This window comes from Microbacterium oleivorans (assembly GCF_001644225.1).
Classification (GTDB): domain Bacteria; phylum Actinomycetota; class Actinomycetes; order Actinomycetales; family Microbacteriaceae; genus Microbacterium; species Microbacterium gawkjiense.
This window is the reverse complement of the sequence record NZ_LSTV01000001.1, coordinates 1-112,871: the sequence shown is the minus strand read 5'-3', so window position 1 is coordinate 112,871 and position 112,871 is coordinate 1. Positions and strand designations below refer to the sequence as shown.

Here is a 112,871-nt window from a genome sequence, read left to right as displayed (position 1 = left end):
TGCACTCCGACGACTTCCAGGAAGCCCTCGACGCGCAGGGGGTGGCAGGCATCTCGAACGGCGCCATCGCCCTCCTCGACGAGGTCGCGACCGGCAAGATCACCGGCGAGGAGGACTGGTGGTCGGGTACCGACCTCTCGGACTTCGCCGCCAACGTCGAGGGCTCCGAGATGGCGTTCTCCCTCGTCGCGGACTTCGCATCCGCGACAGGCTCCGAGGGCGCCGAGCTCACGAAGGAGATCACGCGCCGGTACGACGACCTCGAGGCCGCGCTCGCCCAGCACGGTTCCCTGACGGACGGATTCGTCGCCTACCGCACGCTGACCGACGACGACAAGCGGACCCTCACCGACCTCATCAACGCGCTCGCCGAACCGCTGTCGCGGCTGACCGCCACCGTCCTCCAGTGACCGCGGAGCAGGAACCGACGTCCGACGAGACCCCGCGTCCGGGCCTCAGCCGACGGGGGCTGTTCGGCCTCGCCGCCGGGGTCGGAGCCGCAGGTCTCGCCCTGGGAGCGGGCGGCGGCGCGGTCGCGGCCACCGCGATCGCACGCTCCGGCGTGGGCGGGTCGCCCGTGCACCCGTTCTTCGGCGAGCACCAAGCGGGCGTCACCACCCCGATGCAGGACCACCTGCATTTCGCTGCGTTCGACATGATGGCGGGCACGGACCGCGCCGACCTGCAGTCGCTGCTGCAGGATTGGAGCTACGCGGCGGCCCGGATGACGCAGGGCCTCGAGGTCAGCGCGACGGGCGCCGTCGGCGGCTCGCCCGAGGCACCGCCGGACGACACCGGCGAGGCGTTGGGACTGCCGGCATCCAGCCTCACCATCACCCTCGGATTCGGTCCCACCCTGTTCCGCGCCGAGGACGGGACCGACCGGTTCGGACTCGCGAACCTCCGCCCCCGGGCGCTCGAGAAGCTGCCCGCCTTCCTCGGCGACGACCTCGATCCGGCGGTCTCGAATGGCGACCTCTGCATCCAGGCGTGCGCCGACGACCCGCAGGTCGCCGTGCACGCCGTGCGCAACCTCAGCCGCATCGCGTTCGGCCGCGCCCGTCTGCGCTGGTCGCAACTGGGCTTCGGCAAGACGTCGAAGACGACCGCCGCCCAGGCGACGCCGCGGAACCTCTTCGGGTTCAAGGACGGCACCGCCAACATCCTCGCGGACGACGCCACCGCCCTCGCCGACCACGTCTGGGTCGCGGAGGACGACGAGCCCGCGTGGCTGGCGGGCGGCTCCTACCTCGTGGCCCGCAAGGTCGCCATGCTCATCGAGACGTGGGACCGCGTCCGCCTCTCGGAGCAGCAGCGCATCATCGGACGCGACAAGTCCGAGGGCGCTCCCCTGTCGGGCGGCCGCGAGACGACGGCGCCCGATTTCGCGAAGAAGGATGCCGCCGGCACCCCCGCCATCGATGCGGCCTCGCACGTGCGCCTGGCGCATCCCGACCTCAACGGCGGGATCCGCATCCTGCGGCGCGGCTACAACTACGTGGACGGCAACACCGCGCTCGGCCGACTGGACGCGGGGCTGTTCTTCCTGTCGTACCAGCGCTCCCCCGAGCAGTTCGTCACGCTGCAGCGCGCCCTGTCCGGCGACCTGATGAACGAGTACGTCCGTCACATCGCCTCGGGCCTGTGGGCCGTCCCGCGCGGCGCGCGGGACGGCTCCTTCGTGGGTGCGGAGCTGTTCGCCTGATCAGGGAGCACAGCTCCGCACACACGAGGGGCGGGGAGCACGCCCCCACGTGCTCCCCGCATCCTCGCGCTGCCCGAATTGCGCGAGGTGGTGAAGGTCAGTCCTTCTTGAAGGCGTCCTTCACGTTCTCTCCGGCCTTCTTCGCGTCGACCTTGGTCTGGTCGGCCTTGCCCTCAGCGACGAGCTTGTCGTTGTCGGTGGCCTTGCCGATCGCTTCCTTCGCCTTGCCGGCGATGTCCTGAGCGGCGTTCTTGATCTTGTCGTCGAGTCCCATGAGGGTCTCCTTTCTGTGTGGGGTGGGTGAACCGGTGCCTGGTTCGAGGTGTGGAATGGGTCAGCTGACCCGGGGAGCGTCCGGGGCGAGCCTGCTGCGCAGTCCGCCGTGGACGGAGACGAAAGCGGGGGTCTCGGTGCCGGTCACGGCCGCGAGTCCGTCGACGAGACGGTCGACGTGGTCGACGATGCGGCGTGGATCGGCCCCCTGACGGGCGGTGACGCTCACGTGGAGGACCGGCTCGTCCTGCACGGTGTGCGCCGTGACCGACGCCGCCACGACGTCGTCCTGCCGGCTCAGCGAGTTCTTCACCGCGTCGGCGGCGAACGACTCGGTGACCGTCACCCGGCCGAGCGGGTTCTGCGCCCCGCTCGAGCGGAGCACGGTCTTGGAGCGCCGGCTGATGAGGGTCGTCAGGGCCGCGATGAGGATCACCGCGATCACGACGGCGACCGCCGTCGCCCCGATGACCGCCCAGCTGAGGGTCGTCCCGCCGATCGTGGTCGCATCACCCGCGGCGCGGAGCGCGTCGATCGCGGCGGAGCCGGACGACGCCCAGACCTCGCCCACGGCGGCGATCGCGGCGGCGGTGGCCGCCCCTCCCCCGACGACGAGCAGGACGAGACCGACGAGGAAGAGCACGGTGCGGTTCAGCGCACGGTTGGTGTCGTTCATGCCGACTTCTCCTCTTCATCGGTGCGTTCGATGCGAACGCGGGTGCGGACGGGGCGGGCGAGCTTCAGCGCGGCGACCTCCGCCGCGGTGACGGTCTCGACCTGGCCCCTGTCGATCGGGATGCCGGCTCCCGGCCGGACGGTGACGTCGATGCTCCGGTGCGCCACCCCGACCGTCACGCGGTCGCGGGCGAGACCCGTCTCATCGCTCACCCGCTGGGCGAGGGACGAGGCGAGCACACCGTTGTCGATGACGGCGGCGCGGCCACCGGCATCCACTTCGTGCTTGGACAGGCGTCCCGGCGCGAGGGCGAGGACGAGGAGCCACACACCCAGCGCGGCGACGCCCAGCCCGCCTGCCACAGCGGCGGCGACGGGGACGTCGGTCGGCAGGGCGGCGACCCATGCGAGCGCCGCCATCGGCCGCACGAGCAGGGGCGGCAGCGCGGCGAGCGCGAGGATGAGTTCGACCGCGACGTACAGGCACGCCAGGACGGCCAGGAGGACGACGAGCGCGAAGGCGACGCTGCGCGGCGAGTGTGTCTCGCGGCGCACGACGCGACGCAGCACAGGAGTGGTCATCGCACACGCCTCCTTTCCGGTGTCAGGGCACCTGTCACGGTGATGTCGACCCGGGCGATGTCACGCCCGAGGAGGTGGGTCAGTCGGTCGCGCAGCTGCTCCTGCATCCGCGCGGCGCGCTCGAGGACGGGGACGGTGCTCTGCACCGCCTCGAGGTCATCGAGGTCGGGGACCGGCAGGGGGCTCGAGACCCTCAGAGCCATGCCATCCCGTCGATCGGCGACACCCACGGAAACCTTGCCCCGCGGGACGCCGATGACATCGGCGGACACCGCCCGCGCGATGGCGACGAGCACGCGCTCGGCGACATCGGTACGGCCGGCGACGCCGGGCTCCACGGCGGCGGGTCGCGAGGACCCGCCGACCGCGGTTCCGTCGGTGTCGATACGCATCAGGACGTACGCCGTCCCGTGAAGGCATCTGTCACGGCCCGCAGATCGAGCTGGCCGGACACGACGCGTCCGATCACGGCACCGACCGCCATGAACAGGCCCACGAGCAGGAAGCCCCAGAACCCGAACACGAGAGCGGCGACGGCGAGTACGGCGCCCAGGACGGCGCCCTTCATCGTGGCACTCATGAGACGCGCGACTCCTCGTGCTCCTCGTCCTCGTCACCCGGGACGTGGACGTCGTCGACGGTCACGTTGACCTCGACGACCTCGAGCCCGACGAGGCGGGTGATGGCACCGGCGACGGCGTCACGCACCTGCGAGGCGACCTGGTGGACGGGCGTCGGGTACTCCACGACGATCGTGAGGTCCACGGCGGCCTGGGTCTCGCCGACCTCGACCTTCACGCCCTGACCGAGGTCGGTGGCGTTGATGGCGTTGCGGATCGCGCCGAGGGCGCGTGCTCCGCCGCCGCCCAGCGCGTGGACACCCGGGATCTCACGGGCGGCGATACCGGCGACCTTGGCCACGACACCGTCGGCGATGACCGTGGTGCCGTTCGTGGCGGACGAGGTCTCGTCGATCTTGGGCGTGGTGCGGTCCACGCGACCGGCGCCCGGCGTGACGGGAGCGGTGGTCTTGGGGGTCTCAGTGGCCATGGTTCTCCTCTTTCTCGAACGATCTGGCGACGCCCTTGCGGTGCGTCGTGGGCCGCTGTCTGTCGGCCTCGTACATAAGAGGGCCGGGCGTCCCGATTCGTCACAAAAAAGTTCGGAGAATCTTCGGCGGAGTTCTGAGGTCAGTGGATCCGGGCGATCTGGATGCTGATCCGCGCGTCGTGGGGCGTGTTGGCCAGCAGCGCGTCGGCGACGCGGCGGGCGGCGTCCGGGGTGCTGTCCTGCGACGCGGTCGCGATCCGCGCGGCGACCAAGGGCACTCCGTCGCGCACGGTGACGGCGACCTCCGCCATCCGGTCATCGGCCTTGCCGGCCGCAGCGGCGATGAGTCCCGGGATGCGGGTGACCGCCGATCGCGGCGAGTAGACGTCGGTCACCCCGTCGACGGCCCGCACGCGGGCGACGAGGTCGGGCTGGTCGTCGGAGATGGGCTCGGACATGCTCACTCCTCCCCTTCTGTGCCGTGGAGTTCCTCGACGGCGACGTTGACGGCGGTGACGTTCAGTTCGGTGTGCTCGGCGAGGACCCGGTAGACGAGGTCGCGCAGCGCGGAGGTGAGATCGGGGATCGACCTGCCCCAGGCCACCGATGCGGTGAGATCGATGCGGACGGGGGCGCCGGGCGTCTCCGCGTCCCCGACGATCTCGGTCCGCCCCAGGTAGATCCCGTCGAGGGCGTCGGCGCTCGAGCGCACCAGCGATCGCACGGCCCCCTCGGTGACGGTGATGGTCACGCGGGGATCGGGGTGGTGGATCGGGAAGCTGCGCCCGGCGCGGAGCTCGGAGTGGATCACCGAGAGGATGCCCTCGAACCAGCTCTCCGGGGGCCGCGGCATCCGTTCGGCGTCGTCGGCGACCAGGTCGCGCGAGAGCTGGCCGACACGCTCCAGCGCCTCGACGGCGTTGAGGCAGTCGGGGCAGGACTCGATGTGCGGATCGCGCGGCGTGCGCCCCGCCTCGACGTAGCTGCTGAGCTCGTCGATCGTGCGGCCGCAGTCGAGGGTCGAGGAGTCATCGTCAGCGCTCATCGCCATCCCTCCATCTCGATCGCGATGCTCGCCCGCGCACGTGCGAGCAGTCCTCGGACGGTGCTGTCGGTCATGTTCATCTCTTCTGCGATCTCGGCGTAGCTGAGTTCAGCCACTTCTCGGAGCAACCAGCATCGCCGTTGATCCTCTTTGAGTCGATCCAGCGCCCGCGAGAGAGCGGCAAGACGCTCGTTCTGGATCGCGGATCTCTCGGGCTGAGCAGCGGACGACGGGGGCAGGGTCGCGTCGTCGAGAGCATCCTCTCGCGACCTGCGGGTGGCCAGGGCCAGCGCCTCCCGCCCCGCGATCCGCATCAGCCAGGACTTGACGGCCGAAGGATCGCGGAGGGTGGGGAGCTGCTTCCAGGCCGTCACGAACGCATCCTGAACGACGTCGTCGGTGTCGGCGACGGACTTCACGATGCGGTACACGTAGGCGCGCACGAGGGAGGAGTGCCTGCGCAGGATCTCGCCGAAGGCGGCGGTGTCGCCGTCGACCGCCCGCTGGACGAGGATGCGGTCGGGTACCTCGTGCAGCGGAGAGACCATGACGCGCTCCCTCCCGTGCGGCCTCCTCGGGCGGGCCGGCTGGTGCCGACGCTAACCGTGGCGTCGGATCGCAGAAACTTCTTGCGTACCCGCACGCGAACGGCTAGGCGAAACCGAAGAAGCGTCGCGCGCGTTCGAGCGCGGCGCCGACCCCGGCATCCGTCTCGCCGTCGAACAGCGTGGCCTCTGCGGCCCCCGTCGCCCCCTTCGCGAGCGAGAGCCGCCACGTGCCGACGGCCACGCCGCGGCACAGGATGACCGGCCGCATCATCCCGTTCGCCGTGGGGCCGACCGTCACCCGATCGCCCGCGCCGAGCCCGATCGTCCGGTCGGCGTACGACAGCGTGTACTCGTCGAAGGCCGGTAACGCGAGGGTCGCGGCATCCGCTGCGGGGCGCGGCACCGGGGACGCGCCGGGGAGGGCGAAGAGCCCGTCACCGACGGAGGCGATCCGGTCCTTCGCGCGTTCCCGCGCGGCGCGCGCCAGGCCCGCGGGGATCCCCGCCCACCACGCGAAGTCCGCCGTCGATGCCGGCGCGTGTCCGCGGAGGTAGGCGACGAGGAGGTCCACCGCGGCGTCGTCGCCGACGGCGCCCCCGTCAGGCAGCGCTACGAGGAACTGCTCGCGGGTGACACCGTCATCGCGCGGGACGACGGGACCGAGGCCCAGTGCGCCCCGGAAGGAGAGAGCGAGCAGAATGCCGCCGGCCTGGCGCGCGGAGGTGACGACACCGTCCCGTTCGAGCGCCGTCGCGAGGTCGGCGCGCGTCAGACGACCCTCGACGGCCACCGCGGCCCGGAAGACGCGCTCGGCCCGGTCGAGCACGTCGGGATCGACGCCGATCGCGCGCAGCTGCCGCGCGCCCGTGACCGCGAGGATCGCGGCGACGGACGACGGCGTGACCGTGTGGAGCGTGCCGCGCTGCGTCCACGCCCGGACGAGGTGTCCGTCGTCGAACGCCCGGTCGACGTCCGCGACGGAGATCTCCCCCGCGGTCCGGATGCCGAGGGCCCACCGCCCGGCGCCGAAGTCCTGCGCCTGCAGGGCGCCCAGATGCTCGGCGACCTCCACGACGCTCGCCGCGGGCGAGGCGAGCAGGTGCGAGCGGAGCCGGTGCGCGCGGACCGTCGCGGCATCCGTCATCTCGGCATCCGCACGCTCAGGCCGACGTCGCGTACGGCTCGAGCGCGTCGATCACGCTCGAGGCGAAGTCGGCGCTCGCGCCCCAGTCGAAGCGGAACAGCGCCCCCTCGCCCCCGCCGGATCCGCGGAAGACGGCCTTCGTCGGGCCGGCGAGGTTCTCGATCACGACCGTGAGGGACGCGCGACTGCTCGTGCGCATGTAGTACTTCTCGAAGATCAGCAGCGCCATCTGGTGACCGGACTCCGTCGCCGTGGCGTGCTGCCCCACGCACTCGACCGTCATGCCCGACGACTGCACGTGGTCGAGGACGATGCGTGCCGCGTCGAACGGGGTGAGGCTGATCTCCATCGTCTGAAGCATGACCGCAGTGTGGCACGCGGGCGTGATTCCCGCACGCGTCGTGGCTACACTGAATGCCGTCCAGGGCCGCGACCGACCCTGGTGCTCGGAAAAGGGGCACGCAGCCACCCGCGACGCCGCGGGGAGCGAGACACATACGGCATCCGTCGTCATCGTGTCCAGGAGCATCCATGCCCACCGTCGCCGCCCACGTCGCCTCCGCCCTCGCCGCCCACATCGACCACGTCTTCGGCGTGATGGGCAACGGCAACGCCCTCGTCCTCGACGCCCTCGAGCGTCGCGACGACGTCACCTTCACCGCCGTCCGCCACGAGGCGGGCGGGGTCGTCGCCGCCGACGCGCACCATCGGGCCGGGGGCGGGCTCGCCGCCGCGACCGCCACCTACGGCGCCGGGTTCACGAACACGCTCACCGCGCTCGCCGAGGCGGCACAGGCCCGGGTGCCGCTCGTGCTCGTGGTCGGCGACGAACCGACCTCGGGTCCGCGGCCGTGGGACGTCGACCAGCTCTCGCTCGCCTCGGCCGTCGGCGTCCGCACCTACACGGTCGGACGGACGGATGCCGCGGCCACGACGGTCATCGCCATCGAGCACGCCCTGTCGTTCCGCATCCCCGTCGTCCTCGCGATCCCCTACGACGTCGGCGGCCGCGAGGCGGGCGAGATCCCCGCGACACCCGATCCGGTGCTGCCCACCCCGCTCGTACCCACCGGTGCGCACGCCGAGGCGACCGTCGCGACGATCGGGCGTCTGCTCGCCGCGGCGGAGCGACCCCTGCTGCTCGCCGGCCGCGGCGCGTGGACCGCGGGGGCCGGCGGCGAGCTCGGACGTCTCGCCGACGCAACCGGTGCGCTGACGGCATCCACCGCCCTCGGCCGGGGAATCTTCCCGCGCGCGGAGTTCGACCTGGGGGTCACGGGCGGCTTCGGGGCCGAGCGGGCCATGGCGACGGTCCGCGAGGCCGACGTCGTCGTCGTCTTCGGCGCCTCGCTCAACCAGTTCACGATGCGCTTCGGCGAACTGTTCGCCCCCGACGCGACGATCGTTCAGGTCGACGTCGCACCCGCGGCGACGCATCCGCAGGTCGGCCGGTACCTGCGGGCGGATGCCGCCCTCGCCGCGCGGACGATCGCCGACGAGCTCGAGCGTCTCGGCGGCGGCGCGTCGCGCTGGCGGGAAGGCGTCGACGTCGCCGCACTGCGCGCGCGGGAGCACGGTGATGGGATCGCCCCCGACGGCCGGCTCGATCCCCGCAGCGCGGCGGCGGCCATCGCGGAGCTGCTGCCCGAGGACCGCGTCGTCGTCTCGGACGGGGGCCACTTCATCGGCTGGGCCAACATGTTCTGGCCGGTCGCCTCACCCGACCGCATGATGATGGTCGGCACCGCCTACCAGTCGATCGGGCTCGGCTTCCCGTCGGTCCCCGGTGCGGCGACGGCGCGGCCCGAGTCGACGATCGTCCTCACGACCGGCGACGGCGGCGGGCTCATGGCGATCGCCGACCTCGAATCCGCCGTGCGGGTCGCGCGCGGCCGGGGCCTCGCGGTCGTCTGGAACGACGGCGCGTACGGCGCCGAGGTGCACTTGTACGGGGTGATGGGACTCGCGCGCGGGCCGATGGAGATCCCGGAGGTCGACTTCGCCGGCCTCGCCCGCGCCGTCGGCGCCGAGGGCGTCGTCGTGCGTACGCTCGACGACCTCGACGCGCTCGCACGCTGGCGGGAGCTGCCCGCGGACGAGCGCCCGTTCCTGCTGCTGGACCTGCGCGTGTCCGGCGCCGTCCGCGCGCCGTACCAGGAGGAGATCCTGCAGGTGAACCTGCGGCGCTGAGGCGCGGACCGTCAGGCGCGGGAGTCGGGACGGCCCTCGAGACCGGCCCGCCGGCCGACCGCGAGCCAGGCCACGGGGCCGAGGACCGGGACGAGCAGCACCACGAGCGTCCAGGCGAGCGCCTGCACCGACGTGAAGCCTCGCCCTGCGCGCGCGAGCGACACGAGCGCGACGACGGCGAGCGCGACCACGATCACCGTGACGAGCGACCAGACCACGTCGTAGACGGACGGGAGCAGCGGGTTGACGATCACGTCCTCGAAACTACGCGATGCGGTCACCGCGCGGCATCCCACCACTGCAGCGCGCGGAGCGCGAGGAAGGTGAGCCAGCGCGAGGGCTGCCCCTCGGGAGCGTCGACATCGAACCAGCGGCGCCCTTCGAGGACGCGACCCTGGTGCCACGTCCCGTCGGGCTGCTGCGCTGCCCGCACCAGGTCGACGGCGTCGGACAGTCGCTCGTCGGGGGCGACGCCGTCGTGCAGGGATGCCTCGCGGAAGTGGTCGAGGGCGGCGAGTGCGCTGTAACGGTGCCGGTTCGGGTAGACGAACTGCGTCACGAAGGGTCCGACCAAGTCGCCGGTCGACAGCCGGTACAGCAAGCGGCGCTCGAGCAGATACTCCTGACCGCGTCGGCGACTGTCGCGCAGGGCGGTGTCGCCCGTGAACTCCTCGTAAGCGAGCATGCCCCGCAGGGCGTTGAGGGTCGAGTGGAACGAGCTGCGGACGGAATCACCCTCCTCGGCCTCGCAGTTCCACCCGCCGTCGGCGAGCTGATGCTCGGGGAACCACTGCGCGAGCCGAGAGACGTCGGCGCCGAGCCAGGCCCCGGTCCCGAGCGTGAAGGCGTTGATGCAGACGTCGACCTCGCCGCCCCAGTAGGGCAGGTCGTCGTACTCCCACCGGCTGTGGCGGTCGAGCTTGTCGGCGGTGTCCCCGAGGGCGGATGCCGGGACTCCCCACTCGCGCAGATCCTTCAGCGTCCAGGTCGTCGCCGTCCACGGCTGCCCCGGCATCTCCGATTCGGGGCTGCCGAAGAACCCGGCCGGGAAGTACGCGCCGCCCTCCCACTGTCCGTCCTCACCCTGCTGCGCGAGCAGGGCCGCGCCGTACCCCTCCGTCGCGACGCGGGCGCGCGTCGCCTGCCACACCTCGGCGGGCTCCCCCGCGAGGTCGCGCTCGACCTGCCATCGCAGCGACGGGTCGGAGTCGCGCAGCCAGTCCAGGATCCGGGGATCGACGCTCATGCGCTCATCCTCCCGCGCGCCACCGACACCGGCCAGAGGTCAACGCTCGCGCGCACCCGCATCGGCGAGCATCTCGCCGTAGCCGTCCTCGAACGTCGGGTAGACCAGCGGGCCGACGACCGAGCGCAGCAGCGCGCCGTCGAGCACGGTTCCGCGCCGATCACCCGGTGCGCCGCGCGGCGGCACCGGCACCCCCAGGCGCCCGGCGAGGAAGGTCACGACCTCGCCGAGCGTGGCGGGGCGCTCATCCGCGCCGTGCAGCACGCGCGGCGGGGCGTCCGCCGCGAGCAGGGCAAGGATCGTCCGCACGACGTCGGTCTCGTGGATGCGGTTGGTCCGGCGCTCGTGGTCGACCGGCGCACCGGCCTGGACCTGGCGGATGAGGCGGTCGCGTCCGGGCCCGTAGATCCCCGCCGGCCGCAGGATAACCCCGTCCAGCAGGTCGACAGCACGCACCTCACCGTCGACGAGTTGCTGCGCGCGCGGACCCGCCGGGCGCGGATCGTCGGCCTCGGTCAGCGGCCGGTCGTCGCCGTACCCCTCGAAAACGCGCGTCGACGACACCCACACCGTCCGCCTCGGCGCCGCCGGGAGCGCGGCCGCGAGATGGCTCGCCGCCATAGCGAGGAAGTCGTCGTCCCCGGGCGGCAGCGTCACGACGACGGCGTCCACGGCCGGCAGCGGGCGTTCCAGCGGACGCGAGAGGTCGGCCGCGATGTGGTGATCGTCGGGCTCGGATGCCGCCGACCGCCGCAGTGTCCAGACCTCGCCGCCCGCGTCGCGCAGCGCGGCCGCGACACGCGAGCCGATCCGACCAGAACCGACCACGAGCGTGCGAGAGGGAGTCACCCCGTCATCCTCTCAAGCGAGCGGCGATGACGGGCGTGTAACAAAGCGACGCTCCGGGGCCCGCGGCATCCCTCCCCGCGCGAGAATGAGGGTCGGCACCCGCCCGATCGCGCGGCGTCGCCACCCGAACCCCCTCGACCGAGCCTGCTCGGCGCCTCCGGAGGCCCTCATGTCCCGTCGTCCCGCCCTGCGCACCGCACTCGCGGCATCCGCTGCCGCCCTCGCCCTGCTCCTCGGAGGCTGCGCGTCGAGCGCCGCGCCCAGCGCATCGTCTTCGTCGGATGCCGGCCCCTCCCCCGACGACTACGTCACCCCCGGCAAGCTGACGATCGCGACCGGCGAGACCGCGTACGAGCCGTACGTCATCGACGACGACCCGGAGTCCGGCGAAGGCTTCGAAGCCGCCGTCGCCTACGCCGTCGCCGACAAGCTCGGCTTCGCGAAGGACGACGTCGAGTGGGTGCGGACGAGCTTCGACGCGGCGATCGCTCCGGGGCCGAAGAGCTTCGACTTCAACGTCCAGCAGTACACGATCACCGACGAGCGCAAGCAGGGCGTGGACTTCTCGTCGCCCTACTACTCCGCCAGCCAGTCGCTGATCGCCCTCAAGGGCGGGAAGGCCGACGGCGTCACCGACCTCGCGGGGCTCAAGGACATCACGATCGGCGCGATGGCGAACTCCACGAGCGCCCTCACCCTCGACGCGCTCGACCTCGGGCTGAAGCCGAAGCTCTACAACTCGAACGAGGACGCCACCGCCGCCCTGAGCGCCGGCCAGGTCGACGCCGTCGTCCTCGACACCCCGACCGCGTACGTCGCGGTGAACTTCTACATCGAGAACTCGTTCTTCGTCGGCGAGCTGCCGAAGTCGGGCATCGAGGACCAGTGGGGCCTCCTCCTCGCGAAGGACTCGCCGCTGACCCCCGCCGTCAGCGCCGCCGTCGACGAGCTCCACGAGGACGGCACCCTCGCCGACCTCGAGGAGAAATGGCTCTCGGGTCTGACCGAGGGCGTCACCGAGCTCCAGTGAGGGCGCGCTAGCGTCGATCCGTGACCACCCGCATCCCGAGCGAGCTCGAGCTCGACCGTCGCGCCTACCGGCGCGGCCGCGAACGGCGATCCGTGCTGATCGCCATCGCGTCGACCCTCGTCTTCGCCGTCGTCGTCTGGGCGACGGTGATCAACACCGAGGGCTGGTCGAAGGTCCAGCAGAGCTTCTTCGACCCCGCCGTCGCGCTGCAGGCGCTGCCCAAGGTGTGGGACGGGTTCCTCGTCAACCTCACCGTCCTCGGCATCTCGATCTTCACGGTCGGCGGCGTCGCACTGGTGATCGCGTTGCTGCGGACGCTTCGCGGTCCGGTGTTCTTCCCGGTCAGGATGCTGGCGGCCGGCTACACCGACCTGTTCCGCGGCCTGCCGTTCATCATCGTCCTCTACCTGGTCGGGTTCGGTCTGCCGACGATCGTCGGCGAGCGGATCGACGAGCTGTTCCTCGGTGTGCTCGCGGTGACCCTCACCTACTCGTCGTACGTCGCCGAGGTGATCCGCGCGGGAATCGAGTCGGTGCACCCGTCGCAGCGCCTCGCCGCCCGCGCCCTCGGTCTCAGCCACGTGCAGACCCTCCGCCGGGTCGTCCTGCCGCAGGCCCTGCGCAAGATGACGCCGGCGCTCATGAACGACTTCATCTCGATGCAGAAGGACGTGGGACTCATCTCGATCATCGCGGGGATCGACGCGATCGCCGGGGCGCGATCGGTGACCGCGACGACGTACAACTTCACGCCGTACGTCGTCGCCGGCATCCTTTTCATCCTGCTCGCGATCCCCACGATCCGACTCGCGGACTGGTACACGGCGCGGCTGCGCGAGCGCGAGCAGACGGGATCGGTGCTGTGAGCGCGGTCCTGCGAGCCACCGGCATCCACAAGTCCTTCGGCGACCGCGAGGTGCTGAAGGGCGTCGACGTGTCACTCGCCGCGCACGAGGTCGTCGCCCTCATCGGCGCGAGCGGCTCGGGCAAGTCGACGCTGCTGCGCTGCCTCGGACTGCTCGAACCCATCGACGACGGGCAGATCTTCCTCGGCGACGAGGACATCTCCGACCCTCGTGTCGACGGCAACCGCGTGCGGGCACGGCTCGGCGCAGTGTTCCAGAGCTTCAACCTCTTCCCGCACCTGTCCGTGCTCGACAACGTGACGCTCGCCTCGCGCGTCGTGCACCGTGTGCCGCGGCGCGAGGCCGAGACCCGCGCTCGCGAGCTGCTCGCCCGCGTCGGCCTCGCTGACAAGGCGAAGGACCACCCCGACCGACTGTCGGGGGGTCAGCAGCAGCGTGTCGCCATCGCCCGCGCGATCGCCACCGACCCCGAGGTACTGCTGCTCGACGAGATCACGTCCGCGCTGGACCCCGAGCTCGTCGGAGAGGTCCTGGAGCTCGTCCGCGATCTGGCGTCCGAGGGCGCGACGATCCTCATGGCGACGCACGAGATGGCGTTCGCCCGCGACGTCGCCGACCACGTCGTCTTCCTCGACGCCGGCACGATCGTGGAGCAGGGCCCGCCGTCGGAGGTACTCAGGCATCCCCGCGAGGAGCGCACCCGCGCCTTCCTCGCCCGCTTCACCGCCTGAGGCCCCGCGCGGGTCACTCCCCCGTCACGACACGCCGCGCACCCCCGCAGATTGCGACGGGCGAGCGGCGTCGGGCACCACCCCCACGGCTCCCCTGTCACGACACGCCGCGCGTCTCCGCAGATTGCGACGGGCGAGCGGCGTCGGGCACCACCCCAGCGGCTCCCCTGTCACAACACGCCGCGCGCCCCCGCAGATTGCGACAGGCGAGCGGCGTCGGGCACCACCCCAGCGGCTCCCCTGTCAGGACACGCCGCGCGCCTCCGCAGATTGCGACAGGCGAGCGGCTTCCGAAGACGAGAACGAGGGATGCCGGGCGACACCCGGCATCCCTCGTTCACGACATGTGCGTCAGGCGCGCAGGCCCGCCGCGCGCTCGGCGACCTCGACGACGTTCGTCATGAGGAGCGCGACGGTCATGGGGCCGACGCCGCCGGGGTTCGGCGAGAGCCAGCCGGCGACGCCGGCGACGTCCGGATGCACGTCGCCGTAGACGCGGCTCTTGCCGGTCTCGGGGTCTTCCTCGCGGGTGACGCCGACGTCGAGCACCGCCGCGCCGGGCTTCACGTGCTCGGCGGTCACGATGTGCTTGACACCCGCCGCGGCGACGATGACGTCGGCCTCGCGCAGGTGCGCGCCGAGGTCGGTCGTGCCGGTGTGGGTGAGCGTGACGGTCGCGTTGTACTCGCGGCGCGTGAGCAGCAGGCCGATCGAGCGGCCGATGGTGACGCCGCGGCCGACGACGACGACGTGCTTGCCCGCCAGGTCGTACCCGTTGCGCACCAGCAGCTCGATGACCCCGCGCGGCGTGCAGGGCAGCGGCGAGGTGATCGGGGTGTTGACGTTCAGCACCAGGCGACCGAGGTTCGTCGGGTGGAGGCCGTCGGCATCCTTCTCGGGATCGATCCGTTCGAGGATGCGGTCGGTGTCGAGGTGCTTCGGCAGCGGCAGCTGCACGATGTACCCGTGGCACGTCGGGTCGGCGTTGAGCTCGTCGATCAGCGCTTCGACCTGCTCCTGCGTCGCGTCGGCGGGAAGCTCCCGCTGGATCGAGTTCATCCCGATCGCTTCGGACTGCCGGTGCTTCATCCCCACGTAGAGCTGGGATGCCGGGTCCGCACCCACGAGCACGGTGGCGATCCCGGGCGTCACACCGTGCTCCTTGAGCACGGCCACTCGCTCCGCCAGCTCGGTCTTGATCGCGGCCGAGACCGCCTTGCCGTCGAGGACCGCCGCGGTCATCGTGTCTCCTGTCGTCGCCCCTCGACCGCGAGACTGCACCGGCAGCTCGAGACCGCGGTCCGCGACCGCTGTCTCGTGGCGCGCGTGCAGTCTCGCGGGCGGAGGAGGGGGCGGATGGCGGGGGTCACTGCTGGAGGCCGGGGTACAGCGGGAAGGCGTCGGCGAGCGTCGCGACGCGCGCGCGCAGCGCCTCGAGGTCGGCACCCGGCTGCAGCGCGAGCGCGATGACGTCCGCGACCTCGGTGAACTCGGCGTCGCCGAAGCCGCGGGTCGCGAGCGCCGGGGTGCCGATGCGGAGCCCCGACGTGACCATCGGCGGGCGGGGGTCGTTCGGGACCGCGTTGCGGTTGACGGTGATCCGGATCTCGTGCAGCAGGTCCTCGGCCTGCTTGCCGTCGATCGCCGCGTCGCGCAGGTCCACGAGGACGAGGTGCACGTCGGTGCCGCCGGAGCGGACCGAGATGCCGGCATCCTTCACGTCCTGCTGCGAGAGCCGGTCGGCGAGGATCGCCGCGCCCGAGACGGTGCGCTGCTGGCGCTCCTTGAAGGCGTCGGATGCCGCGAGCTTGAACGCGGTCGCCTTCGCGGCGATCACGTGCATGAGCGGGCCGCCCTGCTGACCCGGGAACACCGCCGAGTTGATCTTCTTCGCGATGTCGGCGTCGTTCGTGAGGATGAAGCCCGACCGGGGACCGCCGATCGTCTTGTGCACCGTCGAGCTGACGACGTGCGCGTGCGGCACGGGAGAGGGGTGCAGACCCGCCGCGACCAGACCGGCGAAGTGCGCCATGTCGACCCAGAGGAGCGCGCCGACCTCGTCGGCGATCGCGCGGAAGGCGGCGAAGTCGAGCTGGCGCGGGTAGGCCGACCAGCCGGCGATGATGACCTTCGGCTTGTGCTCGAGGGCAAGTCGCCGCACCTCGTCCATGTCGACGAGCGAGGTCTCGGCGTCGACGCCGTAGGCGACGATGTCGTACAGGCGGCCCGAGAAGTTGATCTTCATGCCGTGCGTCAGGTGACCGCCGTGGTCGAGTGACAGGCCGAGCAGCGTGTCGCCGGGACGGGCGATGGCGTGCAGGACGGCGGCGTTGGCGGATGCGCCGGAGTGGGGCTGAACGTTGGCGAACTCCGCGCCGAACAGCGACTTGGCGCGCTCGATGGCGAGCTCTTCGGCGACGTCGACAACCTCGCAGCCGCCGTAGTACCGGCGGCCGGGGTAGCCCTCGGCGTACTTGTTGGTGAGGACGGAGCCCTGCGACTGCAGCACCGAGACGGGAACGAAGTTCTCGGAGGCGATCATCTCGAGGAACCCGCGCTGACGGTCGAGCTCGCGCTCGAGCACATCGGCGATCTCGGGGTCGACCTCGGACAGCGGGGCGTTGAACAGCGAATCGGTCATGCGATCTCCTGACGACGGCTTTCGGGATGGGTGATCTCGCATCGGCCCAGGCGCGCGGTCGAATGCCGTGTCAATCGCTCCCCGGTGGTAGCCCACCTCAACGCCAGTCGCGACACTGCGAGCATAACGGATGCCGCCGCTGCTAGGCTGGCCCGATCGGTTTTGTTAGGACACCTTACAGAACGGCGGTGGCGGTGCTCCCCCTCCCCCTCGTGCCCCTTCCCGCAGACGTCGCCCTCGCGGACGGCGCGCCGTACGCGCTGACCGGGGCGACGGTGACGGGCGATCCGGATGCCGCCGCGCACCTGTGCGCGCTCCTCCGGACGCGCACGGGACTCGACCTCGGCACGGGTGACGGCATCGCGCTGGCGGTCGACGGGTCGGGCCCGGCGGAGTCGTACCGGCTCGAGGCGGCGGCCACCGGCATCCGGATCACCGGAGCGGATGCCGCGGGCCTCTTCTACGGCGTGCAGACCCTCGTCCAGCTGGTCGCACGCGACGGCGGCGCGTGGGTCGTCCCCGCCGTGCGGATCATCGACAGCCCGCGGTTCGCGTACCGCGGTGTCATGCTCGACGTCGCACGGCACTTCCACGACCTCGACACCGTGCGGGCATACATCGACCGTGCGGCATCCCTCAAGCTCAACGTCCTGCACCTGCACCTGTCGGACGATCAGGGCTGGCGGCTCGAGCTGCGCTCGCGCCCTGAGCTCACCGCGGAGGCGTCGGCCACCGCCGTCGGCGGCGCCCCCGGCGGGTACTACACGCAGGACGACTACCGCGCGATCGTCGCGTACGCAGCATCCCGGCACATGACGGTCGTGCCCGAGTTCGACATGCCCGGCCACACGCACGCCGTCGGCCTCGCGTACCCCGAACTCGCAGAGGCCCCCGCCGTCGAGGTCATCACCGAGGGGTCGACGCCGGTCGCCGGCGAGCCCTACACCGGGATCGGCGTCGGGTTCTCGTCGCTGCGCATCGGCGACGAAGCGACGGATGCCTTCGTGCGCGACGTGTTCGCCGAGCTCGCCGAGCTCACCCCCGGCCCGTGGCTGCACTTCGGCGGCGACGAGTCGCTCGGCACGACGCCCGAGGACTTCGCGCGTTTCGTCGCGCACGCGAGCGCCGCGATCACGGCGCTCGGCAAGACCCCGGTCGCCTGGCACGAGGCCGGCGCCGCGGCGGGTCTCGCGCCCGGCACGGTCGGTCAGTTCTGGGGCTTCGTCTCGCCGACGGATGCCGAGGCCCGCCACGCGCGCGCGTTCGCCGAGCGGGGCGGCCGGCTCATCCTGTCGCCCGCCGACGCGGTCTACCTCGACATGAAGCCCACCGCAGACTCCCCGCTGGGGCTCACCTGGGCGAACGGCCCGACGAGCCTCGCCCGCGCGTACGACTGGGAGCCTACCCGTGTCGTGGACGGTGTCGACGAGGCGGCGATCCTGGGCGTCGAGGCGCCCCTGTGGACCGAGACCGTCGCGACCCTCGAGGACATCGACGCCCTCGCGTTCCCCCGCATCGCGGCAGCGGCGGAGATCGCCTGGTCGAACGCGTCGGGCGCGGAGCGCACGTGGGAATCCTTCCGCAGCCGGGTCGGCGGTCTCGGACCGCTGTGGACGACCCTCGGCATCCGCTTCCCCGCCCTCGAGGAGGTCCCGTGGACGACCTGAGCCGCATCGTCCACTCGGCCCGACTCGTCGACGGCGGCACCGAGACCCCGGACGCGTGGATCCACGTCGTGGCCGGCCGCGTCGCGGCATCCGGCACAGGTGACGCCTGGCGCGGGCTCGACGCGGACGAGCTCGTCGACGCGCGGGAGGTCGCCGGCGACGCGGCTCTGCTCACGCCCGGCTTCGTCGACCTGCACGGCCACGGCGGCGGCGGCCGGGCGCACGAGGAGGGGCGCGATGCGATCCTCGCGGCCCGCGCGCTGCACCTCGCCCACGGCACGACCCGCGCGGTCATCTCGCTCGTCGCCGGCTCGCCGGCGGATCTGCAGACCCGCCTCGGTGTCATCGCGGATCTGGCGGGGACGGATGCCTCGGTCCTCGGCGCGCACCTGGAGGGACCGTTCCTCGACCCGGGTCACCACGGCGCGCACGACCCCGCACTTCTCGTTCACCCGACACCCGACGCGATCGAGGCGCTGATCGCCGCCGCGCGCGGCTCGCTCGTGCAGGTGACCCTCGCCCCCGAGCTGCCCGGCGGACGCGACGCGATCGCACGCCTCACCCGCGCCGGGGTCGTCGTCGCGGTGGGACACACCTCCGCCGACGCCGACCTCGCCCGCGACGCGTTCGAAGCGGGCGCCACGCTGCTCACGCACGCGTTCAACGCGATGCCCGGCCTGCACCACCGCGCCCCGGGCCCGGTGGCCGCGGCGACCGGCGACCCGCGTGTGACGATCGAGGTCATCGCCGACGGCGTGCACGTGCACCCCGACGTCATCCGCATCCTCTTCGCCGCCGCCCCCGGCCGCATCGCGCTCGTGACCGACGCGATGGCCGCCGCCGGGGCGACCGACGGGACCTACCGCCTGGGATCGCTGTCCGTCACCGTGCAGGCGGGCGTCGCGCGCCTCGCGGACGGCACGATCGCGGGGTCGACCCTCACGCAGGACGCCGCCCTCCGCACCGCCGTCGCGGCGGGCGTGCCGCTGCCAGCCGCCGTCACCGCAATGACGACCACACCCGCGCGCACGATCGGCCGGCCGGAGCTCGGCTCGCTCACCGTTGGCGCCGTCGCCGACGCGGTGCTGCTCGACGCCGATCTGCAGGTGCGGCGGGTGTTCACCGGCACGGTCTGACGCGGCATCCGCTCGGGTGGTGCGCGCCGCGGCGCGATCCGTACTCAGTCCGCGGGGTCCGCGCCGGCGCCCCGGATCAGGCACCCGTGGGCCGTTCCGCCCGTGAGCGAGTCTCCGAGACTGAGTTCGGTACGGCGGCCGGTCTCAGACCCCGGTCACCGCGGTCGCGCCCGCCAGGAGCGCCGCGCCCCGCGCACCGACCGGCGCGTTCCGGGGCGTCGACACCACGCGATCGGCCAGCTCCAGCGAACCCAGGAAGGCGGATCCGGATGCCGCAGTGGCCAGGGCCGTGCGCACCGGATCACGCAACCGCTCGCCGAGGTGCGACACCCCGCCGCCCAGCACCACGACATCCACGTCGGCGGTCAGGACGAGCAGCTGCACGGCCGAGGCGACCCCGCGCACGACGTCCGCGCGCAGGCCCGCGGCGAGATGGTCGCCCGCCTCCGCCGCGTCGAACACGTCGGCCACCGGAAAGGTCGCGGGCCTCGCCCAGCGGGCGGCCACAGCCGCACCACCGGCGAGGGCCTCGATGCAGCCGCGCTGCCCGCACGAGCAGGCGGGCCCGGCGGGGTCGACGCTGACGTGGCCGATCTCGCCCGCGGCGCCGCGCGCGCCGCGCCACGGCATCCCGTCCCCGACGATGCCCGCGGCGATGCCGGTTCCGAGATTCAGGTAGGCGATCGACCCGGCACCGGGGAGGAGGGACGCCGCGCCGACGGCGGCCGCGCGGACGTCGTTCTCGACGACGGGGCGGAGCCCGGTCCGGGCGCCCACCACCTCGGCGAGGTCGAGCACGTCGATGCCGAGGTTGAGCGCGTGGCGCACGACACCGTCCGGCGACACCTGACCCGGCACCCCGATCCCCAGCGCGTCCGGGCGCGCGCCCCCGGTCACGACCGTGACGACGGCGACGATTCCGTCGACCACGGCCTCCGGGCCCCAGCCGGTCGCCCGCCGCTCCTCGGCGATGACGCGTCCGGCGTCGTCGAGCGCGACGGCGAGGGTCTTCGTGCCTCCGACATCCACTCCGATGCGCACGTCAGCCCTTCACGGCGCCGGACACGAGTCCACCCGACATCCGTCCCTGCACGATGAGGAAGAAGACGACGACGGGGATCGAGATGAGGGTGGATGCCGCCATCACCGCCCCCCAGTTGGTGGCCTCGGTCGCGGACTGGAACGACAGCAGCCACGGCGGCAGGGTCAGGTTCTGACCGCGCAGCAGCAGGAGCGCCATCGTGAACTCATTCCACGACTGGATGAAGGCGAACACCCCCGTCGCGACGAGGCCGGGGGCGAGCAGCGGGAAGGTCACCTTCCAGAACGCCTGCGAGCGGGTGCAGCCGTCGATCATCGCGGCCTCCTCGAGGTCGACCGGGACGCCCGCGACGAACCCGCGAAGGGTCCAGATCGTGAAGGGGACGACGGCGGCGACGTAGACGATGCCTAGCCCGACGAGCGTGTTCATGAGACGCCAGTCGTCGATCATCCCGTAGATCGTGAACATCATCGCCTCGCCCGGGATCATCTGGACGATCAGCACCGCGACGATGAAGGACCGGCGCCCGCGGAAGCGGATGCGGGCGACCGCGATCGAGGCGAGGAAAGCGACCAGCAACGTGACGACGAGCACACCGACGGTCACGAGCCCCGAGCTGAGGAGTCCGTGCACGAAATCGGTCTGCCCGGGCGCCGCGGGCCGCGTCCACGCGGTCTCGTAGTTGCGGAGCGTGAAGTCCAGCGGCAGGAAGCTCGGGGTGCGGCTGATGATCGACTCGCCGCTCGTGAACGACATGTTCAGCATCCAGTACACGGGGAAGACCGAGCAGGCGAACACGACGAGGGCGGCGACGTTGAGCAGGATGCGGCCGAGCGGCGAGCGCCGCGGCCGCCGCGCCGCGAGCGACCCGGTGACGGGCGACTTCGCGTGGCCGACGGGTCCGGCGACCTCGTCGACGCCGACGGTCGAGAGCTGGGCGGCGGGGGTGATCTGGGTGCTCACAGCTCCTCCTCCTTGAGAGTCGTGCGGACGTAGCCCCACGAGAGGGCGAGCAGGAGGATGACGGTGAGCACGCCGATCGCGCTCGTCACCCCGAACTCCCCCACGCCCTGCCGGAAGATGTAGGTGCCGAGCACGTTCGTCTCCGAGACGAGACCGCCGCGCTGCTGGAGTGTGTAGACCTGCGTGAAGATGCGGAGGTTCCAGATGACCTGGAGCACCACGACGACGGTGACGACGTTGCGGAGGTAGGGGTAGACGACCAGGCGGAAGCGCTGCAGCCCGGTCGCGCCGTCGAGCGACGCCGCTTCGAGCACCTCGCCCGGCACCTGACCGAGCGCCGCGTAGAGCGTGAAGGCCGCGAACGGGACGCCCTGCCAGACGACGATGATCGTCAGCACGACGAAGAACGACCACGGGTCGAGCAGCCAGGAGTGGTTCGTGAAGTCGCTGGTCCCGGTGACGGTGTTGAACAACCAGTTCACGAGCCCGTACTCGGCGTCGAAGATCCACCCCCACACCGTCGTGGCCGCCAGCGGCGGCATCGCCCACGCCAGGAGCAGCCCAATCGACACGAGCAGCCGCCAGCCGCGCGTGAGGCGCGTCATGAGCACCGCGACGAGGGCGCCGAGCCCGACGATGAACACGGTCATGACGAGCATGAGTCCGAGGCTGCGCACGAGCACCGCCGGGAAGTCCGACGCGGTGAACACCTCGAGGTAGTTGGCGAACCCGACGACGTCGGGCAGGGTCCCCTGCACCTTGTTGCGGATCGAGTAGTCCGTGAACGACTGGACCACCATGAGGACGGCCGGGTAGCCCACCATCACCGCGAGGATCACGAGGGACGGACCGAGCAGGGTCAGTGCCGCCGCCCCGTCCTTGCGACGACGCGCACGTTCGCGCGCGGCGCCGGCGAAGCGGTCGCGGGGTGCCCGCGCGGGAGCGGGCCGGGTCAGGGTGACGGTCATCGGCATCCTCCGGGAGAGGGGTGCAGGGGGCGTCGCCGCCCCCTGCACCGGGGTCACGAGTTGAGGATCGACTCGATCTGGCCGTCGAGCTCGGTCGCGATCTGCGTGACGTCGCCGCCCTGGGCGATCTTCACGAGCGCGTCCTTGATGACGCCCGCGGACTCGACCTCGGCCCACTTCGGGCTGGCCGGGACGGCCTTGGAGGATGCCGCTGCCTTCGCGGCCTCGGCGGTGATGGCGTCGTCGGGCAGGTACTGCGCGAACGAGGTGCGCGCGGGGATGAGGCCGTTCTCGGCGAGGATCTTCTGGTAGCCCTCGGAGAGGATGATCTCGAGCGCCGCCTGGGCCTTCTCCTGCGCGTCGGACTTCGCCGCGATGGCGACGTTCGAGCCGCCGGCGAAGACGGGGGCGACCTCGCCCGCGCTCAAGCCGGGCAGGGCGAAGGCGGCGAGATCCTTGCCGGCGCCGTCGGGGCAGCCCGGCGCTTCGGCGTCCGCCGGCGCGAGGATCGACCACTTCACCCATGCGGGCGCCGACAGGAACCCGATCTCGTCGGCGCAGAAGGGCACCTGCGGGTCGGCCTCGTCGGCGTCGGCGGGAGCGATGGTCGCGTTCTCGTAGACGTCCTGCAGCATCGTCAGGCCGGCGACGCCGCCCTCGCTCGAGAACCCGCCGACCCAGGTGTCGCCCTCGAGAGTGGCGATCTCGCCGCCGTTCGCCCAGACGTAGGGCAGGGCGTTGTACCAGTCCTTGCCCGGCGCGTAGATGCCCGACTTCGTGGCGGTGGTGGCTGCGATGCCGCCCTTCACGTAGTCCTCGAGGGTGGTGGGGATCTCGCCCGAGAAGGTCGACGGCGAGTAGAACACGACGCGCGACCCGGCGTAGTAGGGCGCCGCGTAGAGCGTGCCGTCCTCCGATCCGAGGTCGACGAAGCTCTGCAGCATGTCGTCGCCGCCGAGGTCGTCCTGGATGCCGGAGAGGTCGGCGAACAGGCCCTGCGAGATGAATCCGGGGGCCTGGGTGTTGCCGACCTCGACGATGTCGGGCGCATCGTTGGACGACAGCGCGGCGACGTACCCTTCGGCGGTGTCGGCCCAGGTCTTCTCCTCGATCGTGAGGGTCCACCCGTCGTTCTGCTCCTCGAAGGTCTTCTCGAGGTAGTCGCGCGCGTCTTGGGGGGTGTCGGTGCCGACGAGCCAGACGGTCAGGTCGCCGGTCTCGGCGCTTCCTCCCGCGGGGGTCGAGGCGCCGGCGCAGCCGGACAGGACGAGGGCCGACGCGCCGAGGAGCGACAGTGCTCCGAGGGTCTTCTTCATAGCGGTTCCTTCACTGTGTGGGATGCGGCGACCCGGGCGGATCGTCGCGGGAGATGCGGGTGGAGCGGGTGATGCCGGGGTCAGGACACGCCGAGACGGCCGGACAGGACCATGACGGCCGCACCGCGCAGGACGATGTCCTCGCTGTGGGTCGACATGCGCACCTGGAGCCCGTCGTGGAACGTGGCGAGGGTCCGGGTGCGTACCGTCTCGGCGGCAGCCTCGGCGAGGGTGCCGCCGAGCAGGTCGGCGGGGCCGGAGAGGGCGATCTCCGACAGATCGAGGGCGCCGACGATCGGCGCGAGGGCGATGCCGAGGCGCTCGCCGGCGTCGCGGAGCACGCCCTGCGGGTCGTCCGCGGCGGCGAGCCGCTCGGTGAGGGCGGGGACCGCGAGCCAGGCCTCGAGGCATCCGATCTTGCCGCAGGCGCACGCCGGGCCGCCGTCGGTGCCGACCGTCACGTGTCCGATCTCGCCCGCGGCGAAGCGGGCGCCGGCGAGCGGCTCGCCGCCGGTGAGGAGCCCCGCACCGACACCGCGGCCGACCCGGACGAGGATGACGTCGTCGCCCGCTCCCCCGAACGTGTGCTCGGCGAGGACGGCCGCGTTCGCGTCGTTGGCGACGAGGACGGGGAGACCGAGCTCGGCCTCCAGCTGCCCGGCGAGATCGACGTCCGTCCACCCGAATCCGGGCGCCGCGAGCACGACGCCGCGGTCGTCGACGACACCGGGCGTGCCGACGCCGAGGCCGAGCACCGGCGCGTGCGCGTCGGCGATGACGTCGCGCGCGAGGCGGACGATCGCGGCGAAGACGTCGCTGCGATCGGCGGGTACGTCGACGGCGTGCCGGGCGACGATCTCGCCGTCGAGGGTGAGCACGGCGCCGGCGAACTGCTCACTGCCCGACAGGTCGAGTCCGGCGATGCGGTGGCCGTCGCGGTCGATGTCGACGAGGATCGCCGGTTTTCCGGGACCGGATGCCTCGCGCACCCCCTGCTCGATCACGTAGCCGTCGTCGATGAGGCCGGCGACGAGGTCCGAGATCGTGACGCGGGTGAGGCCGGTCTCGCGGGCGAGGTCGGCGCGGCTCATGGCGCCCTGCGTGAAGAGCGCCTGGAGCACGAGCGCGCGGTTGTGGGCGCGGGCGTGCTCGGGCAGGATCTTGCCGGCGGTGCGGCGGCTGCGGGTCGCGGGGGCGGGTCGCGTCGGGGTCGACATGTTTGTTAGTAGACCTTACGAATAGGGTCGCCACAAGATGCCCGACCCTGTTTGCGAGCAGTCTTAACAAACTCGTTACACTTCCCCGCCCGCGTAGGATCGAACCATGTCCGAGCTCCCCCACGTCCGGCCCGAACGACCCGCGGAGCCCGCACCCGCCGCGACCGCCCCGGCGCGTCTGTCGGGACTCGACCTCCTCAGCTTCCTGTGCGCGATGTTCGCCGTCGTGTCGCTCGCCATCTGGGGTTTCACGGCGTGGGATGCTCCGTGGAACGTCGTCCTCGGCATCGCGACCCCGCTCGCCACCCTCATCGTCTGGGGCCTGTTCGCCTCACCGCGCGCCGTGGTCCGGGTCCACCCGTTCGTGCGCGGCCTCGTGGAACTGCTCATCTACCTGTCGGCGACGATCGCATGGTGGAGCGCCGGTCAGGCCTGGATCGGCCTGGGCTTCGCGCTCGTCGCCGTCGTCGTCGGCGTCCTGGCGGGTCGTCGACGGCTGTCGTGACCGACGTCGTCGACCGCCTCCGCGACGCGCTCGGCGAGCGCGTCGACACGAGCGAGGCCGCCCTCGAAGACGCCCGCGCCGACAAGTCGGGACACCGCGCGTCGGGACGACCGCTCGCGCTTGTGCGGGCGGCATCCGTCGCGGACGTGCAGACCACGATGCGGATCGCATCCGCCACGGGCACGCCGGTCGTCACCCGCGGCGCCGGCACGGGCCTCGCCGGCGGCGCGAACACCGGCTCGGGCGAGATCGCCCTGTCGCTGCGCGGCATGGACCGCATCCTCGAGGTGCGGCCCGACGACCTTCTCGCCGTCGTCGAACCCGGCATCCTCAATGCGGATCTCGGCCGCGCCCTCGCTCCCCACGGCCTGTGGTGGGCGCCCGACCCCGCCAGTCGCGAGATCTCCACCGTCGGCGGGAACATCGCCACGGGGGCGGGCGGACTGCTCTGCGCGAAATACGGCGTCGTCCGCGACGCGGTGCTCGCGCTCGACGTGGTCCTCGCCGACGGGCGCCTCATTTCGACCGGCCACCGCAGCGTGAAGGGTGTGACCGGCTACGACCTGACCGCGCTGATGATCGGCTCGGAGGGCACGCTCGGGGTCGTCGTGGGTGCGACGCTCAAGCTCCGACGGCTCGTGCCGGGGCAGTCCCGCACTCTGACCGCGCAGTTCGCCGATGTGCGCGCCGCCGCCGCGGGTGCTGCCGCCGTGACCGCCGCCGGGGTGCAGCCCGCGATCATGGAGCTGATGGATGCCGTGAGCCTGGCAGCCGCGCACGCACTGCTCGGGCTGCCGAGCCCCGCTCCGGGAGCGACGCAGCTCACGGTCCAGACCGACGGCGTCGCCGCCGCCGCGGAACAGGCGGAGATCGCCGAGATCCTCACCGCCGCGGGCGGCGCGGTGCGCCTGGCCACCGACGACGCCGAAGCCGCGCAGCTGTGGGCGGTGCGCCGGGCGATGCACCCCGCGATGGAGAGCCTCGGGACGGCGCTCATCGAAGACGTGTCGGTGCCGCGCAGCGCCCTTCCGGCGATGTTCGACGAGATCGCGCGCATCGAGGCGGAGTTCGGCCTCACGATCCCGACCGTCTGCCACGCCGGCGACGGCAACCTACACCCCAACTTCATCTTCGACGGCGACGAGGTCCCCGAGCGCGTCTGGCAGGCCGCCGACGCGCTCTTCCGCGCCGCGCTCGCCCTCGGGGGCACCCTCACCGGGGAGCACGGGATCGGCGTCCTCAAGAGCCGGTGGCTCGCCGACGAGATCGGCGACGATCAGTGGGCGTTGCAGCGCGGCATCAAGGCCGTGTTCGATCCGGCCGGCATCCTCAATCCGGGCAAGGTGTTCGCCGCTCAGCCGTGACGCGCGGTCGCGCCGGCCGCCGCGGTCGTCTCGCGCGGCGCGGCGGGACTCGTCGTCACCGCCAGCACCATGGAAACGATGCCGACGACGCCCGGGATGGTCGCGGGCAGCACGCCGACGGGTCCGCCCGCCCCCGGAGCGACGACCGGGACGGCGGCGAACACGATCGCCAGGAGGAGACCGAGCACGAGTGCGGCCAGCGGGATGCGGCTCCACGGCTGCGGGATGACCCCGAGGCGGAGGATCGCGATCGCCCCGCCGATCGCGAGCACGAACGCGACGACGTCGCCGAGTGCAGCCGTCGACTCGGCGCCGGCTCCGGCGGCGTAGCCGGTCGGCCCCGCCCACCACACGGCGTGCGCGACGACGAACGCCGCCAGCAGGAACAGCACCCCCATCCCCGCGGGGTGCCGTGCCACGACGCTCTCGTGCGCCCGGACCCCGAAGGCGTACACGACGCAGGCCGCGGCGACCAGGAGGGCACCGCCGAGCTCGAGGGGCACCGAGACGGGATCATCCGCTTGCACCGCGAGCGAGGCGAGGACGGCGAGGGCGCTCTGGAGGAGCAGGAGGAGCCCTCCGATGAGCCACGACCACACCGTTGTGCGCTGCATGGCCACACCCTACGACCCGCGCCGCCCCAGTGTCATCCGACGTACCGCCCCCGGTCCACCGTTCCCTCAGGGCGATCGTGGCAGTCTCGAACGGTCCCGTCCTCGAGGAGGTCCGCCGTGCCCGCATCCCGCTCCGTCCGCACGACCGGTGCGCTGGTCGTGGCCGGCCTTGTCGCGCTGGGCGGCGCCGCGTGCACGTCGTCGTCGCATCCCGAGGCGGACGGCCAGAGCGTCGCCGCCGCGTGCGCGACCCTCGCCGACTCGGTCGAGCAGGCGATGACGGCGTTCACCGAGGCGGATGCCGCCGACCCGACCGCCGCGGCGCAGGCGACCGCCGAGGTGCGCGACGGTCTCGCCGCCGCGGTGACGTCGATCGGCAACGCACGCGTCGAGGCCGTCGCGGCCGATCTGCGGGCGGGGTTCGACGTCCTCGCCGAGGCCACCGCCGCGGCCTCGAAGGGGGACATCGCCGGCGCGACGGGACTCGCCGACGCCACCGATCGCATCCGCACCGGCCTCGCCGAGTATCACGATCTGTGCAGCGGATGATCGGTGATCCGCCCTCGTCACGTACCATTTCCTGAAGCGACATTCGCCTGACGACGAGACCCCGGATCCCCGTGGCGTCCGGAACGCCGGGCCGCAGCTCGGGGGAGACCGATGTCGGAGATCATCACACGCCGGGACACCGGCGACACGCCCGCCTCGGGCGAGCACCTCGACGTGCGCTGGGCTCCCGCCGAGCCCGCGCCGCGCCCCCGTCGCCTCTGGCTGAAGATCGGTCTGCCCGCCGCCGCGGTCGTGGCGGCCACGGCGGTCTGCTCCCTCGTGCTGATCGCTCCCGGCACGACCGCCGCCGGCGTCCCCGTCGGCGGACAGACGGTGGGCATGGCCGCCGACTCCATCTCTTCCCGGCTCTCCTCGATTCAGGTCTCCCTGGGCGACGGCGGCCCGACGGTGTCCGCCGCCGACCTCGGCGCGACCGTCGACGCTTCCACTCTCGCCGACGAGGCCTTCGCGGGCAGCCCCCTCTGGAACGTCTCGGCGTGGTTCGCCGAGTACGGCACGCCGACGGTCACCCTGAACGCCGAGCGCGCCGCGACGACGCTGCGCGCCGCGCTCCCCGACGCGTACGTGGATCCCACTCCCGCCGCGGTGTCCTTCCAGGACGGCGCCTACGTCAGCACGCCCGCCGTCGACGGCACGGGCATCTCGCTCGCCGCCGTCAGCGACGCCCTCGGGTCCGCTCTCGCCTCGGGCGCCTCCACGGCGACGGTCGACGCGACTCCCGAAGCCGTCCCCGCCACCGTGACGACGGCCGCTGCCGAATCCGCCGTCGAGCGCCTCAACGGCATGATCGCCGAGGCGGGTTTCTACGCGGGCGACGACCGTGCGGTCCCCGTCTCCGCCGCGGAGCTCGCCTCGTGGCTGACCGTCGAGAGCGACGCCTCCGGCGCCTTCACGATCACCGCCGACGCCGCCGCGATCCAGCTCGCCGTCGACAAGCTCCCCGAAGTCGTCAACCAGGACCCGGTCACGGCCCAGGTGCTCGCGAACGAGGCCGGTGAGGTCCTGACCGCGATCGTCGAAGGCCAGGACGGGCGCGTGCTGGGCGACACGTCCGGCGTCGCGCGCGACTTCGCCGACCAGCTCGCGACGGGCGACGCGTCGTACGCGCTGCCGGTCGACGTCACGCCGCGGGAGACCGTGAGCACGGTGCGCCTGGCCGAGGTCGACCTGGGCGAGCAGCGTCTGTACCTGAAGGAGAACGGCAAGGTCGTCGACACCTGGCTCATCTCGAGCGGTCGCGACGGCGCGGTGACCTTCACGGGCCACTACTCCATCGGCTGGCGCACGCCCCTGCAGGACATGACCGGCACTTCCCGCGACACCGGGACGAAGTACACGCAGCCCGACGTGCCGTGGGTGATGTACTTCAACGGCAACCAGGCCTTCCACGGCGCCTACTGGCACAACAACTTCGGCAACCAGATGAGCGCCGGCTGCGTGAACATGCCGCCCGCCCTCGCGAAGAAGCTCTACGACTGGATGCCCGACGGCGGCGACGTCTGGATCCACTCCTGAGCGTCATCTGACGACCCGCATTCGTCGGCCCCGTGCGATGGGCTGCGATCACGGTTAGCCTGTGCTCATGGCTGACCTCCGCGTGGAAGAACTGTCGGCGTCGACGATCGTCGCCGTGAACACCCTCTCGCTCAAGCCGGGCCAGGAACGCTTCATCGCGCCCGAGAGCTACGCGATCGCCGCAACGGTGGTCGACCCCGCCACCTCGTGGCAGCGTGTGATCCTCGACGGTGACGAGGTGGTCGGCTTCGTGAGCGCCGGCTTCGACGCCGACGCCCCGCACGAGCACTTCCGCTCGGTGCTGTGGCGGATCAACGTGGATGCCGACGACCAGGGTCGCGGCGTCGGCCGCTACGCCGTCGAGCAGCTCACGAACGAGGCCCGCGCGCGCGGGTTCGATCACGTGAACGTCATCTACGAGGCCGGTGAGGGCGGTCCCGACGCGTTCTTCCGCCGCGTCGGCTTCACCCCCGTCGACGAGACCGAGTACGGCGAGGTCGTCGCGCAGATCCGGCTCTGACGCTCCCCCGAACGCACGGATGCCCCGGCCCGCTCTCGCGGCCGGGGCATCCGTCTGTGCGGATCAGAGTCCGTCGATGATGCCGTTCAGCGTCGCGGAGGGCCGCATGACCTTCTCGACCAGCGCCGGGTCGGGACGGTAGTAGCCGCCGATCTCGGCGGGCGAGCCCTGCACGGCGACCAGCTCGGCGACGATGGTCTCCTCGCCGGCGGTCAGCGCCTCGGCAACCGGGGCGAACGCCGCCGCGAGCTCGGCGTCGACGGTCTGGCGCGCCAGCTCCTGCGCCCAGTAGGTCGCGAGGTAGTAGTGGCTGCCGCGGTTGTCGATCGTGCCGAGGGCACGGCCCGGCGACTTGTCCTCTTCGAGGAAGGTCCCGGTCGCGGCGTCGAGCGTGTCGGCGAGGACCTTCGCGTGCGGGTTGCCGGTGTAGTCGGCGAGGTGCTCGAAGGATGCCGCCAGCGCGAAGAACTCGCCGAGCGAGTCCCACCGCAGGTAGTTCTCCGCGACCAGCTGCTGCACGTGCTTGGGGGCCGAGCCGCCCGCGCCGGTCTCGAACAGTCCGCCGCCGGCCAGCAGCGGAACGATCGAGAGCATCTTGGCGCTCGTGCCGACCTCGAGGATCGGGAAGAGGTCGGTGAGGTAGTCGCGCAGGACGTTGCCGGTGACCGAGATGGTGTCCTCGCCGCGGCGGATGCGCTCGAGCGAGTAGCGGGTCGCGTCGGCCGGAGCGAGGATCTCGATCGTGAGACCGTCGGTGTCGTGCTCGGCGAGGTAGGTCTTCACCTTCGCGATGAGGTTCGCGTCGTGGGCGCGGTTCTCGTCGAGCCAGAAGACGGCGGGCGCACCCGTCGCACGCGCACGGGTGACGGCGAGCTTCACCCAGTCGCGGATGGCGACGTCCTTGGTCTGCGTCGCACGCCAGATGTCACCCGGCTGCACGGCGTGCGAGAGGAGGACCTCGCCCGCCGCGTTCACGACCTCGACGGTGCCGGCCGCGGCGATCTCGAACGTCTTGTCGTGCGAGCCGTACTCCTCGGCAGCCTGCGCCATGAGGCCGACGTTCGGCACGGAGCCGATCGTGGCCGGGTCGAGCGGACCGTTGGCGATGACGTCGTCGATCGTCGCCTGGTAGACGCCGGCGTACGAGGAGTCGGGGATGACGGCGATGGTGTCGCCCTCACCGCCGTCGGCACCCCACAGCTTGCCGCCGTTGCGGATGAGCGCCGGCATCGAGGCATCCACGATCACGTCGGAGGGGACGTGCAGGTTCGTGATGCCCTTGTCGGAGTTGACGTACGACAGGCGCGGGCCGTCAGCGATGGCCGCCTCGAACGCCGCGCGGATCTCGTCGCCGCCCTCGACGCCACCGAGACCGGCGAGGATCGCGCCGAGGCCGTCGTTCGGGGTCAGACCCGCGGCGGCGAGCGTGTCGCCGAAGCGCGAGAAGACATCGGCGAAGAACGCGCGGACGACGTGGCCGAAGATGATCGGGTCGCTGACCTTCATCATCGTGGCCTTGAGGTGCACGGAGTACAGCACGTCGTCGGCCGCGGCCTGGGCGATCGTGTCCGCGAGGAAGGCGTCGAGGGCCTTCGCCGAGAGGAACGTCGCGTCGACGACCTCACCGGGCAGGACCTTCAGGCCCGACTTCAGCTCGGTGACGGAGCCGTCCTCGCCCGTGAAACGGATCGTGAGGACGTCGTCGCTCTCGATGACCGTCGAGGTCTCGTTGGACTTGAAGTCGTCGTGACCGAGCGTCGCGACGCGCGTCTTCGAGCCCTCCGCGAACGGCTTGTTGCGGTGCGGGTGCTTGCGCGCGTAGTTCTTGACCGACAGCGGCGCGCGGCGGTCGCTGTTGCCCTCGCGCAGGACCGGGTTCACCGCGGAGCCCTTGATGCGGTCGTAGCGGGCGCGGACGTCCTTCTCGGCGACGTCCTTGGGCTCGTCCGGGTAGTCCGGGATGTCGTAGCCCTGGGACTGGAGTTCGGCGATGGCCGCCTTCAGCTGCGGGATGGATGCCGAGATGTTCGGCAGCTTGATGATGTTGGCCTCGGGGAGCGTCGCGAGACCGCCGAGCTCGGCAAGCGCGTCGCCGACCTGCTGCTCGGGGGTGAGGTTCTGGGGGAAGGCGGCGAGGATACGCCCCGCGAGCGAGATGTCGCGCGTCTCGATGCCGACGCCCGCCTTTCCGGCGAACGCTTCGACGATCGGCAGGAAGGACGCCGTCGCCAGCGCGGGAGCCTCGTCGGTGTAGGTGTAGATGATGGTGGAATCGGGCACGTGTCGTCTCCAAGAAAAGGGCGTCGCGGATCGGTCTCAGCGTATCGCACCACCCCCGTTTCTCTCGATGTCGAGATATCTCGGCGGGCGCGGACGACACCTGCGTGCGCGGCCGGATGACCGCTAGGGTGAGCGCGTGCCGCGCTTCGATCTGCCTCTGTCCGACCTCCGCGACTACCGCCCCGAGGTCCGCGTCCCCGCCGACTTCGACGACTTCTGGTCGACCACGATCGCGGGTGCTCGCGAGGCGGGCGGGGCGCCGGTCGTCACGCCCGTGACGACGCCGCTGCGCGGCATCGAGGCGTTCGACGTCACGTTCCCCGGGTTCGCCGGCGACCCGGTCAAAGGCTGGCTGCTCCTGCCCGCGCACCGCGATGGGGCGCTGCCCGCCGTCGTCGAGTTCAACGGCTACGGCGGCGGACGCGGGCTCCCCGTCGAGCGGCTCGGGTGGGCGGCATCCGGGTACGCGCACTTCTTCATGGACACGCGCGGCCAGGGCAGCGCGTGGGGCGCGGGCGGGGCGACCCCCGATCCGCACGGCTCCGGCCCCGCCTTCCCCGGCTTCATGACGCGCGGCATCGACGACCCCGAGACCTACTACTACCGGCGCGTGTTCACCGACGCCGTGCGGGCGATCGACGCGGTCCGCACCCTTCCTGAGGTGGATGCCGCCCGCGTCGCCGTGACCGGGGGCAGCCAGGGCGGCGGCATCGCGATCGCCGCGGCCGCGCTGAGCGACGGGCTCGTCGCCGCCATGCCCGACGTGCCGTTCCTCTGCCACTTCGAGCGCGCCGTGGGCATGACCGGGCGCGACCCGTACGAGGAGGTCGCGCGGTACCTCGCCGTCCACCGCGGCGCCGAGGAGCGGGTCTTCGAGACGCTGGCGTACTTCGACGGGGTGAGCTTCGCCGCCCGGGCGGATGCGGCATCCCTCTTCTCCGTCGCGCTCCTCGACCCGATCTGCCCGCCGTCGACGGTGTTCGCCGCGTTCAACGCATGGGCGGGGGCGGACAAGGAGATCGAGGTGTTCCCCTTCAACGAGCACGAGGGCGGTCAGGCGCACCAGTGGCTGCGGCAGGCTGAGTTCCTCGCCGCGCGGGTCTGAGCGGATGAGTCTCTCGCGCCGTCACCTGCACACCGGATGGACTGTCCGCGCCGCGGCCGGCCCGATCCCCCACGCCCTCGCGGGTCTCACGGTGCCCGCCACCGTGCCGGGCGGCATCCACGCCGACCTCCTCACGGCGGACCTGATCCCCGACCCCTTCCACGGCGACAACGAGTCGCTGCTCGCATGGATCGGTCTCGTGGACTGGACCTACCGGACCACCTTCGCGTGGACGCCCGACGGCAACGACCGGCACGACCTCGTCTTCGACGGGCTCGACACGGTGGCGACGATCCGCCTGAACGGCGCGGTCATCGGGGAGGTCGCCAACCAGCACCGCTCCTACCGGTACGACGTGACCGCCCTCCTGCGGGACGGAACGAACGAGCTGGAGGTCGCCTTCCGGGCACCGGTCCCCTACGCGAACCAGGCGAGCCTCGACCTCGGAGCGCGACCCCGCCCCTATCCGCTGCCGTACGAGGCGATCCGCAAGTCCGCCTGCAGCTTCGGGTGGGACTGGGGCATCGCGACGTACACGAGCGGGATCTGGAAAGCCGTTCACCTCGAATCCTGGTCGACAGCGCGCCTCGCGCAGGCTCGCGTCGTGGCGTCACCCGAGGGCGATGGAGGCCGGGTAGCCGTCGACGTCGTGCTGGAACGGACGGATGCCGGTGGACACCCGGCCGCGGTGCGCCTGACCGTGCGGGGGCCGGGCGCCGAAGGCAGTGCGGTGGCGACGCTCGGGGGCAGGGAGGGCCGCGTCGAGGTCGAGCTCCCCCACGTCGAGCGCTGGTGGCCGGTCGGCTACGGGGATCAGCCGCTCTACACGGTCGAGGTCAGCCTGGAAAACGACGGCGTCGTCATCGACGCCACCTCACGCCGTGTCGGGTTCCGAACGGTGAAATGGAACACCGAACCGGATGCGGCCGGCACCCCCTACGAGCTCCACGTGAACGACTGTCCCGTCTTCGTGAAGGGCGTGAACTGGATCCCGGACGATGCGCTTCCCGTCCGCGTCGACCGCGACCGTTACGCACGCCGCCTGCGGCAGGCCGTCGAAGCGAACGTCAACCTGGTCCGCGTCTGGGGCGGCGGACTCTACGAGTCCGATGACTTCTACGAGCTCGCGGACGAGATGGGTCTGCTCGTCTGGCAGGACTTCCTCTTCGCCTGCGCGGCGTACCCCGAGGAGGAGCCGCTGCGCTCCGAGATCGAGGCCGAAGCGCGCGAGAACATCGTGCGCCTGGCGTCGCATGCTTCGCTCGTACAGCTCGTCGGCAACAACGAGAACCTGTGGGGCTTCGAGGAATGGGGCTGGAAGTCGAGCCTCGACGGGAAGACCTGGGGGGCGACGTACTACTACGAGCTCTTCCCGGCGATCATCGCAGAACTCGCTCCTCACGTACCGTATGCGCCCGGTAGCCCCTTCAGCCCGGAGACGGGATGGGATGCCGCATCGGGTCGGCAGACCGGGCCGCACCCGAACGACGAGACGCGCGGCAGCGTTCACCTCTGGGCGCAGTGGAACTTCCGCGACTGGGCGACCTATCGCGAGCACACGCCGCGATTCGTGGCGGAGTTCGGGTGGCAGGCGCCGCCGGCCTGGACGACGCTGACAGGCTCCGTCGACGACGACCCGCTGACGCCGGAGTCACCGGGCATGATCGTCCACCAGAAGGCGATCGACGGCAACAAGAAGCTGACGAACGGGCTGCTCCCCCATTTCCGCGTCCCGGCGGACATGGAGACCTGGCACTGGGCGATGCAGCTCAACCAGGCCCTCGCCGTCGGAGCCGCACTGGATCATTTCCGGTCGTGGGCGCCGCACACGATGGGCGCGATCGTCTGGCAGCTCAACGACTGCTGGCCGGTGACGTCGTGGGCCGCGATCGACGGGGCCGAGCGGGTGAAACCGCTTTACCACGCGATGAAGCGTGCCTTCACGCCGCGCGTCGTGACCGTGCAGCCGCGCAACGCGGACCTCGTAGCGGTCCTCGGTAACGACACCGATGAGCCGTGGTGCGCCGTGGTGCGTCTGCGGCGGATGACGTTCGGCGGCGATGTGCTCGCCGAGACGGTCACCGACGTGACGGTCGAGCCGCGCGGCACGCTCGCCGTCCCGATCGACACTGCACTCGCGACCGCGAGGGATGCCACGGGTGAGGTGCTCGTCGTCGACGCGGAAGGCGAGCGCGGGTTCTGGTACTTCGCCGAGCCGCGCGACTCGACCCTCGGGGACTCAGGCCTGTCCGTCTCGACGCGGGCCGTCCTCGGCGGGACGGAGGTGAGCATCACCGCGGCCGGGTTCGCCCGCGACGTGAGCCTGCTCGCCGACAAGGTGCATCCGTCGGCTCAGCCCGAAGACGGGCTGCTGACGCTGCTCCCGGGCGAGACGGGACGGATCTTCGTGCGCCACGGCGACGACATCCTGCTCGACGCGGATGCCGTGGCCGACCCGCGCGTGCTCCGGTCGGCGAACCAGCTGGTGGTCGGCACGGGGACGGGAGACGCACGATGACCGGGCGCACCGTCCTGGCGATCGATGCCGGCCAGAGCGGCATGAAGGTACGGATCGAGGCGGATGGGCGTCGCGAGGAGTGGGGATCCGGCGGCATCCACACCAGCACCGACCTTCTCCCGCAGCTCGCGCAGGTCGTCCGCGACGCGGCCGCCCGTTCCAGAGTCATCCCCGACCTCGTGACGGCAGGCGTCTCGGGTCTCACCGACCGGGAGTCCGATGCCGGCGCCCTCCTGGCGCTCGTCGCGGCCGAAGGTGTGCGGGGTGTCGTTCTCGCCCACGACTCCACGACCTCATTCCTGGGCGCCCTCGGCGACCGCCCGGGCGTCGTGGTCGCCTCGGGGACCGGCGTCGTCACTCTCGGCGTGGGCGCGACGACGACCGCGCGCGTCGACGGCTGGGGCTGGATCATGGGCGACGCCGGGAGCGGGTACTGGATAGGCCGCGAGGCCCTCGACGCCGTCATGCGCGCGTTCGACGGTCGGGGGCCTGCGACGACGCTGACGGATGTCGCCCGCGACCTCTGGCCCGACCTCACCCAGGCGTACATCGAGCTCCAGTCGAACCACGATCGCGTTCGCGTCGTGGCGTCGCTGGCGCGCGATGTCGCCGCCGCGGCCGACGCAGGAGACGCGGTCGCGCTCGACATCTCTGCTCGCGCGGCCGTGGAATTGGCGCACAGCGTGCGGACGGCGGCATCGAGGGTGCGCAGCGATCATACGACGCTCCCCGTCTGCGCGATCGGCGGCGTCTTCTCCTCGGCCCCGCTCCGGGACGCGTTCGCACGAGAGCTCGACGCAGAGTCCCACCTCACGCTGGTGGATCCCGCCGGCGTCGGCATCGACGGCGCCGTCGCCCTCGCGCGCCTCGACCCACGGCATCCGCTCGGCACCGTCGTCCACCGCGCCGGCGCGATCTGACCCGCGGCCGGCGTCCGGCGTGCCGAGTGCAGGTTCAGAAGACTCCGACCGCAGGCTGCGCGCGGTGACGGGCGCCTGAACCTGAATCCGGCACGGACGGCACACCCCGAACGACGGATGCCGGGGCCCCGACTTCGGGCCCCGGCATCCGTCAGCGGCTCAGCGCCGGCTCAGACGAGCGATTCGCGCCAGGCGCGGTGCAGCTGCGCGAACTTGCCCGTGCCGGCGATGAGGGCGTCGGGGGTGTCGTCCTCGATGATCCGGCCGTGCTCCATGACGAGCACGCGGTCGGCGATCGCGACCGTCGACAGACGGTGCGCGATGATGATCGCCGTGCGGTCGGCGAGCAGGGTGCCGAGGGCCTCCTGGATCTGCCGTTCGCTCGGGATGTCGAGCGACGCCGTCGCCTCGTCGAGGATCAGCACCGCGGGGTCGGCGAGGAACGCGCGCGCGAACGAGATCAGCTGACGCTGACCGGCAGAGACGCGACCGCCGCGCTTGTTCACGTCGGTGTCGTACCCGTCGGGCAGCTTCTCGATGAAGGCGTCCGCACCGACCGCGCGGGCCGCCGCACGGATCTCGTCCATCGTCGCGTCGGGCTTGCCGAGGGCGATGTTGTCCGCGACGGTCCCGCTGAACAGGTACGCCTCCTGCGTGACCATGACGATCGCGCGGCGCAGGTCCTTCGGATGCAGCTCCCGCAGGTCGACGCCGTCGAGGGTCACGGCCCCCTTCGTCGGGTCGTAGAACCGCGCGACGAGCTTGGCGAGCGTCGACTTGCCGGCGCCCGTCGTGCCGACGAGGGCGATCGTCTGCCCGGCCGGGATGTCGAGCCGGAAGTGCGGCAGGATCGTCTTCGTCTCGGAGTACCCGAACGTCACGTCGTCGAAGCGCAGGTGGCCGGTCGCCTGGCGCAGGTCCACGGGTTTCGTCGGGTCGGGGACGGTCGGGTCCTCCTCGAGCACACCCGACACCTTCTCGAGCGCGGCCGTGGCGGACTGGTACGAGTTCAGGAAGAACGCGACCTCCTGCATGGGGGCGAAGAAGTTGCGCACGTAGAGCACCGCCGACAGCAGGAAACCGAGCTCGAGCGCACCGCTGACCACGCGCAGCCCGCCCCACAGCACGACGGCGGCGAGGGCGAACGAGGCGAGCGCCATCATGGCGGGCTCGAACGTGCCGAACAGGCGGATCGAGCGCATGTTGATGTCGCGGTAGTCGCTCGCGAGCCCGCCGAACTCGCCGTCGTTGGCCGGCTCCTTGCGGAAGGCCTTGACGGCGCGGACGCCGGTCATCGTCTCGACGAACTTGACGATCACCTTCGCGCTCACGACGCGCGATTCGCGGTAGACGACCTGCGAGCGCAGATAGAACCAGCGCATGAGGAAGAACAGCGGGATGCCCATGAAGGCGAGCACGAGGCCGGACTGCCAGTCGAGCAGGATCAGCGCGACGAGCGTGAACCCGCCGTAGAGCAGGCCCGAGACGAGCTCGTTGAGTCCGCCGTCGAGCAGCTCGCGGATCGTGTCGAGGTCGCTCGTCTGACGCGAGATGATGCGGCCGGACGTGTACGACTCGTGGAACTCGAGGCTGAGCTTCTGCGTGTGCAGGAAGATCCGCTTGCGGAGGTCCAGCATGACCGCCTGAGTCAGCCGCGCCACGACGACCGCGTACCACCCGATGAGGGCCGCACCGCCGATCGCAGTGACCAGGAACACCGCGACGACGGCGATCGTCGGCGTCCAGTCGGCTTCCTTCTGGACGGCCGGCAGCGCGTTCGCGATGCCCCAGCCGACGAGGGCGGGGCCGGCGACGCGGAGGACGGTCGAGATGACCAGCACGATGCCCGCGAGGACGAGCTGCATCTTCAGCGGCGTGACGAGCGACCCGAGCAGTCGCAGCGAGCGGCGCCGGATCTGCCGGCTCTCCTCGCGGGTGTAATCGGAGCGGTCTTCGCCGCTGGTGCCCGTGACGGTGCTCACAGGGACACCTCCCTCTTCTGCTGACGTTCCTGCTCGTCCTCGAGACTCGAGATGACGTGCCGGTAGTGCTCACTGGTGCGCAGGAGCTCGGAGTGCGTGCCGACGGCGGTGACACGGCCCTCTTCGAGGAGTGCGACGCGGTCGGCGAGCGTGACGGTGGACGGCCGGTGGGCGACCACGAGGGCCGTCGTCTCGGCGAGCACCACGCGGAGGGCGTCCTCGACGAGCGCCTCGGTGTCGACGTCGAGAGCCGACAGCGGGTCGTCGAGTACGAGGACGGCCGGGCGGGCGGCGACGGCGCGGGCCAGTGCGAGACGCTGACGCTGACCGCCCGAGAGGCTCAGCCCCTCTTCGCCGATGACGGTGTCGACGCCGTCGGGCAGGTCGTCGACGAACGCCGCCTGCGCGACCTGCAGGGCTTCGCGCAGGACGCGCTCACCCTCGGGGCTGTGCGGATCGAGGTCCTCACGACCGAGGAGCACGTTCTCGCGCACGGTCTGCGAGAAGAGCGTGGCGTCCTCGAAGGCCATGCCGACGTGACGGCGCAGTTCCGTGAGCGACAGGTCGCGCACGTCAACGCCGTCGATCAGGACGCGTCCCCCGGTGACGTCGTACAGGCGTCCGGGCAGCGTCGTGAGCGTCGTCTTGCCCGAGCCGGTGAGACCGACGAGCGCCATGGTCTCACCGGGCCGCAGTGACAGGTCGATGCCGTCGAGCAGGTCTCGCTCGGTGGCCGCGGCATCCTGATAGCGGAACCGCGCCCCCTCGAAGACCAGCTCGCCGCGGGGTTCAGCGATCGAGACGGGGTTCTCGGGGTCGACGATCGTGTTCTGCTCGTCGAAGACCTCGAAGATGCGGTCCGTCGCGGTCCGCGCGTCGACGAGGAACGAGAACAGGAACCCGATGGACTCGACGGGCCACCGCAGAATGGTCGCCATCGCGAAGAACGCGATGAGCGCCGCGGTGTCGATCTGCTCCACCGACACGAGGTAGATGCCCGCGCCCAGGCACAGCGCGAACGCGATGTCGGGGAGCAGCACCAGCCAGAACCAGATCCAGCCGACGGCCTTGGCCTTGCTGATCTCGGTCTCGCGGAGCGTCTCCGCCTGACGCGTGAACTTGCGCAGGGCGTGGCTGCCGCGGCCGAAGGCCTTCAGGACACGGATGCCGTGGACCGACTCCTCGACGGCGGTCGCCAGGTCACCGGCCTGGTCCTGGCTCTGCCGCGAGAGCATGCCGTATCGGTTCTCGAAGACGTAGCCGGCGATCCACAGCGGTGCGGAGACGACGACGAAGATCGTGCCGAGCAGCCAGTGCCAGCTGAACAGGATGACGGAGCCGACGACGATCGTGATCATGTTCACGACCAGCAGCACGACACCGAAGGCCATCCATCGACGGATGAGGCCGATGTCCTGCATCATGCGGCTGAGCAGCTGGCCGGACTGCCAGCGGTCGTGGAAAGCGACCGGCAGCCGCTGCAGGCGCGCGTAGAAGTCGGTGCGCAGCTCGTACTCGACGGCGGTGGCCGGGGCGAGCACGAACCAGCGGCGCGCCCACACCATGAGCGCCTCGAGGAGGCCGAGCAGCAGCACGGCGCCGGCGCCGAGGGCGATCAGCCACGGGTCACCCGAGGCGATGGGGCCGTTGGTGCCGACGATCTGTTCGAGCACGAGGGGGATGGTGAGACCCAGCAGACTCGCGATGAGCGCGCTGAGGGCGCCGAGCCCCAGGCGCGGGAGCACGGGCTTCGCGAAGGGGATGAGGCGGGCGAGGGAACGGGCGGTGGACAGACGGAGATGCGTCGAGGAGGTCATGATCCTGCACAGGTGAGGAGCGGATGCCGAAGCGGCGAGGAGCGCACGGGGGCGCGGACGATCGGGGTCTCGGGGACCCGTCGAGGGAGAACGATGAGGGGCGCGGGAAGCTTCCGCGCGAGGTCAGACCTCGGTCGTCATCCCCGACGGACGGGGCGTCCGGCGACGAGGAAGGCGGCGGACTTCGTGTAGACGATCTCCGGGGACATGGCTTCCTCCTTGATGGGGCCGGACAGGGCCCCCGCGGCGTGCGGGAGCCCTCCAGGATATCCCTGAGGATTCGCTGTAAGCAAGCGCTTACTCAGATGGATTGATCATTTCCCCGCTTCGCGCTGCAGCAGGCTCTGCTTCACATGCAGCCCCCACGCGAACCCGCCGAGCGCTCCCCCGGTGCGCAGGACCCGGTGGCACGGGACGAACAGCGCCGGCGCGTTCCGCGCGCAGATGGATGCCGCGGCCCGGACCGCGTTCGGCGATCCGAGGTGGGCCGCGAACTCGCGGTACGTGAGCGGCCCCCCGGCCGGGATGCGACGCAGGGCCGCCCACCCGGCGGCCTGCAGGGCGGTGCCGTACTGCATCACGGGCACGTCGTCGATCGCGGTGAGGTCGCCGTCGTAGTACGCGAGCGCCCGCGCCGCCGCCTGCGTCCGCCCCAGCGCGACGTGCGGCGGCAGGCGGTCCGCGCGGAGGCGCCCGAGGATGCGCTCGGGGTCGTCCGTCCACCCGGACGACAGCACCCGACCGTCGTCCTCGAGGATCGTGAAGGGGCCGTCGGGGGTGTCGATGGTCTGCAGGATCGCGGTCATGAGGCGGCCTTCCGGGAAGAGGGATCGAGGTCCACGGCACGCCAGGCCTGCGTGACGGGCGCGGCGTACCAGAGGTGCGCCATGAGGTAGCTGCGCCAGGGCGCGACCCGCGCCGACCAGGCGGTCAGGCCTTTCGCGTCCGACGGGATGCCGGCGGCCGCCGCTCCCGCCCGGGCCGCGACGTCTCCGGGCAGCAGGACGTCGGGGTCGCCGAGCACCCGCATGCGCACGTAGTCGGCGGTCCACGGCCCGATACCCGGGAGGGCGAGCAGGGCGGCGCGCTGTTCGTGGGTGTCGTCGCCGGGTCCGAGCCGGAGCGAGCCGTCGGCGAGGGCCGTCGCCGCGTGGACGATGGCGCGGATGCGCGCGCCCGGTCCCCGCAGCACCCCGGCACCGTGCTCGGCGACGGCCTGCGGCGTCGGGAACAGGACGGCGGGTCCGTGCGGCGTCTCGACGGGCTCGCCGAGGGCGGCGGCGAGGCGGCCCATCACCGTCCGCGCCGACGCGACGCTGATCTGCTGGCCGATCATCGCGCGGATGAGCATCTCGTCCGCGTCGATCGCTGCGGGCAGACGCACGCCGGGCACCCGCGCGACGAGGGGCCGCAGCTCGGGGTGCGCGGCGAGCGCCGCGTCGACGGCGGCGGGGTCGGCGTCGAGGTCGAACAGGCGACGGACGCGGGACAGGAGCGGGGCGAGGTCGCGCAACGAGGCAAGGTCGGCGCGCAGCCGCATCCGTCCCGCGGCATCCTGCCGCACCTCGAACCACGCCGGTCCGCCGTCCAGCCGGATCGTGCGCGCGAACGAGGCCGTCTCACCCACCTCGACACCCGGGATCGCATGGGCGCGCATCCACCCGAACAGGCCGACGGAGTCGAAGGGCTCGCGCACGGGCAGGACGAGGTCGATGCGGCCGGCGGCCGTGGTCCCGCCCCGCCGCCTCGCGCGCAGCTCGGTCGGCGACAGCGCGAAGACCTCGGTCATGGTGTCGTTGAACTGACGGATGCTGCCGAAGCCCGCCGCGAACGCGACGTCGGCCATCGGCAGCTCGGTGTCGACGAGCAGGGTCCGGGCCGTGTGCGCCCGGTGGGCCCGCGCGAGGGCGAGCGGGCCCGCCCCGAGCTCGGCGGCGAGCAGACGCGTGAGGTGGCGTTCTGAGTAGCCGAGACGCCGTGCGAGCCCGGGCACTCCTTCCCGGTCGATGACGCCGTCGGCGATCAGGCGCATCGCGCGACCGGCGACGTCGCCGCGGAGGTTCCACTGCGGCGAGCCCGGGGTCGCCTCGGGGAGGCAGCGTTTGCACGCGCGGAAACCGGCCTCGTGCGCGGCGGCGCTCGTCGGGTAGAAGGTGACGTTCGCGGCTTTCGGCGTGCGGGCCGGGCAGCTCGGTCGGCAGTAGATGCCGGTCGAGTGGACGGCGGTGACGAACTGTCCGTCGAACCGCGCGTCCCGCGCGTCGATCGCGCGGTACCGCTCGTCGAAGGTCATCGGCACGATCGTCATGGCTCCAGCCTGACACGCGCCACCGACGCCGACTCGCGGAAATCGGACACGACAGCGGATGCCGCGGTTCAGCCGGCGGGCGTCCACCCTGCGACGTCGGAGAGCAGCGGAGCGTCGTCACCGTCGCGCACCGTGACCCCGGTGACGTCGGGGGCGACGATCGTCACGCGCGGGACGGCGGCGAGCGGCCGTGCGACGGCGGCCTGCACGATCGTCGACTCGATCCGGGCGAGCAGATCCCGCGCGGCGTAGACGTCGACGGTCTGCTGGAGCGTCGAGATCAGCTCGTCGCGTGCGGGGTCGGCCTGGCCGACGAGGCTCGACGATCCGTCGGTGCCCCACTGCTGGGCGATGGCCCGAGGAGTCTGCGGCACGCGGACGCGCCGAATGACGGCATCCCACCCGGGCGCCTTCACGGCGGCGTCGAGGTCGTCCGTGGCGCAGTCGACGACGTCCCATCCCGCCTCGGCGGCCGCCGTCTTCAGAGCGCCGAACGCCCCCTTGGCGAAGCCGTTGCGGGAGTCGTAGAGGACGCACACGCGCGCGTCGTCGCGGACACCCGCCGCCGTCCGGTCCAGGGCGGCGTCGTCGGCCGGCGTGCCGAGTGCCTCGGCGAACCCGGAATCCTCCGTGACGACATCGAAGGCGCGGGACCCCGGCGCCGTGACCATCGACGTGGTCTTCGGGTACGCCTGCGCCCACTCGCCCGCACCGGCGGCGACCATCTCGTCGGCGGGGACGACGCGCAGGAATGCCGCGCGCGCGGCGCGCTCCGTGAAGACCCCGTCGGGGCTGAGGAGCAGCGTCCAGATGGTGCCGTCGTGCGTCGTCTGCACGACGAAGTCCCGTCGCTCGCGTTGACGGACGGCTTCCCGGTCGTCGGGGGTCGGGCTCAGGGAGACGATGTCGAGCGACTCCCCCACCGCCGCGACGGGATCGTCGCCGCGCGAGACGAGCTCGATGTCGGCGATCTTCGGCGCGGCCGCACCGGTGTAGGCCGGGTTGGGCGCCAGCGTGACGCTCGCGCCCTCGTCCTCGATGTCGGCGACGACGTAGGGGCCGCTCGAGAGCGCGAGGTCGGCGTCGACGGTATCGCCCGAGACGGCGAAGGCGGTGTTCCAGACCTCCGCGATCGCGGCGAGGGCACCGGCATCCCGATCGAGGACGGCGCGGATGACCGCCTGCTTCGCCTCCATGGGGTCGTCGAGGTCGAAGGCGCGCATGCCGACGGTGTGCGCCGGAGCGTCCGCCGACACGGCGGTCTGCCACGCGATGGTCGGTGCTGCGAACGTGACGTCGATCGACCGCGCGAACTCGTCGATCCTCGGACGGGGCGCCTCCAGCGCGGCATCCGACGGGCCGTCCTCGGACAGCAGACCCACGGATGCCGCCCACCCGAGGACGAGGTCGGCGGCGTCGAGCGGGATGCCGTCAGACCACGACGGCTCCGCCACGTCGTAACGGACGGTGAACGGGTCTTCTCGAAGGATGCGGACTGTGCCGAACGACTCGTCCGGGACGACCTCACCGTCCACGACGCGACCGAAGGACGATCGGGTCACCGCCGCGATGTCGCGGTTGGCCGGCGTCGGATCGACCCGGGCGTTCAGGGATGTCACCGGACCAGCCCAGCCGACGGTGACCGTGCTGTCGGGGACGACGGACGGCGGGAGCGCCGGCGCGCACGCGCTCAACGCCAGGACGGCGACCGCGACAGCAGCGACCGCGGTGCGGCGGGAAGCTCGCATCCGCTGATCAGATGCGGTCGGTGTCGTCGCCGAGCTCCTCGGCCATCTGCCGGTACGGCTCGCTCTCTTCGCTTTCGAGCCAGCTCTTCGCGTACTCGAGCAGCACGGCGGGCGAGTCCTCCGCCTCGGCTGCGCTGGCGAACGGGCCCAGGCAGTCCTCCGACGGGCGCTCGTCGTCGCGTACCACGGACTGGGTCGAGAGGTTATACCAGTAGGTCTGCGAGGTGGTCATCGTCGCGACACTCCGTTCGTCATCCTGATCCTAATCATCATGAACACAGGCAACGGGCCGCGATGCGGATCCTGAGATCGCATCGCGGCCCGTGAGCGAGCCGGGGATCAGCTTGCGGCCATCTCCGCGTCCGTGTCGCGGATGCGATCCGCCATCTGGTCGAGCGCCTGCGCCATGTCGTTGACGGCCTCGGCGGCGTCGTCGAGCGACGTCGTGAGCTCCGAGTACGCGGTCGAGTAGGCCTCGGACGCGTTCTCGGTCTTGAAGCCGTCCTGCACCAGGTCGTCGATGATGCCCTGGAGCTCCTTCAGCGTGTCGGTGACGGTCTGGCGACCGTCGCGAAGCCGCGCCGCCGCGCTCTCCATCTCGCTGTATGTTGCACCAAAATCGTGAGCCATGAACCCGCCTCCCAGCGTGTCGTCGTGGTGCGGAGAACCGTTTTCCTCCCCCGCGTGAACGATGCTAGCGAAGAGGTCTCCCCCGCCCCATGGGGAGAAGTCCCCTCTTGACAATCCTCCGTCGGGCCGGTCGCTCGCCGAGGCGAAGGGCTGGTCGACGGCGGAATTCCGCGCGCACGAGAGCCGTCCCGGATCGCAGCGCGCACCGGGATGCCGGCAGGCGCCGGGCATCGCTCAGTGAGGGCGTGACCCTCGAGAATGACCGAGTGGCGCTTCAGTGGCCGACAGGGCCCTGCAGATCAACCATGACCTGGATCGCCGAGAGGGTGGGGCGCTTCTGAAGCGTGTCGACCGTGCCCGGACCGCCCAGCGACGGCAGCGGGACGAAGATGAAGGACTCGTCGAACCCCACGCCCCCGTGACGGGCGACTGCCTCCGGGTAGGGGTCCCACGCGAACTCTTCCTCCAGATGCTCCGCCCCGTCGAGGCGGGTCAGGCCGAGGAACGTCTTGGGCGACCCCAGACCCACCGTCTCGAATTTGCGGAAGAGGATCGCGATGAGTGAATCGACGCTCGGCTCCCACGTGATGAGATCACCCATGGCTGTCACCATGACCGGGATGGCGATCCCGTCGCCCTGGGTCTTCCCGATCCGATCGCCCAGCTCAGCCTCGAACACCCCAGGGTTGATCACGCGGATGAAGCCCTCGCCGAACGTGCCATACCCGTATTGCTCCCAGATCTCGACGATCGCCGAGGGGACTCGGTCGCCATACGCGGCGATGATCTCCGGCGAGACCGGCGAGTGCGCGACGAAATCTTCGATCTGGACCATGGTTTTCAACCTAGAACCCGCAGTGGCCGATCAGTGACCGATAGGCCCTTGGAGATCGACCATGACCTGGACGGCGGAGATCGTCGGCCGCTTCTGCAACGTATCGACCGTGCCCGACCCACCCAACGACGGCAGCGGAACGAAGATGAACGACTCATCGAAGTCCGGCGCGCCCTGGGCCGCGACCGCTTGTGGGAATACACCCCAGTCCAGAACACGCGCAAGGTGACGTGCGCCGCCTGCACGCGTCAAGGTCAGGAAGCTGGACACCTTGCCCAAACCCGCGCCTCGCTTGCTACGGAACATCAGCGCGATCAGGCCGCCGAGGCTCGGTTCCCAGGTGATCACGTCGCCAAGGCCGGTGACCATGACGGGGATCGCGATTCCGTCACCCTGTGTCTTACCGATGCGGTCGCCGAGCTCCGCCTCGTACACGCCGGGGTTGATGACGCGGATGAAGCCTTCAGCGAAAGTGCCGTAACCGTACTCCTCCCAGATCTCGACGATCTCCGCGGGAACCCGGTCACGGTACGCAGCGACCACCTCCGGCTCCACCGGAGCATGCGGGACGAAATCTGCGATCTGAACCATGGTCTCCAACCTAGGGACCAACCCAGGTGCGGCCGATCAGTGACCGATGGGACCCTGCAGGTCGACCATGACCTGAATAGCCGACAGCGTCTGACGCTTCTGCAGGGTGTCGACCGTGCCAGGTCCGCCCAACGACGGCAGCGGAACGAAGATGAACGACTCATCGAAGTCGGGCGCGCCCTGCGCCGCAACCGCTTCGGGGAAGACGCCCCAGTTGAACTCCGAGGCCAAATGGTCCGCGCCCAACGCCTCGGTGAGAAGAAGGAATGAATCGACATCCCCCAGGCCGACGCCTCTGTTCTCGCGGAAGATGAGACCCACAAGTCCACCCAGACTGGGCTCCCAGGTGATGAGATCTCCCAGCCCGGTGACCATGACGGGGATCGCCACACCGTCACCCTGGGTCTTGCCGATTCGGTCGCCGAGTTCAGCCTCGTAGACCGCGGGATTGATCACTCGAAGAAAACCGTGAGCGAATGTGCCGTACCCGTACGTGTCCCAGATCTCGACGATCTCTGCGGGCACCCGCTCCCGGTAGGCCGCGATGACCTCGGGTTCGACCGGCGCGTGCGGAACAAAATCAGCAATCTCGACCATGCGCTTCAACCTAACGGAAGACAACGTTCATGTAGACGCTCGACAGGTCGGCGCCCGGATTCGCTTGTATGTAGCGCACGACAGCGGCATCGATGTCGCCCACCCGCGTGCGCCACTGTGAGCCGAGCGACGAGTTGATCCTCGAATCGCCAACCCCGGAGATGTCGGTGACGTCCCCGCCCGCAATTCCGTCCAGGCGATGGGTCGCTGCCTGCGTGCGCATCCACTCCGCGGCGTTCGTGCGTGCTGCGTCGGGGCTTTGCCCGGACCGGATCAGCTCAGCGAACTTCCTCTTCTCCGCGATCTCCCGCGCATACTCCTGCGCCCGGAGCGAGTCGGGTGTCCGGCCGTTCTGCACGTACTCCGTACGGTTGCGGAGCCAGTCGGACAGCGGCATCTGCTGCAGGGCATCCATCTGCTCGTTGTACTGGCGGTCGTACTCGACCGGGTCGTGCTTCTTGTTCCGCTTGAACGGACGCAAGGTGACATCGAACGTGTCGATGTCTTCGACGCCGTCGCGGTTGCGTCGCTGCTTGCCGCGCAAGCCTCGCACCATCTCGCCGAGCTGCCGACCGTGGACCGGGATGTCGTCCAGCGCCCGCAGCATCGGCTTGATGAGTTCGTCTCCGACTCGAGCCATGTGTCAGTCCCCCGTGATGTTCAGTCCGGCGAGGTCGGCCATGAGCCGGTCCATCAACGATTCGATGTCGGCAGCGCGCAGATCGAGCTCCTCCTCGGACTGCTCGAGCGCCTGCAGGTCGGCGTAGAACTCGTCCGGGTTGCCGGCCACGGCCTCGACGACGGGAGCGTTCAGCGCCGCCATGACAACAGCGGGCAATTCATCGGCGAGCGGCTCGATGACCGTCGGCAGGATCTGGTTCAGCGCCTGCTCGATCGCGACGTCGACGGCGGCGTTCAGAAGCTTCTTCTTGATGATGAGCATAGGGCCGGCGCCGACCGCGGTGACGGGGTTCGTGAGCATGCCGACCAGCGCGATCATCGTCGTCGTGACATCGGCGATGACCTTGATCTTGAGCCCCAGCACGACGCCGGCAGCGATGTCCATCCCGGGCGGGACGGGCCCCAGCAGGTCGACGAGCTTCTGCAGATTCTGCGACCGGTTGGTGTTCCACGCCGAGACGAACGCGGGTCCCGCCTGGCCTCGCATCGCCGCGGCCAGGTCGCCGTTCACCTTCCGGTCGATGGCCTGCAGGGAGTCCTCGAGGTCGTCCCGGAAGTGCGAAACGATCTGCGCACCGCGTCGCAGTTCGTCCTCGTCGACGTCGGGCCATTCGAATCCGAGCTTCTCCATCACCCAGATCAGTTCGTTCGGCAGCATCATGCCCACAGCGCATCACCTCCCCAGCGAGAGTAGGCAAGATCGGCGGCGCCGTACATGGGGAGAAGTCCCCGGCACGTCGGGGGTCAGGCGCCGAGCGTCGTACCCGCGGCATCCGCCGTCACCGCTTCGCGGGCGGCCGCCCGTGTCGTCGGGGGCGCGACCGTCGGCTGCGGCGGGGGTGCCACATCGGCGACGAGCGGCATCTGCACGGTGACCGAGCGACCCGCCTGCACGAAGATGCCTCGACCGACGGGGAAGTCCGATCGCTTGACCCGGCCGAACGGCGTCTTGAAGATCGCCTCGCCGTCGTACGTGTCGGGCTTGAGGACGATGCCCTGACGGCCCGCCTTCCACTCCCCCAGCACACCGATGCTGCCGCTCGCCCGCGAGATCTCGGCGTCGCCGATCAGCATGTGCTCACTGTCGTTCATCGCCTGCAGCAGGGTGCGCATCGGACGGTCGGCGGGGCCGTCCGACAGGTGCGGCATGTCCTCGATCACGATGAGGATGCGGCCGTCCGACACATCCCGCGTGATGAGCTCGGCCAGCTCCGTGGCCAACTCCTTCTCGTCGTCGGGACGGGTGGCGCTCTTCACCCACGGACGGAAGTCCTTGAGCTCGGCGCGCCGGCTGCCGAAGTGGTAGAGCTGGACGCCCGGGTCGAAGCGTTCCATCGCGATGACGAGCGACTTGAGAGCGTTGGTGCGACCCGATGCCGGCGGCCCCGAGATCACGAACGAACCGATCGGCTCGAAACCGTGCGCCGAGAGGGTGTCGTCGGCGACGCCGAACACCGGCATCCCGTCGACCCGGGCCGGCATGTCCGTGGCCGGCACCGCCGTCGGAAGGGCGCCGATCTCGGGGAGATCGCGCACGCCCTCCGCGCGGAGCTTGTCGCCGAGGACCCCGAGCGCCTTCGTCTGCTCGACGGCGTTGGAGGTTCCGCCGAGGACGGCGATCTGCGCCTCGTGACCGTCGATGACGGCGCGCCCGGGGACGGACTGCTCGTCGAGCACGTCGCGCGGAGTGCCCAGCAGCATGTACTGCGACGGGTCGCCCATCCGCAGGACGACCTTGCGCGAGATGTTCGAGGCGACGGCGCTCGGGACCGCGTTGCCGCGGTCGGCCGTGAGGACCGTGTGCACCCCGAGCGTGCGCCCCTCGCCGAGGATCCGCATGAAGGTGCGGTAGAACGGGCCGCGACCGGGCGCCACCTCCCAGTCCTTCTTGAACTCGGGGAAGTTGTCGATCAGCAGGATGATGCGCGAGAGGTTGGGGTCCGCGATCTCGCGGTACTCCTGCAGCGTCGCGGCGCTGGCCGCCGAGAACGCCGACGCGCGGCGGTCCATCTCGCCGTCGAGGGTGCGCAGCAGGCGCTGGATGCGCTCGACGTCAGAGCCGTCGACGACCGACCCGACGTGCGGGAGGGCCGACAGCGCGCCGAGCGCGCCGGTCGCGAAGTCGAGGCAGTAGACGTTGACCCGGCCGCGGTCCGGTCGCATGCCCGCCGCCGTACCGATCGTCTTGAGGACGGTCGACTTGCCCGACCCGGACGTGCCGTACACGACGAGGGATCCGTCGCGGTCGGGGACGAAGAACGCCGGCTCCTGCTGCTGCTTCTCGGGCACGTCCATGAGGGCGATGGGGATGCGGGTGTCGCCCTCGTTCGCAAGGTTCGCGAGGTCGACGAGAGCGGACAGGTCGTCGAGCCAGGGACGGCGGGGGCGCGGCAGACCCGCGACCTCGCACGCGGTCACGAGGTTCGACACGATACGCCTCTGATCGTTCGGTCCGAGGTCCTCCTCGTGCGAGTCCGACTCGGCGGGGCGGTCGGGCTCCCACTCGGCGGCCGCACCGAAACGCAGCTCGGCGACGCGCACCTCGGCGACCGCGGTGTCCTCCAGACTCGTCCAGCCGCCGGTGTAGGCGGACTGGAACGGCACGAGGCGGCCGGGGCCGGTCTTGGCGATCGCGCGCCCCGGGACCGACGCGGGGAAGCTCGCCGCGACATCGTCGTCTACCACGTCGCGCGAGTCCGCCTCATCCGCCATACGGAGGGCGATGCGCAGGTTCGTGTTCGCGCGGAGGTTGTCCTTGATGACACCGGCGGGGCGCTGGGTCGCCATGATGAGGTGGATGCCGAGGGAGCGGCCGCGCTGGGCGATGTCGACGACGCCGTCCACGAACTCGGGCATCTCCGAGGCCAGGGCGGCGAACTCGTCGATGACGAGCACGAGCGACGGCGGGCACTCCGGGTCCTGGCGCTTCTCGAGTTCGAGGAGGTCCTTGGCCTTCTTACGGTTCAGCAGGTGCTCGCGGTGCTGCAGCTCCGCGCGCAAGCTCGTCAGCGCCCGGCGGACGAGGTGCGGGTTGAGGTCGGTGACGAGGCCGACGCAGTGCGGCAGGTCGACGCAGTCGGCGAAGGCCGAGCCGCCCTTGTAGTCGACGAAGAGGAAGGTCACGCGGTCGGGGCTGTGCGCGGCGGCCATGCCGAGCACCCACGCCTGCAGGAACTCGGACTTGCCCGAACCGGTCGTGCCACCCACGAGCGCGTGCGGTCCCTGCGTCCGCAGGTCGAGCGCCATCGCGTCGCTCGGCCCCTGCCCGATGATCGCGCGGAGCGTGCCGGCCTTCTTCAGACGGGGCCGCGGCGTCGGCGTGCGGTCCACGATCGTGTTGTTCTGCTGCCAGCGCTCGATCGCCGCGTGCGGGTTCTCGGCGATCGCGGGGTCGATGAGCTGCAGGAAGTTGACCGAGTTGGGGATGTCGGACGCGTCGTGCACGACCGTGCTGGCATCCACCACCGGCGACAGGCGTCGCGCGAACATCTCCATGTAGGCGTTCGAGACCCCCTCGACGGCGACGTGCTCGAAGGCCTCGCCGTTGCGGACGAGACCGACCCGCGCATCGGCGAGGTCGTTCCGCAGCTCGATGAAGCTGCGGCAGACAGCGGGCAGCGACTCGACCGTCTCGGAGATGAACACGGCGTGGACACCGTGGTCGGCGCCGCGCTCGAGGACGTCGGTGAGGCGCCCGCGGTCGACCGGCGCATCGCCGGTGACGAAGACGACCACCGAGATCGGGGGCGTGCGGACGCGGTCCTCGGCGGCACGAGCGACATCCGTCCCGTAGAGGAGGGGATTCCAGTCGTCCTTGAACGGGCCACGGGGCTCGCCCTCGCGGCCACCGCCCGAGGCACGACGGACGTACTCCTCGAGCGAGTTGAGCAGGCCCGCGGCACTCGGCGCGGAATCGGCCAGCGGCGCCGAGCGGAACGGGCTGCGCTCGGCGGTCGTGTGCGGAAGCCACTTGAGCCACTCGAGCTCCGGCGTCCAGGACGAGTCCGAGAAGGCGACGGTCACGACGTCGTTGGGCGCGTGCAGGCCGAACACCTGCACAGCCACGCCGCGCATCGCATCGGCAACGAGCGCGCGCGGACCGGCGATGCCGATCGAACCGGAGGTGGGGAACGTCTCGAAGACGGGGACGTCGTCGACCATCTCGTAGCGCAGCCGCAACCGATCGACGCGGTCGATGTACTCGGGCAGGCCGTCGGGCGTCTCGGCGTCGTCGATCCCATTGCGCGCGGGGAGCGAGCAGGTCCCGAGTCGCAGGGCGAGGAAGTTCCAGTGCTCGGGACGTCGGGTCCACAGCAATGGACCGAGCCGCATCGCCTCCTCGAAGACGTCGGCGACCGCCGGCGCCTCGGCGTTGCGAGCCGCCTCCTCCTCGGGCTTGCCGCGGAAGAAGTCCTCCTCCAGCTGCTCGAACTGCCGCTCGAAGAGCAGGCGCTCGTGGTCCTCGCTCTTGCGGCTCTGAACCGACTGGTTGATGAGGTTGCCGAACGCCATGAGCGGCGTCATGACGATCAGCAGGAGCGAGCGGGGGTTGCCGTTGAGCGCGAACAGCGCGGCACCCATGAGGATCGGTGCGACCATAATCGGCCAGGGGAAGATCTTGCCGATCTTCTCGGTGGGCAGGCGCGGCGGCTTGAAGCGCGTGCCCGGGTAGCGGACCTCGACGCGCGGACTGCGGTTGAACAGCAGCCCGCCGCCACGCTCGATGATCGGGTCGTCGGCGGCGGCACCGTCCCACGCGTTCGTGAGGTAGACGACGAGCGTCGTCGCGCCGATGACGAAGGGCCGGCCGTCCTCGACGCGCACACGCTGCACTTCGACACCGTCGACGAGGACGCCGTTGGCGGAGTTCAGGTCGACGACCTCGGCGTGCGCACCGACCTCGAGTCGCGCGTGGCGCTTCGAGACCATGGGGTCGGTGAGCACGACGTCGTTGCTCGGGTCGCGCCCGATGGACACGTGACCTGCCGACAGGGCGAACTCCTGTCCGGCGAGCGGACCGGCGGTGGCTCGCAGGATGCCCACGGTCTCGCCGCGTCCGGCGCGGATGTATCCGGCGCCGTAGTTGACGATGGATGCCGCGAAGCCCGACCCGAGGGGCGCTTCGCCGATCGGCAGGTCGTGGGGCAGTTCGACGGCGCGGGACGCGGTCGGCGGCGCGACCGACAGGGTGAGGACGTCGTCCTCGGCGAAAGTGGTCGACCGGGCGGGATCGGATGCTGCGATGTACCGCGCGACGTCGCCGACGGTCGCCGTGGAGTCGGCTGTCACGACGATGTCGACGGGGTCGTTGTCGTGCCGGTGCAGGGTGAGCTTCAGCCGCATTGCTCTTCTCCGATGGGGTGGGGACGCGTCGGGCGGACGGGTGCGGGCGGGACGATCACAGTGCGACGACCTCGGCGAGGCGGTCTCCGAGGCGGATGGTGTCGCCGACGGCCGCGGCGAGTGCCACCCCGGCGACGGCCGCTGTCTCGACGCCCGCACGGACGACCGCGCTGCCGTTGGTGGACCCGCGATCGACGACCTCGAGCCCGTGGGCGGTGGGCGTCAGAATCGCGTGGGTCTTCGAGAGGGAACGGCTCTCGTCGAGCAGGCGGTGCGGCTCGGCACCCGGTGCGCTCGCCGGGTCGGGATCGCGACCGATCAGGAGCGGCCCGGTGACGGCGACCGTCTCCCCCGTGTCGAAGCGCAGGCCCCACCGGGGCGACGGCGCGGGCACGACCTCGGGCGCGGGCTCGGGTGCGGGCTCGGGTGTGGGCGCGGGCGCGGCTTCGCGGCCCGGTACCGGCGTCGGCGCGGGCGCGACGCGGGGGGTCGCGAGGCCGGGGGCGGCGTCGATGACCCCGGGAGCGGCCGACGCCGCGGCATCCTCCGTCGCCGCAGGGCGGCCGTCGGGTCCGCGGTTCACGCCGAGGACCCCCGCGCTGATGCGGTTGCCGGGACGGTAGTCCGGACGCGCGCCGGGCCGGGTGGGAGTGGCGAGCGACGGGCGCTCCGGACGTTCGGGGACAGGCTCCGCCTTGACGGTCTTCCGGGCGATCCGCATCCGCTTCTCGTCATACGGGTTCAGGCCGCGGCGGATGTCGACCAACCACATCCGCGCGGCACGGTCGTGCAGCCCGCGGCCCCGCTCCTGCGGGTCGAAGGTGGGTGAAGCGAGGATGACCGCGGTGCCGATGACCGGGATGACGCCGGCGAGGCCGACGATGAGCGCACGGAGCAGGACGGCTCCGGCGCCGGGCTTCTCGAGCGTGCGGACGTTGATGCTCCGGAGCCCCGTGAACCCCTTGCCGATCGTCAGTCCGCGCCGCGCCTGCAGGACCCACTGCACGATGAGGAAGGCGAGCGAGAGCGCCACGGTGATACTCGCCATCACGACGGCCAGCACGAAGCCGGGGTGGTTGACGAGTCCATAGGGCGAGATCGCCCCGGTCGCGAGCTTCAGGAGCAGCGGGACGGTCCCGAGCCACAGCGGCAGCTGCAGGAGGGCCCAGATGAGGATGTCGAGGAGGAAGGCGAGGGATCGACGACCGAACGGTGCACGGACGAGGCCCAGGGCGGCCGCGTACGCGGGGTCGGGCCGACCCATCGCGTCGACGCCGTCCGGCCGGTCCTCCGGCTGATCGATCTCCCAGATCATGCCGTCGGTGCTGCGGGCTGATCGCCGGGCACGAAGTAGCGCGCGGGTGAGAGCCCGGTGCGCACGACCGCGTCACCGGCGGCGTCGAGGAACTGGGTCAGCGTCGCGACGCTGAGGGTCCCCGACGGGTCGGCGATGATGACGTTGTCGACCACCGGCAGGAGCGTCGCGGTGCCCTGCGGCCACGTCGCGAATGTCGTCGTCACTCCCGACTCCAGCACCCGGATCTTCGCGGGCGCGATGTGCACGTCGGGGCGCTGGAGTGCGACGGTCTGCACGTCGTACGCGCGCACCGAGAACAACCGCAGCACGCGCTCGAACCGCATCGCCAGCTCCGGCACTCGCTCCCGCCACGGGAACGGCGCCCACCCCTCGTCGGTCGGCACCATCGGGTGCGCGCTCACCAGGGGCCGGTCCGCGTCGAACAGCTCCTCCGCGACGTCCAGCGTCCGCGCGATGGCGGCCTGATCCTCCGCACCCACGATGACCACTCGATCACGGGCGTACGGGAACACCACCGGGTCGCCGGAGAGCTCGAGCCCCGCCACCCGCGACGGGTCGAGCAGCACCGCAGCGGCGAGCGCCTCGTCCTCGATGACCACCGTCCCCTCCACCGCGGAGGGGAGCTCACCGACGAGCGGGACCGCAGCGCGCAGGGCGTCCCGGAACCCGGCATCCGCCCCCTCCGTCTCCCCCTGAGTGACGGCGGAGCCCCGATCACGGTGATCGAGCCCGACGAAGACCTCACCGCCGACGTACTCGACCCGCGGGTGCGCGGGCCCCGGAGCCGTCTGCGCGAGCACTCCCAGCTCGCTCGCACCATAGATACGCACGGTCACATCCGTCGCGATCGCACTCATCGGTTCCGCCCTCTCATCAGCGTTCTCACAGACTAAGTCCTCGGTCATCGGCGCTGAGCGCGTCGACGTCTCCCCACGACCACCGAAGGTCGGGGACGTCCTGGCTCGGGCCGGGCGACCGGTGGAACACCCACCCGTCGGGAACGAGGTGCAGGGCGAGGGATAGCGTCGCCTCCGGGGACCCGTCCTCGGCTCGCACGAGCGTCACGCCGACCCCGTCCGGATAGATCCAGTACCGGACCCGAGTGGCACCGACAGCCCGCAGGGCCGCCGTGTAATCGCCGATCGCGTCGTCGCGCTCGGCGTCGAGGTCCAGCAGCGACCAGTTGCCCGCGCGATACAGGCACGCTGCGCTCAACGAGTGCCAGAGTTCCTCGGCGTCCGCAGGTGTTCCCGCGGAATGCCACTCCGCCAGCGGCACGATCCGCGCGTCCCCACGGACCAACACGGGCACAGCCCCCTCGATCAGACCGTCATCCGTCGCCTCGACCGCTGCGGCCGGCGCCGCGTACGCGCTCACCAGCGCGCGCCTCGCCTCCTCGGGGAGGATCGTCAATTGCCGGGTCGCGGCTGTCATCCGTCGCCCCCACGGCCGTCCGTCGCCGGCGACCACGTCAGGTCCACGGGCGGGATCCTGCGCGTCGGCCGGGTCGTCGACAGCCATCCGAGAGGAACGATGTGGACGGCACTGGCCGACGCGGGCGCCGGGAGCGGTTCGCCGTGCACGACGAGGACGATCGCCCGGTCGTCGGAGCCCCACCAGTCGGCGCGGCGGACCCCGTGTCGCTGCAACGCCCGCACATAGGCGTTGGGTGGCGCACCGTCGCCCGGCTCCACGGCCAGGGCGACGCCGTGACGGTACTCGCAGGCGCTGCGGATGCCCCGCCACAGTTCGCTGGCGCGCTCGCGCACGGCCGCGCGAATCTCGTCGCTCGTCGGGGGCTCCCACGAGAGGGGCACGATCGACACCTCGCCGCGGCGGAGGAGCGGCGTCCCCGGGATCAGCTCGCCGTCAGGCTCGTCGCCGCGGGCATCGACGAGCCGCGCTTCGATCTCGTCCACGATGCGGCCGGCTCTGACGAGGGCGCCCTCGCCGTCCTCCGAGCGGACGTCGGCCGCGTCGATCACATGGCCCGTGAGCCAGGGCTCTCCCGAGACGGTGACGTCGGGCTGCGTCATGAGTTCAGGTCCAACCTCTGCGCCGTGCCCGGCCACAAGCCCGGGTTGTAGTCGCCGTCGAGGTCGCGCCCCACGCCCGTCGCCGAGGAGGGGATGTCGATGACCGCTTCAGGGATGCCGGTGGGCAGATACCCGCCGGGGATCCAGTGCTCGTTCGCGCCCGCCTCGTTGCCGGACGGCATCCGGAGGTTCGTCAATTCAGAGGGGTCGAAATGGCGGACTTCGAGGGGCAGCGGATTGCCGTTGTCGTCGAAGAACCAGCTGCGCTCCATGCCGAGCTGATCGGCGATGATGTTCACGTCGCCGTCGGCGTTGCGGATGATCTCGTCGAGCTCGGACGTCGGGAAGACGAAGGTCGAGCCGTCCCATTGCCCGGGGCCGTACGTGTGCAGCGTGTCGGAGAAGTAGATCCTGCTGGCGCCGTCGTCGAAACGCGCCAGGTGCTGGGAGATGTAGTCGGCGTCGAGGTAGTCGCCGGGGTCGGGCGCGTCGCCCTTCCAGCTCACGACGGCGTCCGGCGTCCAGTGCGTGTCGGTGCGCCACGCACCGCTCACACTGTCGAGCGCGTCGACCTGCGAGCGGTTCAGGTCCTGACGCTGACTGTGCTTACGGAACATGTCCGCGAGTTGACGCACGTGGACGGGAACGCCGTCCAGCGAGTTCTTCAACGGTCTGATGACCTCACCGATGCCCATGATCCCCCTCCCCGGTCAGGGTAGCCACGACGATCACCGGCCACCCAGGTCTTGCATTCACGCCGTCCATGGTTCAATGTCCCCCCTCGACCACTGCAGGTCGGCGGGCGCACGTCCGGACGTCGTCGCACTGCGCCCCGACACCCAGCGCGCCGGCACGAGGTGCACCGCGAGCGCCAGATCGCCCGCCGCCGGATCACCGGAGCGAACGAGGACGACGCCGGTCTCGTTCAGGACCCACCATCGCGCGTCCCGAACGCCGACTGCGCGCAGCGCCGCCGCGTAGGCGGCCACCGGTCCGTCGCCGCGTCCGTCGAGCGGCAGATCGATCGGTCGCCCGGCGGCGTACTCGAAGGCGCCGGCGAGCCCCGCTGCACGATCGTCGACGCGTCGACGCTCCTCCGCGGCATCCCGCCCGGATGCGCGCGGCGCGGTGCCCTGCAGCATCACCGGCACGATCCTGGCCGCGTCCCGCTCGATCACCGGCACCGCCGAGGGCACCGGCTCGAAACGGGTGAGCGCTGTGACCGCGTCGAGGACGGTGGCATCGGATGCCGGCAGGATCCAGCCGTTCGGCTCGGAGGCAGGATCACCGGTGGCGATCTCCGCACGCGCGTACGCCTCGGCCGCGGCGATCGCATCCAGGTCGAACCGGGTCAACTCCGGAGGAGCGGATGCCGAGATGAGCGGCCCCCAGTCGCCGAAGGCCGGCACGTCGAGCCACCGCAGCTCCTGCGGCGCGCTGATCTCGGCGACGAGATCCTCATCGATCGGAGAGGAGCGCTCGATGTGGACGACGCCGTCCGCGTACCAGCGGTGCTCGACTCGCAGCAGCCGGGAGTACGGTACGCGTCGCCCCGGATCGCCCTCGGGATAGAACAGATCGACCGCATTCCGACGCAGCAGGCGCCCGCCGGTCTCCTCCCACCCGATCCGGCGGATCGGCGTCTTCGTCGGTGCGTAGAACGTGACCGAGAACCGGTGGCGGCGTACAGACACATCGAGGAACCACGTCGGCGGGGTCGACGCCGCGACCACGCTCAGTCCCTTGCCGTCGTCGTACCGGCGGCGGGCATCGTCGTCGGTCAGATAGGGGTTCTCATCGAGCGCCTCGAGCCGGTGGATCTCGAAGCGCTCCGGGTATCGCGCCGGTCGAGATCCCGACATCATCGCCAGTTGTACGTGAACGCCCAGTAGAGAGCCTCGAGCGCCGCCGGCGACAGATCGGGATGCCGGTCCGCCATCGTCGCCTGCGCGTGCCGCCCGCCCTCCTGGAGGGACATCGACGACCAGTCGACGGGGACGCCCATGCACTCCTCGACGATCGCGCGGACCTCCGCGATGAGCGCCTCGCGGGTGCCCGGCGCGGCATCCGGAGCGACAGCGTCCTCGTCGGCACGGGGGAAAGGCGATCGCCCCTTCGCGAGGTAGGCGATCACTGCGTCGCTCAGCGGCTCGTTCATGGTGTTCTTTCCCATCGGATCAGTCGGGCCAGATGACGGTTTCTTCCAGAGTGTCCGGATGCACTCGGATGATGCGGGTGATGGCGTCGTTCTGCTGCAGCCGCTCCAGTTCGCTGTACCACACGGCGCCGGGACGGAGATTGTCGCCGAGCACGGCCCGCACCTCGCCCGAGGCGCCCGACGCGTACGCCTCCGACACGCGGGTCCAGGTGTCGACGGATGCGGGGTTGTCCGCATCCCACTCGGGCATCTGGATACCCCTCGACTCGATCAGCATCTCGAGCGTCGTTCCGCCTCGCGGCCCGGCGATGGCTCCCGCCACCTCGTCACCGCGACGCGGGTACATTCCCGACCAGTAGTACGCCGTGTTCGGGGCGGTCACGAAGTCGGCCGGATTCACACTGCCGTCTGCGTTGAAGCCGGGATGGGGTGAGCCGCTGGACGGGGTGGCGGTCTCGATCCTGTCGAGGTCGGTCACGCGCCCCGTCGTCTGGTTCTGGCGGTCGCCGTGTCTACGGAACATGTGGGCGAGCTGCCGCACATGGATCGGAACACCGTCCAGCGCATCCTTCAGCGGCCGGATGACCGCGGAGCCGATTCCCATCCGTCAGTCGCCCCCGATGTTCAGGCCGGCGAGGTCGGACATGAGGCGCTCGGTGAGCGTTTCGACGTCGGCGGCGTGCTGTTCCATCTCGCCCTGCGCCTGTTCGAGCGCCTGCAGGTCGGCGTAGAACTCGTCGGGGTCGCCTGCGACCGCCTCGACGATGGGCGAGTCGAGGGCGGCCATGATGACACCGGGCAGCTCGTTCGCGAGCGGTTCGATGACCATGGGGAGGACCTGGTTCAGCACCTGCTCGACGGCCATGTCGACGGCAGCGTTGAGCAGCTTCTTCTTGATGATGAGCATCGGGCCGGCCCCGGCGGCGGTGATCGGGTTCGTCAGCATCGCGACGAGCGTGATCATCGTCGAGGTGACGTCGGCGATCACCTTGATCTTGAGCGCGGTGACGGCACCGGCGGCGATGTCCACCCCGGTCGGCACGGGCCCGAGGATGTCGAGCAGCTTCTGCAGGTTCTGGGCGCGGTTCGCGTTCCAGGCACCGACGTACGCCGGACCCGCCTGGCCGCGCAGCGCCACGGCGAGCTCGGTGTTGACCTTGCGGTCCATCGCCTGCAGCTTGCCCTCGAGCTCCGTGCGGAACACCTCGATGATGTGACCGCCGCGGCGGAGTTCGTCCTCGTCGATGTCAGGCCAGTCGAAGCCGAGCTTCTCCATCACCCAGATGAGCTCGTTCGGCAGCATCATTCCCATGGCGGAACCTCCCGCGACGACATTAGGCGAACGACGGGAGCGATTTCGATGGGGAGAACTCCCCCGGCATCGACCCGCTAGTATTCGCCGCCGTCGGTTCAGTGGAAGAAGTGACGCTCCCCGGTGAAGTACATCGTGACGCCGGCGGCCTGTGCGGCGTCGATGACCTCCTGGTCGCGCACCGACCCGCCCGGCTGGATGATCGTCGTGATCCCGGCATCCAGCAGCACCTGGGGTCCGTCGGCGAACGGGAAGAACGCATCGGATGCCGCGACCGAGCCCGCAGCACGGTCACCCGCCCGCTCGACGGCGAGGCGGCACGAGTCGACGCGGTTGACCTGCCCCATGCCGATGCCGACCGTCGCGGAGTTCTTCGCCAGCACGATCGCGTTGGACTTCACGGCGCGGCAGCTCTTCCACGCGAACGACAGGTTCTCGAGCTGGTCGTCGGCGGGGCGTTCGCCCGACACGAGCTGCCATGAGTCGACGAGCGACTCGATCTCGTTCGGGAACCGGTCGGCGTCCTGCAGGAGGAGGCCACCCGAGACCAGACGCACGTCCATGGGCTCCTGACGCCAGTCGGCGGGCAGCTGCAGGACGCGCAGGTTCTTCTTCAGCTTGAAGACCTCGAGCGCCTCGGGCTCGAAGTCGGGGGCGACGATGACCTCGGTGAAGATGTCGCGCAGGTTCTCCGCCATCTTGAGCGTCACGGTGCGGTTGGCGGCGATGACGCCGCCGAACGCCGACACGGGGTCGCACTCGTGCGCACGCAGGTGCGCCGACGCGATCGGGTCGAGCGCCTGCGGGGCGCCGATCGCGATGCCGCACGGGTTCGCGTGCTTGATGATGGCGACGGCCGGCTTGATCAGGTCGAACGCGGCGCGGAGCGCGGCATCGGCGTCGACGTAGTTGTTGTAGGACATCTCCTTGCCCTGCAGCTGCGTCGCCTGCGCGATGCCGTGCCCGCCGACGCGGGTGTAGATCGCCGCGCGCTGGTGCGAGTTCTCGCCGTAACGCAGCGTCGCGAGACGCTCGGCCTTGATCGTGAGGTGCTGCGGCAGGTCGCCTTCGCCTTCGAGGGTCTCCTCCGCGAACCAGGTCGCGACGGCGCGGTCGTAGGCGGCGGTGTGCGCGAAGGCGCGGGCGGCGAGCTCCCGCCGCTGCGCGAGGGTCGTCCCGCCCTGCCCGAGCGCGTCGATGATCGCCGGGTAGGACTCCGGCGAGACCGCGATCGCGACGTTGGCGAAGTTCTTGGCCGAGGCGCGCACCATGGCCGGTCCGCCGATGTCGATCTGCTCGACGACCGCGTCGCCCTCCGCCCCGGAGGCGACGGTCTCGACGAACGGGTACAGGTTCACGACGACGAGCTCGAAGGGAAGGATGCCGAGTTCGCCCAGCTGGGTCTCGTGGTCCTCCAGCCGCAGGTCGGCGAGGAGGCCTGCGTGCACGCTCGGGTGCAGCGTCTTCACGCGTCCGCCGAGCGACTCGGGGAAGCCGGTGATCTCGGACACGTCCTTCACGGCGATGCCGTTCTCGCGCAGCAGCGCGGCGGATCCGCCGGTCGAGACGATCTCGACGTCCGCGGCGGCGAGCGCCTGCGCGAGCTCGAGGAGCCCTGTTTTGTCGCTCACCGACACGAGCGCCCGGCGCACCGGCACGACGTCGCGGTCGCGGTAGAGGGAGGGATCGATCTGCGGTCCGGCCATGCGGGAACTCCTCGGGTCGGGGGCGTTCGGGTGCGGTTCAGGAAGTGAGGTCGAGCTCGCCCGTCGCGATGCGACGCACGACGTCGATGAGCAGCCGGCGCTCGACCGGCTTGATGCGCTCGTGAAGGGTGTGCTCGGTGTCGTCGGGGAGCACCGGCACGCGCTCCTGCGCCAGGATCGGCCCGGTGTCGACGCCGTCGTCGACGACGATGACGCTCGCGCCGGTCTCGGTGACACCCGCGGCGAGCGCGTCCCGCACACCGTGAGCGCCGGGGAACTCTGGCAGATAGGCCGGGTGCGTGTTGATCAGGCGCGGCGCCCACGCCGCCACGACGGCGGCGGGCAGCAGGCGCATCAGCCCGCTCAGGACGACGAGGTCGGGCTCCCAGACGTCCAGGTGCGCCAGGAGCTCCTCGCCCCAGGCCTCACGACTGTCGAACTCCTGGAACGGGACCATGAAGGTCGGGATGCCGTACGCCTCCGCATGGGCGAAGCCGTCGGCCTGCCGGTCGGCCCCCACCACGATGATGCGCGCGGGGAAGTCGGGCTCGCTCGCGGCGTCGAGAAGGGCACGCAGATTGGATCCCGTGCCCGAGATGAGGACGGCGACCGTGAGCACCGGCTCAGTCTAGCGGGGTGGTGGGGAACTCATCGGGCGAGACCGCGGCGGCCGGTGCCGGACGGGACTCGGCGGTCGGGGTCGTCGCCGGCGTCTCGCGCACAAGGGGCTGCTCGGCGTCCTCACCGCGCGGTGAGAGGAGGACGACGGCGGCACCGACGGCCACCTCGGCGGCCGCCACGAGGGCGACGAGCCAGGGCTCGGGCCCGACGTGGATGAGGCGGCCCGGGCCGAGCGACCCCTGCGCCGCCCACGCGAGGACGGCGACCACGGCCCCGGTGCCGAGGACGAGGATGGCGAGGGCGACCAGGCGCGGGCGGAGCGGCTCGGCATCCGTCCCCGGTCCCACCAGCAGGGCGCTGCGCGTCGCGGCGCCGGCCAGCGCGCCGAAGCCGACCACCACGAGTCCGAGCAGCAGCAGCCACCCCGACGTCGAGTCGGGGATGACGCCGAAAACGGGGATGCCGGGCACGACACCCAGGCTCGTCCCCGCCGGGGACACGGCCGTCCCGGTGCCGACGGCGAAGCCGGGCCCGACCGCGAAGCCGGCGAACCACATCACGAGGGTGGGCAGGTAGAGGATGCTGCCGAGGGCGAGGACGACGACGCCGAGGAGATCGGCCTGCGCGGCCTGCGTCAACGCGATGACCTCGCCGCCGCGGGCGAAGAAGAGGATGGCGAGGACGACGGCGCCGACCGCCACGATCCCGGCGACGCAGATCGCGACGCCGCGGGCACCGGCATCCACTGCTTCCTGCACGTCGTCGGGGAGCCGCTCGGAGAGCGCATCGATGATGCCGTCGTCGCCGTCGTTCCAGGCGCGGACGACCGCGCTGACGAGGGCGGGAACGGCGAACACGAGCGTCGGGCCGGCGACGGCGGGCAGCAGGTCGACTGCAGCGATCGAGGCGCGACCGGACACGGCGATGAGGGTGGACACGACGGCGACCGCGACGGTGCCGCCGACCACGCCCGTCACCCACGCGCCCGCCCGCGCCGCGCGCGCGCCGGAGCGCCACGCCGAGATCGCGGTGAACGCCGCGAGGGCGGTGGGGGCGAGCGAGAGGGTGAACTGCGCACCGCCCGAGGGCAGACCGCCCGAGACGACGAGCTCGGCGGGCAGGGAGACGGCGACCGGCGCGAAGTGGCCGAGCTGCCAGATCGTCGCGGCGGCGGGCCACAACGCCGCCCAGTCCGCGTCGCCGCCGATCCCGAAGATCCAGACGAGGGTCACGGGCGCGAGCACGACGCCGACACCGACCGCGACGGCCAGGAGGGCGTCGACGGCGGCGAGGAGGGAGACGAGCAGGCGATTCACAACAGACCGACCCTACCCGCGCGCAGGCCTCCCGCCGGGCTCCCGCTCCGGCGCGGACCGACGCATCAGACGCGCAGGACCTTGTCGAGCGCCTTGCCCCGGGCGAGTTCGTCGACGAGCTTGTCGAGGTAGCGGATGCGGCGCATCAACGGGTCCTCGATCTCCTCGACGCGCACCCCGCAGACGACCCCGGTGATCCGCGTCACGGCGGGATTCAGCTCGGCGGCGGCGAAGAACTGCTCGAACGTGGCCTCACTCTCGATCTGCCGGGCGAGGGCGGCGTCGTCGAAGCCGGTGAGCCACTCCACGACCGCATCGAGCTCGGCCTTGGTACGCCCCTTGCGCTCCACCTTCGCGAGGTAGAGCGGGTAGACCGCGGCGAACGGCGTGCCGAAGATGCGGTGCATGCGGTGAGGATACGCCCGCCCCGCGAGGCCCGCCAGGACGCACTACCCTCGGAGGGTGAACAGCACCACATCCCGCTCGTCCCGCGGGGCCGCAGCCCCGGCATCCGCGTCGTTCCTCGACCGCTACTTTGAGATCAGCCACCGCGGCTCCACCGTCGGCACCGAGATCCGCGGCGGCGTCGTCACGTTCGTGACGATGGCCTACATCGTCATCCTGAACCCGGCCATCCTGTCGACGCCCGACGTCGACGGCCTCACCCTCGCGCCGGCGGCCGTCGCCACGGCGACCGCCCTCACAGCCGGCGTCATGACGATCCTGTTCGGCCTCGTCACGCGCCTGCCGTTCGCCTTCGCGGCGGGTCTCGGCATCAACGCCTTCGTCGCGTTCTCGGTCGTCGGACAGGTCTCGTGGGGCGAGGCGATGGCGCTCGTCGTCATCAACGGTCTCATCATCGTGCTGCTCGCCGCGACCGGCCTGCGCAAGCTGATCTTCGACGCCGTGCCCGTGCAGCTGAAGCTCGCCATCACGGTCGGCATCGGCCTGTTCATCGCCTTCATCGGGTTCGTCAACGCCGGGTTCGTGAACCCCGCAGAGGGCACCCCGCTGGAGCTCGGCGTCGGCGGCTCGATCACCTCGCCCGCCACGCTCCTGTTCATCGCGACGCTGCTCATCGGCGGCATCCTCATGGCCCTGCGGGTGAAGGGCGCGATCCTCATCGCCCTCGTCGCGGGGACGATCCTCGCCGCGATCGTGAACATCTTCACGCCGATCGCCGACTTCGGGCTCTCGAACGGCATCTTCGCGGCCCCGAACCTCAGCCTCGTGGGCGCCGTCGACTTCGGGTTCGACCTCGGACGGGTGGGTGTGCTCGCGCTCGTCATGTTCGTGTTCACCCTCGTCTTCACGAACTTCTTCGACGCCATGGGCACGATGACCGGCCTCGCGCGCGAGGCCGGACTCGCCGACGAGCGCGGCAACTTCCCGCGCATCAAGTCGGCGCTCATCGTCGAGGGTGTCGGCGCCGTCGTCGGCGGTGGCACCTCGTCGTCCTCCGCGACCGTCTTCGTCGAGTCCGGCTCGGGCATCGGCGAGGGAGCCCGCACCGGTCTCGCCAACGTCATCACCGGCGTGCTGTTCCTGCTCGCGATGTTCATCACGCCCGTGACGGGCCTCGTGCCCGGCTTCGTCGCCGCGGCCGCGCTCGTTCTCGTCGGCGCGCTCATGCTCACGCAGATCAAGAACATCGACCTGTCGGACTTCAACGTCCTGCTGCCCGTGTTCCTGACCGCCACGGTCATGCCGCTCACCTACTCGATCGCCAACGGCATCGGCGCCGGCTTCATCAGTTGGGTCGTGCTCAACACGTTCTCGGGCAAGGCGAAGCAGGTCCACTGGCTGCTCTGGATCGTCGCGGCCGGCTTCGTCCTGTACTTCGCCCGCGGCCCCATCGAAGCCGCCTTCGGGGTCTGACCGCCCCCACGTCGAGGTCCCGATCGGGCCGGGTATGCGCGTGCCATACCCGGCCCGATCGGGACCTCGGTCGTTCACGGGCGCACCGGGAACGACGAAGGGGCGGATGCCGCCGCATCCGCCCCTTCGTTCGTGTGGCTTAGAGCGCCTCGATGATGGCGCGCATCAGGTCGGCGGTCTCGGACGGGGTCTTCCCAACCTTGACGCCGGCGGCCTCGAGGGCCTCCTTCTTGGCCTGCGCGGTGCCCGCCGAGCCCGAGACGATGGCGCCGGCGTGGCCCATGGTCTTGCCCTCGGGAGCGGTGAAGCCGGCGACGTAGCCGACGACGGGCTTCGTCACGTGCGCCTTGATGTAGTCGGCCGCGCGCTCCTCGGCGTCGCCGCCGATCTCGCCGATCATGACGATGGCCTTGGTCTCGGGGTCGGCCTCGAACGCCTCGAGCGCGTCGATGTGCGTCGTGCCGATGACCGGGTCGCCACCGATACCGATGGCCGTCGAGAAGCCGAGGTCACGGAGCTCGAACATCATCTGGTACGTCAGGGTCCCCGACTTTGACACGAGGCCGATGGGGCCCTTGCCGGTGATGTTCGCGGGCGTGATGCCGACGAGCGCCTCGCCGGGCGTGATGATGCCGGGGCAGTTCGGACCGATGATGCGGGTCTTGTTGCCCTTGCTCTTCGCGTAGGCCCACGCCTCGGCGGTGTCGCCGACGGGCACACCCTCGGTGATGACGACGAGCAGCGGGATCTCGGCGTCGATCGCCTCGATCATGGCGTCCTTCGTGAAGGCGGGCGGCACGAACGCGATGGAGACGTCCGCGCCGGTCTTCTCGATGGCCTCGGCGACCGAGCCGAAGACGGGGAGGTCGACCTCGCCCTCGTGCGGCTTCTCGTGGGTGACGGTCGTGCCGGCCTTGCGGGCGTTGACGCCGCCGACGACGTTCGTCCCGGCCTTCAGCATGAGGGCGGTGTGCTTGGTGCCCTCACCGCCGGTGATGCCCTGGACGATGACCTTGGAGTCCTTGTTGAGGTAGATAGACATGTCTGTTGTCCCTGTGTCTCGGTAGTCTCGGCGCGTCTCAGGCGTTCGCCAGCTCGGCGGCCTTGTCGGCGCCCTCGTCCATACCCGAGGCGAGCGTGACGAGCGGGTGGTTGGCCTCTGCGAGGATCGCGCGACCCTCCTCGACCTGGTTGCCGTCGAGGCGGACGACGAGCGGCTTGGTGGCCGCGTCGCCCAGGATCTCGAGGGCCTTCACGATGCCCTCGGCGACGGCGACGCATGACGTGATGCCGCCGAAGACGTTGACGAAGACGCTCTTGACCTGCTCGTCGCCGAGGATGACGTCGAGACCCGAGGCCATGACCTGCGCGTTCGCGCCGCCGCCGATGTCGAGGAAGTTGGCGGGCTTGACGCCGCCGTGGTTCTCGCCGGCGTAGGCGACGACGTCGAGGGTCGACATGACCAGGCCCGCGCCGTTGCCGATGATGCCGACCTGACCGTCGAGCTTGACGTAGTTGAGGCCGGATGCCTTCGCCTTCGCCTCGAGCGGGTCGGCGGCGCCCTTGTCCTCGAGCTCTTCGTGCTCGGGGTGGCGCACCTCGCTGGCGTTGTCGTCGAGCGACACCTTGCCGTCGAGGGCGACGATGTCGCCGGCGCCGGTGCGGACGAGCGGGTTGACCTCGACGAGCGTCGCGCCCTCGCCCTTGTAGACGTCGTAGAGCTTCACGAACACGTCGGAGACCTTCTCGACGAGGTCCTCGGGGAAGTTCGCGGCCTTCGCGATCTCGACGGCCTTGGCCTTGTCGATGCCCTGCAGCGGGTCGACCTCGATGCGCGCGAGCGCCTCGGGGCGCTCGACGGCGAGCTCCTCGATCTCCATGCCGCCCTCGACCGAGCAGAGGCTCAGGTAGGAGCGGTTCGAGCGGTCGAGCAGCACCGAGAAGTAGAACTCCTCGGCGATGTCGGCGCCCTGGGCGACCATCACGCGCTGGACGACGTGGCCCTTGATGTCGAGGCCGAGGATGGCCTCGGCTGCCGCGTAGGCCTCGTCGGGGGTCTTGGCGACCTTGACGCCGCCGGCCTTGCCGCGACCTCCGGTCTTGACCTGAGCCTTGACGACGACGACACCGCCGATCTTCTCGGCAGCCGCCTTCGCCTCCTCAGGGGTGTCGGCGATGATGCCGGCGAGCACCGGCACCTCGTACTTCTCGAACAGGTCTCGTGCCTGGTACTCGTAAAGGTCCACTGCAATCCTTCGCTGGGCGACGGTGGGGGTGACGGGCGCGGAATTATCTCGATGTCGAGAGATCGCCCGGTCGAAAAGCCTACTACCCGCGCCTGAGTGCCCCGCGCGGGAGCACCCTCGTTCGGCGGGGGTGCGTTCAGCGCTCGAGTGCGGCGCGCCAGACCCGCCGGTGCTGCTCGACGTAGGCCGTCACGTTCCGCCAGTGCGCACCGTGCCCGTCCACGAACATCGACGACCACGGCTCGGCGCCGGCCTCGTGCGATGTCCGGAGGAGGTCGTGCATCGCGGCGGTCCGCTGCGCCATCGCCTCGGGCAGTTCGCGGCGGAGCCGAGCCTCAGCGCCGTAACCGTCGACGAAGGCGGCGAGTCCGCGCGCCGCCTCGGCGGCGACGACCGAGGTGTCGTTGAGCGTGAACGCCTGCGCGGCATAGGCGAGGTCCCACAGCCGTGTACTGGGGGCGGCCGCATCCCAGTCGATGAAGACCCACCGGTCTTCGCCGACGACGAGGTTCCACGGGGCGAGGTCGTTGTGGCACACGAGCTCGGCGCCGGGCGCCGGGATCGCGGTCTCCCAGACGGCGTCGGCGGGTACCGCGTACGCGGCGCTCGCGTCGTGGATGGCCCGCACCATCGCACCCACGCGCCGCAGCTCGCCCGCCGACATCGGCCCGCGCCCGATCGCGAGCTCACCGGGGACGTACTCCAGGATTTGCCGCCCGGCATCGTCCCGCCCGCGCTGTTCCGGCGCGTCGACACCCGCCGCTCGCAGCGCCTGCACGTAGGCGATGACGCTCGGCGTCGACGCCGTCCACGGCTTGCGCACCGTGTCGCCGATGCGGACGACGGCCCCGCTCGCGTTGCCGCCCGCGAGGGGCTCTTCGTGCGGCATCCGTCAGATCCAGCCGCGTTCGCGCGCCGTGATCGCCGCCTGCTGGCGGGTCGCGAGGCCGAGCTTGCCGAGGATCGACGACACGTGGTTGCGGACGGTGCCGGCGGAGAGGTGGAGGGATGCCGCGATGTCGGCGATCGTCTCGCCGCGGGCGCCGGCGCGCAGCACGTCGAGCTCGCGGTCGGTCAGCGGCGAGCGCTCGTCGCTGAGCGCGTCGGCGGCGATCTCGGGGTCGACGTACCGGCGGCCGGCGGCGACCTCGCGGATGACGGCGGCGACGTCGCCCGCGGGCCGGGACTTCGGCACGAAGCCGTCGACCCCCGCGCCCAGCGCACGGCGCAGCACCCCCGGACGCGCGTGGCGGGTGACGACGACGCACCGAGCCGGGATGCGCTGACGGATGCGGGCGGCCGCCTCGACGCCGTCGATGCCGGGCATCTCCAGATCGAGCAGGCAGACGTCGGGGCGCAGCTCGAGCGCGCGGGCGACGGCGCTCTCGCCGTCGGCGCACTCCGCGACGACCTCGAGGTCGTCCTCGAGACTGAGCAGGGCGGCGAGCGCCGTGCGGATCATGTCCTCGTCGTCGGCGATGAGCACGCGGATCATGCGGGGCCTCCGTCGGCGGGGACGGTCACGATGAGCTCGAATCGGTCGTCCTCACGGCGGGTGACGGCGTCGCCCCCGACGACGCCGACCCGGTGGGCGATGCCCTCGAGCCCCGCGCCCGCGCCGATGGTCGAGCCGGGCCCGGGATCGTTCGCGGCGGTCAGCCGCCAGTACTGTCCCGCGCGCTCGAGACCGAGCCGCGCCCACCGGCCGCCGCCGTGCTTGAGCACGTTGGTCGTGCACTCGCGGACGACCGGCCCCAGCGGGTCGGCGGGAGCGGATGCCGCATCCGCGGCGACGTCGAGGGTGACCTCCAGACCGGCCGCACGCAGCAGGTCCGCCGCGTTGGCGAGTTCGTCGGGCAGCGGCACCCCGCGGAAGCGACCGGCGAGCGACCGGGTGCCCTCGCGCGCCTCGTCGACGGACGCGCGCGCGAGCGCGATCCGGTGCGCGGCGGCATCCGGGTCGCGTCCGATCATGCGCTCGGCGAGTTCGAGCTGCAGCGCGATCACCTGCAGGTGGTGCCCCTGCAGGTCGTGCAGTTCGCCCGCCAGACGCAGGCGTTCCTGCACCGCGGCCAGCCGCGCCTCGGTCCGCCGCGCGCGGTCGAGTTCGAGGACGACGTCCCACGACCAGAGCGAGAGCGCCTGCATCGCGGGCAGGCTGAGCGCGAAGAACGCGGGCAGGAAGGCGTCGCTGCCCCCCGACGCCCGACTGAGTTCGACGATCCACAGGACGGCGAGGGCGACCTCGAGCAGCACGACACCGCGCCAGCGGATGCCGGGGGCCCACCGGACGAGGCAGAGGACCGTGCCGACGAGCGCCGCCCCCAGCAGCGCCGAGGCCGACACGAGGCCGACGCCGACCGACGCGAGCACGCCGGCGACGACGGGCAGTGACAGGAAGCGCCGACCGCCGGACGGACGGTCGGTGTCATCGAGGTCGCCGTCGCGGCGGTAGCGGGCGAGCAGCACGATCGTCGTCACGACGACGACGGTCGACAAGCCGAGGAACCCCACGAGCGTGACGGGGTCGCGCCAGCCGCCGCGCGCGACGAGGACGATGACACCCCACACCAGCAGCGCACCGATGAGGAAGAACACCATCGAGGACGCGATGTACCACCCGGTCGCGGTGACCCCGCGGGCGAGCGAGACGGCGGCGCGCGTCGGGGTCGGGTCGGGGCTGGTCACACGGCCACAGTACGACCATGACGAATGTCACCCCTCGGGTCATCGGATCTCCCGGCGAGAGGTGACGCCGCGGCACTGCCGCCGCCACCGCATCGTCGGTGGGATGGGAACACGGCGATACGAGATCCGGTCGCCGCATCCGAGAGGACATCATGTCGAACCCCGTCTCCGACCTCGTCGCCGGTTTCCAGGACCTCGTCGCGCAGGTGCCCGACCTCGTGCAGCCGCTGATCGTGGCCCTGGCGGGCGCCGTCCCCTTCATCGAGGGCGAGGGTGCCGCCGCTATCGGCATCATCGGCGGCATCCACCCCGTCGTCGCCGCGCTCGCCGGCGCCGCGGGCAACTTCCTCTGCGTCGCCATCGTCGTGCTCGCCACCGCCCGCGTGCGCACCGCCGTCACCACCCGTGCCGGAGCGTCCGAGAAGCCCGTGTCGGCGCGCTCCGAGAAGTTCCAGAAGGCGTACCACCGCTACGGCACACCCGGGGTGAGCCTGCTCGGCCCGCTCATCCTGCCCACCCAGTTCACCGCGGCCGCCCTCAAGGGCACCGGTGTGCCGACGCGCACCGTGCTCTTCTGGCAGGGCCTCGCGATCGTGCTGTGGACCACCCTCGTCACCCTCATCATCACCGGGGTGATCGCCGCGGCCGGCTGAGTCAGTCCACGCGTCGGAGGCCTCGCGATGCGGGGCCTTCGATGCGTTCCCCGGATGCCGTGAACCGCGACGCGTGCAGCGGACAGTCCCACGTGCACTCGAGGTCGTTCCACTCGAGGACTCCGCCGAGGTGCGGGCACACGGCGCTCACCGCGCGGGTCTCACCCCCCGTCGTCGAGATTCCGACGGGACGGCCGCCGCGCTGCGCGACCACGCCCTCCCCCTCGGCCGGCTGCGGCACCGGGACGGACTCGGCCTCGGCTGCGGCCCATCCCTTCGCCGCCGCGAGCCCGACCTTCGCGTTCTCGACCGCGCCCTGTGCGATGTCGGCGGGCATCGTCAGACGCGTGCCGATCTGCGTCATCCACCGCGGCCGGTCACGCCAGCTCTCGCCACGCAGCTCGCTGACGATACGCAGCGCCGCCGCGGGCGCGTTCGTCAGCCCCCACTTGGCATAGCCGGTCGCGAAGCGGACGCGGCCGAGCGAGCGCGGCATCGCGCCGATGAACGGGATGCGGTTATGCGAGACGTAGTCCTGCGCCGACCACCGGTGGGTCTCCTGTCCGACCGGCAGCGTCTGCTGCGCCCACTGCGACAGCTCATCGAGCATCGCGCGCTCCGACGCGGCGCGTCCGACGGGGTGCCCGGCTCCGCCGACCACGATCTGCGCAACGTCGGAGGGTCCGTCGCCCGGGAGGATCGTGCGCACCGAACGGGTCGGCTCGTCGGCGGAGAGGTACATGCCGTCGGGCAGCGGAGCGGTGAGGGTGAAGGAGACGCAGGCCGACCGCATCCCGCTCACCTTCGCCCAGTAGAGCCCGCGGTCGAGGAGCGGGACGCCCGTGGCCACCACGACCTGCGAGGCGAAGAGCGGCCCCAGGTCGGTCTCCACCCGCGGCTCGGGGAAGACCTTCACCCCGCGCACGTGGACGCCGAGATGGAGGGTCCCGCCCGCGGCGACGAACGCGTCGGCGAGCGCCGCGAGCAGCTGCATCGGCTCGACGGCGCGCTGGTCGTCGAGCGCGACCGCGGCCACCATCGGCACGGCCGCCTCGCGGAGCTCGGCGTCGTCGACGAGGCGCACCGCGAGGCCCGCCTCGCGCGCGGCGTCGTACTCCTTCACGACCGACCGCCGTCCCTCGTCGCCCTGGGCGTAGGTGTAGGCGGTGCGTGAGGTGAGCGGCACGCCGAGACGGTCGGCGGTGTCCGTCATCCACGCGAAGCCGTCGCGGTTCGCTTCGACGTAGGCCCGGACGAGGGATGCCGGGTGCCCCGATCGCAGCGACGAGAGCGTCGTCCCCTGCAGCAGCGACACCTTGCCGGTGTTCGATCCCGACGCGAGTTCGCCGACGCCGCCGCGCTCGACGAGGGCGACGTCGACGCCGGACCGCGCGAGCTCGTACGCGGTCGCGAGTCCCGTGAGTCCCGCACCGACGACGACCACCTCGTGGCGACTGCCGGGGGTGAAGGGGATGCCGGGAGACTCGGAGGGGTGCTGCTTCCACAGGGAGGACATGGGCCGAGTCAACGGTGTCGCGTCGCCGACGGCACAGGCCTTGACAGACGGCCGCCGGACTAGGCTTCCCTCCATGGCCGACGACCTCCGTCCCACGGGCAGCACAGTGGTGGCCGCCGCGCTCGCGCTGTTCGCCGAGCACGGCTACGAGCAGACCTCGGTCGAGCAGATCGCGCAGTCGGCGGGCGTCTCGCGATCGACCTTCTTCCGGCAGTTCGGCGGCAAGGACGACGTCGTCTTCGCCGACCACGAGGTCCTGCTCGAGATGCTCCGCACGTATCTCGCCGAAGCCCACGAGAACCCGTGGGCGGCGGTGTGCGAGGCATCGGTGCAGGTGTACCGCCACTTCGCCGCCGACCCCGAGGTCGCCCGGCGCCGCTACGCCGTCGTCCGTCAGGTGCCCTCGCTCCGCGACCGCGAGATCGTGACCGTCTTCCGTTACGAGCGCCTGTTCGACGACTACCTGCGACGCTCGGTCCCCGGGCTGGACCCCGTCGACGCCGTGGCCTTCGCCGCGGCGGTGACCGCCGTGCACAACCATGTACTGCGTCGACTGCTGCGCGGATCGAAGCGGGTCCCCGCCGCCGTCCTCGAGTCCGCCTACGACGAGCTGCTCCGCCGCTTCGGTGTGCACCCCGACCCCGAGCCGCCCGCGGCGGACGACATCGTCGTCGCGACGTTCCCCCGACGGATGCCGCCCGCCGAGGTCGCACGTCGGCTCGGCTCGCTCCGGTGACACCCAGAGCCTGATACGCCGTTCCACTCTCTGTGGAACTGGATGCCAACCCGGCGTATCCTGGCGCGATGACCACTCCCCTGCCCGGCGGCGCCTCGGGCCGTTACGACGTGCTCGGCCCCCTCGACACCGACTACTACGCCGTCTTCGCCGACATCCCGGCCGCCGACCGCGATGTATGGCAGCGGACGCGGGCCTTCGTCGACGAGGTCGGCGACCGGATGCGCGACGCGTGGGACACCGCCGAGTATCCGCTCGACATCGCCCGGCGCTTCGGCGAGCTCGACCTGCTGAACGACGGGATCGACCACCCGCGGCTCACCCGGTTCTCGCCCCTCGCCGCGGGGCTCGTCAACATGGAGATCTCGCGCGGCGACGGATCCCTCGGCACCGTCCTCGCCGTCCAGGGCGGGCTCGCGCTGCGCACCCTCGCCCTCTTCGGCAGCGACGAGCAGCAGGAGCGGTGGCTGACTCCCATCGCCCGCTTCGAGGTGCCCGCCGCCTTCGCCCTGACCGAACCCGACCACGGCTCCGACTCGGTGTCGCTCGAGACCGTCGCCCGCCGCGACGGCGACGACTGGGTCATCCGCGGCGCGAAGAAGTGGATCGGCAACGGCGCCTCGGGCGGCATCACCTTCGTGTGGGCGCGGGTCGACGCCGAGGGCGACGAGCACCACGGCAACGTGCGCTGCTTCCTCGTCGAGCAGGACCGGCCGGGCTACACCGGCACCGTCATCGCGGGCAAGGCGTCGCTGCGCGGCATCCATCAGGCCCACATCGCGTTCGACCACGTGCGCGTGCCCGCGGACGCCGTCCTCCCCGGCACCAAGACGTTCAAGGATGCCTCGACCGTGCTGTACGCGACGCGGTCCGGCGTGGCGTGGTCGGCGCTCGGCCACGCGACCGCCTGCTACGAGACGGCGCTGCAGTACGCGCAGCAGCGTGTGCAGTTCGGCAAGCCCCTCGCCCGGTTCCAGATGGTGCAGGAGCGTCTCGCGCACATGCTCGAGGACCTCACCGCGATGCAGCTCTACTGCCGGCGCCTCGCCGACCTCGAAACCGCCGGCGGGCTGCGCCCCACGCAGGCATCGCTCGCGAAGTTCCACAACACGCGTGCCGCACGGCGGGTCGCCGCGACGGCCCGCGACCTGCTGGGCGGCAACGGCATCCTGCTCGAGAACGGGGTCATGCAGCACATGGCCGACATCGAGGCGATCCACACGTACGAGGGCACCGAGTCCGTGCAGGCGCTGCTGCTCGGTCGCGACATCACCGGCGTGAGCGCGTTCGCCTGACCCGTCGCCGCAACCCCGTTCCGGCGGCCCGGCGGGCGGGGCAGGATGGGCCGCATGTACGAGATCCCCGCGCCGATGCTCGCGAAGTCCGTCCCCGGCATCCCCGATCCGGGCAAGACGGCCGGCGGCCTGCTCTACGAACCGAAATGGGACGGCTTCCGCGCCCTCATCGGTTGGGACGGGTCCGAGGTCGAGATCGGGTCGCGCGGCTCGAAGCCGCTCACCCGCTACTTCCCCGAGCTCGTCGACGCAATCTCCCGTCTCGTGCCCGATCCGTGCCTGCTCGACGGCGAGATCGTCGTCGCCGACGGCGAGCCGGGCGCGCAGCGGCTGCAGTGGGAGCAGCTGTCGCAGCGCATCCACCCCGCCGCCTCGCGGGTCGCGATGCTGAGCGAGACCACCCCGGCCATGTTCGTCGCGTTCGATCTGCTCGCCCGCGGCGACCGTGACCTGCGCGACGAGCCGTTCGCCGAGCGGCGGGCGCAGCTCGAGGACCTGCTGGGCGAGGTGCCGCATCCGATCCACCTCACCCGCACGACGGACGACCCGACCGTCGCCGGGCGGTGGCTCGCGGAGTTCGAAGGCGCCGGACTCGACGGCGTCGTCGCAAAACCGCTCGCCCTCCCCTACGCGCCGGGCAAACGCACCATGTTCAAGATCAAGCACGCCCGCACGGCCGACGTCGTCGCGGTGGGCTACCGCATCCATAAGAGCGGCTCCGGCGTCGGATCGCTCCTCGTCGGCCTCTACGACGACGACGGGCACCTGCACCAGGTGGGCGGCGTCGCGGCCTGGAGCAACGCGCGCCGACTCGAGCTCATCGATGAACTCGCGCCGCTCGTCGTGCGCGACGAGGATGGCGACGCGGTCACCGGGCAGTCCGACCGGTCGCGCTTCGCGGCATCCAAGGACACCTCCTTCGTGCGGCTGCGCCCCGAACGGGTGCTCGAAGTGGCCTACGACCAGCTCGAGGGCGACCGCTTCCGACACACCGTGCAGTTCCAGCGCTGGCGACCCGATCGCGACGCCCGGTCGTGCACGTTCGACCAGCTCGAGACCGTGACCGCGTACGACCTGGCCGACGTCCTCAGCTGAGTCAAGGGCCCTCACCGGAGACAGCGGGTCGATAGGGTCGCTGCATGGGCCTGTTCTTCTCCTCCTCCCGCACGGTGCGACCCGACGAGAACAGGCCGCTGCTGGTGACGTCCGCCGGCAAGCCGGGCAGCATGTGGTCCGACGGTTTCGGCACGCTCGCGACCCGCTCGCTGCAGGTGATCATCGTCGGCGTGATCGCGACCGCGCTCATCCTGGGGATGCTGCAGCTCACCGTCGTCGTCATCCCGGTGCTCCTCGCCCTCATCGTCGCCTCGGCGGCGGCGCCTCTCATGGCCTGGCTGCGTCGCCGCGGCATCCCGTCGGTCTTCGCGACGATCCTCACGCTGCTCGCGTTCGTCGTCGTGCTCGGTGGGATCGGCTGGCTCGTCGTCAATGCCGTCCGCGATCAGTTCGACGACCTGTCGAAGAAGGCCCAGGACGGATTCCAGAGCGTGCTCGCCTGGGCCGAGTCGCTGCCGTTCGACATCGACCAGAAACAGATCGACGAGTGGGTCGGCAACGCCACCGACTTCCTGACGAGCGCCCAGTTCGGATCGGGCGCGCTCGCCGGCGTGAGCGCGGTCGCCAACTTCCTCACCGGGCTCGTCCTCATGATCGTGACACTGTTCTTCTTCTTGAAGGACGGGCCGAAGCTCTGGGAGTTCCTCATCCGCCCCTTCCGCGGCAGCGACTACGAGCGCGCGGTCCGTGTGGGGCACAAGGCGGTGCAGACGTTCGGCGCCTACCTGCGCGGCACCGCAGCCGTCGCCGCCGTCGACGCGATCGGCATCACGATCGGTCTGCTCTTCCTGCAGATCCCGCTCGCCCTCCCGCTCGGCGCGCTCGTGTTCGTGCTGGCGTTCATCCCCATCGTGGGAGCGACGGTCGCCGGCATCCTCGCCGCCCTCGTCGCCCTCGTCACGAACGGCCTCCCCGCCGCGATCTGGGTGGTCGTGATCGTCGTGGCGGTGAACCAGCTGGAGGGCAACTTCCTGCAGCCCTTCCTCATGGGACGCTCGATGAAGCTGCACGCCTTCGCGGTGCTCATCGCCCTGACGATCGGCACCGTGCTCGGCGGTATCGTCGGCGCGATCCTCGCCGTGCCGCTCACGGCGGCGGTGTGGGGCATCATCCAGGTGTGGGACGGGCCGAACACGCCCGCCCGGTGGGCACGACGCAAACAACCCCTCGAGGAGAAGGCCGACACGGTCACGGCGGGCACGCCGCGCACCGCCGACTGAGCGTCAGTCCTTCTTCGCGCGCGACGGCTGCACCCGCGGCGGCTCGCCCGGCATCTTGGGGAACTCCGGCGGGAACGGCAGCTCGCCCAGGCCCGCCTCGAGATCGCGTTGCCACCACTCGAGCAGCGTGTCGATGCGTCCGGGCGAGTCCTGCAACCCCTCCCAGGGGTCCCCGCTGTCCGCCAGTCTCTCGGGCACGGTCCGCACGGTGAACGCGGCCGGGTCGACACCGTCGGCGAGCTCGTCCCACGTGATCGGGGTCGCGACCGTCGCGCCCGGCAGCGCGCGCGGACTGTAGGCGCCGGCCATCGTGCGGTCGCGGTTCGCCTGGTTGAAGTCGACGAAGATGCGCTCACCGCGCTCCTCCTTCCACCAGTTCGTCGTGACCCGGTCCGGCATCCGCCGTTCCAGCTCGCGACCCGCGGCGATCACGGCGTGGCGGACGTCGAGGAACTCGTGCGTCGGCTCGATGGGACAGAAGACGTGGATGCCGCGATTGCCGCTCGTCTTCAGCCAGGGCTCGAGCCCGGCCTCGCGCAGCACCTCGCGCAGCACGGGTGCGACGGCGGCGGCATCCGCGAAGTCCGTCCCGGGTTGCGGGTCGAGGTCGATGCGCAGTTCGACCGGGTTGTCGGTGTCGGACGCGAGGGAGGCCCACGGGTGGAAGACGACGGTGTTCATCTGCACGGCCCAGACCGCCGCGGCGATTTCGCCGAGCACCACCTGCGGGTGCCGGCGTCCGCTGTTGTAGGTGCACATCACCTGGTCGACGTAGTCCGGGGTCCCCTTCGGCGGGTTCTTCGAGAAGAAGCTGTCGCCGTCGACCGTGTCGGGGAACCGTTCGAGCGACACCGGGCGATGCCCGTTCGCGCGCAGGAACGGGACCTCGACGGCGAGGAGGTACTCAGCGAGTTCGTGCTTCGTGATCCCCGCCTCGGGGAAGACGACCCGGTTGGGGCTCGAGAGCGAGAGCTCCCTGCCTCCGGGCAACTGCAGGGTGATCCGCTCCGACGCCATGCGCCCCACCCTAGGGGCCGACTCCGGGTCGGGACAGGGGCTTGCTCAGGCCTTGTCGTCGTCGGTGTCGGCAGCGGCGTCGACGGCTTCCGCCGCGTCGGCGATCGTGATGAGCGCATCCAGCTCGGCGCGCTCGATCCGGATCCACGGGCCGGCGGGATCGATGAGGAATCCGTCGAGCCCCGATTCGCTCTTGAGCGCGGCGCCCAACTGGGCGGCCGTGAGCGGCATGGGCTGGTCCTCGCGACGCAGGGTCAGCACCTCGAGCGGGTGCGAGAAGACCTGCAGGTAGCGGCCGCCCTCGGCCGAGCGAGCCTCGGCGACGCCCATCCCCTGACCGTCGGCTCGCGGGCCTGCCGCGATCCAGGCGCCGCGCGCGACGAGCGCGTCGACGACGGCGCGGGCGGTCTCGTCGGTACGCGGGCCGGCGAGGAGATTCTTGATCGTGAACTCGGGGTCGGCCTGGTCGAGGCTGCGCTGGATGAGGCCCGTCGGCAGGACGATGCGGCGGCCGGGGCCGGCGTGGTCGAAGACGATGCCGTCGTAACCGGCGTCGATGACGTTGCGGAGCACACGCTGAGAAGGCTGAGCCAGGATCGACGTGCTCTGGGCCTGGTCGCCGAGCCCCGCCTGCAGTGCGGCCGCCCCCGTGTAGGCGAGCAGGAACTTCTTGTCGTTCACGATCGAGATCGCGAGGCGCAGCGGCTCACCGGCAGCGGCCTGGGCGCGAGCGTCGCCGAGGATGCGCAGGTACAGGGTGCCCTGCAGCGCCTGGCGCATGACGGCGAGGATCGCGGCGTTGTCGACCTCTTCGGGGACTTCCTGCAGCACCGTGCTGAGCAGGGTGTTGTCGGGCATCCCGGGACGGCTCTCGCTCGGGGCGGGCGCGGTCTCGGGGGTCTTCGGCAGACGCTCCGGCTGGGGGGCCGGGCGCGGGACGGGCTTGCCGTAGGTCGAGACCGAGATCGGCACGTGGGGCACCGGCTCGGCATCCGTGACATCGGCCTGTTCGGCGGCGACGGCGGCGTTGACGTCCTGCTGCACCTCGTCGACGTCGGCCTGCGCGTCGACGGGGACCTCGCCCTTCGGGTCGGAGTCCTTCTTCGGGCGGCGGGAGAACAGTGCCATTGCTTCAGGGTACGCGGGATGCGGGTGGCCGGACGTTCCTCACAGCTTGGTGATGGGCGCGACCTTGATCAGCAGCTTCTTCGGACCCGCGGTGTCGAAGCGCACGTGCGCGACGCGCTTCGCGCCTTCGCCGGTGACCATGTCAACCTTGCCCTCGCCGAAATCGTCGTGACGGATGCGGTCGCCCGCCGCCAGCTCCATGTCGCCGTTGTCGCGAATCTTCGCCGGGATGCGATTGGCGAACTTCGCGAGCGCGTCGGACTTCTCACGGGGCGGCAGCGGCACGAGGTCGTCCCCGTAGCGGTTCGAGCCGCCGAATCGCGAGCCGGACCGACCGTTGAGCGCCCGTGACTGCGTCCCGCCGCGCGAGTTCACGTCACCCGGCGACTGCCGCCAGTCGATGAGCTCGTGCGGGATCTCCTGCAGGAAGCGGCTCGGCATCGCGGCCGACACCTCGCCGAACTGCGCGCGGGTCATCGCCAGCGACAGGTGGAGACGCTTGCGGGCGCGGGTGAGGGCGACGTAGAACAAACGCCGCTCCTCCTGCGGTCCGCCGGGCTCCCCCGCCGAGATGCGGTGCGGGATGAGGTCCTCCTCGACACCGGTGACGAACACGGCGTCGAACTCGAGGCCCTTCGCGGTGTGCATCGTCATGAGCGAGACCGAACCACTGGCGTCGTCGAGGTCATCGGCATCCGACACCAGCGTCACCTCGGTGAGGAAGTCGAGCAGCGTGCCGTCGGGGTTGTTGCGGGCGAACTCGCGCGTGACCGCGACGAGCTCGTCGAGGTTCTCGACGCGGGCCTCGTCCTGCGGGTCCTTCGACATGCGCAGGGCGTCGTAGTAGCCGGACTTGTTCAGCAGGACGTGGAGCCCCTCGGTCACCGACGTCGACGGCGCGATCTCGCCCGAGCTCGGCAGCATGATCTCGGATGCCTCGGCGAGGACCGCGTCGAGGTCGGCGATCGCCTTCTGCACCTTCGCGCCGACGCCGAGTGCGGAGGAGTTCGCGAGCGCGTCGCGGAACGTGATCCCCTCGGATGCCGCATAGCGGGCGATCGCGGTCTCGGTGACGTCGCCGATGCCGCGGCGGGGTTTGTTGAGGATGCGGCGCACCGCCATCTCGTCGGCGGGGTTCGCGACCGAGACGAGGTAGGCCAGCGCGTCCTTGATCTCGGCGCGCTCGTAGAACTTCGTGCCGCCCATGATCTTGTACGGGACGGCCGAGCGGATGAAGATCTCCTCGAGCGCACGGGACTGCGAGTTGGTGCGGTAAAACACCGCCATCTGCGCGTAATCGACGCCCTTGCGGTGCAGCGCTTCGATCTCGTCGGCCACGAACTGCGCCTCGTCGTGCTGCGAGTAGCCGGTGAAGCCGATGATCGGGTCGCCGTCGCCGACGTCGGTCCACAGCTTCTTGTCCTTGCGGTCGAAGTTGTGGCCGATGACGGCGTTGGCGGCCGACAGGATGTTCTGCGTCGAGCGATAGTTCTGCTCGAGGAGCACGACCTTCGCGCCCGGGAAGTCGCGCTCGAACTCGCTGATGTTGCGGATGTCCGCCCCACGGAAGGCGTAGATCGACTGGTCGGAGTCGCCGACGACGGTGAGCGACGCTCCCTCGACCTCAGGCGCCTCATCGGGCTCGAAGATCATCATGCCGCCGCTGGAGAAGGCGTCACCGGCCTTGCCGACGACGGGCCGGGTCAGCTCGTGGATGAGCGCGTACTGGGCGTGGTTGGTGTCCTGGTACTCGTCGACGAGGATGTGCCGGAACCTCTTGCGGTAGACGTCGGCGACGTGCGGGAACGCGCGGAACAGGTAGACGGTCTGCGCGATCAGGTCGTCGAAGTCGAACGCGTTCGCCTTCTGCAGCGACCGCTGGTAGTCGGCGAAGATGTCGACGAAGACGCGCTCGGCGGGGTCGCTCATGTTCGCCTGACGCGCGTAGGACTCGGCATCCGCCAACTCGTTCTTGAGCTTGGAGATGCGCCCCTGGACGGCCGCGGGGGTGAAGCCGAACGAGTCACCCTCGTGCTCTTTCACGAGGCGCTTGATGAGGGCGCGGGAGTCGCCCGAGTCGTAGATCGTGAAGCTCTTCGTGAAGCCGAACTGGTCGGCCTCGCGGCGCAGGATGCGCACGCAGGCGGAGTGGAACGTCGAGATCCACATGCCCTGGGCGCTCTCGCCGACGAGCTGCCGCACGCGCTCGCGCATCTCGCCCGCAGCCTTGTTCGTGAAGGTGATGGCGAGGATCTGGCTGGGGTACGCCTCGCGCGTGCGCAGCAGCGACGCGATGCGCCGAGTCAAAACGCTCGTCTTGCCCGAGCCGGCGCCGGCGATGATCAGCAGCGCCGGACCGCGGTGGATGACGGCCTCGCGCTGCGGCGGGTTGAGCCCTGCCAGCAGGTCCTCGTCGGGGCGGGAATCGCCGGCGGGGCGGGACGCTCCGGCGCCGACGATCACGGGCTTGATGGAGTCGCTCATGTCCCCACGAGTCTACGTTCGCCCACCGACATCGATCCGCGGCTCACGCCGACGGGCGTCGCTTCCTGCGCAGGATCCAGACGTTGCCGTCGTCGGTCTCGTGACGCAGTTCGTCGAGGGCGGCGAGCGCGAGCGCCAGGCCCCGTCCCGATTCGGCGTCCGCGCCGGGCATGGTCACCTCGTCGAGCCGGATCAGGGCGGGATCGGCGTCGTCGGACATGACGGCGACCAGCTCGGTGTCGTCGGCCGACAGCCGGATCGACACGGTCGGACGTCCGTCACCCGCGGCATGTTCGACGACGTTCGTCGCGACCTCGCTCACGGCGAGGGCGAACAGCATCCGATCCTCGTCCGTGACACCGGGGACGTCCCGCCAGATCTGGTCCAGGGCGTCGTGGACCGCATCGACCAGCGCCAGCTCGGCCGGGCCGGTGACCTCTCGGACGACCGGATCACTGCCCATCGAACGCGGCTTCCGCGTTCGGGTACGCCCGGAGGACCCGGTCGAGGTTCGTCAGCGTCAGGACGCGGGCCACGGCCTCGGGGACGTCCGCGATCCGGAGGTCGCCGTCGGCGAGCCGAGCCGCCTTCAGGCCACCGATCAGGGCCCCGATGCCGGAGGAGTCGATGAACTCCGTGCGGGAGAGGTCGACGACGACCCGCGCCGAGCGTGCCGCGATCGCGTCGTCGACGGCGGCTCGGAAGCGGGCCACACCGGGCGCGGTGAGTCGTCCCTCGACCGCGACGACGGCGTACCCGTCGGCGGGTGTCACGGTGATGTCCACGGAGGCTCCTTCTGTTCGATGGATGCGGTGGGTTCCGCCGCGGCGACGGGCGGCTGGAACCCCTGATACCGAGCGGCTTGGATGAGCACGCTGAGGACGACGAGGTCGTACCCGACCCAGACGGTGTTGACGAGGGTGCCGGTACCGTCGGCGGTGCCCGCGAGGACGCGGCCGATCCCCACGATGGTCGCGATGGCGAGCAGGACCATCGCCGTCAGCTGCGGCCAGATCTCGCGCCAGGGCGGTCCGCCGGCCGCGCGACCGTCCTTGCGCGTCACGACGAAGTCGAGGGACTTTCCGAGCACCACATTCGCGAACGCCGTGACGCACGCGGCGATCCACACCGGGAACAACGCGAGCGAGTACTGCTGACCGCGCCACGTCTTGATCCCCTTGGCGACGACCACGAAGAGGATCTGGTTGACGATGAAGTACGGCAGGAACCGGGCGAAGAAGTCGACGGACCACGCGGTCACCGGCAGGACGCCGAGGAGCAGGTAGATGATCGGGGCGGCGAGGTAGATGACCGCGGCGAACCCGCTGAGGTAGCTCCACATCGTGCCGAAGTACATGAGCCGCTGCCCGACCGAGAGACCCTTCTTGCGCAGCGGGTTGTCGCGCAGCAAGACCTGCATGGTGCCCTGCGCCCACCGCAGCCGCTGCTTCAGCATCGTGCGCAGGTCTTCAGGGGCGAGACCGTGGGCGAGGATCTCGTGGTGGTAGACGCTCTTCCAGCCGAGCGCGTGCAGCTGCATCGCCGTGGCCATGTCCTCGGTCACCGAGATGGTCGCGAGGGGTTGGATGGGCTGCGCCTCGCCGGGGCGGTCGACGCGCACGGCTTCGACGAGGGCGTCGACGGCCGCGATCGTGGCAAGGGGCGACATCTCCCGCACCGACAGCGACTCGAGGGCGCTCTCGTCCACGACGAACGCGTCGAGCTCGGCATCGCGCTGCACCGCGAGCGCCGCGAGTTCGGCGACGTCCGCGCGGATGGCCGCCATGTCGGCGTCGACGAGGCGCCGCGACGCTGCCTGCACCTCCGCGTGGACGGCTGCGGTCACCTCCGCGATCGGACCGCCGAGGGCCAGCTCCGCCCGGGCCCGCTGCACCGCCTCGCCGAGTCGCCGGACCTCAGCGGTGATCTCCGGCGTCAGGGAGCGATCGGATGCCGTGCGTCGCAGCATCCGCTGGGACGCCTTCAGCGCAGTGACGACCGAGTCCTCGAGGTCGCGCACGTACCCGACGATGCCGAGCTGCATGAGCGCGTCGCGACGGAGGATCGCGTTGGACCCGCAGAAGAAGGCTGCGTTCCAGCCGTCCTTGCCCTGCTGGATCGGACCGTAGAACAGCGGCGCCTGACTCCCGAGGGGGTCCGCCTCGGCGACGTTGACGAACCACTGCGGCGTCTGCACGAGCGCGACCTGCGGGTCGTCGGCGAAGTAGCCGAGGGTGTTCTCGAGGATGAGTGGGTCGGGCACCTGGTCGGCATCCAGGATCAACAGGAACTCGCCGTCGGTCTGCAGGAGGGCGTTGTTCAGATTGCCGGCTTTGGCGTGGCGCGGTTTGTCCGCCCAGTCGGCCGACCGGGTGAGATAGCCGATGCCGGCCTCGCGGGCTGCCTGCGCCAGATCGTCTCGTGCGCCGTCGTCGAGGATCCAGGTGTGGTGCGGGTAGGTGATGCGCTTCGCTGCGAGGGCCGTCGCCATCACCATCTCGATCGGCTCGTTATAGGTCGTGATGAAGACGTCGACCGTCCCCTGCGGGGGCGACGTGGGACGCGGACGCTCCTTCGCCCGCCACATCGTCGCCGCGAACAGGATCGTGTCGACGAGGCTGTACGTTTCCGCTACCACCAGCGGCACGGCGATCCACCAGGCGTCCCAATTGACCGACGCGAGCCATCGCCAGAGCACGTAGTTGAGCCCCAGGAGCACCGACAGCAGCGCCAGCACGCGGATGGCGAGGAAACGCCCGCTCATGCGTCCCGCCGGACGACCATGAGGGTGACGTCGTCGGGGGCCTTCCGCTCGCGTGCGAGCGCGATGCCCTCGGCGACCGCACCCGCCGGACCCCACCGGCGGAGTGCGCGCAGCACCTGACCGAAGGGATCGTCGACGTCGAGGATGTCGAGGACGCCGTCGCTGCAGCACAGCAGGGCGTCGCCCGGCTCCAACCGCAGGCGCGCGGACGTGCGGGCATCCTCGATCCCCATCCCGAGCGGCAGACCGGTCGAACGCACGGGATGCCACGTGTCATCTGCCCGGACCACGAACGAGAGGGAGTGCCCGGCGTCGACGAGCTCGACGTCGCCCGTCGCGCCATCGACGTCGGCGACGACGGCGGTGACGAACATGTGCAGATCGGCGAGGTCGTCCGAGACCTGGCGATCGAGGTCTTCGACGGCGGCAATCAACGGACGATCACGGGCGGTGCGCAGCGAGGCGCGCACACCTGCGGCGATGAGTCCGGCGCCGATCCCCTTGCCCATCACATCGGCGAGGGTCAGCCGCAGCCGTCCCTCGTGCAGGTACCAGTCGTAGAGATCGCCCATGACGGAGCCGGAGGCGATCGCGTCGGCGGCGAGAGTGAAACCGGCCACCTCGGGCGCGCGCTTCGGCAGGAGCGCGCGCTGCACTTCGCCGGCACGGTCGAACTCGTGCTCCCGCGCGATCTCCGACTGCACCCAGAGCGCCATCTCGCGCAGGAGCTCGCGCTGGGGTTCCGTGAGCGTCCGGGGTTTCGTGTCCAGGATGCAGAGGGTGCCGATGTGTTCGCCGCCCGGCGCCTCTAGGGGCTGGCCCGCATAGAAGCGCAGGTGCGGATCGCCGACGACGAAGGGATTGCTCCGGAACTGCCCGTCGGATGCCGCGTCCTCGACGACGAGCATCGATCCCCGCTCGACCGTCGCGCCGCAGAAGGAACCCTCGCGCGGTGCCTCGCGTTCCCCGTCGAACCCCTGCTCGGAGAGTCGCCACTGCCGGTCGTCGTCCAGCAGCGTGACGCTCACCATCGGCACGTCGAAGATCTCGCGGGCGAGCCGTGTGACGCGGTCGACACGCTCGTCCGTCGGGTGATCGAGGATGTCGAGCTGCTCGAGCGCGCGCTGCCTCGCCGCTTCGCGCGCCGCCGCATCCACGTCCACCGTCGTCATCCCCCCACTCTCATATGAGTCTCCTGTGCGTCGCAACCGGGGTCAGGGCAGGGCGTCCGAGACCCGTCTCGAGATGTCAGTCATCCGTCCCAGCGTCGCCGCCAGCCAGAGCCCCGGTTGGTCGTGCGTGTCGGTGGCCTCGTCGGGGGCGGGCAGCGACGCGCCGTAGGCGTCGATGTCGCGCCACGCGGCATCCGTCCGCGCCCCCGTCTCGGCGTCTCCCGGCGGCGTCGCGAGCAGGTCCGCGACGGACCTCATCGCCGTGGCGAGCGCCTGCGGATCGCCGTGCCGCTCGTCGAGCCGTTCGTGCTGCGCCAGGACGTCGAGCAGGTCGCGGGCGAGATACGTCGCGCGCTCGAGACCCCACCACCGCTGCGCGTTCTCGTCGTGCACACCGCCGACACCGCGGGCGCGGATGTTGGCGCGCTCGGACCGGGACGCCTCGTCGACGTCGGCGGACACCGCGATCGACAGTTCGGCGAGCGCCTCGCCGTCCTCGCGCAGCACCCCGGCGTCGGGCCGGCCCTGGGCCACGGAGTCCGCCGCACGGTCGAGCGCGGTGGCGACGGCGGCGCGCAGCTCGGACAACCGGTCGCGCGCCGACTGCAGGTACAGCGGCGGCACGAGCACGTAGTTCGCGACGACCCCCACGAGCACCCCGAAGGCCATCGTGGCGAGGTACGAGGACGAGAAGCCGTCGGGATCGTTCTTGCTGAGCAGGAGGACGAAGAGCCCGGCCAGAGCCACCCAGTCCCGGCCGACACCGAGGGCACGGATGCCGCCGACCGCCACGCCGACCAGCACCACCGCACCGACGGCGACGATCCCCGGAGCGCCCGAAGCGACGATCGCGAGGCCTCCGAACCCGACCGCGATGCCGCAGGCCAGACCGACGAGCGACTGGACGCCCGCGCGGGCGGAGTCCGCCACGGTCGGGTACATGCTGACGAGCACACCGAGGGGGGCGTAGTAGGAGTAGTCCGCGTCGGCGAACGGGACGAGGGGCGCGAAGAACCACGCCACCGCAGCCGCAACCGCGGTCTTGAGCGCGAGGATCAGTCGTCGCGGCGTGAACACGTCGCCTCCGGCCCGACGCACGCCGAGCGCGACCTGCGCCGCGGTGCGTCGAGGAAGCGAGGGTGCCATGCCGGAACGGTAGCCGCGCACACGCCGCCCCCGCGGCCCCCTTGCGTCCAGGGCGGCGGCGTCGTAGCCGTCCGCGATCAGCGCGTGAGTGCGCGCGGCAGTCCGGGCGAGACAGCGGCGACGCCCGTCGACCCCCGTCGCGCGCTCAAGGTCCGCCGACGCCGAGTCGGCGGGGCGTGGACGTCCGAAGGGGTGGGGTGGCGAAGCATCCCCCAGGCGAACAGCGCGGCGAGGGTGGCCGGCACGACGGGGCCCGCCGCCGCGGCAACCGATCCCGACACGAGGACGGCGGTCACGACCAGGAGGGGTACGAGCACGATCTCGTCGCGGAGGAGCGCGACCGCCGTGATCGCCCCCGGTCGGGAACGTCGCTTCGGGGTCACCCAGAAGGTCGCGCGTCGACCGAGGGCCGTCCGGATCACGGCGGCGAGGACCACGAACGTCGTGGACGCGTACAGCAGGCCGGCGATCAGCGCGAAGGCGACACCGGCGGCCGGGCGCTGGGACCGCGCCCGGCGGACGGCTTCGGGGAGGAGCGGAGCCGCTGCCGCGACGGCGGAGACGATCATGCCCCAGACCGGCGGCGGCGCGCCGAGGCCCGCCAGCGCCGCCCCGGTGATGAGCGTCGCAGCGCCCGCGAGCGCCGTCACGGGGACGAGCGCCGTCTCGAGCGCCAGATCGAGGCCCTCACGCAGCCGCATTCCACGCATCCGCCCGGGATGCCGCAGGAACTCCACCGCTCCCTCGGCGGTCTTGCGCAACTGCACCCGGAACGCCGCGTAGTCGATCGGGTAGTCCTCGGAGAAGCCGACGTCGGCGTCGACGATCCGCCAGCCCCGGCGACGCAGCCGGACGGTCATGGCGAGGTCCTCCGCGACGGCCTCGGGGAAGCCGCCGACGTCCTCAACGGCGGCAGCCCGGACGAGCGCGCCGCGCCCGAGGAACGCCGTCACTCCGTGGGCACCCCGGCCACGTCGGGTGACGCCGAGGTGGGTCGCGAGGAGGGGACCGAAGTAGCGCGCGAAGCGACTGCGGCCGGGGGATGCCGCCGGTGCAGCCTGGGCCACCGCGACCCCCGGGTCGGCCAGGACCGCGCTGCACACCCGCGCCACGCCGCTGCCCAGGACGACGTCGCTGTCGCAGATCAGATACGCGTCATACCGTCCACGCAGCCGGGCGATCCCGGCGTTGAGGTTGCCGGCCTTGAAACCGGTCCGCTCCGGGCGCCGGATGGCGGTCCATCCGTGCGCGGCCGCGAGGGCATCGACCCGCGCCATGACTTCCGGCTCGCGCGAGTCATCGAGGAGCACGACGTCGACCGGCAGGTCCTGTCGCGAGCTGCGGACCACCGCCGCCGCATCCAGATCGTCGCAGACGCAGACGAGCAGGGCGATGCGATCGGGCCGCGCGCCGGCGGTGGGATGCGGGACACGCTGCGGAGACGACGCCCGCAGCCACAGCGCGACGGCCCGCCCGCCGGAGATCCACGTGAGCGCGCTCGCCGCGGCGAACGCGATCGCGAGAGGCGAGTTCTGCGCGGCCGCCCACATCACCAGCGGCACGGCGAGGGCGACCCACACGGCACCGACGACCAGGGTCGAAGCGCGCGCCGTCCAGCCGCTCACAGGAGGCGCCGTTCGGATGCCCACACGGTCAACTCGTGTCGCGACGACAGTTGCAGCTTCCGCAGCACCGACGAGACGTGGGTCTCCACAGTCTTGACCGAGATGTAGAGCTCCTGCGCGACCTCCTTGTAGGAGTAGCCGCGCGCGATCAGCCGCATCACCTCCTGCTCGCGCCCCGAGAGCCGATCCAGTTCGTCGTCGACGGCGGCCGTTTCGCCCGCCGCCGCACCGAAGGCGTCGAGCACGAAACCCGCGAGGCGCGGGGAGAACACCGCATCCCCGTCGGCGACCGCGCGCACCGCCCGGCTGACGTCGGCACCGGACGACCCCTTGGTGATGTACCCGCGGGCGCCGGCTCGGATCACGCGGACGACATCGGCCGCGGCATCCGACACGCTCAGCGCGAGGAAGCGCGCCGGAGTGCCGGCCGATCCGAGGATGACGGCCTCGCCGCCCAAGGAGGCCGCGGCGCCGCCCCCTCCCGGCAGGTGCACGTCCAGCAGGACGACGTCGGGGCGCTCCGCGGCGATGACCGCCACAGCGCTCTCGACGTCGGCGGCCTCGCCGACGACGTGCACCGACGCGTCGAGATCGGCCCGGAGACCGGATCGGAAGATGGAGTGGTCATCGACGATGACCACTCGCAGCGGTGCGAGGCCCGACTCAGTCACGCCGTGCCCCTGACGTCGGCATGCTGAGTCTGACCTCGGTGCCGGTCACCTCGGGGACCGATCGGATGACGGCGGAGCCGCCGACCCGCCGCATCCGTCCGATGATCGACTCGCGGACCCCCCAGCGGTCCGCCGGCACAGCTGCCGGGTCGAACCCGTCACCGCGGTCCCGGATGAACACGTCGACGGCGGATGCCGCGCCCTCGATGTACACCGAGACGTCACCGCCCGCATGACGCGCCGCGTTGAGCATGGCCTCGCGCGCCGCGGCCGCGAGTTCGCCACTGGCTCGCTCGGCGGAGCTGCCCGTCGAGACGACGTCGATGCGCACGGGGAAGTCGAGCTCGAGCGCCCCGGCGTAGTCGCGCAGGTCGGTGGGCAGATCGCTGTCGGCCGGCGAGTCGCCGTCGTACAGCCAGGCGCGCAGCTCCCGCTCCTGTGCGCGGGCGATGCGGGACACCTCGCTCGAGGCCTCGGATCGATTCTGGATGAGCGCCAGAGTCTGCAGGACCGAGTCGTGCAGGTGGGCCGCCATCGCCGCACGCTGCTCGTCGCGCACCCGCCCGATCCTGTCGTCGACGAGGCGCCGCCAGGCCTGGAGCAGAGCGGATGCAGCGATAGCCACCGCACCCGCGACGGGAACGACGAGGTCACCGAGCACCGCACGCCCGCCCCGCTGCTCCGCCGTCGGGACGACGATCATCACGACGACGGCGAGCGCGAGGGCAGAGAGAGTGCGGACGATCGCCGCGTGACGGGGGCCGCGGGCGGGGTCGTCCCGATCAACGGCGCCCGCCCAGACACCGGCGGAGGTCGCGAGGACCGTGACCGTCCAGACCCAGGGCAGCGTCGACCAGAACCTAAAGCTGTACCCCGTCAGCTCCCCCGTCCGAAACCAGACCCAGAGCGACCGCCCGTCCGCCGCGGAGAGCAGGAGGCCCGCGAGCGCAGCGCCCGCCCCCGTCAGCAACACCCAGGCGACGGGAACGCGGCGTGTGGGCGTCGTGTCGCCGGCGCGCATCGGCATCAGCGCCCAGCACCAGGCGTAGAAGAGCAACCCGACGCCGCACAGGCCGGCCAGGACGAACAGGACCCGCACCCGCAGTGCGGAGACCCCGAGATGGTCCGCGAGTCCCGCCGCGACCCCGGACACCGCCATCACCCGCGGGCGGGCGAGCGGGATGCGGTGGGGCCGCCGCGCGGGGCGGGCCGGGCGCACCGGACGCACCGCGGCATCCGACACGGTCGAGAGGGAGGACATGTCCACATCACACCATCTCCCACCCGGGACGACCATCGCCCGGAAGGATGATCAGGGACGGATCAGGGTGACCCCCGATTCCGACGGATGCCGCACCCCGGCACGATCGGAGCATGGAATCCCAGCCCACGCTCGCTCCGCCTGCCGACGCGCCGCCCCCTCGACCGAGCCGCGGCGATCGCTTCTTCGGCTGGACCTCGTCTCTGGGGGTCGTGCGCGCCGACGGCTGGTTCGGCGGCGTCGCTGCCGGAGTGGCCGCACGCTGGGGCGTCGACCCGCTCATCGTGCGGGGCATCCTCGTCGTCCTTGGTGTGATCGGGATTCCCATCGCCCTCCTCTACGGTGCAGCGTGGGCCGTCCTCCCCGACGCGGACGGCCGGATCCCGGCGCAGGAGGCCCGTGACGGCCGGTTCCACGCTGGGCAGGTCGGTGCCGCGATCTTCGTCGCCGCATCCTTCGTGCCGTCGCCGATCGGGCTTCTCCTGGGGCTCCCGGCATCCTCGGTCTTCGCCGGGGTGGCTTCGGATGGCTTAGCCGCCGTCACGGTCATCGTCGCATCCGCCGCGATCCTGTTCGCCGTGATCGTGGCGCTCCTCCCCCGCCGACGCGTCGGTGCGACGCCGCCCCCGCCGCAGCCTGACGCGAGCGACCCCGTGGACGAGCCCGACCGTCCGGAGGAGCCTGCGGCACCCGGCCGGGAAGCGGACGACGACGAACTCGCCCGGTGGCGCGAGCAGCACGCCGAATGGAAGGCGCAGGACCAGGCATGGCGACGGGAGCAGCAGGATGCCGCTCGCGCCGCCCGCGATCAGTTGCGGCGCGAACGTCAGGAGCGCACCGCGGCCTTCGCCGCGGAAGCCGCCGCACGCCGGCGGGAGCGTCAGACGGTCGCGCCTCGTGCGCCGCACGCTTTCGTGGCACTCGCGATCGGTGCGGCCCTGATCACCGGCACGATCGTCGCCCTGACCGCGCAGGCGGCGGATCCGATCGCGTCGGGCCTGTTCGTCGCGGCCCTCGTCCTCGCGGGGGCGATGACGGTCGCCGGGATCCTGCGCCGTCGGAGCGGATTCCTCGCCTTCGTCACGACCCTGACCCTCGTGGGCGGCCTGGCGGCGACGGGCTTCACCGTCGCGCGCGTACTCCACCTGGGGAGTTGGGGGATCTCGAACGTCGAAGGACCCTTCTCGTCCGAGGCCGACCCCTTCGTGCAGCCCTGGGGTGACCTCTCGATCTCGCTCCAGGACACCGGTGAGGAAGGGATCATGCGGGTGGAGAAGCGATCCGGAGCAACCAGCGTCTACATCAACAACCGCGTGAGGGTCGACGTGACGATCGTCACGGAGACCGCCGCCGTGGGGGTGTCGACGCCCTCTGAGGGATGGGTCGATGTCGGCGTATTCGAGGACGTGGTCCGGACGACGACACCGGACGGCCGGACCCGGTACTCGTTCACCCTGGGCAGCGAGTCCGCGCGCACCACCGAAACAGTCGTGATCGAGCAGGACTCCGGGTACATCGACCTCAACCCGGAAGCAGACATCGCCCCGGAAGGACCGTCCTCATGACCGACGCGCACAGCGACATCGACGCCGGCCCCGACACCGCGGCATCCCCTGTTCCCGGTCCTCGCATCCGCTGGGCGGCCGTCGTGTGGGGCATCGCCTTCGCGGCGATCGCCGCCGCCGGGTACGCCGTCGCCGGGTCCGCCGCCGCGACGGACACGCTCACCGACACCCTCGCGAGCGCCGAGCCGGGCGGCGCGATAGCGGTGCTGCTTCTCGTCGTCGGCGCCCTGGTCACGGTCGGGGCGATCGCCGGACTGCTGCGCGGCGCGCAACGTTCGCTCGGACGCCGCGCCATGCACCAAACGAGCCCAGAGTCAAGCCGCCAGACCTGAATCCGTAGAGGTCATACCGTCGGACTGTCGCGCCGCAGGCGACGTACCGACGGGCCCGCCGCAGCCCGGAACACCCGCAGGAGTGGCCGTGACCGAACCGCCCGCCGAACCGATCACCTCGGGGATGCTCGATGGGCGCTACGTCCTCGGGCGCTGCGTCGGTCAGGGCGGCATGGCGCGGGTGTACCGCGCTGAAGACGTCGTCCTGGGTCGCACCGTCGCGATCAAGATCATGCGCACCGAGGCGGAGCATCCCGCGATCCCGCCGCGTGCGCGCACCGAGATGTCCCTGCTCGCGTCCCTGAACCACCCGTCACTCGTCACGCTCTTCGACGCGAAGGTCGTCCCTGGCCAGCCCGAGTACCTCGTGATGGAGTTCGTCGAGGGCACGTCGCTGGCCGTCGCACTGCAGGACGGCCCCCTGGATGCCGCCGAGACCGCCGGCATCGCCGCGGAACTCGCGTCGGGTCTCGACACGGTCCACCGTGCGGGCATCGTCCACCGCGACGTCAAGCCGTCGAACGTGCTGCTCGCCGCCTCGACGACGCCGGGGCGCAGGTTCTGGCCGAAGCTCGCCGACTTCGGTGTCGCCTACCTCGCCGACAGCACACGGCATACGAGCCCTGGCACGGTCATCGGAACGGCCGCGTACCTCGCCCCCGAGCAGGTCCGCGGCGAACCCGCCGGTCCCCCCGCCGACGTCTACGCTCTCGGTCTGCTGCTGCTCGAGACGATCACGGGCGACCGGGCCTTCCCCGAGGCGTCCGGGATCGGTCGTGTCATGGCCCGCCTCGTCGAGACCCCCGAGATCCCCGTGTGGCTCGGCCCCGAATGGTCGGAGCTGATCGCGTCGATGATCGCGCGCGAGCCCGCCGACAGACCCACCGCGGCGCAGGTGGCCTGCCGCGCCCGCTCACTCCCCCGTGACGTCGTCCGCCCGGCGCGGCCCGCCACCGCCACCCTCGACGAGGACACGCAGGCGTTCGACGCGATGGCCGCGGCACCCGCGGTCGTCGGCGCGGCGTCCGCGCCGACCGCCCTGCAGGATCACGTCCCCCGCACCCGCCGCGCCTCGCGATCGGCACGTCGCACGCGGCGGATGCGCGTCTGGCTTCTCGCCGGCGCGGCGACCGCCGTCGTCGCCGTCCACATCCTCGTCGGCGCTCTCTGGGCCGGCGGCACGCCGGGTGAGGCGCCCGCGCCCGAGCAGACGCTGACCGAGCCGACGACACCGGCCCCCGCCGAGCTCGTCGCGGACGACGACAGCGACTCCGCCGTCGTCACGGTCGATCAGCCCGACGACCAGACGTCGACGACGGATACCCCGACCCAGTCGGTCGCGCCCGCGCAGCCCGCATCGGGCGTCGCTCCCGCGAACACTCAAGACGCCGGTGACGAACCGAGCCAGCGGGCGCAGGACAGGGCGAACGAGAAGGCGAAGGAGCGCGCCGCGGACGAGGCCGCCGTCCACGGTAAGACCCCGAACGTCGGCAAGGGTCAGGAGAACGCGATGGATAAGGACAAGAACGGCAAGAACGACAACGGCAAAGGCAAGGGCGCGAAGGGATGAACCGCGTCACACGGGGACACCGGACGTCATCCCGGGTCATGACCCGACCGCCGGTCGGAGCCTTGGGTTAGCGTGAGGTCATCGCGACGGTCCGGGTGGTCCCGGGCACCGGGTCATACCGGATGTGAAGCGGGTTCGACTCCCGCCGTCGCGTCGGAGGTCTGATCGATCGAAGCGCGAGGTCGACCGACCTGGGCCTGGACCGGACAGCCTCTGTCAGTTCCCCTTCGTCAGATCCGGAGCGAGTCCTTCGGCGTCGAGTTCGACCCACAATTCATCGGGAATGTCCGTCGTGCGCCGGTCGATGCTGCTCTCGACGTGCGCCGCAGTACGCATCCCGATCACCGCGGAGACGACCGCCGGATGCCGCAGGGAATACTGCACGGCGGCAGACGGGAGGTCGACGCCGTGCGAGCGGCAGATCGCGGCGAGCCGGCGAGCGCGGGCGAGCATTTCGCACGACGCCGGCGCGTAGTCGAAGTGGGCGTCCGGGCTGATCTCCGTCGAGCTGAGCAGCCCCGAGTTGTAGACCCCGGCGGCCACGACGGCCACCCCTCGTCGGGCCGCAAGCGGCATCAGATCCTTCAATCCCGTCTGGTCCAGGAGCGTAAGCCGCCCCGCGAGCATCACGACGTCGAGGTCGTGCGCCTCGATGAACCGAGCCGGCATCGCCGACTGATTCATCCCGGCGCCGACGGCACGGATCACACCCTGTGCGCGCAGATCGAGGAGGGCAGGCAGCGCCTCGCGTGTCGCCTGCTCCTCGTGGTCGTCGGGATCGTGGAGGTAGACGATGTCGATCCGGTCCGTGCCCAGACGGGTCAGGCTGTCCTCGATGGACCGCTTCACACCGTCCGCCGAGAAATCCCACTCCCGGCGGACGGATGCCGGCACGACGAATCCCTCATCGTCCTGACGGTCGGCGGTGTCGGGGCTGTCGACGAGCAGGCGACCGACCTTGGTGGAGATGACGATCTCATCGCGCGCGGTGTCCGCCAGCGCTCGCCCCAAGCGGCGTTCGGACAGACCCAGGCCGTAGTGCGGGGCCGTGTCGAAGTAGGTGATGCCGGCGGCACGCGCGGCGTGGACCGCCGACGTCGATTCGTCGTCCGTCGTCGCGCGATTGAGGTTGCCCAGCTGCGCGGCCCCGAATCCGACGTCGCTGACGGGCACGTTGCCCCGGATCGAGCGGGAGGGGAGCGCAGGGACGGCCATCGATCACCGATTCTTCTGGGGCTGGGGGCGGGGAGCGACGGCTGGGCAGAACGCCGTCGACGACCCAATCTATCGGCGTCACGAAACAGCCGGCGCCCAAAGATGCTCAGGATGCGGCGTACCGCTCGCCGACCGGGACCTCCCGGGCCAGCACATTGCCCGGCTGCGCGAGCGGGCACGCCCATGCCGGGTCGTACGCGCACGACGGGTTGTAGGCGAAGTTCAGATCCAGCACGATCGTGCCGGCCGCGGCATCCGTCCCGAGGTCCGCGCCCTTGATCGTGTCGATCAGATAGCGCCCGCCGCCGTACGTCCCCCCGGCGACGCCGGCGAGGCCGTCGCGGAGCGGGATGAAGACCCCGCCGCCGTAGGTCGTCAACCGCCAGACGTCGAGGCTGCCGACCTCCGGCAGGTCGACGACCGCGATGCGCTCGAACGGGACGACGCCGTCGGTGCCGGTCGGGAACTCGAATCCGCCGGGTTCCGCCTCGCGCAGCGGGACCTCGAACCGCCAGGCCGGGTCGTACGGCGCGACGGGCAGCCCCGCGAAGCCGTCGCGGTCCTCGGGGAGGAGGGGGCTGGCGGGATGCCGCGCGAACAGGTCGTCGCGCTCCGCCCGCCACCGGTCGTGCGCACGTCGCGGATCGCCGGCCGCCCGCACCTCCGCGTACAGGGCGAAGACGCGACGACGCCAGTCGGCGACCTCGAGGGCGGTGCGTGCCGGAGCGCTGGTCATGGCTTCAGGCTATGCGGCCGGCACTGTCTCCGGGCCGGATCCCGGCGTAACCTCGCCGGGAGGAGAATCATGCCCGCACCACGCGCCGTCCTCGCCGCAGCGATCCTGCTGTCGGCGCTCACCCTGGCCGCCTGCGCGACGGAAGGAACCTCGATGCCCTCCCCCGGCGACACGAGCGACACCAGCCCCTCCGCACGACCGCCGTTCCGCACGGCGAGCCCCGCCCCGCTCGGCCCGACCGGATCGCCGGCCGACCTCCCGCCGGCCAAGTGGGAGGCGATCGTCGCCGATCTCGTCACGCGCGGAGTGGCCGGCGAGCCCGTCCTCGTGTCGGCGGAACGGGTCGAGTTCTCGGACGGCTCGCTCGGGTGCCCCTCCCCCGGCATGTCCTACACGCAGGCGATCGTCGACGGTTATCGCGTCGTCGTGCGGGCGGACGGCCGCACGTTCGACTACCGCTTCGGGTCGGGTGACGAGCCCCGCCTTTGCGAGCGCTGACGACGGATGCCGAAAGGGGCGGCGCGTCCGCTGACGCACCGCCCCTCTCGTGGATCCGGCCTTACTTGACCGGGACGAGCAGCGCCTCGTCGGCGCCCGACTCGTTGTCGACGACGACCACCATCGCGCCGAGCGGCTTCTGCGCCGCGTAGGCGGAGGCGTCCGTGCGGACGGTCACCGAGGCCCGGCCGCCCTTCGGCACGACCTCGTACTGCCCGTTGGTGATCGCGGGATCGCCCGGGTTGTACGTCGCCGTGCCCGCGAACGCGTCGCTGCCGTCGGTCGTGAGGCTGAACGACTGCACGGTGTAGTCGAACGGTCCGGTGATCTTCAGATCGGCGAGGTTCACCGGCAGCAGGATCGTGCTGCTGTCGGTCGGCGCCTGCGCGAGGAACCCGCTCGGGGTGAGCGCGCCCGTCTTCACGTTCTGCACGAACACCTCGGCGACACCGTCGACCGAACCGCTGCGCACGGCCCCGGAGTCGTACGAGAACACGACCCAGTCGGGCGTGCCGTCGCGGTTCGAGTCGATGACGACGTCGAACTCGTTGCTCGCGGCGTTCGACCACCGCGAGTGCGTGTTCACGGCGAAGACGGCCAGCTGGTCACCGCTCGCGGTCGCGAACGACTGCACACCCGCGGCGCGCAGGTCGTAACCCGTGTCGGCGATCGCCTTCGGGGCATCCTTCTTGTCCGTCAGACCCCAGGTGTACACGTCCGCTGCCGCATCCAGCGCACCCTTGCGGTTGCGCAGGTCGAGGACGTGGTCGGCGTCGGCCACGCGGCCGCGCGAGCTGAGCGAGCCCTTCACCGTCACCTCGCTGTTCGAGCGCGGGACGAGCAGGTAGGGCACGCGCAGGGTCGAGCCCGGCGAAGTGAAGACGACGTCACCCGAGATCTCGGCGAACGAGAACTGGTCGTCTGCGCTCAGCGAGCCCGGCACCGAGGACGCCGGAGCGGACACCGTCACCCGGACGCTCTCCGTGCGACCCGGCTTCACGGTCACCTTCTTGGTGCTCGTCGTGACCTTCGCCTTCACCGACTGGGGCGAGGCCTGGGTCGAGACCGTGAAGGTCACGCTCTTCTTGCCGTCGTTGCGGACGGTGACCTTCTTCGTCCCGCCGAGCGTCGAGCTCGACTCGTCGAAGCCGAAGCTCAGCGCCGCCTCGCGCACACGACCGCTGTCGGTGCGGAAGCTGTCGCCCGTGGCGGTCACCGTCGTCCGCACCGCCTGCGCGGTGTCGACGAGGCCGACGCCTCCGCGGGTCGGGTTGATCCGCGCGACGCCGTCGGGGTCGGCGGTCGAGACGATCGCCGCCGAGATCCGCTCGGTGTCCCACGTCGGGTGCGCCTGCACCGTCAGCGCGGCGACGCCGGCGACGTGCGGGGCGGCCATCGAGGTGCCCGAGAGCACCGACGCGTCGCCGCCCGTGCCGACGGCGACCGACGAGATCGAGACGCCCGGCGCCGCGACGTCGGGGCTGATCGAGCTGTCGCCGCTGCGCGGACCGGACGAGCTGAACGAGGCGTAGTCACGGAACGCGGGGTTCGCGATCTGCGCCGCCTGGACGGTCACTGCCGCGCCCGAGGTGAAGGCCGCACCGTCGGACGAGCGGACGCCGAGGAACGGGATCGTGACCTCGAACGGCGTGCCGTCGTCGGGGTTCTCCGTGATGACGCCCTCGTACGGGGGCAGGTCGTTCGTGGAGTTCACCATGACGACCGCCTCGGCTCCGGCCTGCTGCCCGAAGATCGGCTTGGCGGCGCGGGCGCACGTGCCGCGTTCGACGACGGCGATCTGTCCGCCGCCCTGCGTGATCCCGGCACGGGTGTAGTCGGATACCGCGCACCCGAGCGCCTCGTTGGCGGTGGTCGCGGGGTCGTCGGTCAGTCGCTCGACCGTCAGCTGCCCGACGTCGTCGAGCGCGGCTCCATTGGCGTTGATCGCCTGGACCTTCTTGCCGCCGACCGTGAGGGTGGCGCCGGGGAAGGATGCCGTGCTGTCGACGGCCGACACCGCGATGACGCCGTCACCGCTGCCCGGCGAACCGGTGAGGTACGGGCTCGGTCCGGAGTTGCCGGCCGACGCCACGACGACCACGCCCGCGCCGACCGCGTTGGCGGCGGCGACGGCGCTCGGGTCGTCGCCGCGGCCGAAGGACGAGCCGAGCGACATGTTGATGACGTCCATGCCGTTGTCGACGGCCCAGTCGATGGCCTGGATGGTGACGTCGGTCGAGCCGTCGCAGCCGAACACGCGGACGGCGTACAGGTCGGCCTCGGGCGCGACACCCGGTCCGACCCGGAAGTCGACGGACGGCGTCGTCTCGTCGTACGGACCGGTGTAGGTCTTGCCGTCGGCGGTGACGCCCGATCCGCCGGTCGTGCCGGCGACGTGGGAGCCGTGACCCTCGCAGTCGAGGGGGTTGTTGTCGGGCTTGGGGATCAGGGCGTCGCCCGTGCCGCCGGCGTCGTAGTCGTCACCGACGAGATCGATGCCGCCCTTGACGCGCGGGGCGCTCGGCCCGAAGAGCTTCGGGTCGGCGGGCGCATCCGAGGCGGCCGCCGCCTTCTCGTAGGCCTCGACCGTGCCCGGGCCGCCGAAGCCGGCGTGGGTGTAGTCGATGCCGGTGTCGATGATCGCGACCTTGACGTCCTCACCGGTGTACCCGGTGCTCTGCCAGACCGAGGGGACACCGAGGAACGGCACGGAGACGGCGTTGTCGAGTTCGTGCGTCACGACGGGGTGGACCGCGACGACACCGGGGAGCGCGGCGACGTCGTCGAGCTCGGCGGCGGGCACGGTGGCCTGGATGCCGTTGTAGGCGGACTGCATCTGCGCGCGGATCTTGCCGCCGCGCTGGGTGATGTCGCCGCGGATGGCGTCCTGCGCGGCCTTCAGGTCCTTCTTCACGTCGGTCCGCTCGGTCTTGCTGAGCGAGCGGCCTTCCTCGGCCTCGACGACGGCGACGGGCTCGCCCTCCATCTCGATGACGACCGACACCTGCCGATCGGGGTCGATCGCGGCCGCCGAGATGTCGCTGTCGAGGGCGCCGGTCGACGTGCTGCGGTCGAACCGCGCGGTGGGATCGTCGTCCGGTGTCGCGGCGAGGGCCGCGGTGGTGGGCAGTGAGAGCGCGAGGACGCCCGCAACCGCCAGGATGCGTCGGTGCAAGGGGGGACCGCCTTTCCTTCTGGGAAGAGCGCTCGGCTGGCTTGGGCGGGATCCGATCGGATGCCGCGGCCGAGGCTGATAGGAGGCTATGCACCCCCTGACCGTTCCCCAAGAGGAAGATGCGCAGATGAGAGGATCCTCACCCGGCGGGCGTCACGCGATGCGGGTCCCCGGCGGCAGACGACGCGCCGGCGTGCGGGTGCGCACACCCGCCCACCACAGGAGGAGGCCCGCCGCGATCACCTGCACGCCGAGGCCGACGAACCAACTCGGCACCGTCGACGCGATGATCTCCTCCGGTGTCGGGCCGCTGTCCTGCACGACGCAGTCGCTGTACGAGCTGACCGGCTCGGGGGCGATCTGCGACTGCCGGACGGAGTACTTCGTCCACCCGAACAGGTCGTCGGGGTTGCCGTAGCGATCGAAGGTCGACGGCGTTGCGTCAGCGAGGATCACGAAGGGGTTCGCCGCCAGGATCCACCAGAAGTAGTCGAACCGCGGCACCTCGTAGGCGGTGCTCTCCCAGTCGCCGCAGACCCACTGCTCCGGATCGTTCGGGCAGCTCGAGGAGCCGTCCGCGCACACGGGCGCGCCGGTCTCGTCGTACTGCGCCGACTGGTACCGGTCCACGCGCTCGGTGCGCACGCTCGACCCGAGCAGGCCGAAGGCGATGACCGTCCCGACGGTGAGGGCCGCCACGACCAGGTAGGTCGTCGCGACGGAGAACAGCGGACGGGCGAGGATGCCGCTGAACGCCGTCCCGAGCGCCGCGACGACACCCGCTTCGACGACCAGCACGACGGCCGAGACGACGACGGCGAGCGGGTTGATGCCTCCGCCGAAGGTGGCGATGACGAGGAACGGCACGGCGACCACGGCGAACGCGAGCCCGGTCAGCCAGGCGGCGAGGAACTTGCCGAGCACGATCTCGCGGGTCGTCGCCTGGGTGACCTGCAGCGGGGCGAGGGTCGCGGCATCCCGGTCGCCGTTGATGGAGTTGCCGCTGAGGGTCGGCGAGACGAGCACGACCAGCAGCAGCGTGACGAAGACGACGACCGAGTAGACGCCGGGCCCGGAGTCCTCCTGGCCCGAGAAGGAGAGGAAGGCGAGCGCGGTCGTCCCGACGAGGACGAGCGCGAAGACGCCGAGCAGCACGTACCAGGACACCGTGCGGATGCGCTGGGTCAGGTCGAGGCGGGCGATGGTCCACAGTCGCGAGAGGTTCATCGCGCACCTCCTTCGAGGTCGAGGAAGGTGTGTTCCAGGATGCCGCTGGCCGCGGAGAACTCCGCGACCGGCAGACCGGCCGCGACGAGCGCGGCGAGTCCCTGCGCCGCGGCCGCGTCGCCGGCGAAGCTCACGAGCAGGTCGCGTCGATCGACGGGGAGGGTCGCGACGTCGAGCCCGAGGGCCTGGGCCACCGGGAGGGCGGCGGTCGCGGCATCCCGATCTGCGAGGCGGATCCGCCACGTCCGTGCCCGTCCGGCCGCCTCGGCGACGCGCTCGGAGCTCACGGTCTCGCCCTGCGTCATGAAGACGGCGTCGTCGACGACCTCCTCGAGCTCGGAGAGGATGTGGCTGGAGACCAGCACCGTGCGTCCCTCCGCCGCGAGCGAGCGCAGCAGCAGGCGCAGGTCGATGCGCGCCTGGGGGTCGAGACCCGAGGCGGGCTCGTCGAGCAGGAGCACCCGCGGGTCGTGGACGAGGGCGCGCGCGAGGCCGAGGCGCTGCTTCTGGCCGCGGGAGAGCACCCGGGCCGGAGCGTCCCCGAGGGACTCGAGGCCGACGGTGGTGAGGAGTGCCGCGGCGCGTGCCGCGGCGGCCGTCCGGTCGAGGCCGGAGAGCCGGCCGGTGACGGCGATCGTCTCGCGGGCCGAGAGCGAGGGCCACGCGCCCAGGCTGTCCGGCATCCACCCGAGCTTCGCGCGCGCCGCGGCGGGGTCGGCCACGGGGTCGATGCCGGCGATCCGGATGGTGCCGGCGTCGGGGGCCAGGAGCGAGGCGAGCATCAGCAGCAGCGTCGTCTTGCCCGCGCCGTTCGGGCCCACGAGGCCCGTGACCGCGCCCTCGGGCGCCTGGAAGGTGACGTCGCGGACGGCGTGGACGTTCCCGAAGGATCGTCGCACCCCCTGGGCGACGATGCCGGCATCAGTCATACCGCTCACCCTAGGGGGCGGAGGTGTCCTCCTGGGGAACGCGCGGACGCACATGCAGATTGAGCAGGCCGAAGGTCAGCAGCAGCGCGACCGCGACGACGGGTGCCCACAGGGCCACCGCAGCCCCGGCGGACTCGGCCAGCGCGCCGACCACCATGCTCGCGAAGGCCTGTCCGACGACGACCGCCGAACCGAGCACGGCCATGACCGTCGCCTCGCGTCCGCGCGGCGAACGAGCGGCGGCGAGCGCGTAGATCGTCGCGAGCGTCGGGCCGATGCCGCAGCCGGCGAGCGCGAGAGCCCACCCCATCGAGATCGCCCCCGTTGCCCCGGCGGCGAGCACCGCACCGATCAGCAGGACGGCGGTGAAGCCGAGCCAGCGCCACGGCAGCGCGAAGCGTCGCGGCAACAGGCCCACCCCGAGCGCGAGGATCGCCGAGCCGATGCCCATGATCCCGTAGAGGATGCCGGTCTGCTCGGGGAATCCGCCCTCGTCCGCGAAGGCGGTGAGGGAGGTCAGCATGGCCCCGAAGAACAGGCCGGTCGCGAAGGTGCCGGCGGCGGCGATGAGGATGCCGGGGCGCAGCACGGCCCGCGCCGGCTCACGCGCCGCACCCTGGTCCGCGTGGCCCGCGGTGCGAGCGGTCGGGTGCAGCGCGAACGCGGTGACGAAGACGACGGTGAGGGCGGCGGCGGCGAGAACCGGGGCGGCGGGGCTCGCCGCGATCGCGACGACGCCGACGAGGACCGGCCCGAAGACGAAGACGATCTCATCGACGGCCGACTCGTACCCCATCGTCGATTCCTGCAGCCGCCCGCGGGTGCTGCGGTCGAGGCCCATCCGGCCGATCGCGCCGACCAGCCGGGCGCGCGACATCGGCGAGACCTGCGGAGCGGTCGCCCCGGCGAGCACCGAGACGGCCAGGAGCACACCGTCCGGGGTGTCGCCGTAAGCGACGGCGACGAGGGTCACCAGGACGGCGCTCTGGACGAGCGTCGCGAGCAGCAGCACCGGTCGCTGACCCCAGCGGTCGGCAGCCGCGCCGATGAGGGGGCCGGTCGCGATGGTGCCGAGCCCGACCATCGCCGAGGTGAGCCCGCCGACGGCGAGCGATCCCCGGGCGTCGACCACCATCGTGAGGACGCCGACGACGATCATCGCGTACGGCAGTCGCGCGATCAGGGCGATGGCGAAGTATCCGATACCCACGGATGCGGCGAGCGTCCGGAGGGGGCTGTCGCGTTCGGGGGCGCGCACCGGTGTCGAGTCGGTGAGGGGCATGTGTCATGACCTCCGTGCAGCTGAGGCGTCGTGCCGCCTTGACTCTCCACGGATCAGGTAGTTACACGGGGTGCTGGCGCACCGGCATCCATTCTACCGCGCGTCAGCTGAGCGTCCCGGGTGGGCGAAGAAGGCGACGCCGAGGTCGGGGTGGTCGACGAAGACGCCGTCGACGCCGGTCTCCGCGATCCGGCGCCACTCCCCCTCCCAGTCGCCGAACGCCGCGTCGCCGCCGGGTCCGCGGAAGCGCGGGTCGAGGAACGCGTTCTCGGGTCGGCACGTCCACACGAAGACCTCGAGCCCGCGACGGTGCGCGTCCGCCACGACGGACGGATGCTCGAGCACGATCCGTTTGTCGAGACTGATCCCATCCACCTCCCCCGCGAGCAGGTCGAGCCCCTCCGGGGTGAGCTGGTCGGCGTAGGTGGGCGCGTCGTCGCCCTCCGCGGCTCGAAGGTCCCACGCGGACCCCTCCGCCTCGAGCAGGTAGACGTAGCGGGCGCGGATGCTGCGACCCCGCAGCTCGTGCAGGATCCACTCCTCGAACGATTCGATCACCAGCGGCCGCGCCCCGGCATCCCATCCCGCGCTGCGCAGTTCGTCGGCGAGCAGCCCCGCGACGTCGTACCCGATCGATCCGAAGTACGTCGCGTGCTTCACCTCCAGCACGACGCCGGCTCCCGCCGGGGCGGCAGCCACGAGGTCGAGGAGCTCGCGCAGCCGCAGGATCGGCTGACCGCGGTCGCTCGCCGCGCTCCCCGGCCGCAGGTGCGGCAGCCGTTCCCGGCACCGCAGCGTGGCCAGCTCGTCCCACGTGAAGTCCTCGGTGAACCATCCGGTCAGGGGCGCGCCGTCGACGACCTTCGTCGCCCGACGGGACGCGAACTCGGGATGGTCGGCCACGTCGGTCGTCGACCCGATCTCGTTCTCGTGCCGGACCACGGCGATGCGGTCCGCGGTGAAGACGACGTCCGGTTCGACGGCGTCCACCCCGGCGGCGAGAGCGAGGTCATAGGAGGCGCGCGAATGCTCGGGCAGGTACCCCGGCGCGCCGCGGTGACCGATGACGAGCGGGCGGTTCACGGACATGCGGTCAGGGTACCCAGCTCGGGTGACGCGACGCGCCGCAGGAGTGCGGCCAGAGGGGCCTCATAGTCCTCTCACAGCGGGGGCCCGCACCCGCGGAAACACGGTCCGATACGCTGGATCGACAGCACAGCGCTGTGAGTCGACTTTTGGAGTGAGACACACAATGGCAGCGTCCGGCAATTTCGCCTTCAACAATCCGGTGTTCCAGGAGGATCAGCGCCGTCCCGGCCTGACTCCTCCTGCCGCCCCGACGAACTACTCGGCCGCCTCGCACCAGGCCGCCGACCTCGCCGCGAGCGCTCAGCTCGAGGGCATGTACGCGGCCCCCACCGCATCCTCCGCCAACACCGGCCGGATGACGGTCGAGGACACCGTCGTCAAGACGGCGGGCCTGTTCGGCATCCTGCTCGTGACGGCACTCGTGGGCTGGTTCTGGACCCTCGGCGGGTCGCTCATGCCTACGCAGGTGGAGCCGGCCGACCTGACGATCATGCCCTGGATCATCGGCGCGCTCGTGGGCTTCGTCCTCGCGCTCGTCATCAGCTTCACGTCCCGCAAGAAGGTCCGCCCGGCTCTGGTCTGGGCGTACGCGGCGGCTGAGGGTCTGTTCGTCGGTGGAATCTCGGCGTACTTCGAGTTCATCTGGCCGGGCGTCGTCCTGCAGGCGACCATCGCGACCCTCGTGGTGGTCGGCGTGACCCTCGCCCTCTTCGCGAGCGGCAAGGTCCGTGTCAGCAAGAAGGCCAACAAGATCTTCATGATCGCGATGGTCAGCTACCTGGTGTTCGGCCTCGTCAACCTGGTCCTCATGTGGACGGGCGTCACCCAGGGCACCTTCGGCCTCTACAGCCAGGAGGTCTTCGGCATCCCCCTCGGCCTCATCATCGGCCTGCTGGTCGTCCTCATGGCGTCGTACTCGCTCGTCCAGGACTTCGACCTCGTGCAGCAGGGTGCCCGCAACGGCGCTCCCCGCGAGTTCGGCTGGATCGGCGCCTTCGGCATCATGGTCACGGTCGTCTGGCTCTACGTCGAGATCCTCCGCATCATCGCCATCCTGCGGGGCAACGACTGACCGCCGCCTCACACGACGAAGGCCGTCCGGCAAACCGGGCGGCCTTCGTCGTTGCGGGCAGTCCGCGTGCTCAGGACGGGAGCCGCAGGACGGCGACCGTGCCGCGCGGGGCGTGCGATTCGAGCGCCACGGTCGCCCCGTAGGCCTCGGCGAGCGACGCGGCGTTGGAGAGCCCGATGCCGGTCCCGGGGATGGCGGCATCGTGTGCGTACGGAGCCCGGTAGAACCGGTCGAAGGCGTGCGTGCGCTCCTGCTCGGTCATCCCGACACCCTGGTCCGCGACGGTGACGACGATCTCGCGTCCCTCCTCGTAGGCCGAGACCACGACGTCGCCGCCCCCCGCGGGGGTGAACTCGACGGCGTTGCGGAGGAGCTCCTCCAGGATCGACGCGAGGTCGCGGACGGCGATGCGGGCGGCCCGGTCGGGCATCGCGCCCATCTGGATGTGGATGCCGCGATCCCGCGCGCGGGCCGCGACCTCCGAGATCGCATGTTTGACGACGGGGCCGATGTGGGAGGCTCCCGAGCGCGCCTCGACGTCGCGTGTCGACTGTCCGGCCGCGATGAGGCGCTCGACGAGCCGCAGCAGGCGCTCCGCTGACCGCTCGACGGCTTCCCACCGTTCGGTCTCGGCCGACTCGTTCATGAGGGCGATGTCGGTGTGACCGAGGATCACCGTGAGGGGCGTGCGGAATTCGTGACCGACGGTGCTGAGGAACCGATCGCGGACTTCGACGGCACCCACGAGCTCGGTGACGTCCTGACCGACGATCACGATCCCGACCTCCTCGCCGCCGGCGACGACGGGACGCACGATGACCTGCAGCACGCGCCGCGGGTCGCCGCCGAACTCCACCGTCCGCGGCGCGGCGAAGTCCCCCGAGCGCACGCGCTCGACGAAGTCGGCCGAGGTGGCCTCGGCGGGCATCGAGGTGTCGGCGCGCCAGATGACCGAGAGGAATCCGTCCCGGTCGATCTCGTCTATCCCGGATCGTCCGCTGATCTCGGCGGCGACGGCGTTGAGCAGGATCGGGCGTCCATCCGGTCCGAAGACGGCGACGGCGTTGTCGGTCGCGTCGAGCGTGGCGCGCAGCATGGCGGTGTCGCGGCCCGACAGCCGCAGCGCGTGATCGAGTTCGTCCGACACGGCCTCGGTGTGCGCCCGCATCCGCCCGAGGTCCCGGGCGATGAGGGCGATGGTCCCCGCGATGAGCCCCGCGATGATGGGCAGGGCGACGACCGAGACGACGTCGGCGGCGTCGCGGAATCCGCCGGTCCGGATGATCTGGATGAGCGGTCCGAGAGCGGTCAGCAGCACCCCGGCCACGACGGTGGCGGGCGGGAAGGCGAAGGCGAGCCAGCCGAGCGGGAAGATCATCAGCAGGCCCGCCGCGGGCAGGACCTCCACACCGGCGTCCCGCAGGGGGACGCACGCGAGGATCTGCACGAGCGGGATGGCCGCCAGCCACTCCGTGTGCTTGGTCGGCTGGACGAGCCAGACGGCGGTCATGGCAGCGGTGCTCAGCACGATGACGCCGAAGCCGGCGAGCAGCAGCGGGGTGATGCGAGCGCTGTCGATCGTCCCGAGAATCAGCACGACGATGAGGGTCGAGATGGCCAGGACGAACTGCGCGTACGGCTGTGTACGCGGACGCTCGATCAACGCCTCACCCCCTCCTCAGACGGCGGTGCAGAACGGGGCAAGAGCCCGCGCTCACTCTGGCCGGGCCGGACACGCCGTGTCAAGGGCTGGCGGCGCGGCTCGTCACGGGGGCTCCCCCCGCGACTCACTCCCATTCGATGGTCCCCGGGGGCTTCGACGTGACGTCGAGCACCACCCGGTTGACCTCGCGCACCTCGTTCGTGATGCGGTTGCTGATCTTCGAGAGCACGTCGTACGGCAGGCGGGTCCAGTCCGCCGTCATGGCGTCCTCGCTCGAGACGGGGCGCAGGACGATCGGATGCCCGTAGGTCCGCCCGTCCCCCTGCACACCCACCGAACGGACGTCGGCCAGCAGCACGACGGGGCACTGCCAGATCTCGCCGTCCAGTCCCGCCTTCGTCAGCTCGGCGCGAGCGATGGCGTCGGCGTCACGCAGGATCTCGAGGCGGTCAGCGGTGACCTCGCCCACGATCCGGATGCCGAGGCCGGGCCCCGGAAAGGGCTGGCGTCCGACGATGGCCTCCGGCAGACCCAGCTCGCGACCGATCGCGCGGACCTCGTCCTTGAACAGGGTGCGCAACGGCTCGACGAGCTCGAACTGCAGATCCTCGGGAAGCCCGCCGACGTTGTGGTGGCTCTTGATGTTGGCCGTGCCGGCACCGCCGCCGGACTCGACCACGTCGGGGTACAGGGTGCCCTGCACGAGGAACCGGATCGGGTCGCCCTCCGCGGCGGCCTCGGCGATGAGGTCCGACTGGACCTTCTCGAAGGCGCGGATGAACTCCCGGCCGATGATCTTGCGCTTCTGTTCGGGATCGCTCACGCCGGCGAGGGCGTCGAGGAAGGTCTCTCGCGCGTCGACGGTGATGAGGCGCACCCCGGTCGAGGCGACGTAGTCGTTCTCGACCTGCTCGCGCTCGCCCTTGCGGAGCAGACCGTGGTCGATGAAGACGGCGGTGAGCTGGTCGCCGACCGCCTTGTGCACGAGGGCGGTGGACACCGCCGAGTCGACGCCTCCCGACAGCGCCGAGATGACCCGGCCCGTCCCGACCTGCGCGCGGATCTTCTCGACCTGCTCGGCGATGACGTTGTCGCTGTTCCAGTCGGCGGGCAGTCCCGCCGCCTTGTGCAGGAAGTTCTCCAGCACACGCTGGCCGTGGTCGGAGTGCTTGACCTCGGGATGCCACTGCACGCCGTAGAGCTTGCGGGCGTCGTTCGCGAACGCGGCGACGGGGGTGACCGCGGTCCGCGCGAGGACCTCGAAGCCGTCGGGAGCGGCGCTGACCTGGTCGCCGTGGCTCATCCACACGTTCTGGTCCACGGGCTGTCCGTCGAGCAGCACGTTGTCGGTGACGATCGTGGCATCCGTCGCCCCGTACTCGCGGAGGCCGGTGTTCGCGACCTCGCCGCCGAGGGTCTTGGCCATCACCTGGAAGCCGTAGCAGATGCCGAGCGTCGGGACACCGAGGTCGAAGACACCGGCATCCAGCTGCGGCGCTCCCTCCTCGTAGACCGACGAGGGACCGCCCGAGAGGATGATCCCGACAGGGTTCTTCTCGGCGATCTCCGCAGCCGTCGCGGTGTGCGGCACCAGTTCGCTGTACACGCCGGCCTCGCGGACGCGGCGGGCGATCAGCTGCGCGTACTGGGCGCCGAAGTCGACGACCAGGACGGGGCGCTGGGAGGTTTCGGTCTGCTCTGTCACCGGGTCTCCGTGGGGGTTTCGAGGGGGACGGATGCGGCGGCCTCCCGTTCGGCCAGGTATTCCCTGACCTCGCGGGCGACCTTCGCCTCCATGAAGAAGGACAGGAGGGGCACGATGCCGCCGAGTGCGAGCACGATGAAACGCGGGAAGCGCCACCGCATGAGGCTCCACACCCGGAAGCACGCGAAGAGATAAACGACGTAGAACCACCCGTGCACGACGAGGATCGCGAGCGAGATGTTGACGCCGTCCCCGGTGGAGACGATGTCGCACGTGTTCGTCATCGGCGCGAACAGCGAGTACCACTGGCAGTCAGGGCCGGGGATGGCCGTCGCGAACCACAGCAGCCCACCGGAGCCGCCGGCGAAGAGCTCGACGTGGATCGGGGTGTACTTCAGGATCATCTCGGCGACCAGCAGAAGCAGGCCGACACCGGTGATGATCGATGCGATCTGGTAGAACCGCAGGGCGCCGCGGATCGCCGGGAACGTGGCGAGTTTGGGCTGGACGGGCATGGCTTCCAGTCTACGGGCGCGGCAGGGGCTGCTCGGCGCCGTCGGCGTCGGCGGAGAGTGCTTCGACTTCCTTCTCCCACGCGTCGCGCGCCAGTCGGTACCACATGTAGAAGGCGAAGCCCGCGAACACCGCCCATTCGATGGCGTAGAAGATGTTGAGCCAGTTCACCGACGTCAGCTCGGTCGGGGCGGGCGCATGGATCTGCTGCAGCCCGCCGAAGGCCTCCACGGAGACCAGGTAGGGACGGTAGACGTCGAGCCCTTCGATGTCGCTCCACTGCGACAGCAGCGCGGCCGGTGACATCGCAGTGATCTCGAGAGGGTCGGCGTCCCGCGGCGGTTCCTTCGCGCCCTCGTCGGAGATGAGCCGTCCCGTCAGAGTGACGTCCTGCGGCGGCGCGTCGCTCAGAGCGGATGCCGCGGCATCCGCGGTCTCCCGGTCCGGCGTGAATCCGACCGCCACCGCGAGCGAGGTCGGACCGTCCACCCCGGCGGTCGTCGGGTCGACGCGGAACTGTCCCGCAACCCAGTATCCGGGCGTGCCGTCGTCGTAGCGGGAGGTGACGACGCGGAAGTCGCCGGCCACGAAGGAACCCGTCACCTCGACCCGCTGACCCACGAGCGGCTCCGGCAGGTAAGCGCCGGGAGCCACGACCTCGCCCAGCGGACGCACCTGCTCGGTCATGCCCGCGGGCGGCGGATCGGTGTCGATGGCGTTCCCCAGCTGCCACTGCCCGAGCCACGCGAAGATCCCGGCCACGAGCAGGGCGAGGCCCAGCATCCCGATCCAGAACGGACGGGTCATGACCTCCCGCAGCGTCGGCGGGAAGACGTCGGGAAGATCGTCGACGGCGGGGGTTCCGGTCATCAGTGGGACGAAGCGTACGGCGCGACGACGACCTCGACGCGCTGGAACTCCTTGAGATCCGAGTAGCCGGTCGTCGCCATCGACTTCCGCAGCGCGCCTATGAGGTTCGCCGTGCCGTCTGCGACGGGGGCCGGGCCGTAGAGGATCTCTTCCAACGGCGAGACCTGACCGACCTCGACGCGGGTGCCGCGCGGCAGCTTGGCGTGGTGCGCCTCGGGTCCCCAGTGGAAGCCGCGGCCGGGGGCGTCGGTCGCACGCGCGAGCGCGACGCCGAGCATGACGGCGTCGGCGCCCATGGCGAGGGCCTTCACGATGTCGCCCGACGTGCCGACACCGCCGTCGGCGATGACGTGCACGTAGCGCCCGCCCGACTCGTCGAGGTAGTCGCGGCGCGCGCCGGCGACGTCGGCGACCGCGGTGGCCATCGGCGCGTGCAGGCCGAGGGTGGCGCGAGTGGTGGATGCCGCTCCCCCGCCGAACCCCACGAGGACGCCGGCGGCGCCGGTCCGCATGAGGTGGAGCGCAGCAGTGTAGGTCGCCGCGCCGCCCACGATGACGGGGACGTCGAGGTCGTAGATGAACTTCTTGAGGTTGAGCGGCTCGTCGACGCTGGACACGTGCTCGGCCGAGACCGTGGTGCCGCGGATGACGAACAGGTCGACGCCGGCGGCGACGACGGTCTCGTACAGATCCTGCGTGCGCTGAGGGGTGAGCGCGCCGGCCACCGTCACGCCGGCGGCGCGGATCTCGGCGAGGCGGTCGCGGACCAGCTCGGGCTTGATCGGCGCGGAGTAGAGCTCCTGCATCCGACGGGTCGCGCCATCCGCGGGGAGCGCGGCGATCTCGGCGAGCAGCGGCTCCGGGTCGTCGTACCGGGTCCACAGTCCCTCGAGGTCGAGCACACCGAGACCGCCGAGCTGGCCCAGCATGATCGCCGTGCGCGGGCTCATCACCGAGTCCATCGGCGCGCCGAGGACCGGGATGCCGAAGCTGTAGGCATCGATCGACCAGGTGGTCGAGACGTCCTCGGGGTTGCGCGTGCGCCGCGAGGGCACGACGGCGATGTCGTCGAAGGCGTACGCGCGACGCGCGCGCTTGGCGCGGCCGAGCTCGATTTCCATGGTCACCGTCCCAGCCTACCGTCGGGGCCCGACGCCCGCCCCGCCTGCTCAGCGGGCACGCGCCACCCGCCGTTCGTCCCACACGGGCTCGTCGGACTCGTAGACCGTGCCGTCGGCCCCGAAGACGAGGAACCGGTCGAACGACCGTGCGAACCAGCGGTCGTGGGTGACCGCGAGCACGGTTCCCGAGAACGCGGTCAAGGCGTTCTCCAGCGCCTCGGCCGACACGAGGTCGAGGTTGTCGGTCGGCTCGTCGAGCAGCAGCAGGGTCGCACCCGAGAGCTCGAGCAGCAGGATCTGGAACCGCGCCTGCTGGCCGCCGGAGAGACTCGCGAAGTCCTGCTCGGCCTGGGCGACGAGCCCGTAACGGTCGAGCGCCGAGCTGGCGGCGTCGCGCGGCATCCCGCTCCTCCGGTCGTCGCCCCGGTGCAGGATGTCGAGGAGGGACCGCCCGGTGAACTCCGGATGCCGGTGGGTCTGCGCGAACCACCCGGGCACCACCCGCGCGCCCAATGCGGCGACACCGGTGTGCGCCACCGGCTCCAGCGCCGCCCCGGTGGCCGTGACGTGCCCCAGGAGGGCGTCGGGATCCGAGCCGCCCGCGGCGAGCAGCCGCAGGAAGTGGGACTTCCCCGAACCGTTCGATCCGAGCACCGCCACGCGGTCGCCGAACCACACCTCGAGGTCGAAGGGTCGCATGAGCCCGGTCAGCTCGAGCGACTCGGCGACCACGGCCCGCTTGCCGGTGCGCGCACCTCGCAGCCGCAGGTCGAGCTTCTGGTCCGCAGGTCGTTCCTCGGGCGGACCCGCCTCCTCGAATCGACGGAGCCGGGTCTGCGCCGCGCGGTAGCGTGACGCGAACTCGTCGCTCGCCGCCGCCTTCACCTTCATGTCGGCGACGAACTTCTTCAGCTTCGCGTGCTCCTCGTCCCACCGACGGCGCAGCTCATCGAGGCGCGACATGCGGTCCTCACGCGCTCGGTGGTACGTCGCGAACCCGCCGCCGTGGACCCACGCGGTACTGCCGGCCGCGCCCGCCTCGAGCGTGACGATGCGGTTCGCCGCGCGGGCGAGCAACTCGCGGTCGTGCGAGATCAGCAGGACGGTCTTCGTCGTCTCGCGCAACCGTTCCTCGAGCCACCGTTTGCCCGGGACGTCGAGGTAGTTGTCGGGCTCGTCGAGCAGGAGCACATCGTCCGTTCCGCGCAGGAGTGCTTCGAGCGCGAGCCTCTTCTGCTCGCCTCCCGACAGGGTGACGAGTTCCCGGAACCGCGCACGTTCGAACGGGATGCCGAGAGCCGCCGTCGTGCAGGTGTCCCACACGGTCTCGTACTCGTACCCGCCGGCATCCGCGTAATCGGCGATCGCTGCTGCGTAGCGCATCTGCCCATCGAGATCGTCGGTCTCGATGAGCGCATTCTCGGCGTCCTCGAGTTCTCGCGCCGCGGCGCTGATCCGAGCCGGAGCCACGGTGATGAGAAGGTCGTGGACGGTCTGGCCGGGAGCCCCATGCCCGATGAACTGATCCATCACACCCAGTGAACCGTCGATCGTGACGGCGCCGCCGTGCGCGCGGAGCTCGCCGCGGATGATGCGCATGAGCGTGGTCTTGCCGGCACCGTTCTGCCCGACGAGGGCAGTCGTCGATCCCGCCGGAACCCGGAACACGACGTCCTCGAGAAGCGGGGTCCCGTCGGGGAGGGTGAATGAGACGTTCTGCACGTCGATGTGGGCCACGATGTTCGGTCCTTCCGCCCCGAGAGCGGAGCCGACCAGCTTATCGGAGAACGCAGCTACTCACGAATATGCCCGGAAACCACGAAAGCCCCGACCAGCATTGGTCGGGGCTTTCGATCGAAAGAAGTCCGGCGGTGTCCTACTCTCCCACAGGGTCCCCCC

General features: G+C 71.2%; 106 protein-coding genes and 1 riboswitch (1 of these 107 running past the window's edge). Of the genes, 27 read left to right on the top strand and 79 right to left on the bottom strand.

Annotated features, from left to right (window positions below):
* Together efeO and efeB are read left to right on the top strand one after the other, a co-directional pair.
* A protein-coding gene (gene efeO / locus AYL44_RS00525) for an iron uptake system protein EfeO (RefSeq protein WP_064001325.1) crosses the window boundary here: on the top strand, positions 1–410 show its 3' end. Its footprint begins 829 nt before the window's first position; 410 of the gene's 1,239 nt are visible here — the last part of the coding sequence; the start codon falls outside the window, past its left edge; the stop codon is at positions 408–410.
* Complete coding sequence (efeB, locus tag AYL44_RS00520; protein WP_064001324.1) at positions 407–1,705, top strand: iron uptake transporter deferrochelatase/peroxidase subunit; 1,299 nt, start codon at positions 407–409, stop codon at positions 1,703–1,705. The genes efeO and efeB overlap by 4 nt, the downstream gene beginning before the upstream one ends.
* A gap of 97 nt (positions 1,706–1,802) precedes the next feature.
* On the opposite strand, the gene AYL44_RS00515 is transcribed toward efeB, so the two are convergent.
* From AYL44_RS00515 to AYL44_RS00465, 11 genes are all read right to left on the bottom strand, one after another.
* Positions 1,803–1,979, bottom strand: coding sequence for a CsbD family protein (locus tag AYL44_RS00515; RefSeq protein ID WP_064001323.1), 177 nt, complete (start codon positions 1,977–1,979; stop codon positions 1,803–1,805).
* A gap of 60 nt (positions 1,980–2,039) precedes the next feature.
* Positions 2,040–2,654, bottom strand: a complete 615-nt coding sequence (locus tag AYL44_RS00510; RefSeq protein WP_064001322.1) for a hypothetical protein — start codon at positions 2,652–2,654, stop codon at positions 2,040–2,042.
* Positions 2,651–3,235 carry a DUF6286 domain-containing protein gene (locus tag AYL44_RS00505; RefSeq protein ID WP_064001321.1) on the bottom strand — a complete coding sequence of 195 codons (585 nt, stop codon included), beginning with the start codon at positions 3,233–3,235 and terminating at the stop codon, positions 2,651–2,653. The genes AYL44_RS00510 and AYL44_RS00505 overlap by 4 nt, the downstream gene beginning before the upstream one ends.
* Positions 3,232–3,627 carry a hypothetical protein gene (locus tag AYL44_RS00500; protein ID WP_064001320.1) on the bottom strand — a complete coding sequence of 132 codons (396 nt, stop codon included), beginning with the start codon at positions 3,625–3,627 and terminating at the stop codon, positions 3,232–3,234. The genes AYL44_RS00505 and AYL44_RS00500 overlap by 4 nt, the downstream gene beginning before the upstream one ends.
* Complete coding sequence (locus tag AYL44_RS00495) at positions 3,627–3,815, bottom strand: DUF2273 domain-containing protein (RefSeq protein WP_064001319.1); 189 nt, start codon at positions 3,813–3,815, stop codon at positions 3,627–3,629. Before AYL44_RS00495 ends, AYL44_RS00500 begins: the two co-directional genes overlap by 1 nt.
* On the bottom strand, positions 3,812–4,285 hold the full coding sequence (locus AYL44_RS00490) for an Asp23/Gls24 family envelope stress response protein (protein WP_064001318.1): 474 nt from the start codon (positions 4,283–4,285) through the stop codon (positions 3,812–3,814). The genes AYL44_RS00495 and AYL44_RS00490 overlap by 4 nt, the downstream gene beginning before the upstream one ends.
* Before the next feature lie 140 nt (positions 4,286–4,425).
* Positions 4,426–4,743, bottom strand: a complete 318-nt coding sequence (locus tag AYL44_RS00485; protein WP_064001317.1) for a hypothetical protein — start codon at positions 4,741–4,743, stop codon at positions 4,426–4,428.
* Positions 4,744–4,745: 2 nt separating this feature from the next.
* A complete protein-coding gene (locus AYL44_RS00480) occupies positions 4,746–5,330 on the bottom strand; it encodes an Asp23/Gls24 family envelope stress response protein (protein ID WP_231872686.1) in 585 nt (194 codons plus the stop codon).
* Positions 5,327–5,878, bottom strand: a complete 552-nt coding sequence (locus tag AYL44_RS00475) for an RNA polymerase sigma factor (protein WP_231872685.1) — start codon at positions 5,876–5,878, stop codon at positions 5,327–5,329. The genes AYL44_RS00480 and AYL44_RS00475 overlap by 4 nt, the downstream gene beginning before the upstream one ends.
* A 103-nt stretch (positions 5,879–5,981) precedes the next feature.
* Complete coding sequence (locus AYL44_RS00470) at positions 5,982–7,022, bottom strand: winged helix DNA-binding domain-containing protein (RefSeq protein ID WP_064001315.1); 1,041 nt, start codon at positions 7,020–7,022, stop codon at positions 5,982–5,984.
* A gap of 16 nt (positions 7,023–7,038) precedes the next feature.
* On the bottom strand, positions 7,039–7,383 hold the full coding sequence (locus AYL44_RS00465) for a DUF6054 family protein (RefSeq protein WP_064001314.1): 345 nt from the start codon (positions 7,381–7,383) through the stop codon (positions 7,039–7,041).
* A 170-nt stretch (positions 7,384–7,553) separates the two neighbouring features.
* On the opposite strand from AYL44_RS00465, the gene AYL44_RS00460 reads away from it, so the two are divergent.
* Complete coding sequence (locus AYL44_RS00460; RefSeq protein ID WP_064001313.1) at positions 7,554–9,212, top strand: thiamine pyrophosphate-binding protein; 1,659 nt, start codon at positions 7,554–7,556, stop codon at positions 9,210–9,212.
* Positions 9,213–9,223: 11 nt separating this feature from the next.
* On the opposite strand, the gene AYL44_RS00455 is transcribed toward AYL44_RS00460, so the two are convergent.
* Genes AYL44_RS00455 through AYL44_RS00445 form a run of 3 tightly spaced genes read right to left on the bottom strand, consistent with a single transcriptional unit; the run spans position 9,224 to position 11,307 of the window.
* Entirely contained in the window at positions 9,224–9,493 is a 270-nt protein-coding gene (locus tag AYL44_RS00455) for a PLDc N-terminal domain-containing protein (protein ID WP_231872684.1), read from the bottom strand.
* Complete coding sequence (locus tag AYL44_RS00450) at positions 9,490–10,458, bottom strand: hypothetical protein (protein ID WP_064001312.1); 969 nt, start codon at positions 10,456–10,458, stop codon at positions 9,490–9,492. The genes AYL44_RS00455 and AYL44_RS00450 overlap by 4 nt, the downstream gene beginning before the upstream one ends.
* Before the next feature lie 39 nt (positions 10,459–10,497).
* Positions 10,498–11,307 (bottom strand): NAD(P)H-binding protein, encoded by an 810-nt coding sequence (locus AYL44_RS00445; RefSeq protein WP_064001311.1) that lies wholly within the window; start codon positions 11,305–11,307, stop codon positions 10,498–10,500.
* Positions 11,308–11,476: 169 nt separating this feature from the next.
* Between AYL44_RS00445 and AYL44_RS00440 the strand changes: the two genes are divergently transcribed.
* The 3 genes from AYL44_RS00440 to AYL44_RS00430 are packed head-to-tail and all read left to right on the top strand — an operon-like array spanning position 11,477 to position 13,934.
* Complete coding sequence (locus AYL44_RS00440) at positions 11,477–12,337, top strand: transporter substrate-binding domain-containing protein (protein WP_064001310.1); 861 nt, start codon at positions 11,477–11,479, stop codon at positions 12,335–12,337.
* Positions 12,338–12,357: 20 nt separating this feature from the next.
* The gene (locus AYL44_RS00435) at positions 12,358–13,203 is read left to right on the top strand and encodes an amino acid ABC transporter permease (RefSeq protein WP_064001309.1); all 846 of its coding nucleotides are present in this window, start codon (positions 12,358–12,360) and stop codon (positions 13,201–13,203) included.
* On the top strand, positions 13,200–13,934 hold the full coding sequence (locus tag AYL44_RS00430; protein ID WP_064001308.1) for an amino acid ABC transporter ATP-binding protein: 735 nt from the start codon (positions 13,200–13,202) through the stop codon (positions 13,932–13,934). Before AYL44_RS00435 ends, AYL44_RS00430 begins: the two co-directional genes overlap by 4 nt.
* A 351-nt stretch (positions 13,935–14,285) precedes the next feature.
* Here the strand turns inward: AYL44_RS00430 and AYL44_RS00425 are convergent, their stop codons facing one another.
* Both AYL44_RS00425 and glyA read right to left on the bottom strand, forming a co-directional pair.
* A complete protein-coding gene (locus tag AYL44_RS00425; protein WP_064001307.1) occupies positions 14,286–15,176 on the bottom strand; it encodes a bifunctional methylenetetrahydrofolate dehydrogenase/methenyltetrahydrofolate cyclohydrolase in 891 nt (296 codons plus the stop codon).
* A 124-nt stretch (positions 15,177–15,300) separates the two neighbouring features.
* Positions 15,301–16,575: a serine hydroxymethyltransferase gene (gene glyA, locus AYL44_RS00420; RefSeq protein ID WP_064001306.1), complete on the bottom strand. Its 1,275-nt coding sequence runs from the start codon at positions 16,573–16,575 to the stop codon at positions 15,301–15,303.
* Positions 16,576–16,612: 37 nt separating this feature from the next.
* A riboswitch (ZMP/ZTP riboswitch) is annotated at positions 16,613–16,696 on the bottom strand.
* Positions 16,697–16,763: 67 nt separating this feature from the next.
* Here glyA and AYL44_RS00415 point away from each other — a divergent pair.
* Together AYL44_RS00415 and nagA are read left to right on the top strand one after the other, a co-directional pair.
* Positions 16,764–18,242, top strand: coding sequence for a family 20 glycosylhydrolase (locus AYL44_RS00415; RefSeq protein WP_064001305.1), 1,479 nt, complete (start codon positions 16,764–16,766; stop codon positions 18,240–18,242).
* Positions 18,230–19,378 (top strand): N-acetylglucosamine-6-phosphate deacetylase, encoded by a 1,149-nt coding sequence (gene nagA / locus AYL44_RS00410; protein ID WP_064001304.1) that lies wholly within the window; start codon positions 18,230–18,232, stop codon positions 19,376–19,378. Before AYL44_RS00415 ends, nagA begins: the two co-directional genes overlap by 13 nt.
* Positions 19,379–19,522: 144 nt before the next feature.
* Here the strand turns inward: nagA and AYL44_RS00405 are convergent, their stop codons facing one another.
* The 5 genes from AYL44_RS00405 to AYL44_RS00385 form a co-directional block, all read right to left on the bottom strand.
* Positions 19,523–20,419, bottom strand: a complete 897-nt coding sequence (locus AYL44_RS00405; RefSeq protein WP_064001303.1) for an ROK family protein — start codon at positions 20,417–20,419, stop codon at positions 19,523–19,525.
* A 1-nt stretch (position 20,420) separates the two neighbouring features.
* Positions 20,421–21,383: a carbohydrate ABC transporter permease gene (locus AYL44_RS00400; RefSeq protein ID WP_064001302.1), complete on the bottom strand. Its 963-nt coding sequence runs from the start codon at positions 21,381–21,383 to the stop codon at positions 20,421–20,423.
* Complete coding sequence (locus tag AYL44_RS00395; RefSeq protein WP_064001301.1) at positions 21,380–22,351, bottom strand: carbohydrate ABC transporter permease; 972 nt, start codon at positions 22,349–22,351, stop codon at positions 21,380–21,382. The genes AYL44_RS00400 and AYL44_RS00395 overlap by 4 nt, the downstream gene beginning before the upstream one ends.
* Positions 22,352–22,404: 53 nt before the next feature.
* Positions 22,405–23,667 carry a sugar ABC transporter substrate-binding protein gene (locus tag AYL44_RS00390; RefSeq protein ID WP_064001300.1) on the bottom strand — a complete coding sequence of 421 codons (1,263 nt, stop codon included), beginning with the start codon at positions 23,665–23,667 and terminating at the stop codon, positions 22,405–22,407.
* Between the two features lie 80 nt (positions 23,668–23,747).
* A complete protein-coding gene (locus tag AYL44_RS00385) occupies positions 23,748–24,884 on the bottom strand; it encodes an ROK family transcriptional regulator (protein WP_064001299.1) in 1,137 nt (378 codons plus the stop codon).
* Positions 24,885–24,990: 106 nt separating this feature from the next.
* Here AYL44_RS00385 and AYL44_RS00380 point away from each other — a divergent pair, with 106 nt between their 5' ends.
* Positions 24,991–25,389, top strand: coding sequence for a YrdB family protein (locus AYL44_RS00380; RefSeq protein ID WP_064001298.1), 399 nt, complete (start codon positions 24,991–24,993; stop codon positions 25,387–25,389).
* Positions 25,386–26,753 (top strand): FAD-binding oxidoreductase, encoded by a 1,368-nt coding sequence (locus AYL44_RS00375; RefSeq protein ID WP_064001297.1) that lies wholly within the window; start codon positions 25,386–25,388, stop codon positions 26,751–26,753. The genes AYL44_RS00380 and AYL44_RS00375 overlap by 4 nt, the downstream gene beginning before the upstream one ends.
* Here the strand turns inward: AYL44_RS00375 and AYL44_RS00370 are convergent.
* The gene (locus AYL44_RS00370; RefSeq protein WP_064001296.1) at positions 26,744–27,367 is read right to left on the bottom strand and encodes a hypothetical protein; all 624 of its coding nucleotides are present in this window, start codon (positions 27,365–27,367) and stop codon (positions 26,744–26,746) included. The genes AYL44_RS00375 and AYL44_RS00370 overlap by 10 nt on opposite strands.
* A gap of 117 nt (positions 27,368–27,484) precedes the next feature.
* Between AYL44_RS00370 and AYL44_RS00365 the strand changes: the two genes are divergently transcribed.
* The 3 genes from AYL44_RS00365 to AYL44_RS00355 all read left to right on the top strand — a co-directional run bounded on the left by AYL44_RS00365 (position 27,485) and on the right by AYL44_RS00355 (position 29,972).
* The gene (locus AYL44_RS00365; RefSeq protein ID WP_064001295.1) at positions 27,485–27,916 is read left to right on the top strand and encodes a hypothetical protein; all 432 of its coding nucleotides are present in this window, start codon (positions 27,485–27,487) and stop codon (positions 27,914–27,916) included.
* Positions 27,917–28,027: 111 nt separating this feature from the next.
* Entirely contained in the window at positions 28,028–29,452 is a 1,425-nt protein-coding gene (locus AYL44_RS00360) for a L,D-transpeptidase family protein (RefSeq protein WP_064001294.1), read from the top strand.
* Positions 29,453–29,519: 67 nt separating this feature from the next.
* Positions 29,520–29,972 carry a GNAT family N-acetyltransferase gene (locus AYL44_RS00355; protein ID WP_064001293.1) on the top strand — a complete coding sequence of 151 codons (453 nt, stop codon included), beginning with the start codon at positions 29,520–29,522 and terminating at the stop codon, positions 29,970–29,972.
* A gap of 63 nt (positions 29,973–30,035) precedes the next feature.
* On the opposite strand, the gene AYL44_RS00350 is transcribed toward AYL44_RS00355, so the two are convergent.
* Positions 30,036–32,252 carry an NADP-dependent isocitrate dehydrogenase gene (locus AYL44_RS00350; RefSeq protein WP_064001292.1) on the bottom strand — a complete coding sequence of 739 codons (2,217 nt, stop codon included), beginning with the start codon at positions 32,250–32,252 and terminating at the stop codon, positions 30,036–30,038.
* Between the two features lie 136 nt (positions 32,253–32,388).
* On the opposite strand from AYL44_RS00350, the gene AYL44_RS00345 reads away from it, so the two are divergent.
* Genes AYL44_RS00345 through AYL44_RS00335 form a run of 3 tightly spaced genes read left to right on the top strand, consistent with a single transcriptional unit; the run spans position 32,389 to position 36,795 of the window.
* Positions 32,389–33,357 (top strand): acetylxylan esterase, encoded by a 969-nt coding sequence (locus AYL44_RS00345; protein WP_064001291.1) that lies wholly within the window; start codon positions 32,389–32,391, stop codon positions 33,355–33,357.
* 4 nt (positions 33,358–33,361) lie between these two features.
* Positions 33,362–35,875 carry a glycoside hydrolase family 2 protein gene (locus AYL44_RS00340; RefSeq protein ID WP_064001290.1) on the top strand — a complete coding sequence of 838 codons (2,514 nt, stop codon included), beginning with the start codon at positions 33,362–33,364 and terminating at the stop codon, positions 35,873–35,875.
* Complete coding sequence (locus tag AYL44_RS00335) at positions 35,872–36,795, top strand: N-acetylglucosamine kinase (protein WP_064001289.1); 924 nt, start codon at positions 35,872–35,874, stop codon at positions 36,793–36,795. Before AYL44_RS00340 ends, AYL44_RS00335 begins: the two co-directional genes overlap by 4 nt.
* Positions 36,796–36,965: 170 nt before the next feature.
* Here the strand turns inward: AYL44_RS00335 and AYL44_RS00330 are convergent, their stop codons facing one another.
* The 26 genes from AYL44_RS00330 to AYL44_RS00210 all read right to left on the bottom strand — a co-directional run bounded on the left by AYL44_RS00330 (position 36,966) and on the right by AYL44_RS00210 (position 64,201).
* Entirely contained in the window at positions 36,966–38,777 is a 1,812-nt protein-coding gene (locus AYL44_RS00330) for an ABC transporter ATP-binding protein (protein WP_064001288.1), read from the bottom strand.
* Positions 38,774–40,594, bottom strand: a complete 1,821-nt coding sequence (locus AYL44_RS00325) for an ABC transporter ATP-binding protein (protein ID WP_064001287.1) — start codon at positions 40,592–40,594, stop codon at positions 38,774–38,776. The genes AYL44_RS00330 and AYL44_RS00325 overlap by 4 nt, the downstream gene beginning before the upstream one ends.
* A 314-nt stretch (positions 40,595–40,908) precedes the next feature.
* Entirely contained in the window at positions 40,909–41,400 is a 492-nt protein-coding gene (locus tag AYL44_RS00320) for a methylated-DNA--[protein]-cysteine S-methyltransferase (RefSeq protein WP_064001286.1), read from the bottom strand.
* On the bottom strand, positions 41,397–42,902 hold the full coding sequence (locus AYL44_RS00315; RefSeq protein WP_064001285.1) for an AlkA N-terminal domain-containing protein: 1,506 nt from the start codon (positions 42,900–42,902) through the stop codon (positions 41,397–41,399). Before AYL44_RS00315 ends, AYL44_RS00320 begins: the two co-directional genes overlap by 4 nt.
* Before the next feature lie 68 nt (positions 42,903–42,970).
* Entirely contained in the window at positions 42,971–44,650 is a 1,680-nt protein-coding gene (locus tag AYL44_RS00310) for an ABC transporter substrate-binding protein (RefSeq protein WP_064001284.1), read from the bottom strand.
* Between the two features lie 7 nt (positions 44,651–44,657).
* The gene (locus AYL44_RS00305; protein WP_064001283.1) at positions 44,658–44,882 is read right to left on the bottom strand and encodes a hypothetical protein; all 225 of its coding nucleotides are present in this window, start codon (positions 44,880–44,882) and stop codon (positions 44,658–44,660) included.
* A gap of 107 nt (positions 44,883–44,989) precedes the next feature.
* Positions 44,990–45,280 (bottom strand): WXG100 family type VII secretion target, encoded by a 291-nt coding sequence (locus tag AYL44_RS00300; RefSeq protein WP_231872683.1) that lies wholly within the window; start codon positions 45,278–45,280, stop codon positions 44,990–44,992.
* Positions 45,281–45,554: 274 nt separating this feature from the next.
* A complete protein-coding gene (locus AYL44_RS00295; protein ID WP_064001281.1) occupies positions 45,555–46,115 on the bottom strand; it encodes a GAD-like domain-containing protein in 561 nt (186 codons plus the stop codon).
* 30 nt (positions 46,116–46,145) lie between these two features.
* A complete protein-coding gene (locus AYL44_RS00290; protein WP_064001280.1) occupies positions 46,146–46,706 on the bottom strand; it encodes a GAD-like domain-containing protein in 561 nt (186 codons plus the stop codon).
* A 36-nt stretch (positions 46,707–46,742) separates the two neighbouring features.
* Entirely contained in the window at positions 46,743–47,303 is a 561-nt protein-coding gene (locus AYL44_RS00285; protein ID WP_064001279.1) for a GAD-like domain-containing protein, read from the bottom strand.
* 10 nt (positions 47,304–47,313) lie between these two features.
* Positions 47,314–47,910 (bottom strand): polymorphic toxin type 15 domain-containing protein, encoded by a 597-nt coding sequence (locus AYL44_RS00280; protein ID WP_231872682.1) that lies wholly within the window; start codon positions 47,908–47,910, stop codon positions 47,314–47,316.
* 36 nt (positions 47,911–47,946) lie between these two features.
* Entirely contained in the window at positions 47,947–48,645 is a 699-nt protein-coding gene (locus AYL44_RS00275; RefSeq protein WP_064002398.1) for a WXG100 family type VII secretion target, read from the bottom strand.
* 83 nt (positions 48,646–48,728) lie between these two features.
* Positions 48,729–53,327: an FtsK/SpoIIIE domain-containing protein gene (locus tag AYL44_RS00270; protein ID WP_064001277.1), complete on the bottom strand. Its 4,599-nt coding sequence runs from the start codon at positions 53,325–53,327 to the stop codon at positions 48,729–48,731.
* 55 nt (positions 53,328–53,382) lie between these two features.
* Positions 53,383–54,642, bottom strand: a complete 1,260-nt coding sequence (locus tag AYL44_RS14825) for an RDD family protein (protein ID WP_064001276.1) — start codon at positions 54,640–54,642, stop codon at positions 53,383–53,385.
* Positions 54,639–55,475 carry a hypothetical protein gene (locus AYL44_RS00260; protein WP_231872681.1) on the bottom strand — a complete coding sequence of 279 codons (837 nt, stop codon included), beginning with the start codon at positions 55,473–55,475 and terminating at the stop codon, positions 54,639–54,641. The genes AYL44_RS14825 and AYL44_RS00260 overlap by 4 nt, the downstream gene beginning before the upstream one ends.
* A 52-nt stretch (positions 55,476–55,527) precedes the next feature.
* Positions 55,528–56,079 carry a hypothetical protein gene (locus AYL44_RS00255; protein ID WP_157532549.1) on the bottom strand — a complete coding sequence of 184 codons (552 nt, stop codon included), beginning with the start codon at positions 56,077–56,079 and terminating at the stop codon, positions 55,528–55,530.
* The gene (locus AYL44_RS00250) at positions 56,076–56,681 is read right to left on the bottom strand and encodes a hypothetical protein (protein WP_064001273.1); all 606 of its coding nucleotides are present in this window, start codon (positions 56,679–56,681) and stop codon (positions 56,076–56,078) included. Before AYL44_RS00250 ends, AYL44_RS00255 begins: the two co-directional genes overlap by 4 nt.
* The gene (locus tag AYL44_RS00245) at positions 56,678–57,298 is read right to left on the bottom strand and encodes a hypothetical protein (RefSeq protein WP_231872680.1); all 621 of its coding nucleotides are present in this window, start codon (positions 57,296–57,298) and stop codon (positions 56,678–56,680) included. The genes AYL44_RS00250 and AYL44_RS00245 overlap by 4 nt, the downstream gene beginning before the upstream one ends.
* 135 nt (positions 57,299–57,433) lie before the next feature.
* A complete protein-coding gene (locus AYL44_RS00240; protein WP_231872679.1) occupies positions 57,434–58,543 on the bottom strand; it encodes a hypothetical protein in 1,110 nt (369 codons plus the stop codon).
* Positions 58,543–58,854, bottom strand: coding sequence for a hypothetical protein (locus AYL44_RS14495; RefSeq protein ID WP_157532548.1), 312 nt, complete (start codon positions 58,852–58,854; stop codon positions 58,543–58,545). The genes AYL44_RS00240 and AYL44_RS14495 overlap by 1 nt, the downstream gene beginning before the upstream one ends.
* A 4-nt stretch (positions 58,855–58,858) precedes the next feature.
* The gene (locus AYL44_RS00235) at positions 58,859–59,443 is read right to left on the bottom strand and encodes a hypothetical protein (RefSeq protein WP_064001271.1); all 585 of its coding nucleotides are present in this window, start codon (positions 59,441–59,443) and stop codon (positions 58,859–58,861) included.
* 3 nt (positions 59,444–59,446) lie between these two features.
* Positions 59,447–60,151, bottom strand: a complete 705-nt coding sequence (locus tag AYL44_RS00230; RefSeq protein WP_231872678.1) for a hypothetical protein — start codon at positions 60,149–60,151, stop codon at positions 59,447–59,449.
* A 98-nt stretch (positions 60,152–60,249) separates the two neighbouring features.
* A complete protein-coding gene (gene purH / locus AYL44_RS00225; RefSeq protein ID WP_064001269.1) occupies positions 60,250–61,857 on the bottom strand; it encodes a bifunctional phosphoribosylaminoimidazolecarboxamide formyltransferase/IMP cyclohydrolase in 1,608 nt (535 codons plus the stop codon).
* Positions 61,858–61,894: 37 nt separating this feature from the next.
* Positions 61,895–62,476, bottom strand: a complete 582-nt coding sequence (purN, locus tag AYL44_RS00220) for a phosphoribosylglycinamide formyltransferase (protein ID WP_064001268.1) — start codon at positions 62,474–62,476, stop codon at positions 61,895–61,897.
* A 4-nt stretch (positions 62,477–62,480) separates the two neighbouring features.
* Entirely contained in the window at positions 62,481–63,794 is a 1,314-nt protein-coding gene (locus tag AYL44_RS00215; RefSeq protein ID WP_064001267.1) for a DUF6350 family protein, read from the bottom strand.
* Positions 63,795–63,859: 65 nt separating this feature from the next.
* Entirely contained in the window at positions 63,860–64,201 is a 342-nt protein-coding gene (locus tag AYL44_RS00210; protein ID WP_064001266.1) for a DUF2200 domain-containing protein, read from the bottom strand.
* Between the two features lie 55 nt (positions 64,202–64,256).
* Between AYL44_RS00210 and AYL44_RS00205 the strand changes: the two genes are divergently transcribed.
* Positions 64,257–65,672, top strand: a complete 1,416-nt coding sequence (locus tag AYL44_RS00205; RefSeq protein ID WP_064001265.1) for an NCS2 family permease — start codon at positions 64,257–64,259, stop codon at positions 65,670–65,672.
* A 139-nt stretch (positions 65,673–65,811) separates the two neighbouring features.
* Here AYL44_RS00205 and sucD read toward each other — a convergent pair whose 3' ends face one another.
* The 5 genes from sucD to AYL44_RS00180 form a co-directional block, all read right to left on the bottom strand.
* Positions 65,812–66,714, bottom strand: a complete 903-nt coding sequence (gene sucD / locus AYL44_RS00200; protein ID WP_064001264.1) for a succinate--CoA ligase subunit alpha — start codon at positions 66,712–66,714, stop codon at positions 65,812–65,814.
* Between the two features lie 37 nt (positions 66,715–66,751).
* Positions 66,752–67,918, bottom strand: coding sequence for an ADP-forming succinate--CoA ligase subunit beta (gene sucC / locus AYL44_RS00195; RefSeq protein WP_064001263.1), 1,167 nt, complete (start codon positions 67,916–67,918; stop codon positions 66,752–66,754).
* Between the two features lie 136 nt (positions 67,919–68,054).
* Positions 68,055–68,807, bottom strand: a complete 753-nt coding sequence (locus AYL44_RS00190; protein ID WP_064001262.1) for a phosphotransferase — start codon at positions 68,805–68,807, stop codon at positions 68,055–68,057.
* 3 nt (positions 68,808–68,810) lie between these two features.
* Positions 68,811–69,413: a response regulator transcription factor gene (locus tag AYL44_RS00185; protein WP_064001261.1), complete on the bottom strand. Its 603-nt coding sequence runs from the start codon at positions 69,411–69,413 to the stop codon at positions 68,811–68,813.
* A complete protein-coding gene (locus AYL44_RS00180; RefSeq protein WP_064001260.1) occupies positions 69,410–70,606 on the bottom strand; it encodes a sensor histidine kinase in 1,197 nt (398 codons plus the stop codon). Before AYL44_RS00180 ends, AYL44_RS00185 begins: the two co-directional genes overlap by 4 nt.
* Before the next feature lie 152 nt (positions 70,607–70,758).
* Here AYL44_RS00180 and AYL44_RS00175 point away from each other — a divergent pair, with 152 nt between their 5' ends.
* Complete coding sequence (locus AYL44_RS00175; RefSeq protein WP_064001259.1) at positions 70,759–71,259, top strand: hypothetical protein; 501 nt, start codon at positions 70,759–70,761, stop codon at positions 71,257–71,259.
* A 1-nt stretch (position 71,260) separates the two neighbouring features.
* Here AYL44_RS00175 and AYL44_RS00170 read toward each other — a convergent pair whose 3' ends face one another.
* Positions 71,261–72,775, bottom strand: coding sequence for an FAD-dependent oxidoreductase (locus AYL44_RS00170; RefSeq protein ID WP_064001258.1), 1,515 nt, complete (start codon positions 72,773–72,775; stop codon positions 71,261–71,263).
* A gap of 73 nt (positions 72,776–72,848) precedes the next feature.
* Here AYL44_RS00170 and AYL44_RS00165 point away from each other — a divergent pair, with 73 nt between their 5' ends.
* The 4 genes from AYL44_RS00165 (at position 72,849) to AYL44_RS00150 (ending at position 77,142) form a co-directional block, all read left to right on the top strand.
* Entirely contained in the window at positions 72,849–73,511 is a 663-nt protein-coding gene (locus tag AYL44_RS00165; RefSeq protein WP_064001257.1) for a TetR/AcrR family transcriptional regulator, read from the top strand.
* Between the two features lie 68 nt (positions 73,512–73,579).
* On the top strand, positions 73,580–74,806 hold the full coding sequence (locus AYL44_RS00160) for an acyl-CoA dehydrogenase family protein (protein WP_064001256.1): 1,227 nt from the start codon (positions 73,580–73,582) through the stop codon (positions 74,804–74,806).
* A gap of 54 nt (positions 74,807–74,860) precedes the next feature.
* Positions 74,861–75,901 (top strand): ATP-dependent DNA ligase, encoded by a 1,041-nt coding sequence (locus AYL44_RS00155; protein WP_064001255.1) that lies wholly within the window; start codon positions 74,861–74,863, stop codon positions 75,899–75,901.
* 44 nt (positions 75,902–75,945) lie between these two features.
* The gene (locus tag AYL44_RS00150; protein WP_064001254.1) at positions 75,946–77,142 is read left to right on the top strand and encodes an AI-2E family transporter; all 1,197 of its coding nucleotides are present in this window, start codon (positions 75,946–75,948) and stop codon (positions 77,140–77,142) included.
* A 3-nt stretch (positions 77,143–77,145) separates the two neighbouring features.
* Here AYL44_RS00150 and ligD read toward each other — a convergent pair whose 3' ends face one another.
* The 11 genes from ligD to AYL44_RS00095 all read right to left on the bottom strand — a co-directional run bounded on the left by ligD (position 77,146) and on the right by AYL44_RS00095 (position 90,410).
* Positions 77,146–78,159, bottom strand: coding sequence for a non-homologous end-joining DNA ligase (gene ligD, locus AYL44_RS00145; RefSeq protein WP_064001253.1), 1,014 nt, complete (start codon positions 78,157–78,159; stop codon positions 77,146–77,148).
* A gap of 45 nt (positions 78,160–78,204) precedes the next feature.
* A complete protein-coding gene (locus AYL44_RS00140; protein ID WP_064001252.1) occupies positions 78,205–79,287 on the bottom strand; it encodes an SseB family protein in 1,083 nt (360 codons plus the stop codon).
* Between the two features lie 39 nt (positions 79,288–79,326).
* Positions 79,327–81,771: an ATP-dependent helicase gene (locus AYL44_RS00135; protein ID WP_064001251.1), complete on the bottom strand. Its 2,445-nt coding sequence runs from the start codon at positions 81,769–81,771 to the stop codon at positions 79,327–79,329.
* A 43-nt stretch (positions 81,772–81,814) separates the two neighbouring features.
* The gene (locus AYL44_RS00130; RefSeq protein WP_064001250.1) at positions 81,815–82,234 is read right to left on the bottom strand and encodes an ATP-binding protein; all 420 of its coding nucleotides are present in this window, start codon (positions 82,232–82,234) and stop codon (positions 81,815–81,817) included.
* Positions 82,224–82,556: an STAS domain-containing protein gene (locus tag AYL44_RS00125; RefSeq protein WP_064001249.1), complete on the bottom strand. Its 333-nt coding sequence runs from the start codon at positions 82,554–82,556 to the stop codon at positions 82,224–82,226. The genes AYL44_RS00130 and AYL44_RS00125 overlap by 11 nt, the downstream gene beginning before the upstream one ends.
* On the bottom strand, positions 82,541–84,535 hold the full coding sequence (locus tag AYL44_RS00120; protein ID WP_064001248.1) for a glycosyltransferase family 2 protein: 1,995 nt from the start codon (positions 84,533–84,535) through the stop codon (positions 82,541–82,543). Before AYL44_RS00120 ends, AYL44_RS00125 begins: the two co-directional genes overlap by 16 nt.
* Positions 84,532–85,707: a PP2C family protein-serine/threonine phosphatase gene (locus AYL44_RS00115; RefSeq protein ID WP_064001247.1), complete on the bottom strand. Its 1,176-nt coding sequence runs from the start codon at positions 85,705–85,707 to the stop codon at positions 84,532–84,534. Before AYL44_RS00115 ends, AYL44_RS00120 begins: the two co-directional genes overlap by 4 nt.
* Positions 85,708–85,749: 42 nt before the next feature.
* Positions 85,750–86,853, bottom strand: a complete 1,104-nt coding sequence (locus tag AYL44_RS00110) for a hypothetical protein (protein WP_064002396.1) — start codon at positions 86,851–86,853, stop codon at positions 85,750–85,752.
* Between the two features lie 77 nt (positions 86,854–86,930).
* Positions 86,931–88,478, bottom strand: a complete 1,548-nt coding sequence (locus AYL44_RS00105) for a glycosyltransferase family 2 protein (RefSeq protein ID WP_231872677.1) — start codon at positions 88,476–88,478, stop codon at positions 86,931–86,933.
* Complete coding sequence (locus AYL44_RS00100) at positions 88,475–89,149, bottom strand: LuxR C-terminal-related transcriptional regulator (protein ID WP_064001246.1); 675 nt, start codon at positions 89,147–89,149, stop codon at positions 88,475–88,477. The genes AYL44_RS00105 and AYL44_RS00100 overlap by 4 nt, the downstream gene beginning before the upstream one ends.
* A complete protein-coding gene (locus tag AYL44_RS00095; protein WP_082886043.1) occupies positions 89,142–90,410 on the bottom strand; it encodes an ATP-binding protein in 1,269 nt (422 codons plus the stop codon). Before AYL44_RS00095 ends, AYL44_RS00100 begins: the two co-directional genes overlap by 8 nt.
* A gap of 113 nt (positions 90,411–90,523) precedes the next feature.
* Between AYL44_RS00095 and AYL44_RS00090 the strand changes: the two genes are divergently transcribed.
* From AYL44_RS00090 to AYL44_RS00080, 3 genes are all read left to right on the top strand, one after another.
* Positions 90,524–91,975, top strand: coding sequence for a PspC domain-containing protein (locus AYL44_RS00090; protein ID WP_064001245.1), 1,452 nt, complete (start codon positions 90,524–90,526; stop codon positions 91,973–91,975).
* On the top strand, positions 91,972–92,307 hold the full coding sequence (locus tag AYL44_RS00085; RefSeq protein WP_082886042.1) for a hypothetical protein: 336 nt from the start codon (positions 91,972–91,974) through the stop codon (positions 92,305–92,307). Before AYL44_RS00090 ends, AYL44_RS00085 begins: the two co-directional genes overlap by 4 nt.
* Before the next feature lie 88 nt (positions 92,308–92,395).
* Complete coding sequence (locus AYL44_RS00080) at positions 92,396–93,877, top strand: serine/threonine-protein kinase (protein ID WP_064001244.1); 1,482 nt, start codon at positions 92,396–92,398, stop codon at positions 93,875–93,877.
* A 216-nt stretch (positions 93,878–94,093) separates the two neighbouring features.
* On the opposite strand, the gene AYL44_RS00075 is transcribed toward AYL44_RS00080, so the two are convergent.
* Together AYL44_RS00075 and AYL44_RS00070 are read right to left on the bottom strand one after the other, a co-directional pair.
* On the bottom strand, positions 94,094–95,092 hold the full coding sequence (locus AYL44_RS00075; RefSeq protein ID WP_064001243.1) for an aldo/keto reductase: 999 nt from the start codon (positions 95,090–95,092) through the stop codon (positions 94,094–94,096).
* 106 nt (positions 95,093–95,198) lie between these two features.
* On the bottom strand, positions 95,199–95,828 hold the full coding sequence (locus tag AYL44_RS00070; protein ID WP_064001242.1) for a DUF1684 domain-containing protein: 630 nt from the start codon (positions 95,826–95,828) through the stop codon (positions 95,199–95,201).
* Positions 95,829–95,897: 69 nt separating this feature from the next.
* Between AYL44_RS00070 and AYL44_RS00065 the strand changes: the two genes are divergently transcribed.
* The gene (locus AYL44_RS00065) at positions 95,898–96,326 is read left to right on the top strand and encodes a hypothetical protein (RefSeq protein ID WP_064001241.1); all 429 of its coding nucleotides are present in this window, start codon (positions 95,898–95,900) and stop codon (positions 96,324–96,326) included.
* A gap of 61 nt (positions 96,327–96,387) precedes the next feature.
* Here the strand turns inward: AYL44_RS00065 and AYL44_RS00060 are convergent, their stop codons facing one another.
* The 5 genes from AYL44_RS00060 to AYL44_RS00040 all read right to left on the bottom strand — a co-directional run bounded on the left by AYL44_RS00060 (position 96,388) and on the right by AYL44_RS00040 (position 104,028).
* Positions 96,388–99,501: a S8 family peptidase gene (locus AYL44_RS00060; RefSeq protein WP_064001240.1), complete on the bottom strand. Its 3,114-nt coding sequence runs from the start codon at positions 99,499–99,501 to the stop codon at positions 96,388–96,390.
* Positions 99,502–99,654: 153 nt separating this feature from the next.
* Positions 99,655–100,728 carry an ABC transporter permease gene (locus tag AYL44_RS00055; protein WP_064001239.1) on the bottom strand — a complete coding sequence of 358 codons (1,074 nt, stop codon included), beginning with the start codon at positions 100,726–100,728 and terminating at the stop codon, positions 99,655–99,657.
* Complete coding sequence (locus AYL44_RS00050; RefSeq protein ID WP_064001238.1) at positions 100,725–101,657, bottom strand: ABC transporter ATP-binding protein; 933 nt, start codon at positions 101,655–101,657, stop codon at positions 100,725–100,727. The genes AYL44_RS00055 and AYL44_RS00050 overlap by 4 nt, the downstream gene beginning before the upstream one ends.
* 10 nt (positions 101,658–101,667) lie before the next feature.
* A complete protein-coding gene (locus AYL44_RS00045) occupies positions 101,668–102,939 on the bottom strand; it encodes an MFS transporter (protein ID WP_064001237.1) in 1,272 nt (423 codons plus the stop codon).
* 93 nt (positions 102,940–103,032) lie between these two features.
* A complete protein-coding gene (locus tag AYL44_RS00040; RefSeq protein ID WP_064001236.1) occupies positions 103,033–104,028 on the bottom strand; it encodes a glycerophosphodiester phosphodiesterase family protein in 996 nt (331 codons plus the stop codon).
* Positions 104,029–104,191: 163 nt separating this feature from the next.
* On the opposite strand from AYL44_RS00040, the gene AYL44_RS00035 reads away from it, so the two are divergent.
* Entirely contained in the window at positions 104,192–105,100 is a 909-nt protein-coding gene (locus tag AYL44_RS00035; protein WP_064001235.1) for a Bax inhibitor-1/YccA family membrane protein, read from the top strand.
* A gap of 70 nt (positions 105,101–105,170) precedes the next feature.
* Here AYL44_RS00035 and AYL44_RS00030 read toward each other — a convergent pair whose 3' ends face one another.
* The 6 genes from AYL44_RS00030 to AYL44_RS00005 form a co-directional block, all read right to left on the bottom strand.
* Positions 105,171–106,763 carry a sensor histidine kinase gene (locus AYL44_RS00030; protein ID WP_064001234.1) on the bottom strand — a complete coding sequence of 531 codons (1,593 nt, stop codon included), beginning with the start codon at positions 106,761–106,763 and terminating at the stop codon, positions 105,171–105,173.
* Between the two features lie 124 nt (positions 106,764–106,887).
* Positions 106,888–108,468 carry a glutamine-hydrolyzing GMP synthase gene (guaA, locus tag AYL44_RS00025; protein WP_064001233.1) on the bottom strand — a complete coding sequence of 527 codons (1,581 nt, stop codon included), beginning with the start codon at positions 108,466–108,468 and terminating at the stop codon, positions 106,888–106,890.
* Positions 108,465–108,983 carry a DUF3817 domain-containing protein gene (locus tag AYL44_RS00020; protein ID WP_064001232.1) on the bottom strand — a complete coding sequence of 173 codons (519 nt, stop codon included), beginning with the start codon at positions 108,981–108,983 and terminating at the stop codon, positions 108,465–108,467. Before AYL44_RS00020 ends, guaA begins: the two co-directional genes overlap by 4 nt.
* Positions 108,984–108,993: 10 nt before the next feature.
* Positions 108,994–109,851, bottom strand: a complete 858-nt coding sequence (locus tag AYL44_RS00015) for an SURF1 family protein (RefSeq protein ID WP_064001231.1) — start codon at positions 109,849–109,851, stop codon at positions 108,994–108,996.
* The gene (locus AYL44_RS00010) at positions 109,851–110,972 is read right to left on the bottom strand and encodes a GuaB3 family IMP dehydrogenase-related protein (RefSeq protein WP_064001230.1); all 1,122 of its coding nucleotides are present in this window, start codon (positions 110,970–110,972) and stop codon (positions 109,851–109,853) included. Before AYL44_RS00010 ends, AYL44_RS00015 begins: the two co-directional genes overlap by 1 nt.
* A gap of 48 nt (positions 110,973–111,020) precedes the next feature.
* The gene (locus AYL44_RS00005) at positions 111,021–112,709 is read right to left on the bottom strand and encodes an ABC-F family ATP-binding cassette domain-containing protein (RefSeq protein ID WP_064001229.1); all 1,689 of its coding nucleotides are present in this window, start codon (positions 112,707–112,709) and stop codon (positions 111,021–111,023) included.
* Between the last annotated feature and the right edge of the window lie 162 nt (positions 112,710–112,871).

Excerpts from the sequence above, each read along its gene's own strand:
- AYL44_RS00515 (WP_064001323.1), bottom strand. The coding sequence starts at position 1,979 with ATGGGACTCGACGACAAGATCAAGAACGCCGCTCAGGACATCGCCGGC.
- AYL44_RS00510 (WP_064001322.1), bottom strand. The coding sequence starts at position 2,654 with ATGAACGACACCAACCGTGCGCTGAACCGCACCGTGCTCTTCCTCGTC.
- AYL44_RS00505 (WP_064001321.1), bottom strand. The coding sequence starts at position 3,235 with ATGACCACTCCTGTGCTGCGTCGCGTCGTGCGCCGCGAGACACACTCG.
- AYL44_RS00500 (WP_064001320.1), bottom strand. The coding sequence starts at position 3,627 with ATGCGTATCGACACCGACGGAACCGCGGTCGGCGGGTCCTCGCGACCC.
- AYL44_RS00495 (WP_064001319.1), bottom strand. The coding sequence starts at position 3,815 with ATGAGTGCCACGATGAAGGGCGCCGTCCTGGGCGCCGTACTCGCCGTC.
- AYL44_RS00490 (WP_064001318.1), bottom strand. The coding sequence starts at position 4,285 with ATGGCCACTGAGACCCCCAAGACCACCGCTCCCGTCACGCCGGGCGCC.
- AYL44_RS00485 (WP_064001317.1), bottom strand. The coding sequence starts at position 4,743 with ATGTCCGAGCCCATCTCCGACGACCAGCCCGACCTCGTCGCCCGCGTG.
- AYL44_RS00480 (WP_231872686.1), bottom strand. The coding sequence starts at position 5,330 with ATGAGCGCTGACGATGACTCCTCGACCCTCGACTGCGGCCGCACGATC.
- AYL44_RS00475 (WP_231872685.1), bottom strand. The coding sequence starts at position 5,878 with ATGGTCTCTCCGCTGCACGAGGTACCCGACCGCATCCTCGTCCAGCGG.
- AYL44_RS00470 (WP_064001315.1), bottom strand. The coding sequence starts at position 7,022 with ATGACGGATGCCGCGACGGTCCGCGCGCACCGGCTCCGCTCGCACCTG.
- AYL44_RS00465 (WP_064001314.1), bottom strand. The coding sequence starts at position 7,383 with ATGCTTCAGACGATGGAGATCAGCCTCACCCCGTTCGACGCGGCACGC.
- AYL44_RS00460 (WP_064001313.1), top strand. The coding sequence starts at position 7,554 with ATGCCCACCGTCGCCGCCCACGTCGCCTCCGCCCTCGCCGCCCACATC.
- AYL44_RS00450 (WP_064001312.1), bottom strand. The coding sequence starts at position 10,458 with ATGAGCGTCGATCCCCGGATCCTGGACTGGCTGCGCGACTCCGACCCG.
- AYL44_RS00440 (WP_064001310.1), top strand. The coding sequence starts at position 11,477 with ATGTCCCGTCGTCCCGCCCTGCGCACCGCACTCGCGGCATCCGCTGCC.
- AYL44_RS00425 (WP_064001307.1), bottom strand. The coding sequence starts at position 15,176 with ATGACCGCGGCGGTCCTCGACGGCAAGGCGGTCTCGGCCGCGATCAAG.
- glyA (WP_064001306.1), bottom strand. The coding sequence starts at position 16,575 with ATGACCGATTCGCTGTTCAACGCCCCGCTGTCCGAGGTCGACCCCGAG.
- AYL44_RS00395 (WP_064001301.1), bottom strand. The coding sequence starts at position 22,351 with ATGACCGTCACCCTGACCCGGCCCGCTCCCGCGCGGGCACCCCGCGAC.
- AYL44_RS00390 (WP_064001300.1), bottom strand. The coding sequence starts at position 23,667 with ATGAAGAAGACCCTCGGAGCACTGTCGCTCCTCGGCGCGTCGGCCCTC.
- AYL44_RS00385 (WP_064001299.1), bottom strand. The coding sequence starts at position 24,884 with ATGTCGACCCCGACGCGACCCGCCCCCGCGACCCGCAGCCGCCGCACC.
- AYL44_RS00380 (WP_064001298.1), top strand. The coding sequence starts at position 24,991 with ATGTCCGAGCTCCCCCACGTCCGGCCCGAACGACCCGCGGAGCCCGCA.
- AYL44_RS00370 (WP_064001296.1), bottom strand. The coding sequence starts at position 27,367 with ATGCAGCGCACAACGGTGTGGTCGTGGCTCATCGGAGGGCTCCTCCTG.
- AYL44_RS00360 (WP_064001294.1), top strand. The coding sequence starts at position 28,028 with ATGTCGGAGATCATCACACGCCGGGACACCGGCGACACGCCCGCCTCG.
- AYL44_RS00355 (WP_064001293.1), top strand. The coding sequence starts at position 29,520 with ATGGCTGACCTCCGCGTGGAAGAACTGTCGGCGTCGACGATCGTCGCC.
- AYL44_RS00340 (WP_064001290.1), top strand. The coding sequence starts at position 33,362 with ATGAGTCTCTCGCGCCGTCACCTGCACACCGGATGGACTGTCCGCGCC.
- AYL44_RS00335 (WP_064001289.1), top strand. The coding sequence starts at position 35,872 with ATGACCGGGCGCACCGTCCTGGCGATCGATGCCGGCCAGAGCGGCATG.
- AYL44_RS00325 (WP_064001287.1), bottom strand. The coding sequence starts at position 40,594 with ATGACCTCCTCGACGCATCTCCGTCTGTCCACCGCCCGTTCCCTCGCC.
- AYL44_RS00320 (WP_064001286.1), bottom strand. The coding sequence starts at position 41,400 with ATGACCGCGATCCTGCAGACCATCGACACCCCCGACGGCCCCTTCACG.
- AYL44_RS00315 (WP_064001285.1), bottom strand. The coding sequence starts at position 42,902 with ATGACGATCGTGCCGATGACCTTCGACGAGCGGTACCGCGCGATCGAC.
- AYL44_RS00310 (WP_064001284.1), bottom strand. The coding sequence starts at position 44,650 with ATGCGAGCTTCCCGCCGCACCGCGGTCGCTGCTGTCGCGGTCGCCGTC.
- AYL44_RS00305 (WP_064001283.1), bottom strand. The coding sequence starts at position 44,882 with ATGACCACCTCGCAGACCTACTGGTATAACCTCTCGACCCAGTCCGTG.
- AYL44_RS00300 (WP_231872683.1), bottom strand. The coding sequence starts at position 45,280 with ATGGCTCACGATTTTGGTGCAACATACAGCGAGATGGAGAGCGCGGCG.
- AYL44_RS00295 (WP_064001281.1), bottom strand. The coding sequence starts at position 46,115 with ATGGTCCAGATCGAAGATTTCGTCGCGCACTCGCCGGTCTCGCCGGAG.
- AYL44_RS00290 (WP_064001280.1), bottom strand. The coding sequence starts at position 46,706 with ATGGTTCAGATCGCAGATTTCGTCCCGCATGCTCCGGTGGAGCCGGAG.
- AYL44_RS00285 (WP_064001279.1), bottom strand. The coding sequence starts at position 47,303 with ATGGTCGAGATTGCTGATTTTGTTCCGCACGCGCCGGTCGAACCCGAG.
- AYL44_RS00280 (WP_231872682.1), bottom strand. The coding sequence starts at position 47,910 with ATGCTGCGGGCGCTGGACGACATCCCGGTCCACGGTCGGCAGCTCGGC.
- AYL44_RS00275 (WP_064002398.1), bottom strand. The coding sequence starts at position 48,645 with ATGATGCTGCCGAACGAACTGATCTGGGTGATGGAGAAGCTCGGATTC.
- AYL44_RS00270 (WP_064001277.1), bottom strand. The coding sequence starts at position 53,327 with ATGCGGCTGAAGCTCACCCTGCACCGGCACGACAACGACCCCGTCGAC.
- AYL44_RS14825 (WP_064001276.1), bottom strand. The coding sequence starts at position 54,642 with ATGATCTGGGAGATCGATCAGCCGGAGGACCGGCCGGACGGCGTCGAC.
- AYL44_RS00255 (WP_157532549.1), bottom strand. The coding sequence starts at position 56,079 with ATGACAGCCGCGACCCGGCAATTGACGATCCTCCCCGAGGAGGCGAGG.
- AYL44_RS00250 (WP_064001273.1), bottom strand. The coding sequence starts at position 56,681 with ATGACGCAGCCCGACGTCACCGTCTCGGGAGAGCCCTGGCTCACGGGC.
- AYL44_RS00245 (WP_231872680.1), bottom strand. The coding sequence starts at position 57,298 with ATGTTCCGTAAGCACAGTCAGCGTCAGGACCTGAACCGCTCGCAGGTC.
- AYL44_RS00240 (WP_231872679.1), bottom strand. The coding sequence starts at position 58,543 with ATGTCGGGATCTCGACCGGCGCGATACCCGGAGCGCTTCGAGATCCAC.
- AYL44_RS14495 (WP_157532548.1), bottom strand. The coding sequence starts at position 58,854 with ATGGGAAAGAACACCATGAACGAGCCGCTGAGCGACGCAGTGATCGCC.
- AYL44_RS00235 (WP_064001271.1), bottom strand. The coding sequence starts at position 59,443 with ATGGGAATCGGCTCCGCGGTCATCCGGCCGCTGAAGGATGCGCTGGAC.
- AYL44_RS00230 (WP_231872678.1), bottom strand. The coding sequence starts at position 60,151 with ATGGGAATGATGCTGCCGAACGAGCTCATCTGGGTGATGGAGAAGCTC.
- purH (WP_064001269.1), bottom strand. The coding sequence starts at position 61,857 with ATGGCCGGACCGCAGATCGATCCCTCCCTCTACCGCGACCGCGACGTC.
- AYL44_RS00210 (WP_064001266.1), bottom strand. The coding sequence starts at position 64,201 with ATGCACCGCATCTTCGGCACGCCGTTCGCCGCGGTCTACCCGCTCTAC.
- sucD (WP_064001264.1), bottom strand. The coding sequence starts at position 66,714 with ATGTCTATCTACCTCAACAAGGACTCCAAGGTCATCGTCCAGGGCATC.
- AYL44_RS00190 (WP_064001262.1), bottom strand. The coding sequence starts at position 68,807 with ATGCCGCACGAAGAGCCCCTCGCGGGCGGCAACGCGAGCGGGGCCGTC.
- AYL44_RS00185 (WP_064001261.1), bottom strand. The coding sequence starts at position 69,413 with ATGATCCGCGTGCTCATCGCCGACGACGAGGACATGATCCGCACGGCG.
- AYL44_RS00175 (WP_064001259.1), top strand. The coding sequence starts at position 70,759 with ATGTCGAACCCCGTCTCCGACCTCGTCGCCGGTTTCCAGGACCTCGTC.
- AYL44_RS00170 (WP_064001258.1), bottom strand. The coding sequence starts at position 72,775 with ATGTCCTCCCTGTGGAAGCAGCACCCCTCCGAGTCTCCCGGCATCCCC.
- AYL44_RS00165 (WP_064001257.1), top strand. The coding sequence starts at position 72,849 with ATGGCCGACGACCTCCGTCCCACGGGCAGCACAGTGGTGGCCGCCGCG.
- AYL44_RS00160 (WP_064001256.1), top strand. The coding sequence starts at position 73,580 with ATGACCACTCCCCTGCCCGGCGGCGCCTCGGGCCGTTACGACGTGCTC.
- AYL44_RS00155 (WP_064001255.1), top strand. The coding sequence starts at position 74,861 with ATGTACGAGATCCCCGCGCCGATGCTCGCGAAGTCCGTCCCCGGCATC.
- AYL44_RS00150 (WP_064001254.1), top strand. The coding sequence starts at position 75,946 with ATGGGCCTGTTCTTCTCCTCCTCCCGCACGGTGCGACCCGACGAGAAC.
- ligD (WP_064001253.1), bottom strand. The coding sequence starts at position 78,159 with ATGGCGTCGGAGCGGATCACCCTGCAGTTGCCCGGAGGCAGGGAGCTC.
- AYL44_RS00140 (WP_064001252.1), bottom strand. The coding sequence starts at position 79,287 with ATGGCACTGTTCTCCCGCCGCCCGAAGAAGGACTCCGACCCGAAGGGC.
- AYL44_RS00135 (WP_064001251.1), bottom strand. The coding sequence starts at position 81,771 with ATGAGCGACTCCATCAAGCCCGTGATCGTCGGCGCCGGAGCGTCCCGC.
- AYL44_RS00130 (WP_064001250.1), bottom strand. The coding sequence starts at position 82,234 with ATGGGCAGTGATCCGGTCGTCCGAGAGGTCACCGGCCCGGCCGAGCTG.
- AYL44_RS00120 (WP_064001248.1), bottom strand. The coding sequence starts at position 84,535 with ATGAGCGGGCGTTTCCTCGCCATCCGCGTGCTGGCGCTGCTGTCGGTG.
- AYL44_RS00115 (WP_064001247.1), bottom strand. The coding sequence starts at position 85,707 with ATGACGACGGTGGACGTGGATGCGGCGGCGCGCGAAGCGGCGAGGCAG.
- AYL44_RS00110 (WP_064002396.1), bottom strand. The coding sequence starts at position 86,853 with ATGGCACCCTCGCTTCCTCGACGCACCGCGGCGCAGGTCGCGCTCGGC.
- AYL44_RS00095 (WP_082886043.1), bottom strand. The coding sequence starts at position 90,410 with ATGTCCTCCCTCTCGACCGTGTCGGATGCCGCGGTGCGTCCGGTGCGC.
- AYL44_RS00090 (WP_064001245.1), top strand. The coding sequence starts at position 90,524 with ATGGAATCCCAGCCCACGCTCGCTCCGCCTGCCGACGCGCCGCCCCCT.
- AYL44_RS00085 (WP_082886042.1), top strand. The coding sequence starts at position 91,972 with ATGACCGACGCGCACAGCGACATCGACGCCGGCCCCGACACCGCGGCA.
- AYL44_RS00075 (WP_064001243.1), bottom strand. The coding sequence starts at position 95,092 with ATGGCCGTCCCTGCGCTCCCCTCCCGCTCGATCCGGGGCAACGTGCCC.
- AYL44_RS00070 (WP_064001242.1), bottom strand. The coding sequence starts at position 95,828 with ATGACCAGCGCTCCGGCACGCACCGCCCTCGAGGTCGCCGACTGGCGT.
- AYL44_RS00065 (WP_064001241.1), top strand. The coding sequence starts at position 95,898 with ATGCCCGCACCACGCGCCGTCCTCGCCGCAGCGATCCTGCTGTCGGCG.
- AYL44_RS00055 (WP_064001239.1), bottom strand. The coding sequence starts at position 100,728 with ATGAACCTCTCGCGACTGTGGACCATCGCCCGCCTCGACCTGACCCAG.
- AYL44_RS00050 (WP_064001238.1), bottom strand. The coding sequence starts at position 101,657 with ATGACTGATGCCGGCATCGTCGCCCAGGGGGTGCGACGATCCTTCGGG.
- AYL44_RS00045 (WP_064001237.1), bottom strand. The coding sequence starts at position 102,939 with ATGCCCCTCACCGACTCGACACCGGTGCGCGCCCCCGAACGCGACAGC.
- AYL44_RS00040 (WP_064001236.1), bottom strand. The coding sequence starts at position 104,028 with ATGTCCGTGAACCGCCCGCTCGTCATCGGTCACCGCGGCGCGCCGGGG.
- AYL44_RS00035 (WP_064001235.1), top strand. The coding sequence starts at position 104,192 with ATGGCAGCGTCCGGCAATTTCGCCTTCAACAATCCGGTGTTCCAGGAG.
- AYL44_RS00020 (WP_064001232.1), bottom strand. The coding sequence starts at position 108,983 with ATGCCCGTCCAGCCCAAACTCGCCACGTTCCCGGCGATCCGCGGCGCC.
- AYL44_RS00015 (WP_064001231.1), bottom strand. The coding sequence starts at position 109,851 with ATGACCGGAACCCCCGCCGTCGACGATCTTCCCGACGTCTTCCCGCCG.
- AYL44_RS00010 (WP_064001230.1), bottom strand. The coding sequence starts at position 110,972 with ATGGAAATCGAGCTCGGCCGCGCCAAGCGCGCGCGTCGCGCGTACGCC.